The sequence below is a fragment of the Stenotrophomonas sp. SAU14A_NAIMI4_8 genome, assembly GCF_003086695.1.
Classification (GTDB): domain Bacteria; phylum Pseudomonadota; class Gammaproteobacteria; order Xanthomonadales; family Xanthomonadaceae; genus Stenotrophomonas.
Genome location: NZ_CP025999.1, coordinates 3,241,570 through 3,356,912, shown reverse-complemented (window position 1 = coordinate 3,356,912; position 115,343 = coordinate 3,241,570). Strand labels below are relative to the sequence as shown.

Sequence of the window (115,343 nt, the reverse complement as noted above, 5' to 3'; positions counted from 1 at the left end):
ACCACCCAGCCGGACCTGTTCAGCACCTACATCCTGTCCAGCCCCTCGCTGTGGTTCGACCAGGGGCTGCTGCCGCGCCTGCAGGACGCCGCTGTCATACCCGCGCGACCGACCCGCGTGCTGCTGTCGGTCGGCGGCTACGAAACCATCAAGCCTGGCCCGCGCTATTCCACCGGCAATGACATGCTGCGGCAGGCGGCCGATTTCACCACCCAGCTGCAGCGCCCTGGCCGCAACCTGCAGGTGGATAACGTGGTGATCGATGGTGAAGACCATCTGACCGTGTACCCGCGGGTGATCACCCGTGCGCTGTTGGACGTGCTGCCGGGGGAGGGGCCTTACACCGGTGGCTGACGGTTGCCGCCATCCACGCATGGCGTGGATCTACTGACGGCGGAGCCGTGGCGTGGATGCAGGTAGATCCACGCCATGCGTGGATGAATGCCTTACGCCGCCTGCGCGTCCGGCCCGGTCAGCACGCCGGCATCGGCGTGGCGGAAGCACAGCCGGATCGCGTCCAGCAGCTCGCTCATGTTGTACGGCTTGGGCAGGAAATGAATGCCTGCGCGCAGCTGCGGCAGCACGCTGTGCTGGTCCATGCCTGAGGTGACCAGGATCGGCAGCTGCGGGTACAGCCCGCGCACCTGGTTGGCGGCCTCGATGCCACTGACCCGGCCCAGGTTGACGTCGGTGAACAGCAGATCGAAGCGTTCACCGGCGGCGAGCAGGCCCAGCGCGGCCTCGGCGCTGCTGACGCCCACCACGTGGCAGGCCTGGCTTTCCAGCGCCATGCGGCTCAGCTCGCGGGTTTCTTCGGCATCCTCGATCAGCAGGACGCGCGGTTCAACGTGGCGCTTGGACAGCAACATGACGCGACAACTCCGGACAGCAGCGGTGAAAAGGCGCGCAAGTATGCTCGACCGTAGGGTGATATCCATGTGCAGGACGGGCTAAGACAACGTTACAGCGCGTCTGCGGCGTGCGTGCAGGCCCAATACGGCCACGGCCAGCAGGGCGGTGCCGACGCGCAGGCTGGTGGCCTGCCAGCCCAGCGCCATCGCATCGTCCAGGCTGAACACATTCCAGGCCAGGTTCATCGAAACGTGCAGGGCCAGACCGCACCACAGGGTGTTGCCGTCCAGATGGTCGAGCCAGGCGAAGATGAACCCGCCGAACGCGATGACCACCCCGACGAACACGGCGGTGGTGCCGCCGCCGAAACCGCCGAACCCCAGCCAGTGCACCAGCCCGAACAGCAGCGCCTGCGGCAGCGCCAGCAGCGCCCAAGGGCCGCGCACGATCTTTACCAGCAGCACGAAGCCGAGCCCGCGGAACAGCACTTCCTCGGCCAGCGGAAACAACACGGCCAGCATCGTGGCGTCCACTGCGGTCAGCGCGGTGTTGGGTGTGCCCAGTGCGCCCAGACCCAGCCAGCACGTGAGACTGGCCAGCAACACCCAGAGCGGGCCGCGCCCGCCGTTCCAGCGCAGGCCCAGGCTGGCCGCCAGCCCCATGCCACGGGGGCGCAGCAGGGCCGCCAGCAGCAGCGCCACCAGCACCGCCAAGGCGTTGTCGAGCAGGCTGCCGCCATACGGAATGGGCAAGGCGGGGATGGGAAGGCCCGCTGCCGCACTGAGGTCACGCAGGTTCAGGCCGAGGCCGACGCCCAGCAGCACCAGCAACAGGCGGCCGGCTGCGGGCAGGTGGAAAGCGGGGTTCATGCGCGCGCTCCTTGCGGGATGAACCTGCAGTGTGTGTGGCCAGCCACGCGTGCGCGCGCCCCGTTAGTCCCTGTGCCATCGGTCATGTTGCCGAACAGTCATCGATAGACAGGTACAGTCAAGGACAGACTGAAAGGAGCGACGCCCATGCAGTGCCCCGTGTGTACCACCCAGACCCTGCAGATGGCCGAGCGCCATGGCATTGAAATCGACTACTGCCCCAGTTGCCGCGGCGTGTGGCTGGACCGTGGTGAACTGGACAAGATCATCGAGCGGGCCGGCGCTGCTGCGGGCGCTGCCGTGCCGCCGCCGGCACCGGTGCAGGCGCAGCCGCAGGTGGCCGCGCAGGTGGTGCATCGTGATACCCGCCATCTGGGCCAGCGCTATGAAGACAGCCGCGGGCAGCATGGCCAGGGTTACAAGAAAAAGAAGAAGGAAAGCTTCCTGTCGGAGCTGTTTGATTTCTGAGAATGCTGGGTAGAGTCGAGCTTGCTCGACTGCAGGGAAAGCAGTCGAGCAAGCTCGACTCTACAAAGAGCGGAAAGGCGAGAAGCAGTCGAGCAAGCTCGACTCTACGAGAGCACGCGGTCGGCGTTACGGGCGGCGCAGGATGTGTTCGCGGTCGTGGGTGCTGCCGACGATGAAGTCGTACTCGCCGGCTTTTTCGCAGCCGTAGCGTGCGTAGAAGCGCTGGGCGGCGAGGTTTTCTTCCCACACGCCTACCCACAGGGTGCGGCGTTGCGGCTGGTCCAGCCAGGCGATGAAGGCGTCCATCAGGCGCGCGCCGTGGCCGTGGTTGTGGTGCGCGGCCAGGATGTACAGGCGCTTCAGTTCAATATCGCCATCGCGCGCTTCGGCGTGCGGCAGGGTGTTGGCGCCGGCCGCCAGATAGCCGACCACCTGTTCGCCGTCCAGCAGCAACCAGACGGCGCTGCGCGGGTCGCACAGTTCCTCGCGCTGCGGCGCCAGGCCGTAGTGTTCCTGCAGGAAGACGTCCAGTTCCTGCGGCGGGTACGAGTCGCCCCAGGTTTCGGTGTACGTGGCAATGGCAATGGCCGAAAGCGCTTCGGCATCGGCCAGGGTGGCGCGGCGGATCTGCAGGGACATGGTGGTGGCAGTGTTCAAGCGTGGCGCAGTGTAGCCGGCCCCGGCGCGAACCGGGGCCTTGCAGTGCCTTAGAACCACATGCGCACGCCGGCGACCCAGCGCGTGTCGCGCGCATGGTCGCCGGCATGGTCGGCGGCATCACCGAAGCTGCGCTCGTGGCTGATGCCGATGTACGGCGCGAAGCGGCGGTTGAACTCGTAGCGCAGGCGCAGGCCGGCCTCGACCTTGTTCAGGCCCTGGCCGATGCCGTGCTCCGGTTCGTCCTTGGCCGCCAGCGTGGCTTCCACCAGCGGTTGCAGGATCAGCCGGTTGGTCAGCAGTACGTCGTACTCCACTTCGGCCTTGGCCAGCACTTGCCCGCCGGAACCCAGGTACAGCGTGGCCGAGCTTTCGAACTTGTACGGCGCCAGGCCCTGGATGCCGATCGCCGCCCAGGTGCGCGAATCGGCGGGGCGGAAATCCTGGCGGACGCCGACCAGCACGTCCCACCACGGCGAGACGCTGCGGCCGTACAGTGCTTCCAGCGATGAGGATTCGGTGCGGCCGCCACTGCGTTCACCATCGCTGCGCAGCCACAGGCGGTTGATGTCGCCGCCGATCCAGCCACTGGCTTCCCAGGCCTGGCCCTTGCCGTCCTGGCCATCCCAATGTTCCAGGCGGTCGATCAGCAGCAGGCTGTTGATCTGCGGCGCATGTTCCATCGCATCGTGATTGATGGCCGGGAAGGCCGCGGCGCGGTCAGCGTCGGTCGGCACCGGGATGGGGTCGCGGGGTTCGCTGGGCGCAGGCATGGCGTGGCCCATCGCGGCGTGGTCCATCTGCGCGTGGTCCATCTTCGAATGGTCCATTTTTGAATGGTCCATCTTCGAATGATCGACCGGTGCCGTTGCGGGCATGGCCATGTCATGACCGGCGTGCGACTGCGCGAAGGCGGGCAGGGCAGTGGCCAGGCCCACGGCCAACAGACTGCGGGAGACGAGGCGGCTCATTCTTCGATCCTCACTTCGCGCATCATGCCCGCTTCCATGTGGTACAGCAGATGGCAGTGGTAGGCCCAGCGGCCCAGTGCATCGGCACGGACGCGGTAGCTGCGGCGGGTGCCAGGCGGCATGTCCACGGTGTGCTTGCGCACCTGGAACTCACCGGCGGCGTTTTCCACATCGCTCCACACACCGTGCAGGTGGATCGGGTGCTGCATCATGGTGTCGTTCACCAGCACGATGCGCATGCGCTCGCCGTAGTTCAGCCGCAGCGGTTCGGCACTGGCGAAGGGAACGCCGTCGAACGACCAGGCGAATTTCTCCATGTGCCCGGTCAGGTGCAGCTCGATCTCGCGGCCGGGCTCGCGGCCATCCGGGTCGTCGAACAGGCTGTGCATTGCACCGTAGGTCAGTACCTGGCGGCCGTTGTCGCGCAGGCCGATGCCAGGGTCATCCAGCTTGGGTTCGGTGGCGCCGCTGCGCATGTCCACCAGCGGGCTGGCCAGTTCGCTGGCCGAATGCTTCGGCGCCTTGCTCGCCGCAGCGGTGCCATGCGCGCTGTGGTCCATGTGGGCGCCGCAGCCGCCTTCCATGCTTTTCATGGCCGCCATGTCATGCCCGTCGTGGCCCGCCATGTCATGCCCCATGTCGCTCATCGTCAGCAGCGGGCGCGGGTCGCGCTGCGGAATTGGCGCCTGCAGGCCATGACGCACGGCCAGGGTGCCGGCGGCAAAGCCGGTGCGGCCCATGTCCTGGCAGAAAATGGTGAAGGCGTCCTGGCCGCTGGGTTCCACCAGCACGTCGTAGGTCTCGGCCGGGGCAATGCGGAATTCATCGATGCTGACCGGGTGGATGTACTGGCCATCGGCGGCCACCACGGTCATCTTCAGGCCGGGAATGCGCACGTCGAAATAGGTCATCGAGGCGCCGTTGATGAAGCGCAGCAGCACCTTTTCGCCACTGCGGAACAGCCCGGTCCAGTTGCCGGCCGGCGCCGTGCCGTTCATCAGGTAGGTGTAGGTGTGCGCATTGACGTCGGAAATGTCAGTGGGGGTCATGCGCATGCGGCCCCACATGCCGCGGTCGGACAGCGCCGCCGACCAGCCGTCGCGGCGCACGTCGCGCACGAAGTCGGGCAGGGTGCGCTTGTAGTAGTTGTCATGCTCGGCCAGCTTCTTCATGCGCCGGAACAGCGCGCCCGGGTCCATGTCGGTCCAGTCCGAGAGCAGGATCACGTGCTCGCGGTCGTGCTGGTAGGGCGCCGGTTCGGCCGGGTCAATGATCAGCGCGCCGTACAGGCCGGCCTGTTCCTGGAACATCGAATGGCTGTGGTACCAGTAGGTGCCCGACTGCTTCAGCTGGAAGTGGTAGTGGTAGGTCTCGCCGGGGCCGATGCCGTTGAAGCTCAGGCCAGGCACGCCGTCCATGTTGGCCGGCAGCAGGATGCCGTGCCAGTGGATGGAGGTGGGGTGGCGCTCCAGCGTGTTGCGCACGAACAGGTCCACGGTCTGGCCTTCGCGCCAGCGCAGGATCGGCGCCGGCAGCGAGCCGTTCACGGTGATCGCCGGGCGGGTGCGGCCGGTGAAGTTGGCCAGCGATTCGCCGATGGCCAGTTCGACGCGGGTGTCGGTGAGCACGGCCGGTGCGCCGGCCAGGCGCGGCGTGGCGCTGGCAGCGGCAAGCGCGCGCTGCGGCACGCCGATGGCGGTGGCGCCAGCGACCACGCCGCCAGCGGCCAGGCCCTGTACGAACAGGCGGCGCGACGGCATGGGCAGGGCGCCCGGGCCGGGGGGAATACGGGTATTCATGGGTGACTCCGGAACACGGGTACGACCGGCACGGGGCCGGCAGCGAAGCGCGATGCGCCCGCAGGCGCGCGGAATCAGCCGATGGGAGGGCGTGAGAGGGGCGGCAGCGGCGGCGCGGGACGGCCGCTGGCGTGCACCGGCGGCGGTGCCAGCGACCAGGCCGGGCCGACCGGCAGGGCCAGCGGCTGCACGGCCAGAAGGGGCTGCTGGGCACAGCTGCGCACGCAGTCCTTCATCTGGCAGTGGCTGTCGTGGGCCGGGGCCTGGGCTTCCGGGGCCGGTTCGGCCTGCATGCCCGCATGGTGGTGGCAGTCGGGTTCATCTGCCGCCGCGCTGGCGCTGTCATGCGCCATCGGGCCCATCTGCGCGTGCCCACTGGCCATGGCCGCGTTCACCCCGTTGAGCAACAGGCTGAGCATGAGCACGACACGCAGCAGGGTGGAGGCGACGGACATGGGCATCAATCTAACGGCAAGCGGGGCGCGATGCACTTCTTGCTGAATGGCGTGTTCAAGGTTGGAGCAGGGCGAGGGTGGCGTCGAGCACCGCGGCGAGGGTAGCGCCGGGCCACGCCCGGCGAGCGCGATGCGCGCCAACGCCGAACGCCTAGCCTTCCTCGCGCACGATCTCCACCAGGCGCGGGCCGTAGCGGCTGAGCTTGGTGCCGCCGATGCCGCCCACCCGGGCCAGTTCATCCAGCGAGGTCGGGCGCTGTTCGGCAATGTTGCGCAGGGTGCTGTCGTGGAAGATCACGAAGGCCGGCACGTTCTGTTCGCGGGCCAGTTCGGCACGCAGGCCGCGCAGGGCGTTGAACAGGGCCAGATCCTGCGGCAGCACCGACAGGCCGGTACGCTGCGCGCTGCGCTCGCGGCCTGCGGTGGCGCTGGCGGCATCGCGGCGCATGCTGATCTGGCGGCGCCCGGTCAGCACTGCGCGGCTGGCGTCGGTCAGGCGCAGGCCGCCATGGCCCTCGCTGTCCACTTCCAGCAGGCTGGCCGCCACCAGTTGCCGGAACACGCTGCGCCAGGTGCGCGCATCCAGGTCGCGGCCGATGGCGTAGGTGCTCAGCTTGTCGTGGCCCTGCTGCTTGATCTTCTCGTTCTCGCTGCCACGCAGGATATCGATCAGGTGGCCCACGCCGAAGCGCTGGCCGCTGCGGTACACGCAGCTCAGGGCCTTCTGCGCGGGAATGGTGGCGTCCCAGGCGGCCGGCGGGGTCAGGCAGTTGTCACAGTTGCCGCAGGGTTGCGGATAGGTTTCGCCGAAACCGGCCAGCAGCACCTGGCGGCGGCACTGCATGGATTCGCAGTAGCCCAGCAGATGGTCCAGCTTGGACCGTTCCAGCTGCTTGCGCTCTTCGCTGGCTTCGGACTGCTCGATCATCTGCTTCAGCAGCACCACATCGCCCAGGCCGTAGCACAGCCAGGCCTCGGCGGCCTCGCCATCGCGGCCGGCGCGGCCGGTTTCCTGGTAGTAGCCTTCCATCGATTTGGGCAGGTCGGTATGCGCCACGAAGCGCACATCCGGCTTGTCGATGCCCATGCCGAAGGCGATGGTCGCGCACATGACAATGCCGTCTTCGCGCAGGAAGCGGCGCTGGTTGTTGGCGCGCACTTCCGGCGGCAGGCCGGCGTGGTAGGGCAGGGCATTGAAGCCCTGGCCGCAGAGGAATTCGGCGGTCTCTTCCACCTTGCGCCGCGACATGCAGTAGACGATGCCGGCCTCGCTGCGGTGGCCGCGCAGGAAATCGGTCAGCTGCTTGCGCGCGTTGTCCTTCTGCACCACGGTGTAGCGGATGTTGGGGCGGTCGAAGGAGCTGACGAAGTGGCGGGCCTGGGCCAGGTCCAGGCGCTCGGCGATCTCGCGCTGGGTGGGCGGATCGGCGGTGGCGGTCAGGGCGATGCGCGGAATGTCCGGCCAGCGCTCGTGCAGCACCGTCAACTGGCGGTATTCGGGGCGGAAATCGTGGCCCCACTGCGACACACAGTGCGCTTCGTCGATGGCGAACAGCGCGATGTGGCTGCGCGAGAGCAGGGACAGGAAGCGGCCGGTCAGCAGGCGCTCGGGGGCGACATAGAGCATGTCCAGTTCGCCGGCCAGCAGTTCGCGTTCGACCCGGGCGGCGGTTTCGCCATCCAGGGTGGAATTCAGGTATTCGGCGCGCACGCCGAGCTGGCGCAGGGCTTCGACCTGGTCCTGCATGAGGGCGATGAGCGGGGAGATGACGATGCCGCAACCGTCACGCAGCAGGGCCGGGACCTGGTAGCAGAGCGACTTGCCGCCGCCGGTGGGCATCAGCACCAGGGCGTCGTGGCCGGCAGCCACATGCTCCACGATGTCCTGCTGGGGACCACGGAAATCGTCGTAACCAAAGACGCGTTGGAGCAGATCGTGCGCGGGACGGGAAGCCATCCGCCTAGTTTACCCCGGCGGGGGTGGTAGGGGTTCGGCAGGGCTGCGCCCTGCACCTGCTTGGAGCAACGTCAACGTCAACGTCCAGAGCGGGCTCTGCGTGGGATGGCGGGGCGGTGTCGGATTGCGGGGACGCCGCAAGTACGTCCGTGTAGGCTTGGCCGCGGCATCCATGCCGCGGACACCCCGCAATCCGACACCGCCCCGCCTCTGACAGGTTCACGCGGCTGTGGGTAGGTGTCGACCTTGGTCGACACATCTTTCAGATATCGAATGAACAAAATGGGGTCGGAGCCGTTTTCCTGCGGAAAACGGCTCCGACCCCAAGCTTTGCCGACAGATGGCGGGAAACTGTCGAAGGCGGGGTGGGTCCGGTTGAGGGGGTATCCGCGCCATGGATGGCGGCTGTGGGTAGGTGTCGACCTTGGTCGACACATCTGTCAGACATCGAATGAATCATCCACGCGTGGCGTGGCTCTACTGTGTCGACCAAGGTCGACACCTGCCAGAGCATTGGGCCGTTCCGGCAGATCGCGGAGGTCTGTCGAAGGCGGGGTGGGTCCGGTTGAGGGGGTATCCGCGCCATGGATGGCGGCTGTGGGTAGGTGTCGACCTTGGTCGACACATCTGTCAGACATCGAATGAATCATCCACGCGTGGCGTGGCTCTACTGTGTCGACCAAGGTCGACACCTGCCAGAGCATTGGGCCGTTCCGGCAGATCGCGGAGGTCTGTCGAAGGCGGGGTGGGTCCGGTTGAGGGGGTATCCGCGCCATGGATGGCGGCTGTGGGTAGGTGTCGACCTTGGTCGACACATCTGTCAGACATCGAATGAATCATCCACGCGTGGCGTGGCTCTACTGTGTCGACCAAGGTCGACACCTGCCAGAGCATTGGGCCGTTCCGGCAGATCGCGGAGGTCTGTCGAAGGCGGGGTGGGTCCGGTTGAGGGGGTATCCGCGCCATGGATGGCGGCTGTGGGTAGGTGTCGACCTTGGTCGACACATCTGTCAGACATCGAATGAATCATCCACGCGTGGCGTGGCTCTACTGTGTCGACCAAGGTCGACACCTGCCAGAGCATTGGGCCGTTCCGGCAGATCGCGGTGGTCTGTCGAAGGCGGGGTGGGTCCGGTTGAGGGGGTATCCGCGCCATGGATGGCGCGGCTAAGCCCCCATGGGTGAGGGCGCTTTGCTTGCGAAGCACTGCTTCGCAAGCGCCCGAACGCACAGCCGCCAGCGGCTGGGCCGGACTGGGGGTTTACGACGTCCCCCTAAACCGGACCCACCCCGCCAACCCTCAGCAAACCAGCTTCTGCTGTTGCCCTGGCTTCGGCTTGAAGCAGGTGCAGGGCTGCAAGCCCTGCCGAAACCCCCCCAAACCCTTACTGGAGGAGGGAGCGCAGCATCCAGGCGTACTTCTCGTGGGTCTGCAGGCGCTGGGTCATCAGATCCTCGGTCGGGGCGTCGTCGGCATCGTCGGCCACGTCCAGCACTTCACGTGCCGTACGGCACACCGCTTCGTTGGCGACCACCAACTGGCGTACCATTTCCCGCCAGTCCGCGCTGTCGGTCAGGCCCGGCTCCTCGGCAATCGAGGTCAGCGCAGCGAATTCCCGGTAGGAGCCCGGGGCATTGAACCCCAGGGCGCGGATGCGCTCGGCCACATCGTCCAGGGCTGCCCACTGCTCGGTGTACTGGGTCTCGAACATGGTGTGCAGCGAATTGAACATCGACCCGGTCACGTTCCAGTGGAAGTTGTGGGTCTTCAGGTAGAGCGTGAACGCATCGGCCTGGAACCGCGACAGACCGTCGGCGATCTTCTTGCGGTTGCCCTGGGTGATCCCGATATCGATGTTGGGTGCCGACGGCGCCGCCGCCGCAAGCTTCTGCTTACCGGTCTTGGGCTTGGTCGTGCTCTTGGTCTTCGCCATGGGGTTCCTCCTTGTGGAATCGTTGGCCTTCACAGTAAATCAGTCGTGATGACTGGTCGCTTTCAAAGTTTTGAACGAACCGATTGATGAACGCTATCAATAAAAATATGCCGTCCCGCCTGCGCCAACAGCGCGCCGCCATCAATGGCGCCATGAGCCGCGACCGGGGCCGTCTGCTGGGCATGCTGTCGCGTTGCCAGGCCAAGCCCGAAGATGCGGCCCTGGCCGCCACGTTCGAGCAGGCCCTGCAGGCATCGGTGCAGCGCCGCCAGCAGCGGGCGCAGCAGCAGCCATCCATTACTCTGGACCCGCTGCTGCCGATTGCGCGTGAAGCCGAGGCGATCATCGGCCTGATCCGCGACCACCAGGTGGTGGTGATCGCCGGCGAAACCGGTTCGGGCAAGACCACCCAGCTGCCGAAGCTGTGCCTGGCTGCGGGCCGTGGCCAGGCCGGCATGATCGGCTGCACCCAGCCGCGACGGATTGCTGCACGTGCGGTGGCCAGCCGCGTGGCGCAGGAACTGCACAGCGAACTGGGCCAGCTGGTCGGCTACCAGGTGCGTTTCAACGACAAGGTCAGCGACGACAGCCGCATCAAGTTCATGACCGACGGCATCCTGCTGGCGGAGATCGCCAGCGACCGCTGGCTGTCGAACTACGACACGATCATCGTGGACGAGGCGCACGAACGCAGCCTCAACATCGACTTCCTGCTGGGCTACCTGAAGCAGCTGCTGCGCAAGCGCCCGGACCTGAAGCTGATCGTCACCTCGGCCACCATCGATACCGAGCGCTTCGCCCAGCATTTCGACAATGCGCCGGTGATCAGCGTGGAAGGGCGCACCTTCCCGGTGGAAGTGCGCTACCGCGCGCTGGAAGGCGAGGGCGAACAGGAGGGCGAGCGCACGGTGAACGATGCCATCGTGTCGGCCATCGATGAAATCACCCGCCTGGATGCGCGGGGCGACGTGCTGATCTTCCTGCCCGGTGAACGCGAGATCCGCGATGCGCACCAGTCGCTGGAGCGCCGCAAGTACCGCAATACCGAGGTGCTGCCGCTGTACGCGCGGCTGTCCAACCAGGACCAGGACCGGGTGTTCAACCCGGGCCCGAACCGGCGCATCGTGCTGGCCACCAACGTGGCCGAGACCTCGCTGACGGTGCCGCGCATCCGCTACGTGGTCGATCCGGGCTTCGCCCGCGTCAAGCGCTACAGCCCGCGCAACAAGCTGGACCGCCTGCATATCGAGCCGATCTCGCAGGCCAGTGCCAACCAGCGCAAGGGCCGCTGCGGCCGTATTGCCGAGGGCATCTGCTACCGCCTGTATGCCGAAGCCGATTTCCAGGCGCGGCCGGAGTTCACCGATCCGGAAATCCGCCGCTCCAGCCTGGCCGGGGTGATCCTGCGCATGCTGCAGCTGGGCCTGGGCCGCATCGAGGACTTCCCGTTCCTGGAAGCGCCGGACGAGCGCGCGGTGGCCGATGGTTGGCAGCAGCTGACCGAACTGGGCGCGATCGATGCCGAGCGGCGCATGACCACCATCGGCAAGCAGATGGCACGCCTGCCGGTGGACGTGAAGCTGGCGCGCATGCTGGTGGCCGCGCAGGCGGCAGGTTGCCTGCGGCCGATGCTGGTGATCGCCTCGTTCCTGGGCATCCAGGACCCGCGCGAACGTCCGCCCGAAGCGCGTGGTGCGGCTGACAGTGCGCATGCGCAGTTCGCCGATGGGCGCTCTGAACTCGTGGGCGTGCTGCGCCTGTGGGATGGCTATCGCACGGCCCACGAAGACCTGACCCAATCGAAACTGCGCGACTGGTGCGGCCGCCATTTCCTGGGCTTCCTGCGCATGCGCGAATGGCGCGAGCTGCACCGCCAGCTGCGCTTGCTGTGCGAAGAGCTGGGCTGGAAGGAAGAAGCCAGCGATGCGGCGATGGCACCGCTGCTGGCCGGCAGCAGTGCGCCGGCCCCAGCGCGTGACGACGCGGCCGCGGTGAAGGCCACCCGTGGCCAGTTGCACCGCGCTGCGCGCCTGGCCCGCGAAGGCAAGACCGAGGCCGTGCCGGCACCGGTGGCGGCGCGTGCGCAGAAGGACGAAGTGCCTGCCGGGGGTGGCTTCAGCGAGCGTGTGCGCGCGGCCGCCTACCAGACCCTGCACCGTGCGTTGATCGCCGGCCTGCCCACGCAGGTGGGCCACCGCACCGACAAGGGCGATTTCCAGGCGCCGCGCCAGCGCCGCTTCCTGCCGTTCCCGGGTTCGGCGCTGTCCAAGCGCCCGCCGCCGTGGCTGCTGGCGGCCAACCTGCTGGACACGCAGAAGGTCTGGGGCATGACTCTGGCGGCCATCGAGCCGGACTGGGTGATTGCCGAACTGCCGCACCTGCTGCTGCGCAAGCACTTCGACCCGCACTGGTCGCGCGCGCAGGGCCAGGTGCTGGCCTCGGAACAGATCAGCCTGTTCGGCCTGGTGCTGGCCCCGAAGAAGCCGGTGCACTACGGCCGCATCGAACCGGGCGAGGCGCATGACATCTTCGTGCGCCAGGCGCTGGTGACCGGCGAAATCAACACCCGCGCCAGTTTCGTGGCCGACAACCACAAGGTGCTGGAACAGGCCCGCGAGGAAGAGGCCAAGCTGCGCCGCGCCGGTATCGTGGCCGACGAGGATTGGCAGGCGCGCTGGTACCTGGACCGCGTACCGCCGCAGATCCATTCGGCATCGGGCCTGGATGCGTGGTGGAAGACCCTGCCGCCGGAACAGCGCAAGGGCCTGCACTGGTCGCTGGTCGACCTGTTGCCCGGCGAAGGCAGCGAGCAGGAGCGCTACCCCAAGTATCTGGCGCTGGGCCAGGCGCGGCTGCCGCTGCACTACCGCTTCGAGCCGGGCAGCGACGACGACGGCGTAACCCTGGACGTGCCGCTGCACCTGTTGAACGCGCTGGATCCGGTGCAGTTGGGCTGGCTGGCGCCGGGCTTCGTGGCCGACAAGGCCGCGGCGCTGATCCGCAGCCTGCCCAAGGCCATGCGCCGCAACTACGTGCCCGCACCGGATTTCGCCCGGGCATTCTTCGAGGCCTTCCCACAACCCAGCGCCGACGCGATCACCGGCGAGCTGGCGCGCTTCCTGTCGCGTGCCACCGGCGCGCAGGTGGCGGCCACCGATTTCGAGCCCACCTCGATCGAGCCGCACCTGCACATGAACCTGCGGCTGCGCGATGAGCACGGCAAGGTGCTGGCCAGTTCGCGCGATCTGGACGCGCTGCGCGCGAAGTTCGGCAGCCGTGCCGGCGATGCCTTTGCTGCACGCGCCGGCCGCGAGATGGCGGCCGACGGCCTGCGCAGCTTCCCGTCCACGCCGATTCCCTTGCAGGTGCCCGGTGAAGCCGGCGTGCCGGCCTACCCGGCGCTGCTGGATGAAGGGGACAGCGTGGCGCTGCGCATCTTCGCCGACCGCCAGCAGGCCGAGGAAGCGCATCCGCTGGGCGTGCGCCGCTTGCTGGAAATCGCCCTGTCGGACAAGGTGAAGCAGGCCCGCAAGCAGTTGCCGGTGGGCGCCAAGACCGGCCTGCTGTACGCGGCCATTGAATCGCAGGAACGCCTGCGTGGCGATCTGGTGGATGCGGCGATGAACGCGGTGTTGGCCGACGGTCTGGGCGACATCCGCGATGCCGGCGCGTTCGAGCAGCGACGCGAGCAGGTGGCCAAGGCGCTGTTCGGCGAGGCTATGCAGCGGCTGAAACTGGCCGAGACCATCCTGGGCCTGGTGGGAGAACTGAAGCCGCTGCTGGAAGCGCCGTTGATGGGCTGGGCGCGCGGCAACCTGGATGACATGGAAGCGCAGCTGGTGGGCCTGATCCACCCCGGCTTCCTGCGCGATACGCCGGCCGATGCACTGGCCCAGTACCCGCGTTACCTGAAGGCGATGATTCTGCGCACCGAACGCGCCAAGCGCGATCCGCCGCGCGACCAGGCGCGCATGCTGGAATTGCATCCGTTCCTGGATGCGTTGCGCACCGGCGAGGAGCAGGGACTGCGCGAGCGCCCGCAATGGCAGGCCCTGCGCTGGGACCTGGAAGAGCTGCGTGTTTCCCTGTTCGCCCAGGAGCTGGGCGCACGCACCGGCATTTCAGCCAAGAAGCTGGCGCAGCGGGTAACCGCATTGCGCCAGCTGTAATCGGACAGCGCCGTGCCAGGCCCGGCGCCGCCGTTACTTGGTACGGCGCACCTTGGGCTGGGTGTTCACGCCTTCGACCTTCATGTACCACACGCCCATCATGCCGGGGCTGATGCTGACGTTCGGGTTCTGCTTGCGCACGCCGCTCACGCTGCTGGCATCGATCTGTTCCCACTGCTGGCCGTTGTCCAGCGCGTAGACCCGGCCCTTGCCGAAGCCACGGAACTCGCCCTGCAGGATCGCGTTGATCGGCTCCTTGCTGCCGAAATCGAAGAACCCACGGTTCTTCACGATCACTTCCTGGCGGCCTTCCTCGCGGGCCTCTTCGCGCACGGCGGCCACGGCCTGGGTGGTGGCCGCCTCCACCTTGCCCTGCAGCCAGCGGTTCAGCGACGCCAGTTCGGTGGCGGACAGCTTGTCCAGGCCGGCGGCCTGGAACTCGGCCGGGCTCATCTGCTGCTGCAGGTCGCCTTCCACCACGCGCTGGGCCAGCGCAGGGGTGGACAGGGCCAGCAGCAGCGCAGCGCTGGCCAACAGATGCAGCCGTGCACGGGGAAGAGGGCGGGAAACCATGGGCGGGACTCTCGTTTTGGATGACCGCGAGTGTAACGGCATGTGTTCATGCCCGGTCATGCGCAGCGCGGCGATTGTTCCTGAACGGTGCTGGCGCTAGTGTAGTGGACTCATTGTCCAACGTTCGATGCTGTGAACCGCGCTTCCGTCCCCGGCCTGGATGCCTTGTTGAACCGACCTTCGGCAGCGGTGCTGCCGGCCCCGCTGCGCCAGGCCCTGCGCGAGCGATGGCCGGGCGCGGACGCAGAGCCGTCCATGCGCGCGAACTGGTCGGTGCTGGGTGACACCCTGGATGCGCTGGCCATGCTCACTTCGGATGAGAGCGTGGTGCTGGCCGCGCTGTTGTTCGATCTGCCGGCCCTGCGCGAGCACCTGGACGCATTGCCGCTGGGCAACCATGCAACGGCCGTGGCCGGTCTGCTGGACGGCCAGGACGCGGCCGATCCGGTCTGGGCGCTGCACGCCGGCCGCGAAGCGGGCCGCAACAGCGAAGGCCTGCGCCGTCTGCTGCTGGCCATCATCCGCGACCTGCGGGTGGTGCCGATCCTGCTGGCCCGGCAACTGGCGCGCATGCGCGCGGCCGACAAGCTGGACGAACCGCAGCGCCGTGCGCTGGCCCAGCTGACCCGCGACATCCATGCGCCGCTGGCCAACCGGCTGGGCATCTGGCAGTTGAAGTGGGAACTGGAAGACCTGGCGTTCCGCCATCTGGAGCCGGACACCTACCGCCGCATTGCGCGCGAGGTGGACGAGACCCGTATCGCCCGCGAGCGCTACGTGGAAAACGTGAAGAAGGTGCTGTCGCGCGAACTGGCGGCGCAGGGCCTGCAGGCCGAAGTCAGCGGCCGCCCGAAGCACATCTACAGCATCTGGCGGAAGATGCAGAAGAAGCGGCTGGCCTTCGACCAGTTGTACGACATCCGCGCGGTGCGGGTGATGGTGGACGACGTGGCCGCCTGCTACGCCGCGCTGGGCGTGGTGCACGCGCTGTGGGCACCGGTGCCCAGCGAGTTCGACGATTACATCGCCCGGCCCAAGGCCAACGACTACCGTTCGCTGCATACCGCCGTGGTCGGCCCGGAAGGGCGCACGATCGAAGTGCAGATCCGCACCCACGACATGCACGCCCAGGCCGAACTGGGCGTGGCCGCGCACTGGAAGTACAAGGAAGGCGGCAAGGGTGCGGAAAAGGCCTTCGACCGCAAGATCACCTGGATGCGCCAGTTGCTGGAGCAGGCGCAGGACGGCCAGGGCAATGAACTGGCCGGGGCGCTGGATGCCGAATTGACCGAAGACCGGGTCTATGCGCTCAGCCCGAAGGATGAAGTGCTGGACCTGCCGCAGGGCGCCACGCCGCTGGATTTCGCCTACCAAGTGCACACCATGGTCGGGCACCGCTGCCGTGGCGCGAAGGTCAACGGGCGCATCGTGCCGCTGACCTACCGGCTGCGCAGCGGTGACCGTGTCGAGATCCTCACCGGCAAGGAGGCCGACCCGCGCCGTGACTGGCTGATGCCCGCGCTGGGCTTCCTGGCCAGCAACCGCTCGCGCGAAAAGGTGCGCAGCTGGTTCCACAAGCTGGACCGGGCGCGCAACGTGCATGCCGGGCGCGAGCTGCTGGAACGCGAACTGAAGCGGCTGGGCCTGCAGCATGCCGACCTGGCCGGCGCGGCGAAGAAATTCCATGCCGACAGCGTGGATGATCTGTACATCCAGGTGGCGCTGGGCGATACCGGGCCCAACCAGGTCAGCCGTGCATTGCTGGAAGCCGAACGTGCGGCCAGCCAGCCGGCCCCGGCGCCGGCCCTGCCGCGGCCGACCGCGCGCCGGGAAAACCTGGGAAAATCCAAGTTCACCGTGCAGGGCGTGGGCAACCTGCTGGTGCAGCTGGCGCGCTGCTGCCAGCCGGTGGCCGGCGAACCCATCGTCGGTTACCTGACCCGCAGCCGTGGCGTGACCGTGCACCGCGCCGACTGCGCGGCGCTGGCCCGACTGGCCGCGACCAGTCCGCAGCGGATCCTGCCGGTGGAATGGGGCCAGGCCGGCGGTGGCTACGAGGTGGACGTGGTGGTCGATGCGGTGGACCGCCGCTGGCTGCTGAAGGACATCACCAACCTGATCGCGCAGGAAGATGCCTACGTGCTGGATATCCACAGCGACAACGTGCGCAACAGCGGCCGCGCGCATCTGCGGCTGCGCCTGAAGGTGACCGACTATGGTCAGCTGTCCAATCTGCTGGGCAAGCTGGATGCGCTGCCGGGCGTGAGCGAGGCGCGTCGTCTGGGCTGAGCTTCACGCTGCCCCGGCTACCCTGCACGCATGGAACGCGAGCCCCCGCACCCCGCACACGGCACGGCGCACCCGGCGCTGGACCGTGTCCGTCGCGAGGGCCGCTGGTGGTGGCTGCAGGCCCGGCATGCACGCCGGGTGTGGCGCTGGGCGCTGCTCGCCGCAGTAGCGGTGTTCCTGCTGCTGGTGCTGGTACGCAGGCCGTTGGCCGACTGGTTCTGGGATGATTCGCAGATCGAGCAGTTGCTGGCCGAGGGCGACCGCGCGCTGGCTGCCGGACGCCTGACAGCGGCCGACGGCAGCGGTGCACGCGAGCGCTACCAAGCGGTGTTGGCACTCGATGGCGACCGCCCGTTGGCGCGCCAGGGGCTGGCGCAGACCGGTGCGGCCGCCTTGCAGCAGGCCCGCGAGCGACTGCAGGCTGGTGATCTGGACGGCTGTGCGCAGCGGCTGGCGCTGGCCCGCGAACTGCAGGTGCCACAGGCACAGACCGATGCCGTGGCGCAGCAGCTGCTGGCGCGGCGGCGTGCCGGGGCCGGCGTCGGCGCGCTGCTGGCGCAGGCCCGCAATGCCTTCGCGGCGGGGCGCCTGGACGAGGGAGAAAACAGCGCGCTGCCGCTGTTCCAGCGGGTGTTGGCCTTGCAGCCGGACAATCTGTCGGCGCTGGAAGGGCGCGAAGACGCGCTGAGCGATCTGTTGCAGGAAGCGCGCGTGCAGGCCGGGCAGGGCGCGTTGGCCGCCGCGTCGGAGACCGTGCAGCGGGCGCGCCGTTTCGATCCCGGGCATTCGGACCTGCCAGCCACCCAGGAGGCACTGGCCCAGGCCACCGAACAACGCCTGCGGCAGGCCCAGCGTGCGCTGCAGCGGCATCAGCTGGATGCCGCTGCCGAGGGATTCCTGGCCGTGCTGGCGGTGACCGCTGATGATGCTGCGGCGATCCGTGGCCGCGAGCAGACCCTGCAGGCGCTGCTGCTGCGAAGCCAGCGCCATGCCGAAGATTTCCAGTTCCAGGCCGCCGAACATGATCGCGGCCTGGCCACCGCGCTGGGCGCTTCGCCACTGGCCCTGCAGCAGGACCTGCAACGCGTGCAGCGCGCCCGCCAGGCCGAACAGGCGCTGCAGCTGCCGGGGCAGGGGCGTGCGCAGCGCGAGCGACTGCTGCGTGGGCATCTGGCCCGGATCGAACGCGCTGAACGTGCGCAGCAGTGGATCAGCCCGCCGGGGCACAGTGCCTACGATGCATTGCGCGAGGCGCAGTCACTGGCGCCGCGCGACCCCCGGGTGCGAGCGGCGGCGGCACGGCTGCTGCCGGCCAGCCAGCGCTGCTTCGACGACAACCTGCGGCAGAACCGCGTGCAGGCTGCCGGGGCCTGCCTGCAGGCGTGGCAGACCCTGGCGCCCACCGCATCGGCCTTGCCCGGCGCGCGGGTGCGCTTGGCCCAGCGCTGGCTGGCGATCGGCAGCGAACGCCTGGGGCGCGGCGATGTGCAGTTCGCTGCCGGCGCGGTCGAGCAGGTGCGGCGGCTGCAACCGGACCTGCCTGAACTGGCCGCCTTCGAACAGCGGCTGCGCCAGGCCGGTGGCCAGGCGGACTAGCGGAAGAACACGCGCTGCACGGTGGCGCGTGCGGCATCCAGCGAAAAATGCCGGGCGACATTGTCCAGCCCCGCGTCGGACAACTGCTGCCACAGCTGCGGGTCCTGGTACAGGCGCGCGACGGCGTCGGCAAAGGCTTCGGCGGTGTCGGCCACCAGCACGTCGCGACCGGCCTGCAGGTGCATGCCTTCCACCGCGCAGGTGGTGCCGACCACGGGCTGGCCGTGGGCCATGCTCAGGTTGATCTTGCCCTTCACCCCGGCGCCGAAGCGCAGCGGCGCGATGGCGATGCGCGCGCCGTCCATGTACGGGGTGATGTCTTCGACGAAGCCGTGCATCTGCACGCCCGGCTGGGTGGCCGCCAGCGCCTTCAGGCTGTCCGGGGCGCCGGCACCGATCACGTGCAGCTGCACCTGCGGCAACCGCGCGCGCAGAATGGCAAACACGTCACCGATGAACCACGCCATCGCATCCAGGTTCGGCGGATGGCCGAACCCGCCCACGAACACCAGATCGTGGCGCTGGGCCCAGGGCGCGCCGGCACCTGCGACTTCGTGCAGGTTGGAAATCAATTCGACCTGCACCTGCGGCGCATCGGCCTGCAGCTGCTCGCGCTCGGCGGCGCTGACCAGCACCGTCACGTCACACTGGTCCATCACCGCCAGTTCGCTGGCGCGGGTGCGTTCGGCGTTGCGCAACAGGCCGGCATCACCGGCCACTTCGGCACCGCGGCGTTCGCGCAGGTAGTGCAGATCGACCGTGTCGAACACGGTGCGTGCCTGCGGCGCGTAGCGCTTGACCAGCGGCAGGCAGGCGTTGGCGACGTGGTGGCGCACCAGCATCACCACATCGAATCGTGCGCCGTGGGTACGCAGCCAGCCGGCCACGCCGTCCAGGAACGGTGCATACCAGACTTCCACGCCCATCCGCTGCAGGGCTTCGGTGGCCTCGCCGGCATGCTCGCGGCGGGTCGGTACGAACACCACGTGGGCGCCGCCCTGCAGCAGCAGGCGGATCAGGTTCATCTGCCGCAGCGAGCCGGAATCGCGCTCGGGGCGGGGCACTTCCTCATCCAGGATCAGCACCTGGCGGCGACCGCGCAGCAGCAGGGCCGGCGAGGGCACCTCGCCCACCGCCGGGTGCGTGGCCAGTTCAGCGGCCCACTTGCTGGCAAAAATGCCCTGGTTGCGCACCTGGTAGGCCTTCACCCCGCTGCCGGTGTCGGTGCCGTTGCTGGTGCCTTCGTCATGCACCACGCGGCTGGCCGGTTGCACCAGCACGCGCAGGCCCTGCGCACGCACGCGGAAGGCCAGGTCGGTGTCTTCGTAGTAGGCCGGCTTGTAGCGGGTATCGAAGCCGCCCAGCTGCTGCCACAGGGCGCGCGGCAGCATCAGCGCGGCACCCGAACAGTAGTCGACATCGCGCAGGCTGGCGTAGCGCGGATCGTCGGCGGCTTCGAAACGGCCGTAGCTCCAGCCACTGCCGTCGCGGAAGATCACCCCGCCCGATTCCTGCAGGCGGCCATCCGGGTAGAGCAGCTGGCTGCCCACCAGGCCCGCGTCAGGCACGCTGTGGAAGGTGTCCAGCAGTGCGTCCAGCCAGCCGGGCTGCGGCACCGTGTCGTTGTTCAGCAGCACCACATGGTCGCCGCGCGCACGCGACACGCCGTCGTTGCAGGCTTCGATGAAGCCGCCGTTCTGCGCGCGCACTTCGTAGCGCAGGCCGCTGATGCGGGGCATCCACTGCGTGGTCTGGTCGCTGCTGCCGTCATCGACCACCAGGATCTCGCAGGGCACCGCCGGTGGGTGCGCCGCTAGTGCGCGCAGGCAGGCCAGCGTGTGCTGCACATGGTTGTAGACGGGAATGACGATGCTGACCTGCGGCGCATCGCTGCTGGGAACGCTGAACGGCGCGAAGGCCTGCGCCGCGGGCAGGTACAGGGGCGTGCGCGGTGCCGGCACGGCGCGCTGGGTGTGCACGCGGATGCGCTGCCAGGTGGCCCGCCAGCCGCGGGTACGCAGACTGGCCAGGCTGCGCTGCGCCAGGCCGGTCAGGCGGTTCAGCAGGTAGCGCCATTCGGCCAGGGACATCGCCATCCGGTAACAACTCCAGCTTAAGCAGGGAATCGGCGGGAATTCGCCAGCCACAGCGGCTGGGGTAGACTCGCCAGACCCTACATTGTCGCATTCCCGTGCCCCGACGCTACGATTCCGACGACATCGACGATCTCGACGACGACACCCCGACCGGTGACGGCCCCTCCTGGCGCAGCCGCCTGATCACCTGGAGCATGGCCGCCTTCGCGCTGGGCCTGGGCTTCCTGATTCCGTACACGCTGTACCTGAACCAACAGGTGACCCAGCGTTTCGGTGAACTGCGCTGGCAGATTCCGACGCGGGTCTATGCGCGCCCGCTGGTCGTGGTGCCCGGCAAGGCGATGGACGCGGCCACCCTGAAGACCGAACTGGCGGCCTCGGCCTACCGCGATGACGGCCAGGGCAAGGAGCCGGCCACCTACGCGGTGCAGGGCGGTCGCTTCACCATTTCCAGCCGCGGCTACAACGATGTGGATGGCCGGGTGGCGCCGCGCCGGGTGGAACTGACCCTGTCCGGCGGCAGCATCGCCTCCCTGCGCGACGCCGACAGCCGCAAGGCACTGAAGGCCGCGCGCCTGGATCCGGCGCGAATCGCCACCCTGTACGGGCAGAAGCAGGAAGAGCGGCGCCTGGTGCGCATGGATGAAGCGCCCGACCTGCTGGTGACCGGCCTGCAGGCGGTGGAGGACAAGGACTTCAACCGCCACCACGGCATCGATCTTTCCGGCATTGCCCGCGCCGTGTGGGTCACGATCCGTTCCGGCGGGCAGAGCCGCCAGGGTGCTTCCACGCTTACCCAGCAGCTGGCCCGCAGCGGCCTGCTGGGCATCGGCAAGGAACAGACCGTCACCCGCAAGTTCAATGAAGTGCTGTACGCGCTCATCATGGAAGCGCGCTACGACAAGCGCACCATCTTCGAGGCCTACCTGAACCAGGTGTACCTGGGCCAGCGCGGCAGCCAGGCGATCCACGGCATGTCCTCGGGCGCGGAATTCTGGTTCGGCCGCGATCTGTCGTCGCTGGAAACCGAACAGGTCGCGCTGCTGATCGGTCTGGTGAAGGGGCCGTCGTACTACGACCCGCGTCGCAACCCGGAACGCGCGCTGGACCGCCGCAACTTCGTGCTGGGCAAGCTGCACGAGGCGGCGCTGATCGACGATGCCGAGTACCAGCGTGCGCTGAAGGCGCCGCTGGGCGTGCCGAAGACGCCCGGCCTGGTGGCGGCCAACCGCTTCCCGGCGTACGTGGATCTGGTGCGCCGCCAGCTGGGCCACGATTACCCCGAAGCCGCCCTGCAGGGCGCCGGGCTGAGCGTGATGACCGGCATGTCACCGTCGGCCCAGGCCTATGCCGAGGGCGCAGTGACGCGCACCATCAAGTCGCTGGAAAGCAAGCGCCGCCCGGAACTGCAGGCCGGCATGGTGCTGACCGACGTGCACAACGGCGACGTGCTGGCCGTGATCGGCAGCCGCGAGGTGTCCGAGGTCGGCTTCAACCGTGCCATCGAGGCACAGCGTCCGGTGGGTTCGTTGCTGAAGCCGTTCGTCTATCTGCTGGCGCTGGCCCAGCCGGACCGCTATTCGCTGGCGACCTGGGTGGATGATTCACCGGTGACGGTGCAGCTGGGCCGTGGCCGCAACTGGAGCCCCGGCAACGCTGACAACCGCAGCCATGGCACGGTGCGCCTGATCGACGCGCTGGCCCATTCCTACAACCAGGCCACGGTGCGCGTGGGCATGCAGGTGGGGCCGGAGCGGGTGACCCAGCTGATCCACGTGCTGGCCGGCCTGAAGGCCGAGGCCAACCCGGCGGTCATCCTGGGCTCGACCGACCAGAGCCCCTACGCCATGGCCCAGCTGTACCAGTTCCTGGCTTCGGGTGGCGAGATCCAGCCGCTGCACGCCGTGCGTGGCGTGCTGGACCCACAGGGCAAGCTGCTCAAGCGCTATGACAAGACCCCGGCGCCGGCGCAGGAAGGCGATTCGATTGCCGCCAACCTGATCAGCATCGGCCTGCAGCAGGTGGTGGCCAGCGGCACCGCGCAGCGCCTGAATGCCGATGGCCTGGGCCGCCTGCAGCCGGCCGGCAAGACCGGCACCACCAACGATGGCCGCGACAGCTGGTATGCCGGTTACACCGGTGACCACCTGGCGGTGATCTGGATGGGCAACGACAAGAACGAGCAGGCCGGCCTGTACGGTGCCACCGGCGCCATGCGGGTGTGGTCGGGCATCTTCCAGCGCCTGCCCAGTGCCCCGCTGAAGGTCAGCAACAAGGGTCTGGACTGGCAGCCGGTGGCCGCCACCGGCACCAACAGCACCGATGAAGGCTGCCCCGGCGCGCGTCGTTTCCCGTTCGTGGTGGGCTATGCCCCGGCTTACGCGCCCTGTGCGCCGGCCAGCGTGCCCGAAGAGCAGGGCGGCGAAAGCGAAGGTGGCGGCTGGCGCAGCTGGTTCGGCCTGGACCGCAAGCCCGATCCGCCCGCCGAACCGGCCGCTGCCCCGGCCGCCACGACCCCTTCCCCCAGCCGGTGATGCCGATGAACCTTCGAACCCTGTATGCGCCGGTGGCCGTGGCCACCCTCAGCCTTGCCCTGGCGGCCTGCATGAGCAGTGCGCCGCAGGTGGTCAAGCCGGTGGACACCACCACCCCGGCACAGCGCCTGGCCGCCGTTGATGCGGCTGCGGGCCCGGACGACAAGGAACTGTCGGTGCAGCCGCTGCGTGATTCGCAGGTGGAAGACCTGCGCCAGGCGGCGTTGGCACAGCGCCAGGGCAATGATCTGGCCGCTGCGGCCGGCAGCCTGGACCAAGCGCTGCAGATCGTGGCCGGCGACCCGTCGGTGCTGCAGGAACGTGCCGAGATCGCGTTGCTGCAGGGCCAGTGGGGCGAGGCTGAGGCGTTCGCGCGCAAGGCGGTGGACCTGGGTTCGAAGACCGGGCCGCTGTGCCGGCGCCACTGGGCGACCATCGAACAGGCACGGCTGGCGCGTGGCGAGAAGGAAAACGCGGTATCGGCGCATGCGCAGCTGGAAGGCTGCACCGTGCCGGGGATCAAGCGGTACTGAGTCATTCCCCTCCATCGGGCGCTGCCCCCTCTGCGGCGCGCGCTCACCGATGGTGGGTCGTGATGGGCCGGGTGGGTGGGGCGTGCAGGACACGCCGTAAACCCATCCATGAAGTGACCCCCTGAAGTTGGACAGGTGGGGGATCAGGCGGCCAGCGCGGCCTGCTCCCGGTACTGTACGGGGCTCAAGCCCTTTAGTTTCAAGCGGATACGATTCTCGTTGTAGTACCGGAAGGTGTTACAGGCCTCTTCGGCGACCTGCAATTTGAAACAAACCTCATATCTATTCATGCAAACCTCGGGGTCGGATTAGGTGTCCAACTCCCGGGGGTCACTTCACCATGGGGGCTCGTAGGCGCCATCCATGGCGCCTGCGGTCCTGCACGCCCCACCCACCCGGCCCGCCACACATTGCGCGGGCCGCAGGCAAGAACAAAATCAGAATCAAAAGCGGGTCGCGCGCTGCGCGCACTCGCCAGGGGGTCGGATCCGTTTTCCGCAGGAAAACGGATCCGACCCCTTCTTGTTCCGTTACTCACACCGCTACTGGATCCAGTCGAGCAAGCTTGACTCTACGAAGCCTGTCCGTCCGTCACCAGGAACCCGTCGAGGGCGGGGGGCTGTGGGTTTGCGGGGTGTGAGCCGCATGGATGCGGCGACCAAGCCCCCATGGACGGGTTTACGGCGTCCCCGCAAATCCACAGCCCCCCGCCATCCCTCGGTGAAACCCTGAGCCATGAACGCACGTCGTTGCTGTTGCCGTTGCCCTGGCTTGAAACGGGTGCCGGGCAGCGCCCGGCCCGGTATCCTTTCCCTCTGATGTCCGACCTTGTCCACGCCAGCCGCGAGGCCCTCAGCGACGGCGGCGCGCTCGCCTCGCACCTGGATGCGTTCGTGCCGCGCCCTGCGCAGCTGCGCCTGACCGAGGCCATCGCCGATGCGCTGCAGCAGCGCGATCTGCTGCTGGCCGAGGCCGGTACCGGCACCGGCAAGACCTTCGCCTATCTGGTGCCGGTGCTGCTGTCCGGGCTGCGCACCATCATTTCCACCGGTACCCGCGCGCTGCAGGACCAGCTCTACCACCGCGATCTGCCGCGCGTGCGCCAGGCGCTGGGCGTGGGCCTGCGCAGTGCGCTGCTGAAGGGGCGTGCCAATTACCTGTGCCGCTACCGCCTGCAGCAGGCGCGCGGCGAGCCGCGCTTTTCCAGCCCGGAACAGGCCGCGCAGTTCCAGCGCATCCTGGCCTGGTCCGGTCGCTCGGAATTCGGCGATATCGCCGAGCTGGATGGCCTGGCCGACGATTCACCGCTGTTGCCCATGGTCACCTCCACCGTGGACAACTGCCTGGGCACCGACTGCCCGTTCTGGGAGGACTGTTTCGTGGTGCGCGCGCGGCAACGCGCGCAGGCCGCCGATGTGGTGGTGGTCAACCATCATCTGCTGCTGGCCGACCTTGCGCTGAAGCAGGATGGTTTCGGCGAGCTGCTGCCGGGGGCGCAGGCCTTCGTCATTGATGAGGCCCATCAGTTGCCTGAACTGGCTGCGCAGTTCTTCGGCGAAGGCTTCGGCATGCGCCCCTGGCAGGAACTGGGGCGCGACTGTCTGGCCGAAGCGCGCGGTGTGGGCGGGGCGCAGGCCAGCCTGCAGGACGGCGTCGATCAGTTGCAGCAGGCACTGCTGGCCCTGCGCCTGGCCATGGAAGGGTTGCCGCAACGGGGCACGCAGTGGCGCGCGCTGGCGATGCCGCAGGTGCGCGACGGCTTCGACACCGTGATGCGCTGCCTGGTGGCCCTGGAGCAGACGCTGCAGCCGTTGCGCGATGCTGCGGCGGGCCTGGATGCCTGCCATGCACGGGCACGTGAAGCGGTTTCGCGTCTTGCGCGCTGGCTGGGCGAGGACGAGCCGGTGCTCGATTTCGACGCGGACCCGAACGATGCACCGGCGGCGGCCGATGTGCTCTGGTACGAGCTGACCCCGCGCGGCTTCCGCTGCCAGCGCACGCCGATGGATGTATCCGGCCCGTTGCGCGAGCACCGCGAGCGCAGCCGCGCCGCATGGATCTTCACCTCGGCCACGCTGACCGTGGGCGGGGGGTTCGACCATATCGCCACGCGGCTGGGGCTGGATGATCCGCATACGCTGGTCCAGCCCAGTCCGTTCAACTGGCCCGAGCAGGCGCTGTGCTACCTGCCCGAGGGCCTGCCCGATCCAGCCGCGCGGGGCTTCGGTACCGCCTTGATCCAGGCCCTGCAGCCGGTGCTGCGCGCTTCGCAGGGCCGGGCGTTCCTGTTGTTTGCGTCGCACCGCGCGTTGCGCGAGGCCGCCGAAGCGCTGCGCGATGGGCCGTGGCCCTTGTTCGTGCAGGGCGAGGCACCGCGTGCGACCCTGCTGCAGCGCTTCCGCGAATCGGGCAACGGCGTGCTGCTGGGCTCGGCCAGTTTCCGCGAAGGCGTGGATGTGGTGGGCGAGGCGCTGAGCGTGGTGGTGATCGACAAGCTCCCCTTCGCCGCCCCCGATGACCCGGTGTACGAGGCCCGCCTGGAAGCGATCCGCAGCCAGGGGGGCAATCCGTTCCGCGACGAGCAGTTGCCGCAGGCGGTGATCGCGTTGAAGCAGGGCGTGGGCCGGCTGATCCGCAGCGAGACCGATCGCGGCGTGCTGGTGCTGTGCGACCCGCGCCTGCTGAACCGGGGCTACGGCCGGGTGTTCCTGTCTTCGCTGCCGCCGTTCCGGCAGACCCGCGCGCTGGCCGATGTCCAGGCCTTCTTTGCGCCACAATGGACGCCCGTGGCCGAGGACGCTGCCCCGCCGGCGCCGGGCGCAGCGGCGCCCGAGCCTGCTGCGGGCCCACTGCCGGCCCCCGGTGCCACGTTCCCCTTGTTCTGACCTGACCCGATGAAACTGCTCGCCTTTGAAACCGCCACCGAAGCCTGTTCCGTTGCCCTGCATGTGGATGGGCAGGTGCTGGAACGCTTCGAGATCGCCCCGCGCCGGCATGCCGAGCTGAGCCTGCCCTGGGCCGAGGCACTGCTGGCCGAGGCGGGCATCAGCCGCCGCCAGCTGGATGGCATCGCGCTCAGTCGCGGTCCTGGCGCCTTCACCGGTGTGCGCCTGGCCATCGCCATTGCGCAGGGCATTGCGTTGGCGCTGGACCGCCCGTTGCTGCCGGTATCGACGCTGCAGGTGCTGGCGCTGCGCGCGCCGGCCGATGAAGCGCAGATTCTGTCGGTGATCGATGCACGGATGGGCGAGGTGTACGCCGCACGCTTCGAGCGCGTGGCTGGCCTGCCGGTGGCCTGCGACGCCGAGCGCGTGTGCGCGCCGGCTGCCGTGGTGCTGCCGGATGGGCTGCAGGCGTACGGTGTGGGCAGTGGTTTCGCTGCTGCCGACGGGGCGCTGGTGGCGCAGCTGGGAGCTGGCTTGCGCGGATTCGATGCAACGGCATTGCCGCGTGCGTCCGATGTGCTGACCCTGGCGGTCCCCGCCTTCGCGCGTGGCGAAGCGATTGCCGCCGAACGCGTTGAACCGGCGTACCTGCGCGACAACGTAGCGCTGACCCTGGTCGAGCAGCAGGCCGCCCGCGAGGCGAAGGCGAAAGCCAACGGCTGAGCCCCTCGTGGCGGGGGCGTGGCGCGCAAATCCAATGCCGTGCTTGGCCGGGCGGGTGGGTTGCGCAGGGGACGCTGCAAGTACGTCCATGTAAGCTCGTAGGCGCCATCCATGGCGCCTGCGCCCCTGCGCAACCCACCCGCCCGGCCTTTGACAGTTTCCGTGCGCGTCCGCCACGGAAAATCAAAAAAGAAAAATCAAAATCAAAGTCAAGAGCCGATCGCTTCGCTCGCATCCACGCATGGCGTGGATCCACCGTGTCGACCAAGGTCGACACCTACCAGAGGAGAAGAAGCGCCGCGATCTGTCAGAGGTGGGGCGGTGTGGGCTTGCAGGACCGCAGGCGCCATGGATGGCGCCTACGAGCCTCCAGGGATGGATTCACGGCGTGTCCTGCACGCCCACACCGCCCCGCCAAGCCCAGACTCTCTACCGCTGCTCTGGCTGTTGCTGTTGCGCTGGCTCTGGCTCTGCAGCGGGTCCCGGGCCGCAGGCCCGGGCAGAAAAACCTACCGGTCGTCGCGCAGTTCGCCGCCGGGCAGGAACACCCACGTGCGGGTTACCTGCAGGATATCCACGCCGTCATCGGTCTTCGGCAACGCCGGGAACGGCTGCGCCAGCTTCACCACCCGCAGCGCCGCCTCATCCAGCAGCGGCGTGCCGCTGGATTTGAGGATGCGGCTGCTTTCCACGCTGCCGTCGCGACGCACGCCCACGCTGATCACCACCTGGCCACCCAGCCGACGCTGCCGCGCCTCGTCGGGATAATTCAGGTTGCCGACCTGCTCGGCCCGGTCCACCCAGGCGCGCAGGTAATTGGCGTAGGCGTACTCGCGGGTGCTGGCCGAAACGAACTTGCGGTTCGGCCGCTTCGCATACTGCGCCGAGCGCAGATGGACCTCGGCAGCCAGCCGGGCCATTTCCGCATCGCGCTGCTCGCGCGCGGTCATCGGCGCGTCCGGGGTCGGTTCCAGTGGGGTGGGGCGGGCCTGCGCCTGCGCCACCTGGTCCTGGCCGTTGCGGCTGCTGACCACCCGCGCCTGCGGCGGCGGCACCGCTGCGGCCGATTGCTGCTGCTGCGGCACCGGGCTCACGCCCGCCTGCGCCTGCGGCACCACGCCGGTCTGGTTATCGCGCGGGCGCTGGGCGCGGTCATGCTCGCCGCCCCCCTCCTGGTTGGCGGCGGCCAGGAAATCGGCCTGCTTGGGCGTCAGTGCCGTGCGGGTCTGGCTGAAGATCACTTCCAGGGTGGGCACCAGCGGTGCATCCCCCTTCACCGCAAAGCCCACGCCCAGGACCAGCAGCACGTGCAGCAGCACCGACAGGGCCAGGGTGGCGGCCAGCCGCTGTGCTTCGCGCGGCGGCGGGGGCAGCACGGCGGATACGGCTTCCATCAGCGCAGGCCGGCCTCGATCGCATCGAACAGGGTGCCGGCGATGTTCAGCCCGTACTGCGCATCCAGTTCACGCACGCAGGTCGGGCTGGTCACGTTCACTTCGGTCAGGTAGTCGCCAATCACGTCCAGGCCGACGAAACGCATGCCGCGGCGCTTCATTTCCGGGCCCACCTGGGCAGCGATCCAGCGGTCGCGTTCGCTCAGCGGGCGGCCTTCGCCACGACCACCGGCGGCCAGGTTGCCGCGGAACTCATCGCCCTGCGGAATGCGCGCCAGGCAGTAATCCACCGGCTCGCCGTCGACCAGCAGGATGCGCTTGTCGCCGGCGGTGATGTCGGGAATGAACTTCTGGGCCAGCGCCAGCTTGCGGCCGCCATCGGTCAGGGTTTCCAGAATCACGTTCAGGTTGGGATCGCCCTGGCCGCTGCGGAAGATCGAGCGGCCGCCCATGCCGTCCAGCGGCTTCAGCACCGCCTGGCCATGCTCCAGCGCGAACGCTTTAAGCGCCTTGGCATCGCGGCTGACCAGGGTCGGCGGGCAGCACTGCGGGAACAGCAGGGCGGCCAGCTTTTCGTTGTAGTCGCGCAGGCCCTGCGGGTTGTTCACCACGCAGGCGCCGGCGGCGGCGGCCAGGTCCAGCACCTGGGTGTCGTAGATGAATTCGGCATCGACCGGCGGGTCCTTGCGCATCAGCACCACCTGGCCGGGGCCGAACACGGTGCGGCTGAATGCGCCCAGCTCGTACCAGCCGGCCGGATCGTCGCGCACCTGCAGCGGGGCAGTACGGGCCACGGCCACGCCGCCTTCCAGGGCCAGCCCGCCCGGCTGCACGTAGTGCAGGGCGTGGCCACGGCGCTGGGCTTCCAGCAGCATGGCAAACGTCGTGTCCTTGGCGATCTTGATGTGGGCGATGGGATCCATCACCACGATGACATTCAACGGCATGGGCGCACCTTCAAGGCAAGGCGCTGATGGTAGCGGCAACGCCCGCCCCGTGCCTGCCCCGTGGCCTGCAACGCTGCGTCCCCGAAGCGGCGGCCGGGCCCGGTTCTGCGCAATGTCTGCCAAACCGGTCACGTTCAGCCGGGCGCCACGCCAAGCCCGGTGGGACGGCCTTGAAGCGGGCGCGGAAAGTGCGATATAGATACGCTTTCGCAGCGGCACCCAACCTAGAAGGGCCGCGCGCTTGGGGAATGGCAATGACTGAAAACATGACTGCGGGCGGGGAACTCGCAGGACTCCGGGTGATGGTCATCGATGACTCGAAGACCATCCGCCGGACCGCGGAAACACTGCTCAAGCGCGAAGGCTGCGAGGTGGTGACGGCGACCGATGGCTTCGAAGCACTGGCCAAGATCGCCGACCAGCAGCCGCAGATCATCTTCGTCGACATCATGATGCCGCGGCTGGACGGCTACCAGACCTGTGCCCTGATCAAGGGCAACCAGCTGTTCAAGTCCACCCCGGTCATCATGCTGTCCTCCAAGGATGGCCTGTTCGACAAGGCGCGCGGGCGCATCGTCGGCTCGGAGCAGTACCTGACCAAGCCTTTCACGCGTGAAGAACTGCTGGGTGCCATCCGCACATACGTCAACGCCTGACCAGGGGGGAAAGGCACAATGGCTCGTATCGTTCTGATCGAGGATTCACCGACCGACCGCGCGGTGTTCACCCAGTGGCTGCGCCGTGCCGGCCACGAGGTGCTGGAAGCGGACAACGCCGAAGATGGCCTGCAGCTGGTCCGCGACCAGGTGCCGCAGCTGGTGCTGATGGACGTGGTGCTGCCGGGCATGAGTGGTTTCCAGGCAACCCGGGCGATGGCCCGTGATGCGGCGACCAAGCACATCCCGGTGATCATCGTCAGCACCAAGGCGATGGAAACCGACAAGGCCTGGGGCCTGCGCCAGGGCGCAGCCGATTACATCGTCAAGCCGCCGCGCGAAGAAGAACTGATCGCGCGGATCAACGAACTGGTGGCCTGATGCGTTCGCCTTTCGACATTCTTGAAGCCTACGAACGGCGCAGCCTGGCCCATGCGGTGCAGCTGCCCGAACGCCAGTTCGCCCAGGACCTGTGGCGCGGCGTGGGCTACCGGGTCGGCCAGCGCCGGCTGGTGTCCGATTTCCGCGAAGTGGTGGAAATCGTGCCGATGCCGCCGGTCACCCCGGTGCCATGCGCACAGCCGTGGCTGCTGGGCGTGGGCAACCTGCGCGGCAACCTGTTCCCGGTGGTCGATCTGAAGTACTTCCTGGAAGGTGCGCGCACCGTGCAGCAGGAAGGCCAGCGCGTGCTGATCATGCGCCAGGCCGGCGGCGACGTGGCCCTGACCATCGATGAACTGTTCGGCCAGCGCAGCTTCGAGCTGGCCCAGCAGATCGATGCCGGTCGCCTGGCCGAGGGCCGCTATGGCCACTTCGTAGATCGCGCCTTCCACGCCGACGGCCACGAATGGGGCGTGTTCTCGCTCTCGTTGCTGTCGCGCACTCCTGAATTCCGGCAAGCCGCGGCCTGAGGCCGGGCAACGCCCCCTGTATTGAACCTCGAGGTTGAACGATGAGTACTGCTTCGGACGCCACCAAGACCGGCAAGCTGCGGCTGGGCGGCAGCAACCTGTGGCTGGCCCTGCTGTTGCTGTCCATGGTCCTGTTCGGCCTGAACACGGGTGTGGCCACCTGGCAGGGCAGCCGCCTGGCCGATGCCGGCTCCAAGGCCGCCGACCTGCAGGTGCTGTCACAGCAGCTGGCCAACCAGGGACGTGATGCCGTGGGCGGCAACGCCCAGGCGTTCACCGCCTTCAAGGCCACCCGCAACGCGATCGAACAGAACGTGTCCACCCTTCAGGGCCGCTACGGCAGCGAGCCGGGCGTGTCCAAGGCCATCGGCACCCTGGCCGAGACGTGGGCGCCGCTGGGCAAGCAGGCCGGCCAGCTGGTGGCCAGCGAACCGGCGGTGCTGGCCCTGGCCGGCAACGCCAACAACTTCACCGGCGCCGTGCCGGGCCTGCAGGCGCAGCTGAATGAACTGGTGCGGGCGATGTCCGCCTCGGGCGCACCGGCTTCGCAGGTGTACAGCGCCCTGCAGCAGGTGGTGGTGGCCGGCACCATGGCCCGCCGCGTGACCGAAATGCGCGCCGGTGGCAGTGGCGCAGCCACGGCCGGCGATGCGCTGGCCCGCGATATCACCGTGTTCTCGCAGGTGCTCGACGGCCTGCGCAACGGCAACGAAGAACTGGGAATCACCGCTGTGCGCGGCGCCGGCGCGGTGGCTGCGCTGGAACAGTCGCAGCAGAAGTGGGAGGCGATGAAGCAGGACGCCGACGCGATCCTGGCCAGCTCGCGCCAGCTGTTCGCCGCGCAGTCGGCCGCCACGGCCCTGGGCCAGGGCTCGGTGCGCATGCTCGACGACAGCCGCAAGCTGTTCGAAGCGTTCTCCTCGTTCGGCTCGGTGTCCGACACCCGCCTGTTCCCGAATTTCTGGATCGGCGTGGTATCCGGTGCGCTGTCGCTGATCGCGATCATCGGCTTCGTCTCCACCAACGTGCGCAGCCGTTCGCGTGAACAGGAACTGCGCTACCAGACCCAGGTGGAGTTCAACAGCCGCAACCAGCAGGCGATCATGCGGCTGCTGGACGAAATCAGTTCGCTCGGTGAGGGCGACCTGACCGTGAAGGCGTCGGTGACCGAGGACATGACCGGCGCGATTGCAGACGCAATCAACTACGCCGTGGATGAACTGCGCCACCTGGTGACCACCATCAACGACACCTCGGCCAAGGTGGCCGTGTCCACCCAGGAAACCCAGGCCACGGCCATGCAGCTGGCCGAAGCGGCCGGCCACCAGGCCAACCAGATCACCTCGGCCTCGGACCGCATTGGCGAAATCGCTGCCAGCATCGAGCAGGTGTCGCGCAACTCGGCCGAGTCGGCCGACGTGGCACAGCGCTCGGTGGTGATCGCCGCCGAAGGTGCCGGCGTGGTGCGCGAAACCATCCAGGGCATGGACCAGATCCGCGACCAGATCCAGGAAACGTCCAAGCGCATCAAGCGCCTGGGCGAGTCGTCGCAGGAAATCGGCTCGATCGTGGAACTGATCAACGACATTTCCGAACAGACCAACATCCTGGCGTTGAATGCCGCCGTGCAGGCTGCGTCGGCCGGTGAAGCCGGCCGCGGTTTCGCGGTCGTGGCCGACGAAGTGCAGCGCCTGGCAGAACGTACCTCGGGCGCGACCCGACGCATCGAAAACCTGGTGCAGGCCATTCAGGCCGATACCAACGAAGCGGTCACCTCGATGGAACAGACCACCGCTGAAGTGGTATCCGGTGCGCGCCTGGCCGAAGACGCCGGTACGGCCCTGACCGAAATCGAGCGCGTGTCCAACGCGCTGAACACCCTGATCAAGAACATCTCGATCGCCGCCCAGCAGCAGTCCGCTGCGGCCTCGGACATCACCCGCACCATGGGCGTGATCCGGCAGATTACCGGCCAGACCTCGCAGGGCGCCGGCCAGACCGCCGAATCGATCGGCCACCTGGCACAGCTGGCCGCCGATCTGCGTCGTTCGGTGGCCGACTTCAAGCTGCCGGCGTGACCGCGGCAGGGCGGCGAGCAAGGAACCAGTCGATGAAGCATTTCCATTCCCCAGGCCACGGTCCGCGCGGTAAGCGCGCGGCGGCGACCGGAGCGCACCGATGAGCAGCAGTCTGCGCGACGCCATGAGCCATGCAGCCCTGGGCTGGGTCAAGCCCGAGCTGGACGAGACCCTGCGCCTGGTGCGCAACGAGGTCGAGTACTTCGTGGAAGACCCGGCCGATGGCAGCCGCATGCGCATCTGCGCCGGTTACCTGCACCAGGTGCAGGGCACCCTGCGCATGGTCGAACTGTATGCACCGGCGATGGTGGCCGAGGAACTGGAGCAGCTGGCCGTGGCCGTGGGCGAAGGCCGCGTTGCCGACCGCGACGAAGCCTGCGCCACCCTGATGCGTGGCAGCGTACTGCTGCCCGACTACCTGGAGCGCCTGCAGAACGGCCATCGCGATATTCCGATCGTGCTGATGCCGCTGCTGAACGAAATCCGCGCTGCACGTGGCGAAGAAGGCGTCAATGACAGCGTGCTGTTCGCCTTCGCGCCCGAGAGCGTGACCGCCACCGAGGCCGAGCTGGACCACGCCCGCGGCAGCCTGAGCGGGCGCAACCGCGAACTGCTGGATACGGTGGGCAGCGCGGTGAAGGAAGAGCTGCTGCAGGTGAAGGATGCACTGGACCTGCACCTGCGCACCGGCGGCGCGCCGCAGCAGTTGCAGGAACAGGTGACCAAGCTGGGTGCCGTGGCCGATACCCTGGGCATGATGGGCCTGGGCGCCGCGCGTGGCGTGGTCGTGCAGCAGCGCGATGCGCTGCTGGGCGTGGTTGAAGGCCGCCAGCAGATCGATGAAGACCTGCTGCTGGATATTGCCGGTGCCCTGCTGTACGTGGATGCATCGCTGGACGACCAGGTCGCCCATCTGGGCGCCGGTGGCAGTGGCGAAGACGATCCCAGCGCCGTGGAAAACCGCCGCACGGTGGAAATCCTGGCGCACGAAGCCATCGCCAACTTCGCGGCCGCGCGCGAGCATTTCGTTGCCTTCATCGAGACCAGCTGGAACCACGGCGAACTGCAGGACGTGCCGCGCCTGCTGGGCGACGTGTCCGGTGCGCTGCGCATGCTCGACCTGGGCACTGCCGCCGACTACCTGCGCGGTGTGCAGCAGTACATCGAAGCCGAACTGATCGGCCGCCAGCGTGTGCCCAGCGGGCGCCAGCTCGATACCCTGGCCGATGCCATGGCCAGCCTGGAGTACTACCTGGAAGCGCTGCGCGACCGCCGTCCGGGCCGCGAAGACATTCTGGACATTACTCGCAGCAGCCTGGAGGCGCTGCGTTACTGGCCGCTGCCCGAGCGCACTGCGCCGGCCGCTGCCGAGGCCGCTGACGCCCAGCCCGACCCGGTGCTGCGTGAGGCGGTCGCGCTGCCCGCGGCCGCCCTGCAGGTCGAGCCGGTGCAGATTCCGGTGCAGCCCGCCGCACCGGCACCGGGCGACGTGCCGGTGCCGTTGCCTGATTTCACCTTCGATCCGCCGCCGGCGCAGCCGGTTGCGGAAGCCGATGCGCAGTCGCTGGTATTCGGCGCGCTGGAACTGGCCGATACCGATGCCGTGCCTGCCGCTGCGCCTGCCGACAGCGCCCCGCTGCTGTTCGCCGCATCCAGCGCACCGCCGCCGGCAGTGCCGCAGTGGGAGCTGGGCAGCCTGGACCACGCAGCGGACAGCGTGCCCGCCGAGCCGATGGTCGAAGAGGACGCGCGTGCGCCGACCTTCGCCAGCTTCGATCCGGTCAGTTATGAAGCCGATGCGGATGCAGGCGATGCATCCATCGCGTCGCACTGGTCGCTGACGGCCGCATCGCTGCAGGTGGCCGACGGCGCTGCGCACGTCCACGGTGATGCCGAGGACAGCGTGGCCGTGGCCGAGTGGGACGACGCCCCGGCGGTGTCGTCCTCGGTGGCGTCGTCGTTCGACCCGGTGGCCGCAGAACAGGACGGCCTGGCCGTGGCAGGCGACGACGTGGTGTTCCACTTCGACGCCAGCGAACTGGACAATGCCGAGCACGTGCTGTCGCTGGATGCGATGGAGACGCTGTCGCTGGACGAAGCGCCCCGCCTGGACGCAACGCTGGACATCGTCGATGCCGCGCCGCTGGCCGACGCCACCGTGCAGGCCGAGGAAGCCGAGCCGGCAGTCGTCGAAGCGCTGATCGAAGCCGAAGCCGAAGCACCGGTGCTCGCCGACGCTGAACCGGTCGCCGTGGCCACCATCGACGTGGACACCATTGCGCCGATCGATTTCAGCGAGGCCGATGCGCAGTTCCTGGCCGAACTGAGTGCGGCGGCGGCGGAGTTCAATCCGCACCCGGAAGCGGCCCAGGCCGTTGAACCGGTGGCCGTTGCCACCGGCGCTGCCGAGGTCGGCATCGAAGGCGGCTTCGAAGACGATGCCGAGAACATCGACCAGGACATCCGCGAGGTGTTCCTGGAAGAGTTCGACGATGAACTGCAGAACCTGGGCACGCTGCTGCCGCCCTGGCGCATGCAGCCGGACAACATGGACCGGCTGCGGCCGATCCGCCGCATCTTCCACACGCTCAAGGGCAGCGGCCGTCTGGTCGGTGCACGTACGCTGGGCGAATTCGCCTGGAAGATCGAGAGCCTGCTCAACCGCGTACTGGACGGCACCCGCCCGGCCACGCCGGCGGTGCTGGCCATGGTCGACCACGCGCACGCCGCGCTGCCGCAGTTGAACGCCGCGCTGCGCCACGGCCAGCGCATCACCGTCGATCTGCAGGCCATGCAGGCCATCGCCGACCGCGTCGGCGCCGGTGAAGAAACCTTCTACGTGCCGTTGCCGGGCGCAGCAGCGCCGGTCGCCGAAGCGCCGGTGGCGGACGTGGCCAGCGAAGACATCGCCGTGCCGGTGGACGCGCTCCACAGCGACGTTGCCGAGCAGGCCGCTGAACCGGTCGCCGAGGTGGTCGAGCCGGTAGGCACCCCCGCGCAGATCGACAGCGTGCTGCAGGAAATCCTGGAAGCCGAAGTGGAGCTGCACCTGGCCACGCTGCAGGCGTGGCTGCAGGACGCACAGCAGGCACCGCACGCGGTGACCGACGCGCTGCTGCGCGCGGTGCACACCATGAACGGTGCGTTCGCGATGACCGAGGTGCCGGAAATCACCGCCGTCACCGGGGCGGCCGAGTCGTACATCAAGCGCGCCCTGGCCGCGCAGGCCGTGCCGGCGGAAGAGGGCGTGTCGGCGTTGCTGGACACCGCGTCGGCCATTGCCGGCACCATGACCGCGCTGCAGGCCGAGCAGCCGCGCATCGTGCCGCACGATGCGCTGGCGCAGCGCCTGCAGGCGCTGGCTGGCGCGCTGCCCGAAGCGCGCTGGCCGGTGCTGGAAATGGACGATGACGACGCCGACGATCTGGCCATCGATGCAGACGAAGCGGCAACCGTGCACGCCGACGCCGCGTCGGCCGATGCGCTGGGCGACATCGAACCGGTACCGCCGGTCGAAAGCGAGCTGGAACGCGTTGAACTGACCGGTGGCGAAGATCTTTCGCCGTTCTTCGATGCCGGCTGGCCCGCGCTGCCGCAGGGCGGGGAAGGCACCGATGTGGTCGAACCCGAGCGCGAAGCCCGCACGGAAGCCGACGCTGCGCTGCCAGCGGAAGCGGAGGCGGAGGCGGAAGCCGCGGTTGGTTCAGAAGTAACCGAAACGCTGCCCGATGTCCCGGCCGACGCCGAGGACGCCGATCTGACCGGTGCCGATGATCTGTCGCCCTATCTGGACGCCAGCGCGTTGCCGGTGGACGACAGCGATGTTGAAGACGTGGTCGAACCGGCGTCGATTGACGCGATCGACACGCCGGTAGCGGCGCAGGCGCACGACGACACCGCGCTGTACGACGAAGAAGATGAACAGGCGCTCGACAGCACGCTGGCGAGCCTGCACGATGATATGGCTGCGCCCGGCTTTGCCGAGCCGGTCACCCTGGAGGCGGCGCTTGAAGCCGGCCTGCATGTGATCGAGCCGGAACCGGCGCAGGACGAGCAGGCCGACTGGCCCGTGCTCGGCCTGCAGGCCAGCGAACTCGCGCCTGGTGAGGCAGATGCCTTCGCCGAGGCTGCGGACGTCGGCGGGGAGGCGGCGGTCGGTGAAGGAGAGAGCGCCGACCTGCCGTCCCCGGCGACGGTGGATGCAGACGTGACCGAAGCAGTTTCGGTCGCACCGGCACCGTTGTTCGAGCTGGAAGACGCACCGGGGCAGGGCGCGTACGTGGCTTCGGCCGTTGAAGCCGTTGCCGAGACCGGCGCAGATGTCACCGCTGCCGTGGCTGCCGCCGACGGCAACGGGCAGGAAGACGCCCCCAGCGACCAGCTCGACTTCAGCGTGTACGACCGCGAGCTGGTCGATATCTTCGTGGAAGAAGGCAACGACCTGCTCGACCATTGCGACGGCCTGATCAGCGAGCTGCGCGAAGCGCCGCAGGACCGCGAGGCCTTGGCCGGCCTGCAGCGCGATCTGCACACGCTCAAGGGCGGCGCACGCATGGCCGGCATCAACGCGATCGGCGATCTCGGCCACAGCATCGAATCGCTGCTGGAAGCCGTGGCCGCCGGCCGCACCGAGATCGAACGCCCCGACGTCCACCTGCTGGAGCGTGGCTTCGACCGCCTGCACCAGCTGCTGACCCGTACCGGCGAACACCGCACGGTGGAGCCGGCGCAGGACCTGCTGGACGCGTTCGAAGCCCGCACCCGCGTGGATGCCGGCAGCGCCGTTGTTGCTGCCAGCAACGACGCGGAATCGACCGTCGTACCCGTGGCGCCGCTCGCCCTGGCCGATGCACCGCTGTCGGCACCGCTGCCGCTGGAAGGCACGCCGGACGAAGATCCGCTCGCCCGCCCGCAGCAGGAGCAGGTGCGCGTACGCGCCGATCTGCTGGACCGCCTGGTCAACCATGCCGGTGAAGTGGCGATCTACCGTTCGCGCCTGGAGCAGCAGCTCGGGGCGTTCCGCGGTGCGATGGGCGAACTGGAGCGCACCAATGCGCGACTGCGCGACCAGCTGCGCCGACTGGACCTGGAAACCGAAGCGCAGATCGTCGCGCGTTACCAGCGTGAACAGGACCAGGCCGATCAGAAGTTCGATCCGCTGGAACTGGACCGCTTCTCCACCCTGCAGCAGCTCAGCCGCGCGCTGAACGAATCGGCAGCCGACCTTGGCGGCCTGCAGGGCGTGCTGGACGATCTGTCGCGCCAGTACGATTCGCTGCTGCAGCAGCAGTCGCGCGTCAGCTCGGAACTGCAGGATGGCCTGATGCGCGCGCGCATGGTGCCGTTCGACGGCCTGGTGCCACGCCTGCGCCGTGTGGTGCGCCAGGCCGGCATCGATACCGGCAAGCAGGTGCACCTGACCCTGGAAGGCACCCACGGCGAACTGGACCGCAACGTGCTCGACCGCATGGTCGCGCCTCTGGAACACATGTTGCGCAATTCGGTGGCCCACGGCCTGGAAGCGCCGGAGCAGCGCCGCAGCGCCGGCAAGCCGGAGGAAGGCGAGGTTGCCATCCGCCTGCACCGCGAAGGTTCGGAAATCGTGCTGGAAGTGGCCGATGACGGTGCCGGCCTGGACCGCGAAGCGATCCGCCGCCGCGCCATCGACCGTGGCCTGCTGGGCGCCGATGCGCAGCCCAACGAGCAGGAACTGGACAACCTGATCTTTGCCTCCGGCTTCTCCACCGCCGACCAGGTCAGCCAGCTGGCCGGCCGTGGCGTGGGCATGGACGTGGTGCGCAACGAAGTGCGCCAGCTCGGCGGCTCGGTCGACATCCAGTCGGTGCGTGGCCAGGGCGTGCGCTTCACCCTGCGCCTGCCGCAGACGCTGGCCGTCACCCAGGCGGTGTTCGTGCAGATCGGCGAAACCACCTTCGCCGTGCCGGTGGCTTCGGTCAGTGGTATCGGCCGCCTGTCGCGCGATCGTTTCGAAGCGGCCGACAGCAGCTACCGCTACAGCGGCGAAGAATTCCCGCTGTACGACCTGGGCAGCCTGGTCGGCCAGGCACCGGCCCGTGCAGATGGCCAGGACCAGGTGCCGCTGCTGCTGGTGCGCGCCGGCGACCTGCGCGCGGCCGTGGCGATCGACCAGGTGCTGGGCAACCGCGAAATCGTGGTCAAGCCGGTGGGCCTGCAGATCGCCTCGGTACCGGGCATCTACGGTGCAACCATCACCGGCGATGGCCGCGTGGTGGTCATCCTGGACGTGGCGCCGCTGGTGCGCCGTTACCTGGCCAACCCGATCGTGCCGGTGCAGGACAACGCACCGCGCCAGGAACGGCAGGTGCCGCTGGTGATGGTGGTCGACGACTCGCTGACCATGCGCAAGGTGACCGGCCGCATCCTGGAACGCCACAACTTCGAAGTAAGCGTGGCCCGCGACGGCGTGGAAGCACTGGAGCAGCTGGAAGAGCGCGTGCCCGACCTGATGCTGCTGGACATCGAAATGCCGCGCATGGATGGCTACGAGCTGGCCACCGCGATGCGTGCCGACCCGCGCTACAAGGACGTGCCGATCGTGATGATCACCTCGCGCAGCGGTGACAAGCATCGCCAGCGCGCCTTCGAGATCGGCGTGCAGCGCTACCTGGGCAAGCCGTACCAGGAGCTGGACCTGATGCGCAACGTGTATGACCTGCTGGGGATCGCCCGTGTCCGTGAGTGATGTGAATCCGGTTCCGGCCGTTGCCCTGCTGGCCCGTCCGGGCGCGGCGCGCGAACGCCTGCGCGAAGCCCTGGCCCATGCCGATGTGCAGATCGTGCTGGAAGATGATCCCAGCGGCCTGGAACCGCAGGCGCTGGCCGATGCACAGCCGCAGTTCGTGGTGATCGCCCTTGAGGCGGCCATCGAGGACGCCCTGGAGCGCCTGGAGCCGGCCTTGTCCGCGCCGGGGCTGACCCTGGTGTTCGACGAGGCCGAACTGGCCGCGCGCCGTGACGGCTGGGAAGCTCAGCGCTGGGGCCGCCACCTGGCGGCCAAGCTGCACGGCCACCAGCAGGTATTGCCGCCCGGTGCCGAAGACGAGCCCAGCCTGCAGCTGCAACCAGGCCTGCCGTCCACGCCGCCGCAGCCGCAGGATGCCGCGCTGCAGCCGCACCTGGACCAGGCGCTGTCGTGGGCCGACGACGTGCCGGCCGATGGCCTGTACTCGCCTCCGGCCGACCTGCATGAACCCATCGCGCTGGAACAGGCGCTGGCCGCGCTGCAGCCGGTGCTGCCCGAGCCGCCGCCGTCGGCCGAGGCTGTAGAAGACATCGCTGCGCCGGTGATCGAACCGCCGCCGGTGCCGTCGGCTGCGCTGGGCGATCACACCGCCTGGTCGCTGGTGGATGAGCCTGCCAGCGCGCCGGCCCCGACCACTCCGGCGGCCGACGCTGCATCACCGACCACCTTCGATACCGACCACCTGAGCCTGGTGGACCTGGATGCAGCACTGCCCGCCGGCGCCCGCGCCGGTGCGCTGCTGGTGCTGGCCGGTATCGGCGGTCCCGATGCGCTGCGTCGCCTGCTGGGCGCGCTGCCGGCCGACCTGAGCGTGCCGGTGCTGGTACACATGCGCCTGGACGGTGGCCGCTACGGCAACCTGGTCAAGCAGATGGCGCGCGTTTCGCCGCTGCCGGTGCAACTGGCCGAACCGGGCCAGCGCGCCGTACCCGGTGAAGTGCACGTGCTGGCTGATGATCTGGGCGTGCAGGCGGCCACGGACGGGCTGTACTTCCAGACCCGTGCGCAGGGCATCGCGATCGACGCCCTGCCGCCGGCGCACACCGCGGTGGTGCTGCTCAGCGGCGCCGACCTGGCCCATGTGGGGCCGGCGCTGGACCTGGCCGCCGCCGGCGCCTGGGTGGCAGGGCAGGTGGGCGAAGGCTGTTACGACCCGGCTGCGGCCACGGCCGTGGTGGCCGCCGGCATGGTCGCCGGTGAACCGCAGGAGCTGGCGCAGGCGATTGCCGCGCGCTGGGGCCGGCACGAAGATGACGGAGACGCAGCATGAGTTACGCCAGCAATGACGAGATCCGCGGCGTCCTGATCCAGGCCGGTGGCGAGCGCGTGCTGCTGCCCAACGCCACCGTGGCCGAAATGATGTCGCGCGTGGCGATCGAACCGGTTGCCGACGCACCGCGCTGGCTGCTGGGGCAGATTGCCTGGCACGGCTGGCAGGTGCCGCTGCTGTCGTTCGCGCGCCTGACCGGCCTGGGCGATGAAGTGGTGGGTGCGCACAACAAGGTGGTGGTGCTGAAGGCACTGAGCGGCAACGCCCAGCGCCCGTACTACGCGCTGCTGACCCAGAACTTCCCGCAGCTGATCTCGGTGCCGCGCGACGGTCTGCTGGCCGACGCCTCGGAAGAAACGCTGCCCGACATCGTGCACATGCGGGTGCTGCTGGGCGAAAAGAGCGCCCTGCTGCCGAACCTGGATGCGCTGGAAAGCGCGCTGGATTCGCTGGCCGCCTGATCCGGCGGCTGCGCGCGCTCGGTAGGTGCCGACCTTGGTCGGCACTGCTTCGCCGCCCTTGGTAGGTGCCGACCTTGGTCGGCACTTCGCTCGCGGAACGCGCCCCTTACCCCAGATCCCCCAACCGCGCCTGCAATGCCGCAATCGCGGCCAGGCCGGCGGTTTCCGTGCGCAGGATCCGCGGCCCCAGCTGCAGACCCTGGAAACCGGCCTGGGCCAGCTGATCGCGGTCACGCGGCGACCAGCCGCCTTCGGGCCCGATGGCGATCACCACGCCCCCCGCCGGTGCGGCCTGCAGCGTGGACAGGCGGTGGCTGCCCAGCGGGTCCAGGGTCAAGCGCAGGGTGTCGGTCGGCAACGCTGCCGTTGCCTGTGCCAGCGACAGCGGCGTGCCCACCGCCGGAATGCGTGCACGCCCGGACTGGCCACAGGCCGAGGTCACCACGTTGTTCCAGTGCGCCACGCGCTTTTCCGCGCGGGCGGCGTCCAGCTTCACCTCGGTACGCTCGGCATTGACCGGCACGATGGCGGCCACGCCCAGTTCGGTGGCCTTCTGCAGGATCAGGTCCATCTTCTCGCCGCGCGCCACGCCCTGCAGCAGGGTGATGGCCAGCGGCGATTCGTTGCCGACGGCCTGCACGCTGTCGATGCGCACCTGCACCTCACGCTTGCCGGCCACGGTCAGCACGGCGCTGTAGTCGTGGCCATCGCCATTGAACAGCACGCAGGTATCGCCTTCGTGCAGTCGCATCACCCGTACCAGGTGGTTGGCGGTGTCTTCGGGCAGCGTCAGGGTCTGGCCGCTGTGCAGCGGCAGGTCGATGGGACAGCGGGTCACGCGCATGCAATTGCCTCGTCGATGGCTGCCAGCGTGGTGTGGGCCAGCAGTTCCAGTTGTTCGTCGTCCACACAATACGGTGGCATCCAGTACAGCACATCGCCCAGCGGGCGCAGCACCACGCCGCGCTTCAGCGCCGCCTTGTAGGCGTGCAGGCCCAGCCGCAATGCCGGCTCGAACGGCGTGCGGCGATCGCCGTTGCGCGACAGTTCAAACGCCACCACCATGCCGGCCTGGCGTACGTCGGCCACGTGCGCATGGTCGGCCAGCGGCGCGGCCAGGGCGCCCATCACCGAGGCGATGCCGCGGTTGCGCGCAATCACGTCCTCGTCGCGGAAGATGTCCAGCGTGGCCAGGGCGGCCGCGCAGGCCAGCGGGTTGCCGGTATAGCTGTGCGAGTGCAGGAACGCGCGCTCGCGTGAATCGTCCAGGAAGGCGTCGTACAGCGCCTGCGTGGCCAGCACCGCGGCCAGCGGCAGGAAGCCGCCGGTCAGGCCCTTGGACAGGCACATCAGGTCGGGCATCACCCCGGCCTGTTCGCAGGCGAACAGGGTGCCGGTGCGGCCAAAGCCGGTGGCGATCTCATCGGCGATCATGAACGCACCGTGCGCGTCGCACAGCTCGCGCACCCGTTTCAGATAGATCGGGTCGTGCATGCGCATGCCGCCGGCGCACTGCAGGCGCGGTTCCAGGATCACCGCGCAGATTTCGCCCGGGTGCTGGTCGAACAGCGTGGCCAGGCCGTCGGCGGCCTGCAGGGCGCGCTCAGTGGCGCTCTGCCCGGGCTCGGCCAGGTAGGCATCGGGCGAGGGCGCGAACAGGCCCTCGGCCAGCAGCGGCGCATACACGCGGCGGTACAGCGGGATATCGCCCAGCGCCAGTGCGCCCAGGGTTTCGCCGTGGTAGCCGTTCTCCAGCGCGATGAAGCGCGTGCGCCGGCGCTCGCCGCGGTTCTGGAAATACTGGAAGGCCATCTTCAGCGCCACTTCCACCCCGGCCGAGCCGTTGTCGGCGAAGAACACCTTGGCGAGCGGGTCGCGCCCGGCCTGGCGCGGCGCCAGCGCCAGCAGGCGCTCGGCCAGGCTGATCGCCGGTTCATGGCTGAACCCGGCCAGCATCACCTGTTCCAGCTGCCCGGCCTGTGCGGCAATGGCGCCGCCGATGCGCGGTTCGGCGTGACCGAACAGGTTTGTCCACCAGCTGCTGACCGCATCCAGGTAGCGGTTGCCGTCGTGATCGATCAGCCAGGCGCCCTGGCCGCGCGCGATCGGCACCAGCGGCAGGGTGTCCGGGTGCTCGCGCATCTGCGTGCAGGGGTGCCAGAGCACCTGCAGGTCGCGTTGCCGCCACTGCCGGGCCAGCGGGGAAGGGGTTGGGTCTGCTAGCATTTCGGGCTCATGAACATGTTGCTGCCTGCCCATTCTATCGGCCCCGGCGCGCGCGCCGCCCGCCGTGGAGAGTCCGAATGACCGATGACCGCGCCAGCCGTCGCCTGCCGATCATCCATCGGATCACCGACGAGGAAAACGGCCCGTTCCAGCGCCAGCACCTGGACCTGGAGTTTTCCAATGGCGAACACCGGCGCTTCGAGCGCCTGGTCAGCCGCGGCCATGGCGCGGTGGTGGTGGTGCCGATGCTGGATGACCAGACCGTACTGCTGGTGCGTGAATACGCCGCCGGCGTACACCGCTACGAGCTGGGCCTGGTGAAGGGCCGCATCGATGCGGGCGAAACCCCGGAACAGGCTGCCGACCGCGAGCTGAAGGAAGAGGCCGGTTACGGTGCGCGGCGCGTGGATGTGCTGCGCGCGATGACCCTGGCGCCGACCTACATGAGCCACCAGTCCTGGCTGGTGGTGGCACGCGATCTGTACCCGGAAAAGCTGGCCGGTGATGAGCCCGAAGAGTTGGAAGTGGTGCCGTGGAAGCTGGCCGAGCTGGACCAGTTGATGCTGCGCGAAGACTTTTCCGAAGGCCGTTCGCTGGCCGCGCTGTTCATCGCGCGGCAGTGGCTGCAGGCGGCGCGATGATCAAGCTGACCACCGAACTGCGCGAGACCGCCATTGCCATTGCCCAGGAAGCCGGGCAGGCGATCATGCAGGTCTACAGCAGCGGTTTCGACGTGACCCTGAAGGCCGACGACAGCCCGGTCACCGCGGCCGACCTGGCCGCCGACCGTGTCATCCAGCAGGGCCTGCGCCAGCTCACCCCGGATCTGCCCATCCTTTCCGAAGAATCGGCGCTGGTGCCCTGGGAACAACGCCAGCACTGGGGCGCTTACTGGCTGGTCGATCCGCTGGACGGCACCCGCGATTTCGTCAAGCGCAACGGCGAGTTCAGCGTCAACATCGCGCTGATCTACCAGGGCGCACCGGCGTTCGGCGTGGTGCAGGCGCCGGTGACCGGCATCGTCTGGCACGCCATGCGCGGCGAACTGGCCTACCGCCGCCAGGGCCTGCACGACACCGTGCTGCGCACGCGCAGCCCGGCGACCACGCCGCTGCGGGTGGCGGCCAGCCGTTCGCACCGCTCGCCGGAAACCCTTGCGCTGCTGCAGCGCATGGGCGACATCGAAACCGTGGTGCAGGGCTCGTCGCTGAAATTCTGCCGCATTGCCGAAGGCGGGCTCGACGTCTACCCGCGGCTGGGGCCCACCTCGGAATGGGACACCGCCGCCGGCCAGTGCGTGCTGCACGCCGCCGGCGGTGCCGTGCTGTCGGCGCGTACCGGCAAGCCCTTCCGCTACAACCGCCGCAGCACGCTGCTCAATGGCGATTTCATCGCCCTGGGCGACACCAGCCTGCCGTGGCGCGACTGGTTGACCGACTGAACCTGGAGGCTGCATGAGCGATACCCCCACCGTCGGCAGTGCCGCCAGCACCGAACTGGAGCGCCTGCTGGGCATCATGGCGCGCCTGCGCGATCCGCAGGGCGGCTGCCCGTGGGATCTGCAGCAGGATTTCAGCACCATTGCGCCGTACACCATCGAAGAGGCCTATGAAGTAGCCGATGCCATCGATCGCGGCGACTTCGATGATCTGTGCGATGAACTGGGCGACCTGCTGCTGCAGGTGGTGTTCCATGCGCGCATGGCCGAAGAGCAGGGCAGCTTCGCCTTCGCCGATGTCGCCCGCGCGATCAGTGACAAGATGCAGCGCCGCCACCCGCACGTGTTCGCCGATGTGGACGTGGACGACGCCGATGGCGTGATGCGCAACTGGGACGCGATCAAGCGTGCCGAACGTGCGGCCAAGGGTGACCAGGATGGCTCGGCCCTGGCCGGCATCTCGCGCGGCCTGCCCGAATGGCAGCGTGCGGTGAAACTGCAGGCACGTGCCGCGCGGGTCGGCTTCGATTGGCCGGGCCCGTTGCCGGTGCTGGACAAGGCCGCCGAGGAACTGCAGGAACTGCGCGAGGAATTCGAGCGCGGCGATGTTGCCGGCAACAAGGCACGGCTGCAGGAGGAACTGGGCGACCTGCTGTTCGTCTGCGCCAACCTGGCCCGCCATGCCGACATCGACCTGGGCGCGGCACTGCGTGGGGCCAACCACAAGTTCGAGCGACGCTTCCGCGCCATGGAAGCGCAGGCCGAGGCACAGGGGGAAGCGCTGGCGGGGTTGGACCTGGATGCGCAGGAAGCCCTCTGGCAGCACGCCAAGGCCGCGGAAAAAGCGTGAAAACGCTGGGTCTGTTCCTGCTGACCGCGCTGGCCGAGATTGTCGGCTGCTATCTGCCGTGGCTGTGGCTGCGCAAGGGCGGCAGCGCATGGCTGCTGCTGCCGGCGGCGGCCAGCCTGGCCCTGTTCGCCTGGCTGCTGACCCTGCACCCCACCGCCAGCGGGCGCGTGTACGCCGCCTATGGTGGCGTGTACATCGGCACCGCGCTGTTCTGGCTGTGGCTGGTCGACGGCATCCGCCCCAGCCGCTGGGATCTGCTGGGCGCCGCCCTGTGCCTGGCCGGCATGGCCGTGATCATGTTCGGCCCGCGCGCCGCCGCCCCGTGAACGGTAGAGTCGAGCTTGCTCGACTGCCTCTGCTCTTCCGTAGAGTCGAGCTTGCTCGACTGCTCTTGCTGGAATCAGTCGAGCAAGCTCGACTCTACAATGCAGGGGCAGTCGAGCAAGCTCGACTCTACCAAAGCGTTGAAGCAGTCGAGCAAGCTCGACTCTACCGAAGCGTTGAAGCAGTCGAGCAGGCAACAGCGGTTCAACGCGGGGGCTGGCAGCCCAGCATGCCCAGGTCGATCGCTTCGGCCATGCGCCGGTAGCCCTCATCATTGGGATGCAGGTGGTCGCGGGTGATGTCCGCCGGCAAGGCTTCCGGCGCCGCCGGGTCACGCAGCGCCGCGTCGAAATCGACCACGCCATCGAAGCCGGTGTCCTTGCCGCGCGCCCACTGGTTGATGGCCGTGCGTGTCGCTGCCGACACCGGCTCGTAGCGCTCGGAACCACCAAACGGGGTGAGCGTGCCCAGCCATGCGCGGATGCCGTGTGCCTGCAGCCGCGCCGCCACCTGCCGGTAACCCAGCAGCATGTCCGCTGCGTTGCGACCTGGCAGCGGCTTGGCGCCCCCGCCGTTGCGGATGTCATTGATGCCTTCGAACAGGATCACCTGATCGGCATCGGCCACCGCGATCACGTCGCGATCCAGTCGTGACAGCGCGCTATGGCTGCGGCCGTGGTCCAGCAGTTTGTTGCCGCTGATGCCCTGGTTGAGCACCACGAAACGGTCGGGGCAGGCCTGTTGCAGGCGCTCGCCCAGCCGCTCGGGCCATTGGTTGAACGAGCCGCGCCGGGCGGTGGCCCCTTCGGTGATCGAATCGCCCAGGGCCACGATCACCTGCGGTCGGTCGGCGCGTTGCACCAGTACCGCGGAAAACACGTTCTGCTGGTAACTCACCTTCACCGCATCGGCCACACTGGCCTGCGGGCCATCCACTACCCGCACCACCGTGCGGCGCACGGCCGGCCGTGTCGGCTGCGGGAACCACGCGGTCACGCTGATTTCCTGCAGCGCGCCCAGCCGCAGCGGCAGCGGATCGCTCAACAGCGCTGCGCCCACCGGCACCTCGATCGCGCTGCGTCCATCCACCGTCACCGCCAGCGGCGCAGCCTTTCCACCCTTCAATTGCACGCGCACATCTTCCACGCGCAGCGGCGTGGTGCCCAGTTCGTTGCTGATGCGCAGCCGCAGTGCTTCGCCACGGCTGCCCACGCGCATGTCCTGGCGCACCGTCTGCGCGGCGAACTGCACCGGCGCCTCGGCCGTGCCGTCCTTGCGGTCCGGTGCAGGTGACGCGGTCCAGGCGGTCACCCAGACCGGTGCGGCCTGGGTGGTGGGGGCGGCCACGGCAGCGCCGAGAGCCAGCGAAAGCAGGGTGATCCAGCGCTGCATGGGAAGGGTCCGCTCAGGTCAGGAGAAGTAGGTGCCGCCGTTCACATCCAGGTTCGCACCGGTGATGAAGGCCGCTGCGTCCGAGGCCAGGAACACCGCCGCATCCGCCGCCTCTTCCGGCACGCCCTGGCGGCGCAGCGGGGTCGCACCGGCTACCGCCGTGCGCACTTCCGGCTTGGTGAATTCATCGTGGAAGCGGGTGGCGATCATGCCGCAGCACAGCGCATTCACGCGGATGCCCTTCGGCCCCAGTTCCTTGGCCATGGCGCGGGTGAAGGTCATCACCGCCGCCTTGGCCGTGGCATAGATCGAAGCGCCCGGGCCGCCGCCATCGCGCCCTGCCTGCGAGGCAAAGTTCACGATGGCCGCGCCTTCGCCCATGTGCGGCACCACCGCGTGGGTGGTCAGGTAGGTGGAGGTGAGGTTCAGGTCCATCACGGTGTGGAAGAACGCCGGGTCGATGTCGGCCAGCGGGCGGCGCTGCACCATGCCGCCGGCCACGTTCACCAGCAGGTCGATGCGCTCACCGAACGCGGCCTGGGTGGCGGCCACCAGGCCGGCCACCGCAGCGGCGTCGGTCACGTCGGCGCGGTGCACGATGGCCTGGCCACCGGCGGCCTGGATGGCGGCCAGCGTGTCCTGCGCGCTGGCTTCGTCGTTGGCGTAGTTGATGCACACGCGTGCACCGGCGGCGGCCAGCTTGATCGAGACGGCGCGACCGATATCACGGCCACCACCGGTGACGATGGCCACCTTGTCCTTGAACGACATGCGGGAAACTCCTTGGTTTGCGGGGGAATGAAAAACGTGGGCTCAACGGCCGGGGCGGTCGAGCTTGTGGATCGGGCCGGTCCACCACCACAGCGCAGCCAGCGACAGCGGCACCAGGGCGGCGACAAGAATGAAAATGGGCGCGTAGGAATGGCGGGTCAGCACCGGCACCAGCCAGGTGGTGATCAGGGTGCCGGCCACGGCGGCCAGCCCACCCAGGCCGGCCAGGGTGCCCACCGAACGACCATCGAACAGATCGCCCGGCAGGGTCTGGATGTTGCCGATCGCCACCTGGAAGCCGAACAGCACCGCGGCAATGGCCAGCACCGCCAGCAGCGGCTGGTTGGCCAGCACTGCGCCCAGCAGGGCCGGGGCCATGATCACGCAGCCCAGCGAGATGGACAGCTTGCGCGCGCGGTCCACGCTGTGCCCGGCGCGGATCAGGCGCCCGGACAGCCAGCCACCGCTCAGGCTGCCCAGCATGGCGCCGACGAAGGGCACCCAGGCGAACAGACCGATCTGCTTGATGTCAAAGCCGAACGTTTCGGCGAGGTAGATCGGCAGCCAGGAAACGAACAGCCACCAGATCGGGTCCAGCAGGAAGCGGCAGGCCAGCATGCCCCAGCTCTGCCGATGGGCAAGCAGCGCACGCACGCTCACCTTCGGCGCGGCCACTGCCTGCTGCCCGGCCTGGTCTTCCTGGATCAATCGGCGTTCGGCGTCGCTCACCCAGGGGTGCTTGTCCGGCCCGGCGCGGTAGACGAACAGCCACGGCAGCAGCCACAGGAAGCCGATGGCACCGACCAGCACGAAGGTGCCGCGCCAGCCCAGCCACAGGTACAGGCCGGCGATGGCCGGTGCCGAGACAATCGCGCCTACCGACGCACCGGCGTTGAACACGCCCTGCGCCAGCGCCCGTTCGCGCGCCGGGAACCATTCCGCATTGGCTTTCACCGCGCCCGGCCATGCACCGGCCTCGCTGATGCCCAGCATCGCGCGCACCAGGCTGAAGGACAGGATCGAATGGGTGACTGCATGCAGGGCAATCGAGATCGACCACACGCTGATCGACAGCGCAAAGCCCAGCCGCGTGCCGATCATGTCGAACAGGCGGCCGAACAGGAACTGGCCGGCCGCGTAGAACAGCATGAACACCGTTACCAGCAGCGCGTAATCATCCTTGGTTGCGCCCACTTCCTTGGCGATCTCTGGCCACATCACCGCCAAGGCGTTGCGGTCGATGTAGTTGATCACCGTGGCCACGGCAATCAGGCCGACGATCAGCCAGCGCACCGCCGAACGTACCGGCACCTTGCGCAGGGTGGATACCACCGCCGGGCCGTTCATCGCGCGTCACCCTTGCTGCGGTCCATGCGCGCGTGGCTGCCGCTCCAGCGGTAGGCGTGGCCATCAACGGTCACGCTGTGCTCGCCCTTGGCGGTGCTGTCGTCGGCCACGCCCAGGGCGATGCGGGCGCCGCTGGCCAGGCGCAGTTCAATCACCTCGGCATCGCTGCCACGGCTGCGCACGATCTCCTTGATGCGGCTGTCGGCGCCGTGCACGTATTCGGCGGTGCCGTTGTACTCGCCATGCGGCTCCAGCACGCTGTAGAAGGTCACGTCCTTCTGCCCTTCCACGCGTTGCAGCAGGGCCGGCTCGCGGCGCAGGTTGAACTCCGGATCGTTGGCGCCGCTTTCCACCAGCAGGGCTTGTGCTGGCGCACTGCTGCCGAAGCGATAGGTGTAGAAGCGCCCATCCAGCAGCCAGGCCAGCGTGCGCGGTTCGCTGCCGGCCTTGCTGCGCGCATCCAGCCACAGGTGCTGGTAGCCGTTGTCGCTGCCCAGCACCGGGCGCTGCGCCGGGAAATGCTCGGCCTCGAAGCCGGTGGTGACGATGTGGCCGTTGAAGTGCAGCGGCAGGTCGTAGCGCGCGGCCTTGTCGCCGTGCACCTGCAGCAGGTCCAGCACCACCGGCAGGCCCAGTTCAGGATGGCGCAGCAGCGCCTGGGTGCGGGTGAACACCACGCCGGGGTAGGCATCGCGCATGCTGGCCGAGGCAATCTGCGTGTCGGCGTCGGCCTGGAAGAAGCGCACCTGCGGTGCATGCTCTTCGCCGCGCTTCCAGTCGCCCTTGAAGTGGCTGGTCTCGTTCACCACCAGGGTGTTGTGGGCCACGGTCTGCTTGGCCCAGCTGCGGTTCTCGGCCAGGTAGATGCCGCCGCGCTTGGCTTCCACGTTCAGGAAGCGGGCCGCGCCGTAGTCGGTCACCACCGGGTTGCCGTTGTCGTAGAACAGCCAGTTGAGCTTGTCGAAATGCCCATGGCCCATGCCCTGCATGGTGTCCTTCTGCACCAGTGCCTGGCCGCGCTCACCGTTCATGCGCAGGATCGCCAGGCCACCGCGGTCGCCGGCCGGGCCATCGCGCAACAACAGGGGCCGGAAGTCGAAGGGCTTGGCCTTGTTGGCCGCCAAGGCCTGCGCCACCTGCAGGCCCTCGGGCGAAAGCAGCAGCCGTTTCTGTTTCTGCGCTACCGACAACAGGCGATCATCGCCGCTGCGCGCATAGGCAATGCCGATGCCGGCCACCAGTTCTTCGGTGTCGATGCCCTTGTCCAGGATCGCATCGTTGATCGGGAAGAACAGGCCGTCATAGCTGGTCTGCACCAGCACATCGACCGCCTTCAGCAGCACGCCATCGCGGCGCTGGAAGATCTTCCGCTGCGGTTCGTTGCGTTCGATGGCATTGGCGAACAGCAGGAACGGCGCCAATGCATAGCGCTGGTAGTACGGGCCTTCTTCGTAATAGCCATCGGGCGAGAACAGCAGGTCGACCTGGCGCAGGAAGCCGAACTGGTCATTCTTCTGGCTGCCGCGCAGCGATTTCTCCACCAGTTCCTGGTCACGCAGCACATAGCCGGTCATGCCGGTGGCCGCGACCGCCCAGGTCGCATGGTTGTGGATCTGGTCGTAGTTCTTCGGCTCGCTTACCAGGAACTCGGCCATCGGCCGGAACACCTGCGATTCGATGGTCTGGCGGTCGGCGGCGGGCAGCGCATCGCGGATCGCGTCGTAGCCCTGGATCGCGTTCACCAGCCACACCGAATCGTTCAGCACCTGCCAGAACACGCGGCCGGGAATCTGTCCGCGGCCTTCGGGGTGCGGGCCCAGGGTGGGGTAGAGCTTGGCGTACTGCAGCAGCATGTCGCGCGCGTAGTCGACATAGGCCTTGTCACCGGTCAGCCGGTACAGCGTGCCGGCCGCCAGCAGTGCCTGGTAATTGCGCTTGTGCTGTTCGTGGGTGCGGCCGCCGCCCTTGTCCTTCGGCACCGGCACGTCGATGCCGGCCTTCATCATCTTCTTCAGCGTTTTTTCCGCACGCGCCTGCTCCTTGGCGAACCAGGGGTAGCGGCTGCCCTCGCTGGCCATCTGCTGCCATTGCGCAGCGGTCACCAGCACCGGTGCGGTGTCGGCTTGGCGTGCGCTGGCCGCCGGTGCCGCCTGCAGCGGCAGGGCCGGCATCACGGCAGCGGGCAGGGCCAGGGCCAGGGAAACGAACAGCGGCTGCAACCTCATCGATCAACTCCGGTGTTGGTGCGTGACAGGGCAACCTCGCCCACCTTGGGGTACCAGTCCACCCCGGTTGCTTCGCGCGCGGTCATCGTCAGTGCCGCCTCGGCACCCACGGCCGGCAGGGCAGGGCTGGGCGCCCACAGGCCGCTGGCGGCCTGTTGCAGGGTGACGGTGGCGCTGGCCACCCCGCCGGGAAACACCGTGCTGGCCTGCGGTGACTGCACGTTGCCGGCGAAGGTGATGCCCGCCAGCGAACTGGCGGCGGTGGGCGGATTTTTGCTGTTGCGGTTGACGATCAGGTTGGCGCTGAAGCGGCTGTTGCTGGCGGCCACGTCCAGGCCCTTGGCCGGATCGTGGCCGACGCCGAAGCTGATTCTGGCCACATCGACGAAGGTGTTGCGGCTGATCGTGGCGTTCACTACCGGCGCGTAGCCGGACAGTGGCGGGTTGGCCTGGGCGTCCATCACCGCCAGCGCGGCGCGGTTGCTGGAACCGGCCAGGCGCTCGAAGTAGTTGTTGCTGACGGTCTGGTCGGCGTTGATCACGCGCACGCCGCCGGTACCGGCCTTGTCATCGCCCAGGAACACGTTGTCCAGTACCCGGTTGCCGTTGCCATGGCGCAGGGTGAGCGCACCGGCCGAACGGTAGAACACGTTGCCGCGATAGGTATTGCCGCCGGACTTGTTGCTGATGATCTCGGTTTCGCCGTCGCAGCCTTCGAACCAGTTGTTCTCGATGGTGCTGTTGGAATCGCTCAGCGAGGTATCGCTGGTGCCCACGCGTATCGTCTCGCCGCCGTTCACGCCCAGCGCCGGACGCGGCCCGAACCAGGTGTGGTCGATGCGGTGCTGGTTGTCCAGGCCCTGGCTGGCATCGCGCACCACCACCACGGTCGGGCCGGCATTGGTCTTGCCGCGCAACTGGCTGTGGTCCAGGCGGTTGTGGCTGCCGTACAGCGATACCCAGTAGTCCTGGTCGCTGGCATCGGGGTTGCTGTAATCGTCGATCACCAGCCCGGTCACCCGGCTGTGGGTGGCCACGGCCTTGCTCGATTCGCGGAAGGCCACCACCGAATCCCCGGGGGTGTAGCCATCGCGGAACACCAGGTTGGACACCTGCAGGTAGCTGCCCGCCAGGCGAAGGTCGGAGCGGCCGCTCAGGATCACCTTGCCCGGGGTCTGTGCGCGCAGCACGATCGGCGCCGCCGCCGTGCCCTGTCCCTTCAGCAACAACCGGGTATCGGTCCAGGTGCCATCGGCCAGCACGATCTCGTCACCGGGCTGCAGCGCTGCGGCCGCGGTGGTGAACTCGGCGGCGTCGTGCACCAGCCAGCTGGCGGCCTGCGCCGAAAAAGTGGACAGGCACATTGCCAGTCCAGTGGTCAGGCAGGAAACCGAAAATGGTTTGGAACGGCGGTGCGGTAGCGATAAGAGGCGCATGCGAACCTTCCAGGGACAGTGTGAGTGTCGTTTCGGGGCGGGTATGTATACCACTTCGAGGTCTTTTGTAAGCCAGCTTTCGCGCAAAGTCATGCTGCATCAGCACATAAGTTGACCGTGAATTGGTCTGAAACAAAGGTATTAAGAAAAACCCAGTCCAATTGGTTGACAACTTGCCATCGGCGTGCCGAAGCTGCGTCCCACGCCTGCCATCCAGGCGATCCTTTGGGAGGAGGAGACCATGCGGCGAACCGCCGGAGCAGTACGCAACACCTCGTTGTGCCCCACGCCACTGATCGTGGCACTGCTGGCAGCGCTGGCGGCCGTGCCCACCGTACAGGCGCAGTCGGCCGCGCAGGACCAGGATGCGACCACGCTGGACCAGGTGCAGGTCACCGGCATCCGCGAATCCATGCAGAGTTCGATCAACAAGAAGCGCGACGACACGGTCATTGCCGATGTGCTGTCGGCCGATGACATCGGCGATCTGCCGGCACCGTCGTTGGCCGATGCCATCGAAACCCTGACCGGCGCCGCGTCCACCCGTGACAAGACCGGCGCTTCTGAAATTTCGATCCGCGGCCTCGGCGCGTTCCTCAGCAGCACCAATTTCAACGGTCGCGAGATCACCAACGGCAGTGGCGATCGTTCGGTGAACTTCAACATGTTCCCGGCCGAGCTGGTCAACACGGTGGCCATCTACAAGACCCAGCGTGCGGACATCATCGAGGGCGGCGTGGCCGGCACCATCGGCCTGGAGACCGTACGTCCGCTGGAATATGGCAAGCGCGCGGCGCAGATCGACCTGCGCGGCAGCTGGGCCGAGTATGACAAGAAGTACCGCGACGACGATGGCATCGGCTACCGCGGCACCGCCAGCTATATCGATCAGTTCGAATTCGGCGATGGCCAGAAGCTGGGCATCTCGCTGGGCTTCCAGCGGCTGGACGGCACCGACCCGGAAGAAAGCATCACCAGCGGCTCCACCTGGTACGCCTGCAACGGCGCGCAGAACGTGGCCAACGCCAACTGCAACGAAGTGAGCGCGCAGGCCATCGCCAACGGAGCGCCGTACTACCTGGTGCCCAGCAGCCGCATCTACCGCTTGAAACAGGAACGCAACGACCGCCAGAGCGAGTTTGCCGCGATCCAGTGGCGGCCCAACGATGTTGTCGAGCTGAACGTGGACTTCGAGCATACCGACCGCAACTGGTATGAGAACCGCAGCGACCTGAGCCTGTCCAACGCCCGCCGCGGCATCACCCAGCGCGAGGTGGACGAGAACGGCATCGTGCGCCACCTGCACGGCAGCACTTCCATCGATTCCACGTCCAACCGCTACTGGCGCGGCGAGGAGTACACCGGTGGCGGCCTGAACCTGATCCTCCGGCCCAGCCCGGCCTGGGAACTGACCACCGATCTTTCCTACTCGCACACCAACCGGCTGGACAGCGAGCGCATGACCCGCCTGCGCGCCAACCAGCGCGACGTCAACAACGCCGTGGTGCCCGGCATCAGCAGCGGTGCCACCGGCTACGTGGACTACGACTGGGATTGGCACGGCGAGGTGCCCAGCATCGCGCTGGCGCCCAACTTCGATGTGAACAACTGGGATGCGTATTCGGGCGCGGCGCGGGTGACCTCCAGCGCCACCGAGAACGATCACAAGATCAAGGCCGGCCGCTTCGATACCAGCTTCACGCCCGAGTCGGGCTTCTTCACCCGCATCAAGGGCGGGCTGCGCGCCAGCCAGGCCGACTACCGCCTGCGCGACAACACCCTGGTGACCGACTACGACCAGCGCGTGGCCGCCGACAAGGCGAAGATCATCGCGGCGAACAAGGCGTGCCGAGCGCCGTTCCCGCAGGACGACTTCATGGACGCCTCCAGTGGCAACACGATCTCGTCGTGGGCGTACTTCGATCCGGACTGCCTGTACCAGTCGTTCCGTGGCAGCCTGGCCAGCGGCCTAGATCCGGATTTCCAGGATCCCAACAACGTCGATGTCACTGAAAAGACCCGCGCGCTGTACCTGATGGGCGAATTCAGCAGCACCCTGCTGGGCCTGCCGGTCAGCGGCAACGTCGGCCTGCGCTGGGTGAAGACTGATGTGCGTTCCGAAGGCGTGCGCACCGATCTTGTGGTGCTGGACAACGGCGATGGCACCCTTCGCCTGCAGCCCACCGGCAACTACACCACGCAGGCGTTCAAGGCCGGAAATGACAAGCTGCTGCCCAGCCTGAATGCCGCTTTCGAACTGCAGCCGGACCTGCTGCTGCGGGTGGGCGCCTACCGGGCGATGTCGCGTCCGGATATCGCCGCGCTGGGGGCAGGGCGCACCATCAATGTCAGCAGCGATGCCACCTACAGCGACCTGGCCGACGCGCTGGATGACATCAGTGCCAGCGGCAACCCGGCCGCGCAGCCGTTGATGTCCTGGAACGGCGATCTGTCGCTGGAGTGGTACCCGAACCCGGACACGATGCTGGCCGGTGCGGTGTACTGGAAGCAGTTCAACGGCGGCACCGCCACCGCGCTGGTGCCGGAAACCTACACCCTCAACGGGCAGACGGTGACCGTACCGGTGCGCCAGCAGGTCACCACCGATGAGGACAGCACGCTGACCGGCTTCGAGCTGACTGCCACCCACCGCCTGTCCTATCTGCCCAAGCCGTTCGACGGGCTGGGCTTCAAGGTCAGCTACAACTACGCCGATGCCGACTACCAGACCCAGGATTCGCGGTTGGGCGAGCAGGTAGCTGCCGATGGCAGCATCATTCCCGCCATCGTGCCGCCGGCCGGGCTGAGCGGTTTCTCGCGGCACGTGCTGTCCGGCTCGATCTACTGGGACGTCGGCCGCTTCAACATCCAGGCCATCGGCAAGTTCCGCTCGCACTACTACCAGGATTTCACCGGCAACACCGCGCAGCAGAACCGCTACTACGATGACAACACCAGCGTGGACCTGCGCATGCGCTACCGGGTCAGCAAACAGCTGTCGCTGTCGTTGGAGCTGATGAACCTGACCAACGAACCGCGCGTGGCCTACCAGCCGCTTTACGGCAACTTCCGTGAAGTGGTGAGCTACGGGCGACGCGCGTATTTCGGTGTACGATACAAGTTCTGAACAGGGCGGCGCGGCCACAGGTCGCGCCGTCGCTCCAACCGGACCCGCACCGCGCACGGTGGCCCGGGACGGGCCCGGAGGGAACCGCCAAGGGTCAGCCGCATGTCCGCCAACCGTCTCTACCAGACCATCGCCGCCAAGCTCCGCTCGTTGATCGAGGGCGGTGAATTCCCGCCGGGTTCGCGCCTGCCGGGCGAGCGTGAGCTGGCCGAGCGTTTCGGCGTCAGCCGGGTGACCATCCGCGAAGCCGAGATCGCCCTGGAAGCGCAGGGCTGGATCGCCATCCGCATCGGTTCGGGCGTCTACGTGAAGCCGCGCCCGGCGCAGGCCAGCGGCGGCCTGCCCGATGTCAGTGCCTTCGACCTTACCGCCGCGCGTGCCGTGTTCGAGGCCGAAGCAGCGGCGCTGGCGGCCGGCAACATCGATGACGCCGGCATCGCCGAACTGCAGGTGCTGGCCGATGCGCTGTGCCGGCGCGATCTGACCGATGCCGAGGCAGGGGACTTCGATCGTCGTTTCCACCTGACCATCGCGCGGTTGTCCGGCAATCCGGTGGTCGAATATTTCGTGCAGCAGATCTGGCGCATGCGCAGCGAGCTGCCGCGGGTGACCGAGGTCTATGCGCGGGTCTGCCATGACGACGGCGCCAGCCGTGCCGACGAACACATGGCCATTTTCGAAGCACTGCGCAGCCGCGATCCGGTGGCGGCCCGCAATGCCATGCGCCACCACTTCCAGCGCCTGTTCGAGGCGATGCTGGCAGCGACCGAAAGCCAGGCCCTGGAAGAAATCCGCCGCCGCACCCAGCAGGACCGCGAACGGTTCCTGGCCACCACCCGCATCTGAGGGTTCCAGCCAACGGCGCAGCCCCTCGTGGGGTGGCCGGCGGTGGAGTCGACTGGCATTGCGAGCCGGGTCGGGCGGGTTGGGTTCGCGGGCGACGCCGTGAATCCGTCCCTGGAGGCTTGGCCGCGGCATCCATGCCGCGGACACCCCCGCGAACCCAACCCGCCCGACCCCCGACAGTTTCCGTGCGCGTCCAGCCCACGTAAGAAAGATAAAGAGCGAAAAGCAAAAGCCAGCTCCACGGGGGTCGGATCCCTTTCCGCAGGAAAGGGCTCCGACCCCTCTCCATATATATGTCGACATCCAAATCCGCTCTTGCCCTTGCCTTTGCCGTCCGTCACCGGTGAACCCGGAAGGGTGGGGTGGTGTGGGGTGGCGGGACCGCAGGCGCCATGGATGGCGCCTACGAGCCCCCATGGACGGGTTTACGGCGTGTCCCGCCACCCCACACCGCCCCGCCCAAGCCGAATCAACCCAGAGCCGAAGTGCTCTGGCTGTGGCTCTGGCTCTGCGCTCTGGCGTATAGAAAGCGCCGCCGGCCGCAGGCCGGCCCAACACACACACACACACGCCCCCCGCTGCGCTGCGGCACGCCTGCCGCCGACCGATCTGGGATAATGCGTGTTCTTGTTTCCTCTGCTGCCGGACCCGGTCATGACCCAGAAGACGCTGCTCAACGATACCCACCGCGCCCTCGGCGCCAAGATGGTCGATTTCGGGGGTTGGGACATGCCCATCCACTACGGCTCGCAGCTGGACGAACACCACCTGGTGCGTCGCCAAGCCGGCGTGTTCGACGTCAGCCACATGACCGTGGTCGACCTGCGCGGCGAGCAGGCCAAGCCGTTCCTGCGCCGCCTGCTGGCCAACTCCATCGACAAGCTGAAGGTGCCGGGCAAGGCCCTGTACTCGTGCATGCTCAATGCCCGCGGCGGCGTCATCGACGACCTGATCGTCTACTACCTGGCCGACGATTTCTTCCGCATGGTGGTCAACGCCTCCACCCGCGAAAAGGATCTGGCCTGGCTGCGCGAACAGGCCGCACCGTTCGGCGTAAGCGTGGAGCAGCGCCCGGACCTGGCCATCCTGGCCGTGCAGGGCCCGCAGGCCCGCGACAGCGTCGCTGGCCTGGTCGGCGGCGCCGACCGCGAGGCGCTGGCCAAGCTCACCCGTTTCGCCGCCCTGCAGGTCAAGGCCGACGACGGCGTTGAACTGTTCGTTGCCCGCACCGGTTACACCGGCGAAGACGGCTTCGAGATCCTGCTGCCGCAGGACGCGGTGGTCGCGTTCTGGAACCGCCTGATCGACGCCGGGGTGAAGCCGGCTGGCCTGGGCGCGCGTGACACGCTGCGTCTGGAAGCGGGCATGAACCTCTACGGCCAGGACATGGACGAAGAGATCAGCCCGTATGAAGCCGCGCTGGCCTGGACCGTGTCGCTGGACGAAGGCCGCGACTTCATCGGCCGCGATGTGCTGGAGGCGCAGAAGGCCGCCGGCACCGCGCGCCAGATGATCGGCCTGGTGATGGACGAGAAGGGCGTGCTGCGCCACGGCCAGGCGGTCACCACCGCCAGCGGCCAGGGCGAGATCCTGTCCGGCACCTTCTCGCCCAGCCTGGCCAAGGGCATCGCGTTTGCCCGCGTGCCGGCAGGCGAACTGGGCCAGGTGACCGTGGACATCCGCGGCCGCCAGGTACCGGTGCGCGTGGTCAAGTTCCCGTTCGTGCGCGAAGGCCAGGCCCAACCGGGCGTGCTTGTCGACGCGTGATGCGAACGTGCCGGTCGTCACTGACAGCAGTGGCGGCCGGTTGGTTACACTAGCCCCGTTCTTTCCACACCCCTGTATTCCTGGAGCAGTTCCATGAGCGAGATCCCCGGCGACCTCAAGTTCCTCAAGTCCCACGAGTGGGCCCGCGTCGAAGGCAATGGCCGCGTTACCGTTGGTATTTCCGACCACGCCCAGGGCCTGCTGGGTGACCTGGTCTATGTCGAACTGCCCGACGTCGGCGCCGACGCCAAGGCCGGCGAGCAGATCGCCGTGGTCGAATCGGTGAAGGCGGCTTCGGACGTCTACAGCCCGATCAGCGGCAAGGTGGTCGAGGTCAACTCGGCGCTGGCCGACAAGCCGGAAACCATCAACGAAGATGCCTACGGCGAAGGCTGGATGTTCGTGGTCGAGCTGTCCAACGCCGAAGAGCTCAACGAGCTGCTGGATCCGGACGCCTACGCCGAAGCACTGGAAGACGAGGACCACTGAGTCCTGGTTTCCGGCGAACACCAGCGGCCACCTTCGGGTGGCCGTTTTCGTTTCTGCACCCGCGTCAGCCAGGACCGAAGGTGCGTGTGCCGGGTGCGCGTGGCGGCCATCGCTGCGCGCGAACGATGCGTTCGGGCTTGCGCAGTTTTGCGCAAATCCGTGTTTCGGCACCCGCGGAACTGCACCCGGATGTGAAAAGTTTTTACCCCCGTTGCGGGTCCGTTTCGAGAGCGGCTTCCGCCATCGTGCGGTAGCGACGACGACCGCACGTGCGTGCTGCGCCAGCCACTGCCTATCAACGCAGAGTGCTTATTTCAAGTGTTTTTTATTCAACGTGTTGGTCGGCACGTGCGCCGTCGCACCGCCTTGCAGCGCTCGAACCGGCGCGCGGCGGGTGCTGCCGGGCCCGCAGCGGGCGCGCCGCCAAGGCGCCGCGATGTGAAAATTTTTCGCGGGGGTTGTTGACAGTAAAAAAAACCGTGATTAGGTTTCGCCTCAGCAGACCTTGCCTGCCCAACCGAGTGCGCCGAATCAATCGTCCGATGCGAAGCAATCCCTCCAAGACCACCGCGATCCTCAAGACGGTGGACAGGGCCCTGCTTCCCCCGGAGAAACGCACGGCACTTTCCTTTCCGATGTCCGTCCCGCCGACCGGGGCCGACATTGCCGCATCCGTAACGGCGCGCCTGACGCGCCGGCGGTCCCCGCACGCAGCATCGGCGGGTTTGATCCACCTGGGCGTTTCAACTCCCTATCACTGACGAGGAGCCATCCCATGGCAACCAAGAAAGCTGCGAAAAAGAAGCCCGCCGCCAAGAAAGCGGTGAAGAAGGTCGCGAAGAAGGCCGCTGCCAAGAAGGCAGTGAAGAAGGTCGCGAAGAAGGCAACGGCAAAGAAGGCGGTGAAGAAGGTCGCCAAGAAGGTCGCCAAGAAGACCACTGCGAAGAAGGCAGTGAAGAAGGCGGCGAAGAAGGTAGCCAAGAAGCCGGCAAAGAAGACCGCGAAGAAGGCCGTCAAGAAGGTCGCCAAGAAGGCAGTGAAGAAGACTGCCAAGAAGGCCGCCAAGAAGACCACCGCCCGCAAGCCGGCCAAGAAGGTCGCCAAGAAGGCAGTGAAGAAGGCCGTCAAGAAGACTGCCAAGAAGGCCGTAAAGAAGACCGCGAAGAAGGCCACCAAGAAGGCTGCCCCGAAGAAGGCAGCGAAGAAGGTTGCCAAGCGCAAGCCGGCCGCTCGCAAGAAGAAGGCCGCTCCGGTCGCTCTGCCGGCTACCCCGGCACCGCTGATCTAAGTTCCATCCCGATCGCCGTACCCTGAAACCCCTTCCCTGTTGCCCAGCAGGGAAGGGGTTTTTTTATGCCCGCGCGCCGTGCGACGCCCTTGTAGAGTCGAGCTTGCTCGACTGCTCCACCGCCTTTGTAGAGTCGAGCTTGCTCGACTGCTCCACCGCCTTTGTAGAGTCGAGCTTGCTCGACTGCTCCACCGCCTTTGTAGAGTCGAGCTTGCTCGACTGCTTTGCTGGTCAGTCGAGCAAGCTCGACTCTACGAAAGCAAAAAGGGCGACCCGCAGGCCGCCCTTTCCAGGTTTACCGGCGTGTGCCGGATCAGCGCGGCGAGGCCACCGCGCGGTTGCTCGAAGCACCCTTGCCCTTGCGCTTGTCCTGCGCCGGAGCAGCACCGTCGGCCATCAGGCTGTCGCTGCCGAAGTCGGTATCCACGTCCAACCAGCGCTGTGCGGGCAGGCCCAGGGCCGAATCGAGCACGGTCGGCAGCAGGCCGCTGGGCAGGCTGCTTTCACCGTTCCACATGATCGCAATGCCCAGGTCGCGTTCGGGCACCAGCGCCACCAGGCCGCGGTAACCCTGCACGGCGCCGGCATGGAAGACCACGTCGTGGCCGGCGTAATCGAACGTGCGCCAGCCCAGCGCGTAGCCGGCCGAATGCAGGCGCTCGCGGCGCCAGCCCGAACGCATCTCGCCCGGGGTGTTGATCAGGCTCGAATGCAGGGTGGCCAGCAGCGGTGCCGGCAGTACGTCGGGGCGGTGGCCGGTGTGGGCCAGCAGCCACTGCGCCATGTCGCTGGCGCTGGCGTTCACGCCTGCCGCCGGCGCGACGCGGTAGTAGGTCGGCTTCGGGGTCAGCGAGACCCAGCCGTTGCGGCTGCGCACGTGCGGACGCGCCCAGCGCGAGCTGGCCTGGATGCCGGCCAGGCCCATGCTGGCATCGTTCATGCCCAGCGGCTTGAAGATGCGCCGTTCCACGGACTGTTCATAGAAGCTGCCCGACGCGGCATAGACCACGTCACCGATCAGGCTGAAGGCCACGTTCTGGTAGGCGTAGCAGTCACCCGGCAGGCACTTCAGGCTGGTATTGGCCAGCTTCTGGGTCAGCGTGTAGTACTCGGCGTTGCCTTCGATGTCGCGGTCGTAGGCGTTGTAAGGCAGGCCTACGCGATGGCTCAGCACGTCGGCCACGGTCAGGCGGTCGGTGGCTTCGGGCGAATTGAGCCGGAAGCCGGGCACGTAATCGGTCACCTTGCTGTCCCAGCGCAGCGTGCCATCGTTCACCAGCAGGCCGGCCATGGTGCCGGCGAAGGCCTTGGACAGCGATGCCAGACGGAACACGGTGTGGGCATCGACCGGCAGCGGGTTGTTGACATCGGTCACGCCATAACCGCGCGCGCTGATCACCCGGCCGCCCTGCACGATGGCCACGGCCATGCCCGGCACGCGCTCGCCATAGGTCAGCTGCTGCGCCATCGATTCGATGTTGGCCACGTTGAACCCGGCCGCCGGCAACTGCACCTGCGGCACCAGCCCGGTACGGTAGGCGGCCGGCTGGGTGTGGGCCACGCTGTGGGATTCGATGTTGGCCGGCAGCGGCGGCAGGGGCGGCGGCGTCTGCGCGGTGGTGGACAAGGCAACGGGCATGAGCATGCCCAGCAAACCAGTGGTCGCCGATCGGATCGGACGACGCAGGCTGTTCTTTTTCATCGAGGTGACCCGTGCGCGACTGCTGGAGTCGATTCTAGCGCCGCTTTTCGCCTGTGCACAAACAAAGCGAAGATGAATGCGCATCTCGTTGAAAAATTTGGATTTTTGACGCTTGTTCTGCACGCTGCGACGCGCCTTGGCAGGGCGGCTGCAACGCTCGGTTCTGCTGGCCCTGCAGCAGCCGGCTGGCGATGTTGCAGTGCATTGGCTAACGTACGCGCTTCATCGCCCCCCGGAGCCTGCCATGCTGCTGTCCAACCGCCGTTCGCAGGCGAGGGGAATCGCGTGAGCGCGGCACGCAACAACGGTGCACTGCGCGGCCTGGTCGCGGCCCTGCGCGAATCGCCGGCGCTGTGGTGGTCGTTCCTGTACTTCTTCTGCCTGCTCAGCGGCTATTACGTGCTGCGCCCGGTACGCGAGGCGATGGCCGCCTCGGCCGATCTGGAAACGGTGTTCCCGCCGCTGCTGATCAGCTGGTTCGCCAGCCATGGCATCGCCCTGAAGGACTTCGTCCTGCAGTTCCTGTTCACCTGCGTGTTCCTGATCATGCTGGTGCTGCAGCCGGTCTATGGCTGGCTGGTCAGTCGTTTCCCGCGCCGGGTGTTCCTGCCGGTGGTGTACGGCTTCTTCATCGTCACCCTGCTGGGCTTCTACGCGCTGTTCGACAGTGGCGTGCCGGGGCGGGGCATGGCCTTCTTCCTGTGGGTGATGGTGTTCAACCTGTTCGCGGTGGCGGTGTTCTGGAGCTTCATGGCCGATGTGTTCAGCAACGCCCAGGCGCGCGCCTGGTACGGCTACATCGGCGCGGCCGGCACCGTGGGCGCGTTCCTGGGCCCGATCATCACCAGTGCGCTGGCCCAGCGGGTGGGCATCGCCAACCTGATGCTGGTGTCGGCCGGGTTCCTGGTGGTCTGCCTGTTCTGCATCTGGCGGCTGCGCCACTGGGCGGTGCTGCGCGAGCGCGAACAGCAGCTGGTGTCGGGTGAACAGCCGATGGGCGGCAGCGTGCTGGATGGCCTGAAGCTGATCGTGCGCGAACCGCTGCTGCGCTGGCTGGCGGTGCTGGTGGTGTTCGGCGTGGGCGTGGGCACCCTGCTGTACAACCAGCAGGCCAGCATCGTGCGCGCCGCCTTCACCGATCCGGCGGCCAGCACGGCGTTCTTCTCGCGCATCGACCTGGCCGTGAACGCCCTGACCCTGCTGCTGCAGCTCAGCCTGACCCGCTGGCTGCTGTCACGCCACGGCATTGCGCCGGCGCTGCTGATTCCCGCATTCGCCATCCTGATCGGGTTTTCGGTGCTGGCCGCCTCGCCACTGCCGATGATGGTGGCGGTGGTGCAGGTGATGACCCGCGCCAGCGAGTTCTCGCTGTTCAAGCCCGCGCGCGAGACGATCTACACCCGCGTGGACCGCCAGTGGCGCTACAAGGCCGGTGCGGCCATCGACACCGTGGTGTACCGCGGCGCCGACCTCAGCTTCACCTGGGTGCACAAGGCGCTGTCGCTGTTCGGTTCGCACGTGGTATTCGTGGGCGGCATCCTGGCAGCGGCCTGCATGACCGCCGCCGCGTTCGGCGTGCTGCGCGAAGAGAAGAAGCTGCCGCGCGACCGCTGAGCCGCGCGGGGTCGGATCCCTCTCCCACGGAGAGGGCTCTGACCCCATCACCCCATCCATCCAAGGAACCGCCCATGTACTGGATCGCACTCGCCCTGACCCTGCTGGTCGCCCTGCTGCACGTCTATTTCCTGGTGCTGGAAATGTTCCTGTGGACCCGTCCGCTGGGCCTGAAGACGTTCCGCAACACGCCGGAAAAGGCCGAGATCACCCGCGTGCTGGCGGCCAACCAGGGGCTGTACAACGGCTTCCTGGCTGCCGGGCTGTTCTGGGGCCTGTTCGACCACCTGCCGATGCTGGTGAATTTCTCGCTGGGCTGCGTGATCGTGGCCGGCTGCTACGGCGCCTGGAGCGTGAACAAGCGGATCTTCTTCATCCAGGCGCTGCCGGCGGTGCTGGCTGCCGTGGCATGGTGGTTCGTGCCGGCGTGATCGCGTGATGGCGGTGCGCGTATCCACCCATGGGGTGGATCTACTGCGGTAGCGCCACGCCATGCGTGGCCCCACCAGGACGACAGCGGTAGCGCCACGCCATGCGTGGCCCCACCACGCCATGCGTGGCCCCACCAGGACGACAGCGGTAGCGCCACGCCATGCGTGGCCCACCAGGACGACAGCGGTAGCGCCACGCCATGCGTGGCCCCACCAGGACGACAGCGGTAGCGCCACGCCATGCGTGGCCCCACCAGGACGACAGCGGTAGCGCCACGCCATGCGTGGCCCCACCAGGACGACAGCGGTAGCGCCACGCCATGCGTGGCTCCGCATCCTCCACAAAAAAAACGGCGGGCCGGAGCCCGCCGCTTTCATCTCCGCGAATTCCAGGCGATCACGCTGCCTGCGAATGCGGGTCCTTGTGCTGGCGGTCGTAGTAGCTGGCTGCACGCAGTTCGTGGGTGTCGAAGTCGTCCACGGTGATGGTGTCCAGGGTCAGCGTGCGCAGTTCTTCCAGCAGGCTGCGCTCGTCCTGGGTGATCACGCCTTCGGCCACGGCCTCGTCCAGCTGCGCCTTGAAGTCCAGCGCCTCGATACCCTTGCTCTTCAGCGCCTTCAGGAACTTGCGCTCCACCGGCTCGGCCATGATCGCCTTGCTCAGGTAGCTGTTGATGCGGCCGCCCGGGTTGTTCTCGCACGGGGTCAGGAACACGCCACTGGCCAGGCGGTCGCGGGCTTCGTTGGGGGCCATCAGCAGGGCGGCCACGCGGCGGCTCAGGCGATCGCCCGGCGCTTCGGCACGACGGCCCAGCGGGAAGATCAGCGCCCACATCAGCCAGCCGATCGGACGGATCGGGAAGTTGCGCAGGGCCGCCGACAGCGACTCTTCGATCTTGTGCACGCTGTCATGGAAGGCCCAGGCCAGCAGCGGCTGGTCGGCCTGCGGTGCGCCTTCGTCGTGGTAACGCTTGAGCATGGCGCTGGTCATGTAGACATGGCTCAGCACGTCGCCCAAGCGGCCGGACAGCGATTCCTTGAACTTCAGCTTGCCGCCGAGGGTCATCATCGAAATGTCGGCCATCAGCGCCAGGTTGGCCGAGTAACGGTCCAGCTTGCGGAAGTAGCGGCGGGTGTAAGCGTCGCCCGGGGCGGCACCGAAGCGCGCGCCGGTCAGGCCGAACCAGAACGAGCGCACCGCATTGGAAATGCCGTAGCGGATGTGGCCGAACAGGCTGCGGTCGAAGTCCTGCAGACCGGCGCGGGTGTCCGGATCCTGCGCGGCCTTCATTTCCTTCAGCACCCACGGGTGGCAGAGGATCGCACCCTGGCCGAAGATCAGCAGGCTGCGGGTCATGATGTTGGCGCCTTCCACGGTGATCGCGATCGGCGCGGCCTGCCAGCTGCGGCCGGCGAAGTTGCGCGGCCCCAGGATGATGCCCTTGCCGCCGATCACGTCCATCATGTCCGAGATCACTTCGCGGCTCATGTTGGTGCAGTGGTACTTGGCGATGGCCGACGGCACCGACGGCACGTCGCCACGGTCCACCGCGGCAGCGGTGGCCTGCGACAGCGCGCTGATCTTGTAGGCCTTGCCGCCGATGCGGGCCAGCGCTTCTTCCACGCCTTCGAAGCGGCCGACCGACAGGCCGAACTGCTTGCGGATGCGTGCGTACGCGCCGGTGACGGCCGCGCCGGCCTTGGCACCGCCGCTGGCGGTGGAGGGCAGGGTGATCGAGCGGCCCACGGCCAGGCACTCGTTGAGCATGTTCCAGCCCTTGCCGGCCATGGCCGCACCACCAATCAGCTGGGTGAGCGGAATGAACACGTCCTTGCCCTTGATCGGACCGTTCTGGAAGGTCGAGTTCAGCGGGAAGTGGCGACGGCCGATCTCAACGCCGGCGGTGTCGCGCGGCAGCAGGCCCAGGGTGATGCCGATATCGCGGGTATCGCCGATCAAACCGTCCGGGTCGTACATGCGGAAGGCCAGGCCGATCAGCGACGCGACCGGGGCCAGGGTGATGTAGCGCTTGTCGAAGGTCAGCTTGACGCCCAGCACCTGCTCGCCGTTCCACTCGCCCTTGCAGACGATGCCGTAGTCGGGAATCGAGGTGGCATCGGAGCCGGCGAACGGACCGGTCAGGCCGAAGCAGGGCACTTCGCGGCCATCGGCCAGGCGCGGCAGGTACTGGTCCTTCTGTTCCTGGGTGCCGTAATGCACCAGCAGTTCACCCGGGCCCAGCGAGTTCGGCACGCCCACGGTGGAGCTGACCACCGAAGACACCGAGGCCAGCTTCTGGATCACCTTGTGGTGGGCCAGCGCGGAGAAGCCCAGGCCGCCGTACTCCTTCGGAATGATCATGCCGAAGAACTTGTTCTTCTTGATGAAGGCCCACAGTGCCGGCGGCAGGTCAGCGTGGACATGGGTGATTTCCCAGTCGTTGACCATGGTGCACAGCTCTTCCACCGGGCCATCCAGGAAGGCCTGTTCTTCGGCGGTCAGCTGCGGCTTGGGGTAGTTCAGCAGGATGTTCCAGTCCGGATCACCGGTGAACAGCTCGCCCTCGAATCCGACCGAGCCGGTTTCCAGCGCGATGCGCTCGGTCTGCGACAGCGGCGGCAGCACCTTGCGGAACACCTTCATCATCGGGCCGGTCAGCAGCGGCTTGCGGATGAACGGCAGCAGCAGCGGCACGGCGATCACGGCCAGCACGGCGGCGGCCACGATCGTGGCGGTCTGGTTCACGTAGGGCACGAACCAGCAGATGGCCAGCAGGGCCACGCTGATCAGCGTCCAGGTAACCAGCCGCATGCGGTGGTAGGCGACGAACGCGCCTGCCAGCAGCAGGGCGAGGAAGGGAAGAACGATGCTCATGAGCGTGCTCCGGTGACGTGCTCGTTTGTGGCGGACGAAGCCGCAGCATCCGCTGCGGGCAACACGTCCAGATAGTCCAACACAGTAGCGGTAAAGGCGTCGTTGTCATCACCGGCGACCATGTGCGTGGCCTGCGGCAACTGTACGTGGCGCGCGTGCGGCGCCAATGCCAGGAATTCGGCCACGGTCTGCGGCGTGACCAGGTCGCTGCGGCCGCCACTGACCAGCAGCAGCGGGCACTTCACCTGGCGCGCGGCCTCGGCCAGTGCGCCCTGGTGCTGTTCGCTGTCGCGGGCCAGCTCGGCCACCAGGCGCGGGTCCCAGTGCCAGCGCCAGCGGCCGTGGCCATCCTCGCGCAGCAGTGCCTGCAGGGACGCTTCGGATTTGCGCGGGCGGTGCGGCAGGTAGGCGGAAATCACATCGGCAGCGTGCGCCAGCGAAGTGAAGCCCTCGGGGTGGGCGGTCATGAAGGCCAGGATGCGTTCCACTCCGGCGGTGTCCCAGCGCGGGGTGATGTCCACCAGCACCATCGCCGAGAACAGGCCCGGCCAGCGCGCTTCGGCCAGCAGGCCGAACAGGCCACCCATGGAGGCGGCCACCAGCACCGGCGGTCGCGGCTGTTCGCCGGCCAGCACGATCAGGTCATCGGCGAACTGCTCGCCGTGGTAGGGCAGGTCGGCCGCATTCCAGTCCGAATCGCCATGGCCGCGCGCATCGTAGGCCAGGGTCTGCAGGCCGGCGACGGACAGGGCGCGGGCGGTCGCATTCCAGGCGTGCCGGGTCTGGCCAAAGCCGTGCGCGAACAGCACGTGTCCGCGTCGCCCGGCCTGGTTGGCCGTGGCAGCCAGGTGCGCGCCATGGGCCGCTTCCAGGCGCAGATCGGTGAATACAGCAGCGGCAGCAGGGGTAACCATACTTGATAGTATGGATGGGCCGTGGAGGAAGTCAATACTGCCCGGTATGGTGCACTGCGGAAGCCGCGCCGCAAGGGTTACGACGGTTTCCAGCGCAACGGCATACTGCAACGAACCCCGGCGTATGGTTAAATCAGCCCATGAATCAACCTGACACTTCCGCCGGCGAATCGCGCGCCGGCCGCAACAGCCGCCTGAGTGCCGAAGACTGGGCCCAGGCGGCCCTCGACCTGATTGCTGAACAAGGGGTGGGCGCCGTCGCGGTCGAACCGCTGGCGCGCCGCCTGGGTGTCACCAAGGGCAGTTTCTACTGGCACTTCCCTTCGCGCGATGCGCTGCTGCAGGCCGCGCTGGAACGCTGGGAACTGTTCGAGCAGGAACAGGTGTTCGGCAGCCTGGAAGACGTGCCCGACCCACGTGCACGCCTGCGCCAGCTGTTCCAGATGGTGGCCCATGAAGTGCAGCCGCACATCATCTACAGCGAGCTGCTGAAGGCACTGGACCACCCGATGGTGCGACCGGTGATCGACCGCGTTTCGCAGCGTCGACTGGACTATCTGGTCGCCTCGTTCCGCCAGGCCGGACTGAGCTCCACCGATGCCCGCCACCGTGCGCGGCTGGCGTATGCGGCCTATGTCGGTTTCCTGCAGCTGTCGTTGCAGCTGCAGCAGCCCAAACAGGCGCGCGAAGATTTCGAAGCCTATGTCGAACACCTGATCGAGACGCTGATTCCGAACGGTTGATCAGCACCAGCGACGAACGCAACGCCAAAAGGCCGCAGCACTGCTGCGGCCTTTTTCATTGCGCGGGCGTTCGTGCGCAAAACGGAAGCGAAGAGGCGCAGAAACAGAAACGGGGCCCCGAAGGGCCCCGTCCTGGTGTTTTACGCTACGAACAGGCCTCGATCAGAAGCGCTGCGTGTACTGCATGAACACGTAGCGGTCGAAGTCCAGCATCGGGTCGATCGAACCGGAGCTGTTGTTGGTCTGCGAGTAGCTCTGCGGCGGGGTCTTGTTCCAGATGTTGCGCGCGCCGACGGTGACGGTGCCGTTCCACGGCGCCGCCCAGCTGACCGACACGTCCTGGTACGAGATCGAGCCCTTCTTGTTGGCGCCTTCACCGCCGCCCCAGCCGCCGTTCGGGGTCAGGTAGGTCGGGTCGTTGCACTCTTCGGCCGAACCGTCGAAGCAGAAGTCACGGTAGCCGCCGTAGTAGCGCAGGTTCCACTGCGCCGACAGGTCACCCTTGGCCCAGTTCACGCCCAGGGTGCCGCGCACGCGCGGGAAGTTCCAGTAGCCGGCGTAGTTGTCCCAATCGGCAGTGGAATCGCTCTTGGAACGGTAGGCCGACAGGTAGTTGGCGTCCAGGTGCACCGAGAACTGGCCGATGCTCATTTCCGGCAGGCGGTAGTTGGCGCCGAAGTTGTAGCCTTCGGTTTCCAGCACACCCAGGTTGGCGTTACCGCGGCTCAGTGCCACGACCTGGCCCGATGCAGCGTCGCGGGTGTAGTTACAGAACGAATCCACACCGTTGTAGCACTGCTGCAGGACGTAGGTGGCCGACACGGCGGTGATCACGTTGTTGATGGTGATCTTGTACCAGTCCAGCGAGAAGTCCAGGCCCTGCACCCAGCGCGGGCTGAACACGAAGCCCACGGTGCGGGTCTTGCTGTATTCCGGTTCCAGCTCGGCGTTACCCACACCGGCCTGGAACGGCGCGATGCTCTGGCTTTCGCGGGCTTCGACCGGTGCGCCGGCGCTGTCCTGCTGGCGGAAGTTGGCGCCCAGCCCTTCGGCGTTGCAGCGTGCCGCGGCCGTGGCGTTGCCGGTACGGATACCCAGCAGGGCATCGCACGGATCGGTGAAGTAGTCGAAGGTCTGCGAGCCGCCACCGAAGGTGTCGTCCAGGGTCGGGGCGCGGAAGCCCTTGCCGTAGGTCGCGCGGACCAGCAGGTCTTCAACCGGCTTCCAGGTCAGGCTGAACTTGCTGTTGGTGGTGTCGCCGAAGCGGTCGTAATCGGAGTAGCGGCTGGCGATGTCGAACGACAGCTCCTTCGCACCCGGCACGTCCTTCAGCACCGGAATCATCAGCTCCAGATACACTTCGTCGGTCTTGTACTTGCCGCGGGTTGCGCCGGCAGCCAGATCGGTGGTGTAGCCGGCAGCGGACAGCTGGTCCGGATAGTCGTAGCCATCAACGGTACGGTGTTCGATACCGGCCGCGAAAGCGAACTCGCCCGCGTCGCCCGGCATGTTGAACAGGCCGCCGGTGATGTTGGCGAAGTACTGCTTGCTGACGCTCTGCTGGGTGGCCTGGCTGATGGTGTTGATGTACTGCAGGGCATCAGCAGTGGAGGCCGACGGGCCGCCCAGGATGTTGAACGGGGTGCACTGGCCAGCGGCCAGGCTGGTGCCCAGCGCGATCGGGTTGGCAGCGGTACCGCACTGCACGACGCCCTGCGAGTTCAGGAACGACGGGCCCAGGGCCTTTTCCAGTGCCAGCAGGTTGACGTTGCCGGTGCCGATCTGGGTGACATCGAACTTGTTGTAGTTCATGCCCACGTCCCAGTTCCAGCCGTGGTCGCCGACGTCGAAGGCACCTTCCAGCGCGCCGTCGAAGTGGTACGACTTCACGTTGTTCTGCGAAATACGCGGGATTTCAATCGTGCGGCGGAACCAGTTGTCCAGCGCCAGGCCGGCACCCGGATTGGCCTGGTTGCCGAACGGGTTGTAGTAGCTGTCGGCGCTGATCGACACCGGGTAGGTCGGCTGTGCACCGGTGCTCAGCGGGTAGCCGGCAACCTGGCGGACCGAGTCACGCTCGGAGTACATCACGGTCGACTTGAAGCTGATGTTCGGATTGAAGTCGTAGGACACCGAGGTGAAGATCGACTTCGTTTCCGATTCCTGCTGCAGCATCATCTGCTGGCTGGAATTGAAGCGGTCATTGGCGGTGACGCCAACGTGGTAGTTGCCCAGGCTGTTGGAAGCCGCGCCAACGCCCACGCCGTCGTAGGTGCCGGTGTGGTTCAGCACGTACATGTTCGGCGTCCAGTTGCCGTCGGCAGCGGAGACGATGTTGCCGTCTTCGTCCAGGTAGTTGCCCGCACCCGGGGTACCGGCGGCGCGCGGATCGGTGAAACGACCCCACGGACCGGTGGCGCTCAGGCCGGCACCGATGTGGCGCGGACCGTAGGTGTAGCGGGTCAGCTCGCGGTCCTTGGCCCACACCGGATCTTCCTTGGTGTAGCTGGCGCCGAAGATGATCGAGCTGTTCTCACCGGTGGTGCCGGCGGTGAACGAGTACGACTGCTTCTGGCCATCGCCGCGGCCGTTCTGGCCGATCAGGCCGGAGAACTCAGCGCCTTCAAAGTTCGAACGCATGATGATGTTGACTACACCGGCCACGGCGTCGGAGCCGTAGATGGCCGAGGCGCCGTCCTTCAGCACTTCGATGCGCTCGATCAGCGCGCTCGGGATGGTCGACAGGTCGGTGTAACCGGCCAGGCTGGTGGTCCAGCGCTTGCCGTTGACCAGCACCAGGGTGCGGTTTTCGTTGAGGTTGTACAGGTTGACGTACTGGCCACCCTGTTCCGGGTTGGACGTCAGCACGGCGGCCTTGCTGAAGTTCTGCGTACCGGCAACCGACAGGTTCTGCAGGATGTCGCCGACGCTGACCAGGCCCGACTTCTTGATGTCCTCGGAGGACACGGTGAAGATCGGCTGGGCGGTTTCAACGTCGACCGAACGGATGCGCGAACCGGTGACCTGGATGCGATCCAGGTTGGTGGCGCCGCTGGTGGCTTCCTGCGCATGGGCGGTCGCGGTGGAAGCACCGGCGACCAGCGCGATGACAACGGCATCGCGCAGCTTGTTGGACTTGAAATTCATTGGCTCTCTCTCTCCAAGGAAATCTTGGCTGGGGTAGTGCCTGGCGACGGGACCCAATAGGGGCCCCAAAAACGCAAGGCTGAACCGATAGTAACGAGCCTCGTTGGAAAATTAAAGGTGTGTTAATTCATGTCTCACTTTCCTCGGAATTCAAGGAAAGTCTTTTTATTTCAATGGGTTGAAGTTTAACTGCGCAACCGCTGACGGTTTATGACAGGCGGTGGGGGCGTAAAAAGTTTCAATTGATGCATGTCGCGACGTGTCGTTGTGTAACCGCTGTGCCCGGCAGAGGCGCGACACGATGCGAGCGGAAACAGAAAAGGGCGCCCCGAGGCGCCCTTGTCGTGACATGGCCGGATTACCGGCCAGGAGTGGAATCAGAGATCCTGCTCGTAGCGCACGTACGGCACGGTGCCGTCGTCGTTGCTTTCGTTGCGCGGGGAGAACGGATTCTTGCCGCGGCTGATGACGTTTTCCGCGCCGACGGTCAGCTGGCCCGACCACGGGGTGCGCCAGGTCAGGCCGATGCCCAAGCCTTCCCACTTGCCCGGCTTGCCGGGTACATCGACCACGCGGCCGATGATGCTGCCGCTGAAATTGCCGTAGCCGGCACCCAGGCTCAGGCTCTTGCTGTCCCAGCGGTCGACGATGGCCGGTGCGGCGTCGGCCAGCGGCACAAGGCGGGCCTTGGCATAGGTGCCGGCAATGGAGACGAAGCCCTCGCGGCCGATGTTGCGCTGGGCGAACACGGTCAGATCGTTCTGCTCGGCGCGCAGGGCAGGGGTCTTGTTCGGCGAGGCCAGCCATGCCGGCAGGGTTTCACGGCCGGTACCGGCGGTGATGCCCAGGCGGTTGCTGCCACGGTTGAGTGCGGCGGTGCCGGTGAAGCGGCGGTTGTTGGCACCGATCGCGTCATCTTCATCGCCCAGGCTGGCCAGCATGCAATGGCTGGCCAGACCGCTGATGCTGGTGCCACTGCTGCTGTTGCACAGCAGGCCCAGCGAGTCGCCCGAGGACAGACCGAAGGCGGCATCCAGCGAGTTGCGGCCGAAGTGCCAGCGAGCGCCCGCGGCCTGTTCGCCGGTGGGTTCCAGGTACAGCAGGGCTTCGACCTTGCCGCTGCCCTTGTTCCAGACCGGAATGACGGTGCGGGTGTCCTTGCTCTGCGCATGCGCGCCCGTGATCGCGCCAAGGGCGATCAGCAGGGCCAGCGGTAGACGCAGGAAGGTACGCATCGGACCAGTTCAGACAGGGGCGGACGACGAAAGTTCCCGCTGGGGCGGGAACTCGATCCTAGGGTGTTTATGAATTCTTAACAAGCCTTGATCCTCCCCAGAACACAAGACCTGTCTGTTTTACTGAAGCCGTTCAGGTGCCGGTGCATTCCCCTCGGCACCGTGGAACAGTATGCCGAACTCCGTCAACGGAAAGTGATACTCCTGTCCGCAGAATTCGCATCGCACTTCCACCGCGCCGGTGTCCTCGGCGGCCGCGCGGGCTTCTTCTTCACCCAGCGATTCGAGCATGGCCGCGACCCGCTCGCGCGAGCAGGAGCAGGCGAAGGACAGCGGCTTGTCGCCCACCAGCACCGGTTTTTCCTCGTGGAACAGGCGGTGCAGCAGGTCGTCGGCCGGGGTCGCCAGCAGCTCGGCCTTGCCCAGGGTCTCGAACAGCGCACTGGTGCGCACCCAGCCATCATCGTCGCCCTCGTCGCCGGGCAGCTTCTGCAGCAGCAGGCCGCTGGCGCCATTGCGGTCGGCGGCCAGCAGCAGGCGGGTCGGCAGCTGTTCGGACTGCTGGAAGTAGTCCTCGAAGGCTTCGTCCAGCTCGGCCGCGCTCAGGCCAACCAGGCTCTGGTAACGCTGCGGTTCGCGCGGGTCCAGGCCCGGGTTCTCGATGGTGATGGCCAGCAGCGCGCCCTCGCCCAGGGTGGACAGGTCACGCGGCGCGTCGCCGCCGTCGGCCAGCTGGGCGATGCCGCGCAGGGTGCCGGCGGCGGTGCATTCGGCGAACAGGGCGCGCAGGGCGGTATTGCTGCGCAGCTGGATCGACAGACGCCCATCGACCTTGGTGTGGCCGGTAAACAAGGCCGAGGCGACGCTGGCCTGGCCCAGCAGTTCGGCGGCGTTGTCCGGGTAGACCGCGTGGGACAGGATCTTCTGCCAGGTGGCGTGCAGGTGCACGTGGACACCGCGGACGCCGGCGTCGGGCAGCAGGAAACGGATCAGGGAATCGGATTGGGCGGTCATCGGCTCACATCGCGCGGAAACAGGGGCGGTTGCCGGATAATGCGCCGACAACCGGACAGAAGAAGGATGCACCAGTAATGGGGGCAGGGGGAGAGCAGGACAAGGTGGCGGCCGCCCCGGTCGCGCAGCGTCGGCGCTGGCGCTGGCGGCAGCTGCTGTGGCTGCCGGTGCTGTTCGTGGCGTTCAGCTGCCTGCAGGTGCTGGTGCTGCGGTTCATCGATCCGCCGCTGTCCACGGTGATGCTGTGGCGCTATGGCGAAGCCCTGGGCCAGGCTGACTGGTCCTACCGGTTGCATTACCAGTGGCGTGACCTGGACGAGATGGCCCCCAGCCTGCCCATTTCGCTGGTGGCCGCCGAAGACCAGCGCTTCTCCGACCACAATGGCTTCGACCTGCAGGCCATCGAGAAGGCGCGTGACCACAACGCGCGTGGTGGGCGCCTGCGTGGCGCCAGCACGATCAGCCAGCAGGTGGCCAAGAACCTGTTCCTGTGGCAGGGCCGCAGCTGGGTGCGCAAGGGCCTGGAGGTCTGGTACACGGTGCTGATCGAAGCGTTCTGGCCCAAGCAGCGCATTCTGGAGATGTACGCCAACATTGCCGAGTTCGGCGACGGCGTCTACGGCGCGCAGGCGGCGGCGCAGACCTTCTGGCGCAAGGATGCCGCGCGCCTCAGACCGGCCGAGAGTGCGCGCCTGGCGGCAGTGCTGCCGGCGCCGCGCCGTTACAACGCGGCCAAGCCGGGCCCGTACGTGCAGCGGCGTGCCGCATGGATCCAGCGCCAGGCCCGGCAGCTGGGCGGGTCGGGGTACCTACAGGAATAGGGCAGCGGCGCATCGCGCTGCAACCCGGCCTGGTATCCACCTTGCCCGGAGCGTTGGCGCGGTGGGCCGCAGGTGCGCCTGCAACGTACAATCCGGGCATGAATCGTGAACGCCTGACATTCGTCATCGCCGCCCACAACGAAGCGCTGGCGCTGCCGCAGCTGCATCCGCGCCTGTGCGCGGTGCTGGATGGCCTGGCCGACATCGACGGTCACGTGCTGTACGTGGACGACGGAAGCAGCGATGAGACCTGGGCGGTGATCAGTAGCCTGGCCGCCGTGGACCCCCGGATTTCGGCACTGCGCCTGTCGCGCAACTTCGGCAAGGAAGCTGCCCTGACCGCCGGCCTGGATCAGGTGCGCGAAGGCGCGGCGATGATCCTGGACGCCGACGGGCAGGACCCGCCGGAACTGGTGCCGCAGTTCGTCGCGCGCTGGCGCGAAGGCTTCGACAACGTCTATGGCACCCGCCTGGTGCGCGATGGCGAAAGCTGGAGCAAGCGCACCACCGCCGCATTGTTCTATCGGGTGATCGGCCGCCTGTCGCCCACGCCGATTCCGGCCGATACCGGGGATTTCCGCCTGCTGTCGCCACGCGCGCTGCAGGCGCTGCGCGAGCTGCGCGAACGCCATCGGTTCATGAAGGGGCTTTTCAGCTGGGTTGGGTTCCGCCGGGTGGCGGTGCCCTACCACCGCCACGCGCGGATGGCCGGTACCAGCAAGTTCGGCCTCTGGCGTCTGTGGAACTTCGCGCTGGAAGGCATCACCAGTTTCTCCACGGTGCCGCTGCGCGCGGCCACCTATCTGGGGCTGGCGACGGCGGCAGTGGCCTTCGTGTTCGGCCTGTGGGTGATCGTGAAGGCGGCGATGTACGGCGACCGTGTGGCTGGCTGGCCGACGATGATGGCGGTGATCCTGTTCCTGGGCGGGGTGCAGTTGATCGCCCTGGGGCTGATCGGCGAGTACCTGGGCCGGCTGTATGAAGAGTCCAAGCAGCGGCCGCTGTACCTGGTTGACGCGTGGTTGGCACCGGGCGTGGCAGAATTGGCCCTGCAACCCACCCTGGGAGGGCAGGCAGATGACGTCGGTACGGCAACTGTTGGACGGCAAGTCCCCTGAAGTGCACGCGGTGGCCCCTGGCGCCGCGGTGATCGATGCGATCCGGCTGATGGCCGAAAAGGGCATCGGTGCGGTGCTGGTGATGGACGGCCCGCGCCTGGTCGGCATCCTTTCCGAGCGCGACTACGCACGCAAGATCGTGCTGCGCGACCGCTCCTCGCGCGATACCGCGGTGGCGGAAATCATGACCGCGCAGGTGGTGACCGTGGCGCCGGGTGAGCAGGTGGAGCATTGCCTGCAGCTGGTGACCGATTACCGCATCCGCCATCTGCCGGTGGTGGAAGGCGGGCAGGTGCTGGGGGTGATTTCCATCGGCGATCTGGTGAAGTCGGTGATCGATGCGCAGCGGCGCGAGCTGGATCATCTGCAGCAGTACATCGTGGCGGGGTGAGTTTTTTCCGCTGGCGGGCTTGCAGCCCGCCGGCCCGGCCTTTGAAGCCAGAGCCAGAGCCAGAGCCAGAGCGCAAGAGCAGCGCCTTCCTGATGCGTGGGGAGGCGGAGGGCATGGCCGTGCAGGACGCGCGGTAAATACGTCCATGTAGCTCGTAGGCGCCGTCCTTGGCGCCTACGGTCCTGCACGGCCATGCCCTCCGCCTCAGGACACATTCCTGCGAGCGCGGTGCATTTCAGTGCCGACCAACCGCTTCTGCCGTCCTCCGCTTCCGCCGACCAACCGCTGCTGCCGACCATCCGCTTCCGCCGACCAACCGCTTCTGGTAGGTGCCAACCTTGGTTGGCACAGCTCTTGATCTTGATCTTGAATTTCCGCTCTCGTTCCGCGCGCAGGAAACTGTCGAGAGTGGGGCGGGTGGGCCAGGCAGGACCGCAGGCGCCATGGATGGCGCCTACGAGCCCCCATGGATGGGTTTTACGGCGTGTCCTGACTGGCCCACCCGCCCCACTCAAACCAAGATCCATAGAGGCGCCGCGAACAACCGCTCTTACTTCGCATACTGCCCACCGCAGTTGGCGTCCTTGCCCGGGCCGGTCTCGATCGTTGCCAGCAGCGCGGCCGGCGGGGCGATGCTGCCCAGCGCCAGGGCAACTGCGCCGCGCAGGCCCAGCGCCTTGAAGTCCGGGCGGAACGAGGGGTCCTTGAAGGTGCCGCCGATGCGCAGTGGCGAGCGCAGTACCAGGATGCTCTTGTCCTTCGGCCGTGGCCGCAGCAGCAGGTCCAGCGATTCGTCGCGCAGGTTCACCGTTCCCTCGCCAATGACGATGGTGTCGGTGGTGTCCACCGCCAGTGCGCGGCTGGTCATCACGCCATCGCGCACGCCGAAATCGGCGAAGGCGCAGCGCAGGGGAATCTGCCGGTCACCGGTGAACAGGAACTTCACCGATTCGGTGATGTCCAGCCCGGCCAGCTCCATCACCAGGTTGCCCACGTGGCCGCGGCCCATCGCCACGCCCACGTCGCCGCTGCTGCCACCCAGCATCGCGGCGATCGAATTGCCGCGACCGCTCAGGTCGATCTGTCCGCTGATGCCGCCCTTGGCCTGCTCGGCCAGCTTCGCATCGGGGAACAGCTGCCCCAGCTGCACGCCGCGAACGCTGGCCTTCAGCGAGGTGGCAATCTGCGGCTGCCGCGCATCCATGCGGATCGTGCTGCGGATATCACCACCGGCCACACCGAAATTCAGGGGATCCAGGCGCAGCACGCCGTCGTCCAGCAGCAGGTGCGCGTCCATGTCGTCCAGCGGCAGCGAGGGCGCATTGATGCGGTGCGCTTTCCAGCGCACGTCGGCGTCCATCGCGCGCAGCTTGCCCAGGTTGTACGGCGTGTCCGGCAGCACACGGCTGCTGGCCGCCACCTGCGCTGCTTCGGCTTTCTGCTCGGCATTGGCGGTCTCGCCGCTGCCGGTCCTGGGCGGAGCGCCGACGAAGCCGGCCAGATCATCGAAATCCAGTCGGCGCGATTCCAGCGTGGCGGTCAGGCGTGGCCGGTCACGGCCCACTTCGAACTGCAGGTTGCCGCCCAGGTCGCTGTCGCCGACCTTGCCGGTGAAGCGCTCGTAGCGCCACACGTTGTGGTCGCGCTTAAGGCGGCCGTTCAGGGCATACGGCGGCGATGGGGGAATGGCGATGCCCAGCAGCGGGTAGAGGTCGGCCAGGTCCTGGCCACTGAGGGCGAAATGCAGGTCGAACAGCTGCAGTGCGAAGGGATTGGTCAGCGTGCCGCTGGCCACGGCATGGGTGCCGCCGGCACGGCCGTCCAGGTGGATGCGGAACGGATGGGCGCTGTCGGTCAGTTGCAGGGGCGATTCGGTGCCGCCGCTGAGGGTGAATGCATTGCCCTGCCAGCGGCCCTTGCCGGCCACCCGCAGGGGCGGCGCGGCGTCGCCCTGGCGCGGCTGGCCACTGCGCACGTTCAGGCGGATATCGGTGCGGCCGCGCGCATCGGAAAACTGCAGGCGTCCGTCGTCGATGAACAGGCGTTTCAGTTGCGGCGTGGTGCCACCGCTGCTGTCGCCGAGGAAATCCCAGTTGCCGGCCTCGCCTTCACGCGGCGCGGTCTGCAGCAGCACGTCGGGGCGGGTCAGGCGTACCTCGGGCAGCTGCACGCTGCCGCGCAGCAGCGGCCAGACCCGCACGTCGATCTCCACCCGGTCGGCGCTGGCCATGTTCGGCTGTTTGGCCCAGGTCGCATTGGCGAACGAGATCGTGTCCGCGCGCACGGTGGTGACGCGCCCCAGGTCCACGTCCAGGTTGCCGATATGCAGGGCGCGCCCGGTACGGGCCTGCACGGCACGCTCCACCGGGCCCTTGAACCAGTTCCAGTCCCACAGGGCGATGAGGACCAGGATCGCGGCCAGCACGAAGACCAGGGCGGCCAGCCAACGCTGGCCCCGGCGGCCGGGGCGGCGGAGGCGCCAGCGCGAAGCGCGCGGCGTCGCAGGGGAAGGGGCAGCATTCACACTGCCATCGTTGCCCTACCGGAGTGGACGGGGCGCGAAGCGCTCATGTGCGTGGTGTGCACAGGAGCGCGGTGCAGCTGGGCTACAGCACCTGCCTGGTGACGGCCACGAAGTGGCAGACACTGCCGCCGATCACGAACAGGTGCCAGATCGCATGCGAATAGGGAATCGATTCGCGGTGGTAGAAGTAGGTGCCCAGGGTGTACGACAGGCCGCCACCGAACAGCCAGGCCAGGGTGCTGCCGTCGATGGAGGCCCACATCGGCTTGATCGCCACGATCACCAGCCAGCCCATGGCGATGTAGATGGCGGTGGACAGCGCCTTGAAGCGGCCGGTGTAGAACAGCTTGAACACCACCCCGCCCAGCGCCAGCGCCCAGATGGCCGTGAACAACCCCCAGCCCCAGGGACCGCGCAGGCCGATCAGGGTGAACGGGGTATACGTGCCGGCGATCAGCACGTAGATCGCGCAGTGGTCGAACACCTTCAGGCGGCCCTTGGCCGTGGGGTGCTGGATGGCGTGGTACAGCGTGGAGGCGGTGTACAGCAGCAGCAGGGCGATACCGAACACGATGGCGCTGGCCAGCTGCCAGCCGTCGCCGTAGATGGCGGCCAGGGTGATCAGTACGGCGCCGGCGGCCAACGCGAATACGGCGCCGAGCCCGTGGGTCAGGGCGCTGGCGATTTCTTCGCGGATGGAAGCAACAGTCGTGGTGGACATGGCGATGAGGTGGTTCGCGGGGAGGGGGACCCGCAGCCCCCCTATCATCGCCGCGATGGCGGTTGCTTGCACCCCCGCCACCGTATGGTGGGGGAATCGGCGCCCATCCACGCATGGCGTGGATGAACGGACGATCACGTCTCCACAGTAGATCCACGCCATGCGTGGATGAACGGAGGTGCCGCCGGGGTCGGAGCCCTTTCCTGGCGGAAAGGGATCCGACCCCGGCCGGTCAGGCCACCGAGACGGTGTGGGCGGCTTCGCGGGTGGCCGAGAAGCGCACGTCCGGCGCGCGTTCCTGCGCCAGCTGCAGGTTCACCCGGGTCGGGGCCAGATAGACCAGCTGGCCGGCCGCATCCAGGGCCAGGTTCAGCGCGTTCTTCTCGCGGAACTCCTCCAGCTTCTTTTCGTTGCTGCAGGTGACCCAGCGTGCGGTGGTCACGCTGACCGGCTCGAAGGTCGCTTCCACGCCGTACTCATCCTTCAGGCGGTAGGCGGCCACGTCGAACTGCAGCACACCCACCGCGCCCAGGATCAGGTCGTTGCTGGTCAGCGGGCGGAAGAACTGGGTCGCGCCTTCTTCGGACAGCTGGGCCAGGCCCTTCTGCAGCTGCTTCAGCTTGAGCGGATCGCGCAGGCGCGCGCGGCGGAACAGTTCCGGGGCGAAGTTCGGAATACCGGTGAAGGTGACCGCTTCGCCTTCGGTGAAGGTATCGCCGATGGAAATGGTGCCGTGGTTGTGGATGCCGATCACATCGCCCGGCCAGGCTTCGGCGGCGATTTCACGGTCACTGGCCATGAAGGTCAGCGCGTTGGCCAGCTTCATCTCCTTGCCGGTGCGCACGTGGAAGGTCTTCATGCCGGCGTTGAAACGGCCCGAGCAGATGCGCATGAAGGCCACGCGGTCGCGGTGCTGCGGGTCCATGTTGGCCTGGATCTTGAACACGAAGCCGGTCAGCTTGTTTTCCTGCGGGGCGATCTCGCGGCCGGTGGTGGCGCGCGCCTGCGGGGCAGGGGCGTGTTCGACGAAGAAGTCCAGCAGCGGCTGCACGCCGAAGTTGTTCACGCCCGAACCGAAGAACACCGGGGTCTGCTTGCCGGCGCGGTAGGCGTCCAGGTCGAACGGGTGGCTGGCGCCCTGCACCAGTTCCAGTTCGTCGCGCAGCTCGGCCAGCATCTGCGCGCCGATCTTCTCGGCCAGGCCCGGCGCATCGATGGACGGGAAGATGGTCGAATCCTGGCGGGTGAAGTTGCGGCCCGGTTCGTACAGATGCACTTCGCCGGTCAGCAGGTGCACCACGCCCTTCAGGCGCTGGCCCATGCCGATCGGCCAGGTGACCGGGGCGCACTGGATGCCCAGCACGGTTTCCACTTCATCCAGCAGCTCGATCGGGTCCTTGCCCTCGCGGTCGAGCTTGTTGATGAAGGTCATGATGGGGGTGTCGCGCAGGCGGCACACTTCCATCAGCTTGATGGTGCGCTCTTCCACGCCCTTGGCCACGTCGATCACCATCAGCGCCGAGTCCACCGCGGTCAGCACGCGGTAGGTGTCCTCGCCGAAGTCGGCGTGGCCGGGGGTGTCGAGCAGGTTGACGATCTTGCCCTCGTAGGGGAACTGCATCACCGACGACGTAACGGAGATGCCGCGTTCCTTTTCCAGTGCCATCCAGTCGGAGGTGGCATGGCGGGCGGCCTTGCGGCCCTTCACCGAGCCGGCCATCTGGATCGCGCCCCCGAACAGCAGCAGCTTTTCGGTCAGCGTGGTCTTGCCGGCGTCAGGGTGGGAAATGATGGCGAAGGTGCGGCGGCGCGACGCTTCGGTGGCGACTTCGGACATGGCAGTGGCGCCCGCCCGGGGCGCTTTTCAAAGAGATAAGCGGCCGATTATACCGGCCGGGGCCGGTCAGCGCCCGGCACTGCCTTCGGCGCTGCTGTCACGGGCGAACTGCAGCTGCCCCTGCGCGGTGAAAATGCGCACCGGCACCGAGCGCAGGCCCATGCCGCGGTTCACCTGGACCACGAAGTGCAGGTGCGGGGCGGTGCTGAAGCCGCTGTTGCCCGACAAGCCGAGCGGCTGCCCGGCCTGCACCGCCTGGCCGGGCCGCACCCGCATGCCGCCGGCCTGCAGGTGCGCGTACAGCCCCATGCTGCCGTCGCTGTGCAGCACGCGGATGAAGTTGGCCCGGCCGCCATCGCGCTGGCGGTCCTGGCCATTGGCCTGGAAGCCGTCCTGCACCTGCATCACCGTGCCCTCGCGCGCGGCCATGACCAAGGTGCCTTCGGCCAGGGCGAAATCCACCGCATCGCGGTTCTCTTCGTCCTGGTGGCTGAAGCGGCCATTCGGCGCCTGGTCCACGCGCAGCTGCGTGGCTTCGAAGGGCAGGCGATAGGCCACGTCCTCGGCCTGCGCCGCTGGCGCGCCGGGCACGGCGTTCATGCGGACTTCGAGGGGGCGCCCATCGGCCGGGGCCGCCAGATGACCGACCACCAGGGTGCCGCCGCCCTGCACCAGCGACTGCACGGGCAGCCCTTCGATGGCTTGGCCGGGCGCGGCGCGCAGTTCGATCTGCAGCGGACCGGCCAGCGGATTGTCGATGCGTGCCTGCCATTGCTCGCCCACGGGCTGCAGGCGCAACTGTGCCAGCGGTGCGGCCGAGGGCGCCGCCGCGGGTGCTGCGCGGGTCGGGCCCGCCGGCACCAGTCCCCAGCCTTGCCGCCAATCGCTGGCGTCGGCGATGGGAGCGCCCAGCAGGGCAAACATCAGGCAGCACAGGGCCGGGCGTGGCATCGGCGGTTCCAGCGGGAGAGGGGCGGCGGGACTGTAGCTGATCCTGAACAGCGGTGACGGTACTGCTTCCCGGTTCGTCGCTGGGGATTCATTCATCGCTTTATCCGCATGAAGGGATTGACACGCCCGGAATCCGCTGGCATCGTGGTTCCACCATCGAGACCGGCAGAGGGACAGGCCCTTTGAAGCCGGGGCAGCCCGCAGGCATGCAAATGCCGGCGTAGGTGCCAAATCCTGCGGGGACCGTGGCGTCCACCGAAAGATGGTTCGAGCGTGCACCGCCGGTGCATCTTGAACGCGAGCCCCGCGAAGGCTCGATGGCCGATTCCCAACTGGATCCCGCCATGAGCTTCGCCCCCAGCACCGTGCTTCGCCCCGAATCCTTTGCCCCCGTCAGCGTGCCGGTCGATGACCGCGTGCACGCCGAGCGCGGCGAGTTCGCCGCGGTGCTGTCGATGCGCCACGCCGGCCCGTGCCCGGTGCGCCTGCGCTACGAGTGGGTCGGCCCGGCCACTGCGCCGGTAGTGGTGCTGGCCGGTGGCATTTCCGCCCACCGCCATGTGGCCAGCAACCCTCAGTTCAGCGAAAAGGGCTGGGCCGAAGGCCTGGTCGGCGCCGGGCGCGCGCTGGACCCGCAGCAGCTGCGCGTGCTCGCCTTCGATTTCATCGGCGCCGACGGCGCGCTGGATGTGCCGATCGACACGGCCGACCAGGCCGACGCCCTGGCCCTGCTGCTCGACCACCTGGGTGTGCGCACGCTGAAGGCCTTCGTCGGCTATTCCTATGGCGCGCTGATAGGCCAGCAGTTCGCCGTGCGCCACCGTGCGCGGGTGCGCCAGCTGGTGTTGGCCAGCGGTGCGCACCGCCCGCATCCCTACGCCGCCGCCTGGCGCGCGCTGCAGCGCCGTGCCGTTGCGCTGGGCCAGCTGCAGTGTGGCGAAGACCACGGCCTGGCCTTGGCCCGTCAGTTCGCGATGCTCAGCTACCGCACCCCGGAAGAGTTCGGCGAGCGCTTCGACGCTGCGCCGGAAGTGGTCAACGGGCGCGTGCGGGTTGCGGCCGAAGACTATCTGGACGCGGCCGGTGCGCAGTACGTGGCGCGCACGTCGGTGACCGCTTACCTGCGCCTGTCCGAATCGATCGACCTGCATCGGGTGGACCCCGCCGCCATCCTGCCGCCCACCGTGGTGGTGGCCGTGGAAGGCGACCGTCTGGTGCCGCTGGCCGACCTGGTCGGCCTGGTCGAGGGCCTGGGCCCGCGCGGCAGCCTGCGCGTGCTGCGCTCGCCCTACGGCCACGATGCCTTCCTGAAAGAAACCGATCGCATCGACGCGATCCTCGCTACCGCCTTCCGCACTTCTGGAGAGACCGCATGAGCCTGCACGCCACCGAGCCGTCCTGTAGCCGCACCACCGCCGCGGTCCGCGCCGGGATCGACCGCGACACCGCCCACGGTGCGGTTACCCCGCCGATCGTGCTGTCTTCGAATTTCAGCTTCGAAGGCTTCGGCAACAAGCGCCAGTACGACTACACCCGCAGCGGCAACCCCACCCGCGATCTGCTGGGCGAAGCCCTGGCCGAGCTGGAAGGCGGCGTGGGTGGCGTGGTCACTGCCACGGGCATGGGCGCCATCAACCTGGTGTTAAACGCGCTGCTGCAGCCCGGCGATACGCTGGTGGTGCCGCACGATGCCTACGGCGGCAGCTGGCGCCTGTTCAACGCGCTGGCGAAGAAGGGTCACTTCGAACTGGTCACCGCTGACCTGACCGATCCGCGCGCGCTGGCCCAGGCCCTGGCCACCCAGCCGAAGCTGGTGCTGGTGGAAACCCCGTCCAACCCGCTGCTGCGCATCACCGACCTGCGCTTCGTGATCGAAGCCGCGCACAAGGCCGGTGCGCGGGTGGTGGTGGACAACACTTTCCTGTCGCCGGCACTGCAGCAGCCGCTGGCCTTCGGCGCCGATCTGGTGCTGCATTCCACCACCAAGTACATCAATGGCCACAGCGATGTGGTGGGTGGCGCGGTGATCGCGCGCGACCCGGCCGTGCATGAACAGCTGGTGTGGTGGGGCAATGCGCTGGGCCTGACTGGTTCGCCGTTCGACGCCTTCCTGACCCTGCGCGGCCTGCGCACGCTGGATGCGCGCCTGCGCGTACACCAGGAAAACACCGCGTCCATCGTCGCGCTGCTGGACGCGCACCCGGCGGTGGCGCGGGTCTACTACCCGGGCCTGGCCGATCATCCCGGCCATGCCATTGCCGCGCGCCAGCAGAGTGGCTTCGGCGCGATGCTGTCCTTCGAACTGGCCGACTGCGAAGGCGACGATCCGCAAGCGGCGGTGCGCGCCTTCGTTGATGGCCTGCGCTGCTTCACCCTGGCCGAATCGCTGGGCGGCGTCGAAAGCCTGGTCGCACACCCGGCCACCATGACCCATGCGGCGATGACCGCCGAAGCCCGTGCCGCGGCTGGGATCAGCGAGGGCTTGCTGCGTCTGTCGGTCGGCATCGAGGCCGAACGGGACCTGCTGGCCGACCTGGACGCGGCGCTGCAGCGCGCCGAAGCGGCGATCGACCATGCCGCACGCCGCAAACAGGTGGTGGATGCATGAGCGCAGTGGCCGCTGAAGTTCCGTCCATTGCCACGGGGCGATTGGCGCTGCTGGGTACCGGCACGGTGGGCACGGCCTTCGTGCAGCGTTACCAGGCGCTGCAGGCGCGCGGGCTGACACTGCCGGGCGTGCAGTGGCTGGCCAATTCGCGCACCGCGCTGGCCATTGATCGCGATCTGGCGGTGCCGCTGGAACTGGCGCGGCGTGCCCCGCGCGACGGCCAGGGCGCACCGCGCTGGGCCGGTACCGAAGGCCTGGAACGCGGCGACGTAGTGGTGGATGCAACGGCCAGCGAAGAGGTGGCCGCACGCCACGTGCAGTGGCTGGCGCGGGGCGTGCACGTGGTCACCGCCAACAAGCTGGGCCGTGGTGCACAGCTGGCGCGTGCACAGGCCATCGCCCACAGCTGCGCCGACAGCGGTGCGCGCTACGGCGACAGCGCCACGGTCGGTGCCGGCCTGCCGCTGCTCAGCAGCCTGCGCGCGCTGGTGGCCGGCGGTGACCACATCCATGCCATCGAGGGCGTGCTGTCGGGGTCGCTTGCCTGGCTGTTCCATCGCTACGACGGCCAATCGCCGTTCTCGGCCGCGGTACGCGAAGCGCTGGCGGCCGGCTACACCGAGCCGGACCCGCGGGTGGATCTGTCCGGTGAGGATGTGCGGCGCAAGCTGCTGATCCTGGCGCGCAGCAGCGGTCTGGCGCTGGACGCGGCACAGGTGCAGGTGGAATCGCTGGTGCCTGACGCGCTGGCCGCGTTGCCGCTGGAACAGGCGCTTGCGGCGCTGGAACAGTTGGATGCGCCGCTGCAGGCGCGCTGGCAGCAGGCGCACGCGCAGGGCCGCGTGCTGCGCTTCGTCGGTCGCGTGGATGCGCAGGGCGCACAGGTGGGCCTGCGCGAGCTGGCCGCCGATCATCCGCTGGCACAGGGCGCTGGCACCGACAACCGCGTGGCCATCCACAGTGATCGTTACCGCCAGCAGCCCCTGCTGATCCAGGGGCCCGGGGCCGGTGCCGAAGTGACGGCGGCCGCCTTGTTGGATGATGTGCTGCGCATCGTGGGCTGACACATCGCCGGGCATGGCCCGGCGCTACCCCGATCTTGCAAGGGCAGCGCCGGGCCATGCCCGGCGGACCGCCGTCAACGCGTCTTCAACGCCTTCAGCAATGCGGCATTGAACTGCTTCGGGTCCTGCACCTGCGGCGAATGCCCCAGCGCAGCGAATTCCACCAGCGTTGCCCCGGGAATGGCGGCGGCCGCCGCCTTGCCCAGTGCAGGGTAATTGCCCAGCGTCGCCTTCAGTTCCGCCGGTGCCTGGTCGCGGCCGATGGCGGTACGGTCCTTCTGCCCGATGAACAGTGTGGTGGGCACCTGCAGGTTCTTCAGTTCGTAGACCACCGGCTGGTTGAACACCATGTCCGACGTCAGCGCCTGGCTCCAGGCCACTGCCTGCTTGCCCGGGCCGGCGTACATGCCCGACTGCATGCGTGCCCAGGTTTCGTAGGCCGGCTTCCATTTGCCGTCGTAGTAGACGTCCAGCTGGTAGCGGCGAATGCTGTCGTAGCTGATGTTCATTTCACCGGCGTACCACGCATCCACACTGCGCCACGGCACGCCTAGCGCTTTCCAGTCTTCCAGCCCGATCGGGTTGACCAGCGACAGGCTGCGCAGGTCCTGCGGGTAGGTAAGCGCGTAGCGCACGCCCAGCATGCCGCCCATCGAATGGCCGACCAGGTGGACCGGCAGTTCGCCCAGTTGCAGGTGCTGCAGCAGGGCGTGGGTGTTGGCTGCCAGCTGCCCGAACGAATACTGGTAGCGCTCGGGCTTGCTGGATTTGCAGAAGCCGACCTGGTCGGGGGCAATGACCCGGTAGCCGGCGGCTACCAGCGGCTTGATGGTTTCCTTCCAGGTGGCGGCGCAGAAGTTCTTGCCATGCAGCAGCACGACCACGCCGATGGGAGTCTTCTTCGGCGCGATGTCCAGGTAGGCCATTTCCAGCGGTTGCTGCTGCGATTCCAGGCTGAAGGTCTTGACCGGGTAGCCGTAGTCGAAGCCCTCCAGCCGCGCACCGTAGGTCGGGGGCGGCGCGGCCAGCGCGGACAGGGGCAGGCAGGAAAGCAGGGCGGCAGCGACCAGGCGCATGGGGTTCTCCGTGGCAGGGAACCCCGAGCCTAACCGCAAAACGTTACCGCCGCCGCCTCCGCCGGTAGAGTCGACTGTCAGTCGACTACCGCGCGCAGCGCGGGTTCCCGCAGCCTGCCGGTAGAGCAGTCGACTGACAGTCGACTCTACCGCCACCGCGCGTAGCGCGGGTTCACGCAGCCTGCAGGTAGAGTCGAGCTTGCTCGACTATCGCGCGCAGCGCGCGCCCCCACCCCCACACACGCGATCAGCATTCGATCACGTTCACCGCCAAACCACCGCGGCTGGTTTCCTTGTACTTGTCCTGCATGTCGCGGCCGGTATCCCGCATGGTCTTGATCACCTTGTCCAGCGACACCTTGTGCTTGCCGTCGCCACGCATGGCCATGCGCGAGGCGTTGATCGCCTTCACCGCCCCCATGGCGTTGCGTTCGATGCAGGGAATCTGCACCAGCCCGCCAATCGGGTCGCAGGTCAGGCCCAGGTTGTGCTCCATGCCGATTTCGGCAGCGTTCTCGATCTGGCTCGGGTTGCCGCCCAGCGCGGCGACCAGGCCGCCGGCGGCCATCGAACACGCAACGCCCACTTCGCCCTGGCAGCCCACTTCGGCGCCGGAAATCGAGGCGTTTTCCTTGTACAGGATGCCGATCGCTGCGGAAGTAAGCAGGAAATCGAACACGCGCTGTTCGTTGGCGCCAGGGCAGAAGCGGTCGAAGTAATGCAGCACGGCCGGCAGCACGCCGGCGGCGCCGTTGGTCGGTGCGGTTACCACGCGGCCACCGGCCGCGTTCTCCTCGTTCACCGCCAGCGCGTACAGGTTTACCCAGTCCAGCGTGGTCAGCGGGTCGCGCATGGCGGCCTCGGGCTTGGAGGACAGCTCGCGGTACAGCGCCGGTGCGCGACGGCCTACCTTCAGCCCGCCGGGCAGCACGCCTTCCTCGCGGATGCCGCGTGCCACGCACGACTGCATCGCGCTCCAGATCTCGCGCAGCTTCTCGCGGATCTCCTCTTCGCTGCGCCAGCACTTCTCGTTCTCGAACATCAGCTGGGCAATGCTCAGGCCGCTGCGCGCGGTCTGCGCCAGCAGCTCGTCGCCGCTCTTGAACGGGTAGGGCAGCGGGGTCTCGTCGGGCACGATGCGGTCGTCGGCGGCATCGTCCTGGTTGACCACGAAGCCGCCGCCCACCGAGTAATAGTCGCGGGTGGCGATCACTTCATCGTCGGCATTGTAGGCGGTGAAGCGCATGCCGTTGGTGTGGTAGGGCAGCTTCTGCCGCTTGTTCATGCCCAGGTCGCGCTTCTCGTCGAAGGCGATCTCGTGCTGGCCCATCAGCAGGATGCGCTTGCTGCTGCGGATGCGTTCCAGCGTGGCCGGAATGATGTCCGGGTCGATCAGGTTCGGGCGCTGGCCTTCCAGGCCGAGCAGGATGGCCTTGTCGGTGCCGTGGCCGCGCCCGGTCAGGGCCAGCGAGCCGTAGACGTCGGCGCGGATGCGCGCCACCTCGTGCAGGCGGCCCGGGTCCAGCAGCCAGCGGTGGATGAAGCGTTCGGCGGCCTTCATCGGCCCGACGGTGTGGGAGGAGCTCGGGCCAATGCCGATCTTGAAAACGTCGAACGTGCTGACAGCCATGGTTGCCGTACTGCGGGTACCGGAAGAGGCCGCTATTCTAGCCGTTCGTGCTGCAGGGCCATGCCTGCGGCGCAGCATTTCCGCCGGCGGAGCCTGAACCGTGCTGACCCTGTTCCAGCGAGACGATTGCCATCTGTGTGACCTGGCCCTGGCCGAACTGGCCAAGGCGCGGGCGCCGGACTTCGATTCGGTGTTCCTGGATGACCAGCCGGCGCTGGAAAGCCGCTACGGCACGCGGGTGCCGGTGCTGCGGCATGAGGCCAGCGGCCGCGAACTGGATTGGCCGTTCGATGCCGCGACCGTGCAGACCTGGCTGGCGGCAGGTTGAATCCGCCGGGCATGGCCCGGCGCTACCCTGTGTCTCCGTTCCACGGTAGCGCCGGGCCATGCCCGGCGGCGGTCCCACATTACTTCGCGTCGAACTTGACGATGGTGCTGATCGCGGTCTCGTCCGGGATGGTCTTGGTATCGGCCCAATCGCCACCGCCCACGCCGAAGTCCAGGCGCTTCACGGTGGCCTTGCCGGTCAGCACCGGCTGGGTGCCCGGCTTCCAGCTGAAAGTGAAGGTGACCGGCTTGCTCACCCCGCGCAGCTCCAGCGTGCCGTCTGCGGCGAACTGGTCGTTGCCCACCGCGCGGAAGCCCTTGGCGGTGAAGTGGGCGGTGGCGAACTTGCCGACATCGAAGAAGTCGGCGCCCTGCAGGGTGGAATCACGGTCGCTGTTGCCGCTCTTGGCGCCGGCCAGGGGAATGGTCACGTCCAGCGAACCTGCGGCCGGATTGGCCGGGTCGAAGCTGAGCTTGGTGCTGAATCCCGGGAAGGTGCCGGTGAAAACTTCGCCGTCGTACTTGCTGGCAAACACCAGGATGGAGCCGGCGCCGGCGGCCTGGGTGTAATCGGCGGCCAGCACCGGGGCAGTGGCCAGCAGGCCGGCCAAGGCAGCGGCCACGGCGGCCGGGGTGGTCAGTTTCAGGGTCATCGGTCAGTCCTTCTGTGGGGTGGCGAGCCAGCCACGCGGCAGCATCCGCGACAAGGTGGCATCACGCTGGAACAGGTGGTGGTAGAAGGCAGCGCCGGCATGGGCCAGCACCACCGCGATCAACAGCCAGAAGCCATATTCGTGCAGGGCGTGGGAGACGGCCACCACCTGCGGATCGGGCCCGCTCAGCTTGGGCACATCCACCAGGCCGAACCAGCGGAACGGGCGCAGGCCGCTGGCCGAGTCGTACAGCCAGCCGGAAAGGGGAATGGCGAACATCAGTACATACAGCAGCACGTGGGTGGCGCTGGCGATGCGCTCCTGCCAGCTGGGCGTGCCCGGCACCGGCTTGGGCGCGCCGGCGTACAGGCGCCAGACCAGGCGCAGCAGCACCAGGGCCAGCACGGTGATGCCGATGGATTTGTGCGCGGTGTAGACCCAGAAATACTTCGGTGTCTTCGGCAGTTCGCCCATGGTCAGGCCGACGATGCCCAAGGCGAGGATCAGCAGGGCGATCAACCAGTGCAGGGTCTGGCTGACGCTGCCCCAGGCAGCGGGCGTGTTCTTGGCGGTCATGGCGTGTCCTTCGGGGCCGTCGGGCTGTCGGAGTGGCTGTCGGGGTCAGGAGTTCCCGGGCGCGCGCTGCGGTCCAGTGCCGCTTCGGCTTCGATTCTGATCTGTACGCTGTCGCCGATCACACCCGGCCAGGCGGTGATGCCGAAGGCGCGGCGGCTGAGCGTGGTGGTGGCCGAGAAGCCGGCGGTGCGGCGGAACGGCGGCAGCGGGTAGCGCTTGACCGCGTTGAGGGTGACATCCAGCACCACTTCCTGGCTGACCCCGCGCAGGGTCAGGGTGCCAACCACGCGTGCATGGGTGGGATCGATCGGTTCCACCCGGGTCGATACGAAGCGCGCACTGGGGAAGCGTTCGCCGTCCAGCAGGCTGCTGGCCAGGGTGGCCTGGTTCCACTTGGCATCGCCCAGGTCCAGTCGCGCCACGGGAATCTCGACCTCCAGCGTGGCCTCGCGCCAGCTGTCGCCATCGAACTGCACGATGCCCTGGCTGCCGGAGATGGTGCCCAGTGCCTGCGAATAGCCGGCGTGGTCGATGGCGAACAGCACGCGGGTGTGCACCGGGTCGATGCGCCAGGCGTCGGGGGCGGCCCAGGCCGGTGCAACCGCAAGCAGCAGGGGCAGCAGGGCCAGGCGTGAACGCATCGGGCACGTACTCGGTTGGAAGAAGCCCCGATCATACGCACAGCACCGCGCTCTGGACGTGTGCACGGCTGCAACAGTTCGTGGTGGCAATGCGGCTGGAAACAGGCTGTTGCAGCAGTGCCGCCGGTGCTGTGTGACAATCGGGGCCAGGACAGGGGGTTCAGGATGAAGACCGGTTGGCACAGGTGGTGCCGTGGCTTGGCCGCACTGGCACTGGTGGTGTCGCTCGCGGCGGCGGCCACACCACAGGAGATGGCAGGGGAAACGCCGCGACTGCGCCGCTTCGGTGCGGCCGAAGGCTTGCCCTCGCGCATGGTGGTGGCACTGGCCGAAGACCGCCAGGGACACATCTGGGCGGCCACCGATGGCGGCCTGGCCCGTTACGACGGCAACGTCCTGCGGGTCTGGCAGCATGACCCCGAACAGGCCGGGTCGTTGCCGGGCAACGAAATCGAAACCCTGCTGATCGATCCGCGCGACCGCGTCTGGCTGGGCATCAACGGCAAGGGTCTGGCCCGCCTGGATGCCGACCGCGATCGCTTCCGTACCTTCGATGGCATTGATGCGCAGTGCCAGGGGCAGTTCTGGACCCTGGCCTATGCCGACGATGCGTTATGGATCGGCACCAGCACCCATGGCGTGTGCCGGCTGGCCGAAGATGGCCAGCTGCAGGTGTTCCGCCACGATGCGTCCGATCCTTCCGGCCTGCCCAGCGACACCATCTACAGCAGCCTGGTGGATGCGCAGGGGCGGCTGTGGATCGGCACCGAAGCGGGCGTGGCACGCTGGGATGGCACCCGCTTCAAGGCCATCGCGGCCGGCGCGCTGAGCCATGTGAGCGTGCTGCGGCTGAGCCGCGACACCGATGGCGCGGTCTGGATCGGCACCCAGAACGACGGGCTCTATCGTGTCGACGCCCACGATGCGGTCAGCCGCCCGGCGTGGCCAGACAGCCCGGCCCTGCGCGCGGCCCTGGTCATCCCGGATCGCCAGGGCGGCTACTGGGCCGGTACTGCGGATGGTCTGTTGCGCGGCGACGCCGATGCGCTGTGGCGCCTGCAGGGTGATCGCGGCAGTGGTTTCCTGACCGGTCACAGCGGCGTGCTGGACATGCTGCAGGACCACGAAGGCGGGCTCTGGGTGGGCCTGCTGACCCAGGGCCTGGCTTATCTGCCCCCCGACTGGCGGCGCTTTTCCACCTGGTACCAGCTGGACGGCAAGCCGTTGGACAGCCAGTACCTGCTGAGCGCGGCCAGTGACGGCAACAACTACTACGTGGGCTCGGCCCATGGCGTCTATCGCATCGATGCGCAGGGCACCTTGAGTCTGTTGGCCAGCGACAAAGAGCTGGGCAGCGGTGCGGTCTGGTCGGTGCTGCCGCGCCCGCAGGGACGCCTGTGGCTGGGGCGAGCCGGTCGGCTGAGCGTGTACGACCCGGCCAGCGGCGCACTGCGCAACCTGCCGATCGGCGGCGGCGCTGACCTGCGCCAGCGCATCGACCTGATGCGGCAGGCGCCGGACGGGTCGGTGTGGATTTCGGTGATGAACCTGGGGTTGCAGCAGCGTGCCGCTGACGGCCGCCTGCTGCGCACCGTTCCGCTGTCGGCCCTGCACGGCGCCTCGGATGTGCCGATCGAACAGATCCGCTTCGATGCGCGCGGCCGGGTCTGGGCCATGGGCGAAATGGGGCTGTGGCGCGAGCAGGCCGACCGTTTCGAAGCGGTGCCGGGGGTATCCAGTGGCGCCATCTACGATCTGGTGTGGGTCGATCCGCAGCAGCTGTGGCTGGCCCGGCAGGGCGCGTTCGAGCGCTACCAGTGGGACGGGCTGACCCTGCGCCTGATCCAGCGCATCGACGCCAGCCACGGCATGCCGCCGGTCAGCATGGGCGGCCTGGCCCTGGCCGAGGATGGGCGCGTATGGGCGACCTCGCCACGCGGCCTGTTGCGCTGGGACCCCAAGCAGCGGCGCCTGCAGCAGATCAACGAACGCGACGGCCTGCCCGACGCCGAATTCACCGGGCGGCCGCCGGCGGTGGGGGCCGACGGTCGTGTGCTGGCCGTCACCCAGACCGGCATGGTGGGGTTCGACCCGAACGCAGCTGACGTCGCGCTGCCCGCATCGCAGCTGGTGATCGCGCAGGTGCGCGTGCGCCGCGACGACGCGCGCGGGTGGCAACCGCTGCCGACGGGCGGCGAGCTGCTGCTTGGCCCGGATGACCGTGACCTGCAGATCGATGCGCGGCTGTTGTCCTATGCAAACCCGCAGGGCAACCGCTACCGCTTCCGCGTCGGTGGTTACGACCAGAACTGGGTGGAGCAGGGCAGCGACGGCCAGCGCACGCTGTCGCGGCTGCCGCCCGGGCCGTACCTGATCGAAGTGCAGGCGGCCAGCAGCAGCGGCGCCTGGAGCCCCTCGCAACAGCTGCAGGTGAAGGTGCTGCCGCCGTGGTGGCGAAGCGGCATGGCCATCTTCGGCTACGTGATGCTGGGCTCGCTGCTGCTGTTGGCCCTGGTGTGGTCGATCCGGCGCCGGCTGCGGCGGCGGCAGCAATGGCAGTTGACCGTGCACAAGCAGCAGTTGGCCGAGCAGGCGTCGCAGGCCAAGAGCCGCTTTCTGGCGACCCTTGGCCATGAAGTGCGCACGCCGATGACCGGTGTGCTGGGCATGAGCGAACTGCTGCTGGCCACCGAACTGGACCCGGTGCAGCGCAGTTATGCCGGGTCCATCCAGCAGGCCGGCAGCCATCTGCTGCGGCTGGTGAACGACGCGCTGGATCTGGCCCGCATCGAAGCCGGCCGCCTTGAGCTGGATATCCGCCCGTTCGATCTGACCGGATTGCTGGACCAGGTGCAAGCCCTGATGCAGCCGATGGCCCACCAGCGCCAGCTCGGCTTCCTGCGCGAAGACCGCCTGCCCGGGCCGGTCAGCGTGAGTGGCGATGAAATGCGGGTGCGGCAGATCCTGCTGAACCTGTTGGGCAATGCGATCAAGTTCACCGAGCGCGGCCACGTCGCGTTGGGCGTGGAGCTGCAGGACGATGGTGGCGTGCTGGTGTTCGAAGTGAGCGACACCGGGCCCGGCATCAGCACCGAGCAGCAGCAGCGTCTGTTCCACCGCTTCGAACAGGCCGATGGGCCGCGCACCGCGTCGCGCTATGGCGGCAGTGGGCTGGGCCTGGCCATCTGCCAGGAGCTGGCGGTGGCCATGGGCGGTCGTATCGACGTGGACAGCCAGCTGGGGCGCGGAGCGCGCTTCCGCGTCCGCCTGCCGTTGCCGTGGGCGCCGCAGGCGTCGCCACCGGCCGGCGAATCGGTTGCCGTCGTTCCGGTGCTGCCGGCGTTGCGCATCCTGCTTGTGGAAGACGACACCACCGTGGCCGAGGTGATTGCCGGCCTGCTGCGCGCACGGGGTCACCAGGTCGTGCATGTGCTGCATGGCCTGGGCGCGCTCGCCGAAATCGCCACAGGCGGCTTCGATGTGGGGCTGCTGGATCTGGACCTGCCGGCCCTGGATGGCACCGCCATTGCGCGCCAGCTGCGGGCGATGGGCTACGAATTGCCACTGGTGGCAGTCACGGCGCGGTCGGACGCCTATGCCGAAACACAGGTGCTGGCCGCCGGTTTCGATGGCTTCCTGCGCAAGCCGGTGACCGGTGATCTGCTGGTGTCGGCCATCGCCCATGCACGCAACAAACGTCAGATCACGGCGTAGTTGCGCAGCTTAATGGCGTGAATTGCGCGCCTTTCGGTTTACCATGCCGACGCCCGCCCTGCGGGCACCATCCATGGACGCGTGAGGAGGCAATCGGTGGCGTATCTGCGGGCGGCGACGCTGCTGCTGATCCTGTTCGCCCTGGTGCCCGCCCTGGCCCAGCCGGTGGCGCCCACGCCCCGCCAGGTGACGGTGTTCGACGGCCTGCCATCGAACACGGTCAATCGCATGGCCGAAGATCGCTACGGTTATCTGTGGATCGCCACCAACGACGGGCTGGCACGCTACGACGGCCGCAACTACCGGATCTGGCGCTCCGAGGATGGCCTGCGCGACAACCGTATCTGGAGCGTGCTGGTCGACGCCCACAATGAACTGTGGATCGGTACCGAGAACGCCGGGCTGGTGCGCATGTCGGCCGACCGCCGGCAACTGCGCTTCTACGACCGCAGCAGCCAGCCGCTGATGGGCAGCAACACCGTGTGGAGCCTGGCGACCACGCCTGATGGCGCGATCTGGTTCGGCACCCATGAGGGCGGACTGTACCGGCTGGATCGCAATGAACGGCTGCAGCGCTTCCTGCCCGAGGCGAACAACCCGCGAAGCGTGCCGGCCGTGTCCGTGCCCTATCTGGCCACGCTGGCCGACGGCAGCCTGTGGGTGGGCACCAAGCACGGCGTGGCGCGCTGGACCGGCACCGATTTCGAGCGGATCGGCAGCGATGTGATTCCCAGCCCGATGATCAACGGCCTCAGTACCGAACCCGATGGCAGTCTGTGGATCAGTACGCTGGCCGGCGCCATCGTGCGGCGGCCCGACGGCCGCTTCGAGGCGCCACCGTGGGCGTTGCCGGCCGGTGACCAGGTACTGGGCATGATGCTGCGCGACGAACAGGGCGGGCACTGGCTGGACACCCGCAGTGGCCTGGGCCGGGGCGTGGACGGCAAGTTCCAGAACGTACCGCTGTACAGCGCCATTGCCCGCGGCCGGGTACGGCCGAACTGGACCGGCGCGTATGAAGACCGCGAAGGCGGCATCTGGCTGGCCAGCACCAATGCTGGCCTGTGGCACCTGCTGCCGCGCTGGTGGCAGTTCTCAGTGTTTTCGCGGCTGGAAGACGATCCCGCGTCGCTGCGCAATGCCTTCGTGCTGGGCACCAGCCCGTCCAGCAGCGGCGGGGTGTGGACGGTGGGCAGCCATGGCGCGCTGGACCGTTTCGACCCGTTGAGCGGACAGATCGAGCAGCACCGCACCTTCGTCAACGGCATGCACTGGTTGACCTCGGTACGCGAGGATCGACGCGGCCAGGTCTGGATCGGGTCCAGCGATGCGGTGATGCGCTATGACCCGCGTACCCGCGAGCTGCGCCGCTGGGGACGTGAGGCGGCCACCGACGCGCCCATGGAGGGCACGGTCGAGGCGATGATGACCTGCGATGGCGACAGCCTGTGGCTGATGCTGCCGTCGGGATTGCAGCAGCGCGATCTGGATGGCCATGTGCGGCGCGAACTGGAAAGTGGTCGCGACGGCCTGCAGTTGGGGCAGTTGAACCTGGACGTGGAATGCGGCCCGCAGGACCACATCTGGCTGGCCAGCAGCCGCGGTCTGCTGCAATGGCTGCCCGAGACCGGCCGCTTCCAGCCCGTGCCCGGCGCGCCTGCGTCGGCGGTCTACGCCATGCATGTGGGCCACGATGGCCAGGTCTGGCTGTCCGAAGATGGTCGACTGGCCCGCTACCATTGGCGCCAGGGGAGGCTGGAGCGGCAGGCGGTGATCGGCGCCGAGCAGGGCTATCCGGCCATCTCCGCCACCGGCGTGGTGGTCGACGCGCAGGGCGTGGTCTGGGCCAGCAGCGCCCGCGGTCTGGTGCGCGTAGGCGCCGACGGGCAGAGCGTGCGCCTGTATGGCGTACACGACGGCCTGCCCAGCCAGGAGTTCCGCGAACATACGCTGATCAGCACCGCGTCCGGGCGCATGGTGGCAGGCACCCCGGCAGGCGTGGTGGTGTATGACCCCGAACAGGTACGCCCGTCCACGCGCCGCGCGCCGCTGGTGATCGAGCGGGTGGAGGTGCGCCGCAACGAACAGGTGCTGGACCTGACCCACGACACGCCACTGCAGATTGCCGACGGTGACCGCGACCTGCGCATCGTCGCGCGCCTGCTGTCCTTTGCCGATTCGGCCTCCAATACCTACCGCTACCGCTTGGCTGGCTACGATCCGGACTGGGTGGAAGTGGGCCCGGCCGGTGAGCGTCTGTTCTCGCGCCTGCCGCCGGGCAGCTATCGCCTGGAAGTGCAGGCACGCTCGGCCGACCATGTCTGGTCGCGGGTGCAGAGCCTGGAATTCCATGTGCAGCCGCCGTGGTGGCGCAGCCTGTCCGGGCTGCTGGTGCTGGCCTCGATCGCACTGCTGCTGACCAGCTGGTTCGCCTGGCTCTACCGTCGCCGCCTGCAGCGCCGCCACGCCTACCAGCTGGCGCTGCACAAACAGGAACTGGCCGAGCAGGCATCGGCGGCCAAGACCCGCTTCCTGGCCAACCTGGGCCATGAGATCCGCACACCGATGACCGGTGTGCTGGGCATGAGCGAGCTGCTGCTGTCATCGCCGCTGGACCCGCAGCAGCGCGGCTATACCCAGTCCATCCGACACGCCGGCGAGCACCTGCTGCATCTGGTGAACGACGCGCTGGACCTGGCGCGGATCGAATCGGGGCGATTGGAACTGCAGTCGCGTCCGTTCGCATTGAACGCCCTGTTGCAGGACCTGGCGGCGCTGATGGGGCCGCTTGCCGCACAGAAGGGCCTGCGCTTCAGCTTGGACAACGCCCTGCCGCCGGGGCTGCAGGCCACCGGCGATGCCATGCGCGTGCGTCAGATTCTGTTGAACCTGTTGTCCAACGCGGTGAAGTTCACCTCGCGCGGCGGCATTACCCTGCACGCGCGCTGCGACGATGATGGCCTGTACTTCGACGTGCGCGATACCGGTCCGGGCATCAGCCAGGAGCAGCAGCAGCGTCTGTTCCGGCGTTTCGAACAGGCCGATGGCGCACGCACCGCCGCCCAGTACGGCGGCAGCGGGTTGGGCCTGGCGATCTGCCGCGAACTGGCGCTGGCCATGCAGGGCCGCATCCGGGTGGAGAGCCAGCTGGGAACGGGAACCGCGTTCGCGGTCTGGCTGCCGTTGCCACTGGCCCTGGAGGAGGGCAGTGACCCCGCTGCCGGTCTGCAGGGTGATGGCACGGCCAGCCCACTGCCGGCGCTGCGCGTGCTGCTGGTGGAAGACGATGGCACCGTGGCGGACGTGGTGACGGGCCTGCTGACCGCGCGCGGTCACGAGGTGGTGCATGCCGAGCATGCGCTGGCGGCATTGCGCGAGATCAGCGCGGGCGAATTCGATGTGGGCCTGCTGGACCTGGACCTGCCCGGCCTGAGTGGTTTCGAACTGGCCCAGCACCTGCGCAACCAGGGTTACACCCTGCCGCTGCTGGCGGTGACCGCACGCACCGATCCGGATCTGCAGCAGCAGGTGGAAGCGGCCGGCATTGAAGGCTTCCTGCGCAAACCCGTGACCGGTGAGCTGCTGGTGGAAGCCATCGCCCGCGTGCTGGGGCGCTAGGGCGTGCTGGCAGGGCTTGCAGCCCTGCACCTGCTGACGTCAACGGCAAAAGCAAAAGCGGGTACCCGTGGGATGGCGGGGCGGTGTGGGTGGGCAGGACACGCCGCAAGTACGTCCGTGTAGGCTCGTAGGCGCCATCCATGGCGCCTGCGGTCCTGCCCACCCACACCGCCCCACCTCTGACAGGTGGCCGGCGTCTGTTGGTAGGTGTCGACCTTGGTCGACACAATCTGTCAGATATCGAATTATCTCTGGGGTCAGAGCCCGTTGCGAAGCAAAGGGATCCGACCCCGTGCCGTTCCGACAGATCGCGGCCAACTGTCGAAGGCGGGGTGGGTCCGGTTGCGGGGGCGTGAGCGCCATGGATGGCGCGACCGAGCCTACAGTGACGTATTTATGGCGTCCCCCGCAACCGGACCCATCCCGCCATCCCTCGGATACCCAGCTTTTGACGTTGACCTTGCCGTTGCTCCAAGCAGGTGCAGGGCTGCAAGCCCTGCCGAAAACACTACTCCGCGACCGATTCGACCTGGCGCGGTTCGGGCTTGGTGTCGGGCAGCTGCCAGAAGATCATCGTCGAGGTGAGGGTGATCGCACCCACGCAGATGAAGGTGGCATGCAGAGCCGCGGTGGCGCCATGGCCTTCCAGGTGCGTGCCGAACGCTGCCAGCAGACTGCCTGCCGCCGCCGCACCGAAACCGGCTGCCAGCATCATCACCATCGACAGCAGGCTGTTGCCGGAACTGGCGAACTCGCGGTCCAGGTCGCGCAGGGTCACGGTGTTCATCACGGTGAACTGCAGCGAATTGACCGCGCCGAAGAACGCCAGCTGCAACAGGCGCCAACCCAGGTGCTGGCCCGGCGTCATCAGGATGAAGCTGGCCATCGCCAGGCCCACCAGCACGGTGTTCACCATCAGCACGCGACGGTAGCCGTACTGCTCCACCAGCTTCACCGCCAGCTTCTTCGACACCATGCCCGCTGCGGCCACCGGCACCATCATCAGGCCCGCATGCATCGGCCCCAGGCCCAGGCCCACCTGCAGCAGCAGCGGAATCAGCATCGGCATGGCGCTGCTGCCGATGCGCGAAAACAGATTGCCCAGGATGCCAATGCGGTAGCTGGGTACGCGGAACAGCGCCAGTGAGAACAGCGGCGCAGTGGAATTGGCCGCGTGCAGCCAGTAGCCCACCAGCGCTGCCAGGCCAGCCACGGTCATCAGCATCACCAGTGCGTGCGGCGTGCCCAGTCCGGAAATGCCATCCAGTGCGAGCGACAGCACCACCATGGCGAAGGCCAGCATGATGTAACCGCGCAGGTCGAAGCGCACGCGGTGGCTGGCGTAGTGGTCGGGCATGATCCTCATGGCGGCGATGAAACCGATCACGCCGATGGGAAGATTGATCAGGAACACCCAGTGCCACGAGGCGATCTCCACCAGCCAACCGCCCAGGGTGGGGCCGATCAGCGGGCCGATCAGCGCGGGAATGGCGATGAAACTCATCGCGCGCAGGAAATCCTCGCGCGGCACCGAGCGCATCACCGCCAGGCGACCGACCGGCAGCAGCATGGCGCCGCCGATGCCCTGCAGTACGCGGGCGCCGACCAGTTGATGCAGGTGCTGGGCCAGCGCACAGGCCAGCGAGCCCAGGGTGAACAGGATGATCGCCACCAGGAAGGTGCGGCGCGTGCCGTAACGGTCGGCGATCCAGCCGGAGGCCGGAATGAACGTGGCCACCGCCAGCGCGTAGCTGAACACCACCGACTGCATCTGCAGCGGGCTTTCGCCCAGGCTGGCGGCCATGGCCGGCAGCGCGGTGTTGACGATGGTCGAGTCCAGCATCTGCATGAAGATGGCCAGTGAAACCAGCCACAGCAGGGGACGGAAACGGGCGTAGTCGGACGGCGAAGCCGGCACAGACGGGTCGGACATGGCGTGGGGAGCCGGTGGAGCGGGGCGGCCATGATCGCCCATGTGAAGTCACGGCGCGATAAACGTCGCACCGTGACGTATTTGACACGATCAGCGGCGGCTGTGGCTGTGTACCGCGTCCACCAGCACCTGCACGTGCGCCGGATCCATGTCCGGCGACATGCCATGGCCCAGGTTGAACACGTGGCCCTCGCGCGAACCGCCGTTGCCGGCGGCGTAGGTGTCCAGCACGCGCGCGGCCGCGGCAGCGATCGCATCGGGTGAGGCGTACAGCGTGGTCGGGTCCAGGTTGCCCTGCAGGGCAACCCGGCCGCCGGTGCGGCGCAGGGCCTCGTCCAGGTCCAGCGTCCAGTCCAGCCCCAGTGCATCGGCACCGGTCTGCGACAGCGCCTCCAGATGCAGGCCGGTGCCCTTGCCGAACAGGATCAGCGGCGTGCGCTCGCTGCCTTCGCCGCGCTCCAGGCCTTCGGCAATGCGCTGCAGGTAGCGCAGCGAGAATTCGCGGTACATGGCCGGCGAAAGCACGCCGCCCCAGGTGTCGAACACCTGCAGGGCCTGCGCACCGGCGGCACGCTGCGCGCCCAGGTAGGCGATCACCGCCTCGGTGGTCACCTCCAGCAGGCGGTGCAGGGCCTGCGGGTGGTTCAGCGCCATCGCCTTGATGCGCGCGAAATCCTTGCTGCCGCCGCCTTCCACCATGTAACAGGCCAACGTCCACGGGCTGCCGGAGAAGCCGATCAGCGGCACCTGGCCGTCCAGTTCGCGGCGGATCAGGCGCACCGCATCCATCACGTAGCCCAGGTCCTGTTCCATGTCCGGCACGGCCAGCTTGGCAATGGCGGCCTCGTCACGCACCGGATGGCGGAACTTCGGGCCTTCGCCCTCGACGAAGTACAGCTCCAGGCCCATCGCATCGGGAATGGTCAGGATGTCCGAGAACAGGATGGCCGCATCCAGCGGGAAGCGGCGCAGCGGCTGCAGGGTCACTTCGCAGGCGATTTCCGGGTTCTTGGCCATGCCCAGGAAGCTGCCGGCCTTGGCCCGGGTCGCGCGGTATTCCGGCAGGTAGCGGCCGGCCTGGCGCATCAGCCAGACGGGGGTGCAGTCCACCGGTTCACGGCGAAGGGCGCGCAGCAGGCGATCGTTGCGAAGGGGGCTGGTCACGATGGGCTTTCCTTGGGCGAAGAGGGGCAGCGGCTCAATCGCCGTGCGAAAGAATCTGGAAGCCGCGATGCAGTTCGGCATCGCGGGCCTTGTCGAAGGCATGGCGGGCTTCATCGGCCTGCAGGAACAGCTCGCGCCGCAGCTGCGAGCGCGCACCGACGCGGCCGCTCTCACGCAGCAGTTCCCAGCCGCCGAACAGGTCCGGCAGCAGGGTCAGGCGCAGGAAACGCGGTGCCTGCGCACCGGCATCGGGATGTTGCAGGTAGACATGCATGGGCCGATTGTAGCGGGGCAGGGGTGAGCCCTGCCGCAACGCCCGCTGGGCAGCGCCGGGCCATGCCCGGTGAACATGGACCCGCTCAGCCCGCGCCCAGCACCTTCAGCACCGCCGCTTCATCCACGTCCGGCACCACTTCGGCGCGGCCCATGCCCCGCCACAGCACCAGACGCAGGCGGCCGGCCACGTTCTTCTTGTCCAGCCGCATGCGGCCCAGCAGGGCCTGCGGGTCCAGCCCGGCGGGAATGGCCACCGGAAGCCCCAGCCGTTCCAGCAGCGCCTGCAGGCGCACGCGGTCGGCATCGTCGGCCAGGCCCAGGTCGGCGGAAAGCCGCGCGGCCAGCACCATGCCCACTGCCACCGCCTCACCGTGGTTCAGGGCATCGCGGCCGGGCGCCGAGTAGCCCTGCTCGGTCTCGATGGCGTGGCCAAAGGTGTGGCCCAGGTTCAACAGCGCACGCTCGCCCTTCTCGAAGGGATCGCGTTCGACGATGGCGGCCTTGTGCCGGCAGCTGCGTGCGATGGCCTCGGCCAGCGCGGCCTGCTCACCGGCCACCAGCGCCTCGGCGTGCTGCTGCAGCCATTCAAAGAACACCGCATCGCCCAGCGCACCGTACTTCACCACTTCGGCCAGGCCCGCGCGCAGTTCGCGCGGCGGCAGCGTGGCCAGCACGCGGGTATCGGCAATCACCGCGCGCGGCGGGTGGAAGGCGCCGACCAGGTTCTTGCCGGCCGGAATATCCACCGCGGTCTTGCCGCCCACCGACGAATCGACCATGGCCAGCAGGGTGGTGGGCAGCTGCACGCAGTCCACGCCCCGCATCCAGCAGGCCGCGGCGAAGCCGGCCAGGTCGCCGACCACGCCGCCGCCCAGGGCGAACACGCAGGCGTCGCGGGTGGCACCCAGCGCGGCCAGTGCTTCGATGGCATGGCCGAATTCGGCCAGAGTCTTGGACGCTTCGCCAGCGGCCAGCACGTGTTCGCCCACGATCAGGTCCGGGCGTGCGGCCAGCAGGGCATTGCGCAGGGCGGCCAGGTACAGCGGCGCCACCTCGCTGTCGCTGAGCAGCAGCACATGGCGGCCGCGTACGTGCGAGGCCAGCGCAGCGCCGTCGGCCTGGGCGCCGGCGCCGATGGTGATGGTGTAGGGACGGTCGCCGGCAACGGCGACCTGCAGCAGGGAAGGGGTGGTCATGCGTTCAGGTCCTGGCGCTGCCATTGCGCGGCCAGCTTGACGACAAGCTGGGCGGTCGCATCGGCGGCGGTGTACGGGTCGGTGTCAAGCGTGATGTCGGCCAGCGCGTGGTACAGCGGGTCGCGCACGGCGGCCAGGTCGTGCAGTACCTGTTCACGGTCCGGGCGCTGCAGCAGCGGGCGCCCCTTGTCGCGGGCCAGCCGTTCCAGCTGGGCCGCCACGCTCACATGCAGGTGCACCACGAAGCCGCGCTGGGCGATCAGGGCGCGGTTGTCCGGGTCCAGCACGGCGCCGCCGCCGGTGGATACCAGCTGGCCCTGGCCAGCCAGTACCTGGGCCAGGGCCTGGCGTTCATGGGCGCGGAAGCCGGCTTCGCCGGAGTGCTCGAAAATGGTCGGAATGCTGGCGCCGGCGGTATCGACGATGGCCTGGTCCACGTCCACGAAGTGCAGCGTGAAGCGTTCGGCCAGGCGGCGGCCGATGCAGGTTTTGCCGGCGCCCATCGGGCCGATCAGGATCAGGTTCGGAGCAGGATTCATGCCCTGTGATGCTAACACCTTCACGCCCCGGGCCCGGCACGATGGTTGCGGTTGGAAGCATCCGCGCGTCGCTGTCAGCGCACGGCCTGCACCTGCCGTTGCCCGTCCAGCTGCACCACGTGGTCGGCCAGCGCGGGCAGGGCGCGCAGCGCCTGGCGGCTGACACGCTCGTAGTACTGCACGAAGCGCTCCAGCTGTGGGCGGGTCATGCCATGGCGACCGGGCTGCGCTGCCTGCAGGTTCTGCTCCTGCTGCCAGCGCCAGCGCGGAACCACCGAGAAATCCGGCGGCTGCAGGAACCACAGGCGGTCACAGCGCTGCCACAGCGCCGGGTAGTGGTCGGCCAGGGCCTGGTTGCACCAGCGCCGCCAGCGCCCGTCCGGGTCGGCCTCGTGCTCCAGCGCGTTCAAGGGGCTGTCCAGTTCGGCATCGGCCTGCGCGGGCGTGCCCAGGAACCAGCCTTCGAACACCAGCAGGTCCAGCGGTGCGTCCAGCGCCGACCACTGCGCTTCGGGCAGGCGCTCATCGGCCAGCTTGTCGAAGCGCGGCAGCGCCAGCGGCTGGCGCGCGGCCACCGCGTCGAGCACTGCGTGGGCCAGCGGCAGGTCGTGGGTGCCGGGCGGGCCGCGGGTGATCAGCAGCGGATGCACCTGGCGGGCCAGACGTTGGCGCTGCGCCCGGGTCAGGTAGACATCGTCGATGGACAGGGCCGCCGCGTTCAGGCCCCGTGACCGGGCGCGCGCCACCACCTGCGCGGCCAGCGTCGATTTGCCGCTCCCCTGCACGCCACTGATGGCCAATACTGGCACCGTGGCGGTACTGGCCAGCGCGTCATCCAGCGCCTGCTCGGCGAGCGCTTCGGGGAATCCTTTCACCACGGGCATGTACGCAGCAGCAACCATGCCGCCACAATAGCCCAATCCGAGTGAGAAGAAGCGAACCATGAGCGACCTTTACGCCGAAGCCCTGTCCACCTTTGCCGCCCTGTTCGAGGAGGCCAGGCAGAGCCGCGAGGTCGAGCCCAATGCGATGACCGTGGCCACCGCAGATGCGCAGGGCCGTCCGTCGGCGCGCACCGTGCTGCTGAAGGCCTTCGATGAGCGTGGCTTCGTGTTCTATACGCACCTGGACAGTCACAAGGGCCGCGAGCTGCAGGCCAACCCGCAGGCGGCACTGCTGTTCCTGTGGCGCAGCCTGCGCGAGGCCGGCATCCAGGTGCGCATTGAAGGGCGCGTGGAGCAGGTGGCCGATGCCGAGGCCGATGCCTATTTCGCCAGTCGCCCACGTATGAGCCAGATCGGCGCCTGGGCATCGCTGCAGTCGAAGACGCTGGCCAGCCGCGAGGAATTCGATGCGCGTGTGGCCGAGGTGGAAGCACGCTTCGAAGGCCAGGACGTGCCGCGCCCGGATGGCTGGAGCGGCCTGCGCGTGGTGCCAGACCGCATCGAGTTCTGGTACGGCGCGCAGTTCCGCCTGCACGAGCGTTGGTGCTACGAAGTGGGTGCCGAAGGGCGCTGGAGCAAGCGCCTGCTGTACCCGTGATCGACGCCGCGGCCGCGCTGTTCTGGTAGTGGCCAACCTTGGTTGGCGGTTTGCTGTGTCGACCCAGGTCGACACCTACCGTGGCGCTGTCAGCAGGCCTTCCAGCGCCTCCACGTCCACAGGGTCGCGCTGTGCAGCCGTCATGAATCGCTCGGCAAATACATCCCACAACCGGCTGCGCAGGAAGTAGCGGAACAGCTCGGCATCCAGATGCTGCTCGTTGCACATCAACGCCATGATGCGCAGCGTTTCGCTGAGCGGCTTGGCCGGCTTGTAAGGGCGGTCGGCGGCGGTGAGTGCTTCGAACACGTCGCACAGTGCCATCACCCGGTCCAGCAACCCCAGCTGGTCGCCGGGCAGGCGCCGCGGATAACCCTTGCCGTCCAGCCGCTCGTGATGGGTGGCGGCCAGCTCCGGCACCATTTCCAGGCCCGGCGGCCAGGGCAGGGCCTTCAGCATCACGTAGGTCTGCACGATGTGGTTGTTGATGCGGAAGCGGTCTTCGTCGGTGAGCGTGCCGCGGCGGATGCCCAGGTTGTACAGCTCGCCGATGTTCTGCTGGCACGGGGGCAGTTCCATGTTGAAGCCGAGCGTATTGCGCGGGTCGCCTGCTTCCACGGCCGGGCGGTCGCTGCCCCACGGCACGCGGTGTTCGGGCAGGTCCTGCAGCAGGGTGGCCGCGGCCGGCAGGGACGGAGCCTGCGGGCGCTGTGCTTGCAGATGGCGAAGCTCGGCGGCCGACAGGCCCAGGCGGTCGTCGAAGTTGCGCTGCCAGGGTTGCTGGCCGATGGCCTGCAGCCGCGCGATGGCTTCATCGGCCATGAATTCGCCGCCCAGGTTGCAGCCGGCCACGAACGCGAAATCATCCTGCAGCTGCTGCTGTCGGCTGGCGAGCTGCGGTGCAGTGGTTTCGCCACGTGCGGCCGACAGTTCCGCATCGCGCCAGAGGATCTCGAAGCGCAGGCGCACCTCGTGGATGCGGTTGCGGATGACCTCCAGCTTGGTCGCCTTGTCCACGATGTGCTCGGGACTGATGACCTTGCCGCAGTCGTGCAGCCAAGCGCCAAGCCGGAACGCCTCACGCTCGCCTTCGCTCATGCGGAATGCAGCGTAGCGCCCGTCATCGGCCTGGTGCAGGTGCTCGGCCAGCTCGATGGCCATCTGCGGCACGCGCTCGCAGTGGGCGCCGGTGTAGGGGCTCTTGGCGTCGATCGCATCGGCCAGCAGGCGGATGAGTGCCTCGAACAACTGCCGTTGCGCCTCGGACAGCTGGCGGGTCTCGATGGCCACCGCCAGCATGCCCGACAGGCGCTGGGTGAACTGCAGGAAGGCCGCATCGTCGTGGGCGGCATCGGTCGGGTGCTCCAGGACCAGCAGTCCCTGCAGGTTGCCCTGCCGGCCGCGCAGGGGCAGTCGCAGTTGTCCGGCCGGTGGCTGGTCGTGCACCGCGTCGGTCGGCCACGCGATGTGCGCCGGCAAGGGCGTGTACAGCGTGCCCACCAGAGCCGCGCGGTGCAGGGCACCGGTGGGTGCATCTGGAAGATAGACCGCCGCCGCGCGAGATTGGGTGGCCTTGACCATTTGCTCCAGCACCCGCTGCAGCATGCGCTCCATCTGCGGCTCGGTGGCCAGGCATTCGGTCAGGTCCAGGAACGCGGCAATCGTGCCGCCCATATGCTGGATGGCCTGCGACAGCTCGCTCACCTCGCGCACGCGGCTGGCAGGCAAGGGCGCGCCGGTGAAGTCGAAGCGGGCAATACGCAGGCTGCGTTCGCGCAGGCCGACCAGGCTGCGGCCCAGGGCGCGCCCGGCCAGCCAGCCCAGTGGCAACAGCAGCAGGGTCAGCAACAGCGCCAGGCCCAGCGTCTGCGCGGCACGCCGGCGCGCGTCGGCCGCCAGCTCATCCATCGGCAGCGCTTCCAGCAGATCGAAGGTCTGCCCGTGCCCGGTCTGCAGCCGCGAACGCAACCCGATCCAGGTGCGACCTGCGGTGTTGAACTGCACGGGCAGGCCGCTGTGCGTGGCGCGTGCCTGGGCCTGCGCCAGCGGGGTGTGGCCTGCTGGCGCGGCCAACGTGCTGGCAACGATCTCGCCGTTGCCGTGCAGCAGGGCCAGCTCGGTACCCGGTGTTGCCCGCAGCGTGGCCAGCACCTGGGCCAGATCGTCCAGTGCCACATCTACGCCGACCACGGCGTCGGCGGTGGTGGCGCGTTCACTGAGCGTGACGCCCATGCGGCCGGTGGTGGCAAAGCGATACGGCACCGAGACATGCACGCTGCCCGGGCGCTGCCACGCCTGCTGGTACCAGCTGCGCTGGCGCGGATCGAAGTCGTGGCTGGGCCATGGGCGTGTCGGCAGCGGCTGGCCTTGCGCATCCAGGAAGTGGAAGCGTGCCACGCGCGTGCCGTCGACCTGTTGGCTGAGCGTCTGCAGCAGCATGTCGGCAGTACTGGGCGCCGCCACGCTTTCGCGCACGGCCGGCACCGCCAGTGATCGGGCCAGCAGCAGATCGCCATTGGGGTAGGCCACGTACACCGAGGCTGCCACCGGCGCCGCGCGCAGTGCGGCCAGCAGCGGCGCGGCATGGTCCAGGCGGCTGCGTTCGTCGGCCAGGGCGGGCAGCTGGCCGGCGCCGATCTGGCCCAGCGCCACCTGTGCCGGGGCAAACTGCAGGCGCAACTGTTCGGCCAGCAGGGTGGTATCGCGCAGGGCGCGCTGCCGGGCATCCGCGCCCAGGCGCTGGTAGGTGGCAATCACGCCCCAGCCGATCAGCAGTGCGGCGACCAGGGCCATGCAGGTCATGGTCAGCGCGGTGATATGGACGCGGATGCGGAACTGGCGCGGACCCGGTACGGCGTGGCTCATCAGGCTTCCCCCCTATGCCGATAGCCCTACGCAGGTTGCGTGCGCAACCGGACAGGGGGCGGGGCCGCCTTTGTAGAGTCGAGCTTGTTCGACTGCCTGGGCAGTCGAGCAAGCTCGACTCTACGAGCCCGTCCTATCTGCCAAGAGGGCCGTGACCGGCTGTAGGGTGGAGTTCGAGTACGTCAGATTGTTGTCGCGATTCCCGGCCGTTACGATCCCCAGTTCCCGCGTGTCGTCCTCTACGACGTTGACTCCCATGGTGCAGTGATTTCTGGGGCCGCTTACCTTGGTTCCGCCAATCAGTGCCGTTGGTTGGGGTAATCCCGTTGTTTCATGGATCCTGATGAAGTCTGTTGCAGCAAGGAGGTTTGCCAGCACCTCTCTCGCTCTTCTGCCATCCAATACCCGGATCTGGACTTCCGACATTCTGATGTCGATTCCGCTTTCGAAACGCACCCCCGATTTCGACAGCTGTTCGCCCATTTTTTTCTTGTGCCGCCCGTAGCGTTTCAAGGGAGCGTGGCGCGACTCTCGCGGAATACAATCTGCTCTGCGTATACCTGGCTAGATTTCGCTCTGGATCTTTGGTGAACAGCACGACGATTTGGAATTCGGGCGAGTGCTCGATGTAGAGGCCTGCGAACGTTTCCGGGTTTTCCGTCGCGATGCGTTGCTGCAGTCGACCGGCGTCTCTCGACGCGGCGAGTCGTTGTGTCGCCTCTTCGGTGGACGTCCTGTAAGTGTCTGCGTACTTCTCAGAAACCATGTCCCTGTCCTGAGTCGCTGCGTTCAGATTGAATATCGCAGATGCTGCAAGCAGGGTGACGGTTGCAGTCAGGATGTTGCGTGATCCGGATGAGGTTTTCACTGGATTTCCTTATCGATTGTCAGGGTGTGCGTGGATATGACGTCCTTTCATCGGGATTGGCGGAGTGATTTCTTGAACGTCATGGTTCTGATTGATATCGCGTGCCGGTGCAGTCTGGTGTGAGCCATTTGGCAGTTCGTTCCATCCGCGAGCATGCCCTGGCCGCAGCTTCCATCAACGAGCAGAATTTTCGAGCATATACAGTCGTGCGGGAGTGCTGGTGGGTCTCCGTCGTGCACAGGCGCGAATGCGGAATCCTCTGGGAACGGGTACAGCATTGATCATTCGGTTCCTCTCGCACCTCTGCGGTTCTGCAGGGGACAATATGTCGCCAATGGACCGGCCAGCTTCATCTCCGAGATGGCCGCGACTCGGCACACTCGGGATGATGTTCCCTGCTCCGGAGTTGCCATGCCGTCCTGGCGCTGTCTGTTTGCCGTGCCGTCCCCGCGCGGTGGTATTGAAGGTCTGCTGCTGCTTTCAGCACGCATCGTGGCGGGGGTGATGTTCAGCGTGTCCGGCTGGAACAAGGTGTTCACCGACGAGGGGCGCGAGCGTATGGTGCATACGCTGGTCGAGGCAGGTATTCCGTTTCCGGTGTTCAGTGCGCCAGTGCTGGGCACAGGTGAATGGATTGCTGGCGGTCTGCTGGTACTGGGGGTTCTGAGCCGCCCCTCGGCCCTGATGCTCGCGGCGATATGCGCGGTGGCGGCGCTGACCGATGGCATTGCACGGATTCCGGCGGGGATGGGCGTGCTGGATTGGTTGAGCTGGTTCTTCTATCTGAGCGAAGTTGCGTTGGGTATGTTGCTGTTGTGGATTGCCTCGGCCGGCAGTGGCCGGTTGGCCGTCGAAGCGCGGTGGGGACGGCAAAGGAGCGTCTCGGGTCTTCGATAAGTCGAGCAAGCTCGACTCTACAAACCCTCTGCGCGCAGCCAGCGCCACAGCGTGGTGCGCGATACACCCAGTGCCTGGGCCATGCCTTCGCGGTCGTTGCGGTGTTCCTGCAGCAGGCCTTCCAGCTGGGCGCGGGGCGGGCGCTTGCCGTTGCTTTCCAGTGGCAGCGCCGGTATGCCTTCGTGCACCAGCTCCGGCGCCAGCTGCAGCAGGCGCGTAGCGTCGATCAGCCCTTCGCCCGGCTGCCAGTGGATGCGCAGGCGATCCACCAGGTTGCGAAGCTCGCGCACGTTGCCGGGCCAGCCGGCGGTGGTAAGCACGGTCATGGCGTCCTCGGCCAACGGCGCATCGATGCCGCGCAGCTGGCGGAAGAAGTGCTGGACCAGCAGTGGCACATCGCTGCGGCGCGCGCGCAGGGGGGGCAGGGCAATGCGCAGTGCGGCCAGGCGGTAATAGAGATCACGACGGAAGCTGCCTGCGGCCGCGCGCTGTTCCAGCGACTGCAGGGTGGCGGCCACCACGCGCAGGTCAACCGAGGTGGGCTCGGTGGCGCCCACGCGCAGCACTTCGCGTTCTTCCAGCACCCGCAGCAGCCGCGTCTGCAGGGGCAGCGGCAGTTCCCCGATTTCATCCAGGAACAAGGTGCCACCATCGGCCGCTTCCACCAGGCCCACGCGGCCGCCCCGGCGTGCGCCGGTGAACGCACCATCGCTGTAACCGAACAGTTCCGACTCCAGCAGTGATTCGCTGATGGCTCCGCAGTTCAGTGCTACGAAACGACCGCGGCGGCCGCTGGCGGCGTGCAGCTGGCGCGCCACCAGTTCCTTGCCGGTGCCGGTCTCGCCGGTCACCAGTACGGTGCTGTCGTGGGGCGCATACAGCGCAATCTGTGCACGTACCTGTGCCATCGCATCGCTGTCACCCAGCAGCTCGTGCGCCTCACTGCGCGCCGTTGCACGCCGGCGCGGCGCGGGGCGGGCGCCACCGGAACGGGCCAGGGCCTGGGTCAGTTCCAGCGCATGCTCGAAGGCCTGCCGCACCGAGTCGGCCGAGTACAGCAGCACGCCGGGCAGGCCCATCTGTTCGGCGTGGTCGATGGCCATGCCGGTGCCCACGATCACCTCGATGCCGTTGGCGCGCAGATCGGCGATGCAGTCGCGCGCGTCCTCGCGGGTGACGAAGCGGCGGTGCTCGATGTCCAGCCCGAAGCTGTGCTGGAAGTTGCTGAACACCGGCACGTCGCTGGCGTGGGTGACCAGCCCGATGCGGCTGGCGATGCGCCGCGCCCGCGCCAGCGCTTCCATCAGGTCGAAGCCGTTGGCCTGGATCGGCACCAGCGGCAGATCCAGGCGGCCGCGCAGCCAGGCCGCGTTCGAGCCACCGGCAATGACCACGTCGCAATGCTCGCGGCGCAGGCGCTGGCCGATCACCTCCACCGCCTCCTCGAAGCCGAGGTTGATCTGTTCGATGCGCGCGCGGCGGTCGAATTCGGGAATGACATCGCCGAGCAGGCCGGTCAGGCGCGAAACGCTGACGGTCCAGATCACCGGGCGGTCGGCATCGACAGGGGGCAGGGGCGAGCGCGGCAGGTACATGGCGCGGCACTTACTGTGGATGTTTCATGATACGCCTGTTTCAATGTTTCATGTGTTTCATGTTGTGGTCACGGTCACCCTTTTGAAATCAATGGCTTGCACCTTGGCACGGTGTTTGCGGCTGTACCCATGACTTATCTACTGGACTGCCGCATGACTGCTTCCACCCCTGCTTCCGCCGGTGCCCGCTTCCGCCAGGCCCTGACTGCCGAATCGCCGCTGCAGGTGATCGGCGCGATCAACGCCAACCATGCGCTGCTGGCCAAGCGCGCCGGCTTCCGCGCCATCTACCTGTCCGGCGGCGGCGTGGCCGCCGGCTCGCTGGGCCTGCCGGACCTGGGCATCAACACCCTGGAAGACGTGCTGATCGACGTGCGCCGCATCACCGATGTCTGCGACCTGCCGCTGATGGTGGATATCGATACCGGCTTCGGCCCGAGCGCCTTCAACATCGCGCGCACGGTGAAGTCGTTGATCAAGGCTGGTGCGGCCGCCTGCCATATCGAAGACCAGGTCGGTGCCAAGCGCTGCGGCCACCGCCCGGGCAAGGAAATCGTCTCGCAGGGTGAAATGGTCGACCGGGTGAAGGCCGCCGCCGATGCCAAGACCGATCCGGATTTCTTCCTGATCGCGCGTACCGACGCCATCCAGGTGGACGGCGTGGACAAGGCCATCGAACGCGCCATCGCCTGCGTCGAGGCCGGCGCCGACGGCATCTTCGCCGAGGCCGCCTACGACTTGGACACCTACCGCCGCTTCGTCGATGCGGTGAAGGTGCCGGTGCTGGCCAACATCACTGAATTCGGGGCCACCCCGCTGTTCAGCCGCGACGAACTGGCCTCGGCCGGCGTGGCCATCCAGCTGTTCCCGCTGTCGGCCTTCCGTGCCGCCAACAAGGCTGCCGAGAACGTCTATGAGTCGGTGCGCCGCGATGGCCACCAGCGCAACGTGGTCGACGCCATGCAGACCCGTGAAGAGCTGTATGACCGCATCGGTTACCACGCCTTCGAACAGCAGCTCGACGCCCTGTTCGCCGCCAAGAAATAAGCAGTACCCTGCACCATCAGTTTTCGGAGGGAAAACATGAACGATACGACCGCAACCCCGACCTTCAAGCCGAAGAAGTCCGTCGCCCTGTCCGGCACCGCCGCCGGCAACACCGCGCTGTGCAGCGTGGGCCGCAGTGGCAACGACCTGCACTACCGCGGCTATGACATCCTGGACCTGGCCAACACCAGCGAGTTCGAGGAAATCGCCTACCTGCTGGTGCACGGCAAGCTGCCGACCCGCGCCGAACTGGTCTCGTACAAGGCCAAGCTGAAGTCGCTGCGCGGCATTCCGGCCGCGGTGAAGGCCGCGCTGGAAGAACTGCCGCCGTCGGCCCACCCGATGGACGTGATGCGCACCGGTGTATCGGTGCTTGGCTGCGTGGCGCCGGAAAAGGATGACCACAACCATCCGGGCGCGCGTGACATCGCCGACAAGCTGATGGCCTGCCTGGGCTCGATGCTGCTGTACTGGTACCACTGGAGCCACAACGGCCGCGCCATCGACGTGGAAACCGACGACGACTCCATCGGTGGCCACTTCCTGCACCTGCTGCACGGCGAGAAGCCGCAGGATTCGTGGGTGCGTGCGATGCACACATCGCTGATCCTGTACGCCGAGCACGAGTTCAACGCCTCCACCTTCACCTGCCGTGTCATCGCCGGTACCGGCAGCGACATGTACAGCGCGATCTGCGGTGGCATCGGCGCGCTGCGCGGCCCCAAGCATGGCGGCGCCAATGAAGTGGCCTTCGAAGTGCAGAAGCGCTACGACAGCCCGGATGAAGCCGAGGAAGACATCAAGGCCCGCGTCGAGCGCAAGGAAGTGGTGATCGGTTTCGGCCACCCGGTCTACACCGTGTCCGACCCGCGCAACAAGGTCATCAAGGACGTGGCCCGCGAGCTGTCCGAAGAGCAGTCCAGCATGAAGATGTACGACATCGCCGAGCGCCTGGAATCGGTGATGTGGGACATCAAGAAGATGTTCCCGAACCTGGACTGGTTCAGCGCGGTCAGCTACCACATGATGGGCGTGCCGACGGCCATGTTCACCCCCCTGTTCGTGATCGCCCGCACCGCCGGCTGGAGCGCGCACATCGTCGAACAGCGCATCGACGGCAAGATCATCCGCCCGAGTGCCAACTACATCGGCCCGGAAGACCGCGAGTTCGTCGCCATCGACAAGCGCGCCTGATCCACCTGCTGTCTGCACCCGGCCGGCCCGTTGCCGGCCGGGTGATTTCGCCGCCGCATCGCCGGCACCCGGCCCGCCCCAAGCATTCCGCCAGCCCATGAATACCGACTACCGCAAGAACCTTCCCGGCAGCACGCTGGACTATTTCGACGCGCGCGCCGCCGTCGATGCCATCCAGCCCGGCGCCTACGCCACGCTGCCGTACACCTCGCGTGTGCTGGCTGAAAACCTGGTGCGCCGCTGCGAGCCGGCCACGCTGGTTGATTCGCTGAAGCAGCTGATCGAACGCCGCCGCGATCTGGATTTCCCGTGGTTCCCGGCGCGCGTGGTCTGCCATGACATCCTGGGGCAGACCGCCCTGGTCGATCTGGCCGGCCTGCGCGATGCGATCGCCGACAAGGGCGGCGATCCGGCCAAGGTGAACCCGGTGGTGCCGGTGCAGCTGATCGTCGATCACTCGCTGGCGGTGGAGTGTGGTGGGTTCGATCCGCAGGCGTTCGAGAAGAACCGCGCCATCGAAGACCGCCGCAACGAAGACCGTTTCCACTTCATCGACTGGACCAAGCTGGCGTTCCAGAACGTGGACGTGATTCCGCCGGGCAATGGCATCATGCACCAGATCAACCTGGAGAAGATGTCGCCGGTGGTCTATGTGCAGGACGGCGTGGCCTTCCCCGATACCTGCGTGGGCACCGACAGCCACACCCCGCACGTGGACGCGCTGGGCGTGATCGCCATTGGCGTAGGCGGCCTGGAAGCGGAGAACGTGATGCTGGGCCGCGCCTCGTGGATGCGCCTGCCGGACATCATCGGCGTGGAACTGACCGGCAAGCCGCAGCCGGGCATCACCGCTACCGACGTGGTGCTGGCACTGACCGAGTTCCTGCGCAAGGAA

The 115,343-nt window shown here is 67.7% G+C and carries 86 protein-coding genes and 1 riboswitch (2 of these 87 only partly in view); of the genes, 42 read left to right on the top strand and 44 right to left on the bottom strand.

All coding sequences use genetic code 11. The annotated features are described in order from the left end of the window. On the top strand, window positions 1-354 hold the 3' end of the coding sequence (locus C1930_RS15310; RefSeq protein WP_325051544.1) for an alpha/beta hydrolase-fold protein. The gene continues 513 nt to the left of window position 1, outside the view; only the last 354 of its 867 coding nucleotides appear in the window; the start codon falls outside the window, past its left edge; the stop codon is at window positions 352-354. Between the two features lie 92 nt (window positions 355-446). On the opposite strand, the gene C1930_RS15305 is transcribed toward C1930_RS15310, so the two are convergent. Together C1930_RS15305 and C1930_RS15300 are read right to left on the bottom strand one after the other, a co-directional pair. After that, window positions 447-869 (bottom strand): response regulator, encoded by a 423-nt coding sequence (locus C1930_RS15305; protein ID WP_108750836.1) that lies wholly within the window; start codon window positions 867-869, stop codon window positions 447-449. An 81-nt stretch (window positions 870-950) separates the two neighbouring features. Next, window positions 951-1,721, bottom strand: coding sequence for a CPBP family glutamic-type intramembrane protease (locus C1930_RS15300; RefSeq protein ID WP_108772110.1), 771 nt, complete (start codon window positions 1,719-1,721; stop codon window positions 951-953). Between the two features lie 147 nt (window positions 1,722-1,868). On the opposite strand from C1930_RS15300, the gene C1930_RS15295 reads away from it, so the two are divergent. Beyond that, complete coding sequence (locus C1930_RS15295) at window positions 1,869-2,189, top strand: zf-TFIIB domain-containing protein (protein WP_108753911.1); 321 nt, start codon at window positions 1,869-1,871, stop codon at window positions 2,187-2,189. Between the two features lie 126 nt (window positions 2,190-2,315). Here C1930_RS15295 and C1930_RS15290 read toward each other — a convergent pair whose 3' ends face one another. The 6 genes from C1930_RS15290 to C1930_RS15265 all read right to left on the bottom strand — a co-directional run bounded on the left by C1930_RS15290 (window position 2,316) and on the right by C1930_RS15265 (window position 9,962). Next, window positions 2,316-2,828 carry a GNAT family N-acetyltransferase gene (locus tag C1930_RS15290; RefSeq protein WP_108772614.1) on the bottom strand — a complete coding sequence of 171 codons (513 nt, stop codon included), beginning with the start codon at window positions 2,826-2,828 and terminating at the stop codon, window positions 2,316-2,318. 68 nt (window positions 2,829-2,896) lie between these two features. Then, on the bottom strand, window positions 2,897-3,817 hold the full coding sequence (locus C1930_RS15285) for a copper resistance protein B (RefSeq protein WP_108772109.1): 921 nt from the start codon (window positions 3,815-3,817) through the stop codon (window positions 2,897-2,899). Further along, window positions 3,814-5,616, bottom strand: coding sequence for a copper resistance system multicopper oxidase (locus C1930_RS15280; RefSeq protein ID WP_108772108.1), 1,803 nt, complete (start codon window positions 5,614-5,616; stop codon window positions 3,814-3,816). Before C1930_RS15280 ends, C1930_RS15285 begins: the two co-directional genes overlap by 4 nt. 74 nt (window positions 5,617-5,690) lie before the next feature. After that, window positions 5,691-6,071, bottom strand: coding sequence for a CopL family metal-binding regulatory protein (locus C1930_RS15275; RefSeq protein ID WP_108753907.1), 381 nt, complete (start codon window positions 6,069-6,071; stop codon window positions 5,691-5,693). Between the two features lie 151 nt (window positions 6,072-6,222). After that, a complete protein-coding gene (recQ, locus tag C1930_RS15270) occupies window positions 6,223-8,028 on the bottom strand; it encodes a DNA helicase RecQ (RefSeq protein WP_108753906.1) in 1,806 nt (601 codons plus the stop codon). Between the two features lie 1,385 nt (window positions 8,029-9,413). Next, entirely contained in the window at window positions 9,414-9,962 is a 549-nt protein-coding gene (locus C1930_RS15265) for a Dps family protein (protein ID WP_108753905.1), read from the bottom strand. 86 nt (window positions 9,963-10,048) lie between these two features. On the opposite strand from C1930_RS15265, the gene hrpA reads away from it, so the two are divergent. Continuing rightward, the gene (gene hrpA, locus C1930_RS15260) at window positions 10,049-14,131 is read left to right on the top strand and encodes an ATP-dependent RNA helicase HrpA (RefSeq protein ID WP_108772107.1); all 4,083 of its coding nucleotides are present in this window, start codon (window positions 10,049-10,051) and stop codon (window positions 14,129-14,131) included. 33 nt (window positions 14,132-14,164) lie between these two features. Here hrpA and C1930_RS15255 read toward each other — a convergent pair whose 3' ends face one another. Beyond that, a complete protein-coding gene (locus tag C1930_RS15255) occupies window positions 14,165-14,704 on the bottom strand; it encodes a hypothetical protein (protein ID WP_108772106.1) in 540 nt (179 codons plus the stop codon). A 132-nt stretch (window positions 14,705-14,836) separates the two neighbouring features. On the opposite strand from C1930_RS15255, the gene C1930_RS15250 reads away from it, so the two are divergent. Continuing rightward, a complete protein-coding gene (locus C1930_RS15250) occupies window positions 14,837-16,993 on the top strand; it encodes a bifunctional (p)ppGpp synthetase/guanosine-3',5'-bis(diphosphate) 3'-pyrophosphohydrolase (RefSeq protein WP_108772105.1) in 2,157 nt (718 codons plus the stop codon). Between the two features lie 30 nt (window positions 16,994-17,023). After that, entirely contained in the window at window positions 17,024-18,589 is a 1,566-nt protein-coding gene (locus C1930_RS15245; protein WP_108772104.1) for a hypothetical protein, read from the top strand. Here the strand turns inward: C1930_RS15245 and C1930_RS15240 are convergent. Then, the gene (locus tag C1930_RS15240; protein WP_108772103.1) at window positions 18,586-20,685 is read right to left on the bottom strand and encodes a glycosyltransferase; all 2,100 of its coding nucleotides are present in this window, start codon (window positions 20,683-20,685) and stop codon (window positions 18,586-18,588) included. The genes C1930_RS15245 and C1930_RS15240 overlap by 4 nt on opposite strands. A 95-nt stretch (window positions 20,686-20,780) precedes the next feature. Here C1930_RS15240 and mrcB point away from each other — a divergent pair, with 95 nt between their 5' ends. Together mrcB and C1930_RS15230 are read left to right on the top strand one after the other, a co-directional pair. Then, window positions 20,781-23,219 carry a penicillin-binding protein 1B gene (gene mrcB, locus C1930_RS15235; RefSeq protein WP_108756955.1) on the top strand — a complete coding sequence of 813 codons (2,439 nt, stop codon included), beginning with the start codon at window positions 20,781-20,783 and terminating at the stop codon, window positions 23,217-23,219. After that, complete coding sequence (locus C1930_RS15230; RefSeq protein ID WP_108772102.1) at window positions 23,219-23,752, top strand: hypothetical protein; 534 nt, start codon at window positions 23,219-23,221, stop codon at window positions 23,750-23,752. Before mrcB ends, C1930_RS15230 begins: the two co-directional genes overlap by 1 nt. A 143-nt stretch (window positions 23,753-23,895) precedes the next feature. On the opposite strand, the gene C1930_RS20455 is transcribed toward C1930_RS15230, so the two are convergent. Then, a complete protein-coding gene (locus tag C1930_RS20455; protein ID WP_267895996.1) occupies window positions 23,896-24,015 on the bottom strand; it encodes an IS3 family transposase in 120 nt (39 codons plus the stop codon). Window positions 24,016-24,570: 555 nt separating this feature from the next. Here C1930_RS20455 and C1930_RS15220 point away from each other — a divergent pair. Both C1930_RS15220 and tsaB read left to right on the top strand, forming a co-directional pair. Further along, window positions 24,571-26,637: an ATP-dependent DNA helicase gene (locus C1930_RS15220; protein ID WP_108772101.1), complete on the top strand. Its 2,067-nt coding sequence runs from the start codon at window positions 24,571-24,573 to the stop codon at window positions 26,635-26,637. A gap of 9 nt (window positions 26,638-26,646) precedes the next feature. Then, on the top strand, window positions 26,647-27,360 hold the full coding sequence (gene tsaB, locus C1930_RS15215) for a tRNA (adenosine(37)-N6)-threonylcarbamoyltransferase complex dimerization subunit type 1 TsaB (RefSeq protein ID WP_108772100.1): 714 nt from the start codon (window positions 26,647-26,649) through the stop codon (window positions 27,358-27,360). Between the two features lie 509 nt (window positions 27,361-27,869). Here the strand turns inward: tsaB and C1930_RS15210 are convergent. Then, the gene (locus C1930_RS15210) at window positions 27,870-28,754 is read right to left on the bottom strand and encodes an energy transducer TonB (RefSeq protein WP_108772099.1); all 885 of its coding nucleotides are present in this window, start codon (window positions 28,752-28,754) and stop codon (window positions 27,870-27,872) included. Next, on the bottom strand, window positions 28,754-29,701 hold the full coding sequence (gshB, locus tag C1930_RS15205; protein ID WP_108753894.1) for a glutathione synthase: 948 nt from the start codon (window positions 29,699-29,701) through the stop codon (window positions 28,754-28,756). Before gshB ends, C1930_RS15210 begins: the two co-directional genes overlap by 1 nt. Window positions 29,702-29,955: 254 nt before the next feature. Here gshB and pilG point away from each other — a divergent pair, with 254 nt between their 5' ends. The 7 genes from pilG (at window position 29,956) to C1930_RS15170 (ending at window position 41,861) form a co-directional block, all read left to right on the top strand. Next, the gene (pilG, locus tag C1930_RS15200; RefSeq protein WP_042614342.1) at window positions 29,956-30,357 is read left to right on the top strand and encodes a twitching motility response regulator PilG; all 402 of its coding nucleotides are present in this window, start codon (window positions 29,956-29,958) and stop codon (window positions 30,355-30,357) included. Between the two features lie 18 nt (window positions 30,358-30,375). Continuing rightward, on the top strand, window positions 30,376-30,738 hold the full coding sequence (locus C1930_RS15195; RefSeq protein WP_108756949.1) for a response regulator: 363 nt from the start codon (window positions 30,376-30,378) through the stop codon (window positions 30,736-30,738). Further along, a complete protein-coding gene (locus C1930_RS15190) occupies window positions 30,738-31,268 on the top strand; it encodes a chemotaxis protein CheW (protein WP_108750815.1) in 531 nt (176 codons plus the stop codon). Before C1930_RS15195 ends, C1930_RS15190 begins: the two co-directional genes overlap by 1 nt. A gap of 41 nt (window positions 31,269-31,309) precedes the next feature. Further along, the gene (locus C1930_RS15185) at window positions 31,310-33,346 is read left to right on the top strand and encodes a methyl-accepting chemotaxis protein (protein WP_108750814.1); all 2,037 of its coding nucleotides are present in this window, start codon (window positions 31,310-31,312) and stop codon (window positions 33,344-33,346) included. Window positions 33,347-33,446: 100 nt separating this feature from the next. Then, window positions 33,447-40,070: an Hpt domain-containing protein gene (locus tag C1930_RS15180; RefSeq protein WP_108772098.1), complete on the top strand. Its 6,624-nt coding sequence runs from the start codon at window positions 33,447-33,449 to the stop codon at window positions 40,068-40,070. Beyond that, window positions 40,057-41,400: a chemotaxis protein CheB gene (locus C1930_RS15175; protein WP_108756946.1), complete on the top strand. Its 1,344-nt coding sequence runs from the start codon at window positions 40,057-40,059 to the stop codon at window positions 41,398-41,400. Before C1930_RS15180 ends, C1930_RS15175 begins: the two co-directional genes overlap by 14 nt. Next, window positions 41,397-41,861: a chemotaxis protein CheW gene (locus C1930_RS15170; protein WP_108756945.1), complete on the top strand. Its 465-nt coding sequence runs from the start codon at window positions 41,397-41,399 to the stop codon at window positions 41,859-41,861. Before C1930_RS15175 ends, C1930_RS15170 begins: the two co-directional genes overlap by 4 nt. Window positions 41,862-41,967: 106 nt before the next feature. On the opposite strand, the gene C1930_RS15165 is transcribed toward C1930_RS15170, so the two are convergent. Together C1930_RS15165 and bioA are read right to left on the bottom strand one after the other, a co-directional pair. After that, window positions 41,968-42,705: a 16S rRNA (uracil(1498)-N(3))-methyltransferase gene (locus C1930_RS15165; protein WP_108756944.1), complete on the bottom strand. Its 738-nt coding sequence runs from the start codon at window positions 42,703-42,705 to the stop codon at window positions 41,968-41,970. Then, window positions 42,696-44,087, bottom strand: coding sequence for an adenosylmethionine--8-amino-7-oxononanoate transaminase (gene bioA, locus C1930_RS15160; protein WP_234412675.1), 1,392 nt, complete (start codon window positions 44,085-44,087; stop codon window positions 42,696-42,698). Before bioA ends, C1930_RS15165 begins: the two co-directional genes overlap by 10 nt. A 77-nt stretch (window positions 44,088-44,164) precedes the next feature. Here bioA and nudE point away from each other — a divergent pair, with 77 nt between their 5' ends. The 4 genes from nudE to C1930_RS15140 are packed head-to-tail and all read left to right on the top strand — an operon-like array spanning window position 44,165 to window position 46,701. Then, on the top strand, window positions 44,165-44,728 hold the full coding sequence (nudE, locus tag C1930_RS15155) for an ADP compounds hydrolase NudE (RefSeq protein ID WP_108750809.1): 564 nt from the start codon (window positions 44,165-44,167) through the stop codon (window positions 44,726-44,728). Continuing rightward, a complete protein-coding gene (gene cysQ / locus C1930_RS15150; RefSeq protein ID WP_108756942.1) occupies window positions 44,725-45,528 on the top strand; it encodes a 3'(2'),5'-bisphosphate nucleotidase CysQ in 804 nt (267 codons plus the stop codon). Before nudE ends, cysQ begins: the two co-directional genes overlap by 4 nt. Before the next feature lie 13 nt (window positions 45,529-45,541). Beyond that, window positions 45,542-46,375 carry a nucleoside triphosphate pyrophosphohydrolase gene (gene mazG / locus C1930_RS15145; protein ID WP_108756941.1) on the top strand — a complete coding sequence of 278 codons (834 nt, stop codon included), beginning with the start codon at window positions 45,542-45,544 and terminating at the stop codon, window positions 46,373-46,375. Then, a complete protein-coding gene (locus tag C1930_RS15140; protein ID WP_108756940.1) occupies window positions 46,372-46,701 on the top strand; it encodes a YnfA family protein in 330 nt (109 codons plus the stop codon). The genes mazG and C1930_RS15140 overlap by 4 nt, the downstream gene beginning before the upstream one ends. A 202-nt stretch (window positions 46,702-46,903) precedes the next feature. On the opposite strand, the gene C1930_RS15135 is transcribed toward C1930_RS15140, so the two are convergent. The 5 genes from C1930_RS15135 to C1930_RS15115 are packed head-to-tail and all read right to left on the bottom strand — an operon-like array spanning window position 46,904 to window position 53,798. Next, window positions 46,904-48,091: a GDSL-type esterase/lipase family protein gene (locus C1930_RS15135; RefSeq protein ID WP_108772096.1), complete on the bottom strand. Its 1,188-nt coding sequence runs from the start codon at window positions 48,089-48,091 to the stop codon at window positions 46,904-46,906. A gap of 18 nt (window positions 48,092-48,109) precedes the next feature. Continuing rightward, entirely contained in the window at window positions 48,110-48,862 is a 753-nt protein-coding gene (locus C1930_RS15130; RefSeq protein WP_108753884.1) for a glucose 1-dehydrogenase, read from the bottom strand. A gap of 42 nt (window positions 48,863-48,904) precedes the next feature. Beyond that, window positions 48,905-50,209, bottom strand: a complete 1,305-nt coding sequence (locus C1930_RS15125) for an MFS transporter (RefSeq protein ID WP_108756938.1) — start codon at window positions 50,207-50,209, stop codon at window positions 48,905-48,907. Next, window positions 50,206-52,434: an oligoalginate lyase gene (locus tag C1930_RS15120; protein ID WP_108772095.1), complete on the bottom strand. Its 2,229-nt coding sequence runs from the start codon at window positions 52,432-52,434 to the stop codon at window positions 50,206-50,208. The genes C1930_RS15125 and C1930_RS15120 overlap by 4 nt, the downstream gene beginning before the upstream one ends. Then, window positions 52,431-53,798 (bottom strand): polysaccharide lyase 6 family protein, encoded by a 1,368-nt coding sequence (locus C1930_RS15115; protein ID WP_234412674.1) that lies wholly within the window; start codon window positions 53,796-53,798, stop codon window positions 52,431-52,433. The genes C1930_RS15120 and C1930_RS15115 overlap by 4 nt, the downstream gene beginning before the upstream one ends. 313 nt (window positions 53,799-54,111) lie before the next feature. Between C1930_RS15115 and C1930_RS15110 the strand changes: the two genes are divergently transcribed. The 5 genes from C1930_RS15110 (at window position 54,112) to C1930_RS15090 (ending at window position 61,387) form a co-directional block, all read left to right on the top strand. Beyond that, window positions 54,112-56,997 (top strand): TonB-dependent receptor, encoded by a 2,886-nt coding sequence (locus C1930_RS15110; RefSeq protein ID WP_108772093.1) that lies wholly within the window; start codon window positions 54,112-54,114, stop codon window positions 56,995-56,997. A 102-nt stretch (window positions 56,998-57,099) separates the two neighbouring features. Continuing rightward, window positions 57,100-57,843 carry a FadR/GntR family transcriptional regulator gene (locus C1930_RS15105; RefSeq protein WP_108772092.1) on the top strand — a complete coding sequence of 248 codons (744 nt, stop codon included), beginning with the start codon at window positions 57,100-57,102 and terminating at the stop codon, window positions 57,841-57,843. Between the two features lie 654 nt (window positions 57,844-58,497). Next, window positions 58,498-59,610, top strand: a complete 1,113-nt coding sequence (gcvT, locus tag C1930_RS15100) for a glycine cleavage system aminomethyltransferase GcvT (protein ID WP_108772091.1) — start codon at window positions 58,498-58,500, stop codon at window positions 59,608-59,610. A 93-nt stretch (window positions 59,611-59,703) separates the two neighbouring features. Then, window positions 59,704-60,099 carry a glycine cleavage system protein GcvH gene (gene gcvH, locus C1930_RS15095; RefSeq protein WP_108756933.1) on the top strand — a complete coding sequence of 132 codons (396 nt, stop codon included), beginning with the start codon at window positions 59,704-59,706 and terminating at the stop codon, window positions 60,097-60,099. Window positions 60,100-60,604: 505 nt separating this feature from the next. Further along, the gene (locus C1930_RS15090) at window positions 60,605-61,387 is read left to right on the top strand and encodes a histone (protein ID WP_234412673.1); all 783 of its coding nucleotides are present in this window, start codon (window positions 60,605-60,607) and stop codon (window positions 61,385-61,387) included. Window positions 61,388-61,700: 313 nt separating this feature from the next. Here C1930_RS15090 and C1930_RS15085 read toward each other — a convergent pair whose 3' ends face one another. Then, window positions 61,701-63,089 (bottom strand): serine hydrolase domain-containing protein, encoded by a 1,389-nt coding sequence (locus C1930_RS15085; RefSeq protein WP_108762671.1) that lies wholly within the window; start codon window positions 63,087-63,089, stop codon window positions 61,701-61,703. A gap of 285 nt (window positions 63,090-63,374) precedes the next feature. Here C1930_RS15085 and C1930_RS15080 point away from each other — a divergent pair, with 285 nt between their 5' ends. Further along, window positions 63,375-64,703: an MFS transporter gene (locus tag C1930_RS15080; protein ID WP_108756930.1), complete on the top strand. Its 1,329-nt coding sequence runs from the start codon at window positions 63,375-63,377 to the stop codon at window positions 64,701-64,703. 74 nt (window positions 64,704-64,777) lie between these two features. Next, window positions 64,778-65,134, top strand: coding sequence for a DUF1304 domain-containing protein (locus C1930_RS15075; RefSeq protein ID WP_108750793.1), 357 nt, complete (start codon window positions 64,778-64,780; stop codon window positions 65,132-65,134). 397 nt (window positions 65,135-65,531) lie between these two features. Here the strand turns inward: C1930_RS15075 and C1930_RS15070 are convergent, their stop codons facing one another. Together C1930_RS15070 and C1930_RS15065 are read right to left on the bottom strand one after the other, a co-directional pair. After that, the gene (locus tag C1930_RS15070; RefSeq protein ID WP_108772090.1) at window positions 65,532-68,009 is read right to left on the bottom strand and encodes an acyl-CoA dehydrogenase; all 2,478 of its coding nucleotides are present in this window, start codon (window positions 68,007-68,009) and stop codon (window positions 65,532-65,534) included. Further along, window positions 68,006-68,923, bottom strand: coding sequence for an alpha/beta hydrolase (locus C1930_RS15065; RefSeq protein WP_108772089.1), 918 nt, complete (start codon window positions 68,921-68,923; stop codon window positions 68,006-68,008). The genes C1930_RS15070 and C1930_RS15065 overlap by 4 nt, the downstream gene beginning before the upstream one ends. Before the next feature lie 140 nt (window positions 68,924-69,063). On the opposite strand from C1930_RS15065, the gene C1930_RS15060 reads away from it, so the two are divergent. Continuing rightward, complete coding sequence (locus tag C1930_RS15060) at window positions 69,064-69,666, top strand: TetR/AcrR family transcriptional regulator (protein ID WP_108756927.1); 603 nt, start codon at window positions 69,064-69,066, stop codon at window positions 69,664-69,666. A gap of 162 nt (window positions 69,667-69,828) precedes the next feature. On the opposite strand, the gene C1930_RS15055 is transcribed toward C1930_RS15060, so the two are convergent. The 3 genes from C1930_RS15055 to C1930_RS15045 all read right to left on the bottom strand — a co-directional run bounded on the left by C1930_RS15055 (window position 69,829) and on the right by C1930_RS15045 (window position 75,062). Then, a complete protein-coding gene (locus C1930_RS15055) occupies window positions 69,829-72,813 on the bottom strand; it encodes a TonB-dependent receptor (RefSeq protein WP_108756926.1) in 2,985 nt (994 codons plus the stop codon). A 377-nt stretch (window positions 72,814-73,190) separates the two neighbouring features. Next, window positions 73,191-74,048 (bottom strand): hypothetical protein, encoded by an 858-nt coding sequence (locus tag C1930_RS15050; protein WP_108753870.1) that lies wholly within the window; start codon window positions 74,046-74,048, stop codon window positions 73,191-73,193. A 120-nt stretch (window positions 74,049-74,168) separates the two neighbouring features. Beyond that, on the bottom strand, window positions 74,169-75,062 hold the full coding sequence (locus tag C1930_RS15045) for an Hsp33 family molecular chaperone HslO (RefSeq protein ID WP_108772088.1): 894 nt from the start codon (window positions 75,060-75,062) through the stop codon (window positions 74,169-74,171). Between the two features lie 77 nt (window positions 75,063-75,139). Here C1930_RS15045 and mtgA point away from each other — a divergent pair, with 77 nt between their 5' ends. The 3 genes from mtgA to C1930_RS15030 all read left to right on the top strand — a co-directional run bounded on the left by mtgA (window position 75,140) and on the right by C1930_RS15030 (window position 77,392). Further along, on the top strand, window positions 75,140-75,883 hold the full coding sequence (gene mtgA, locus C1930_RS15040) for a monofunctional biosynthetic peptidoglycan transglycosylase (RefSeq protein ID WP_108772087.1): 744 nt from the start codon (window positions 75,140-75,142) through the stop codon (window positions 75,881-75,883). Window positions 75,884-75,981: 98 nt separating this feature from the next. Continuing rightward, the gene (locus tag C1930_RS15035) at window positions 75,982-77,001 is read left to right on the top strand and encodes a glycosyltransferase family 2 protein (RefSeq protein ID WP_108772086.1); all 1,020 of its coding nucleotides are present in this window, start codon (window positions 75,982-75,984) and stop codon (window positions 76,999-77,001) included. Beyond that, window positions 76,961-77,392, top strand: coding sequence for a CBS domain-containing protein (locus C1930_RS15030; protein WP_108753866.1), 432 nt, complete (start codon window positions 76,961-76,963; stop codon window positions 77,390-77,392). The genes C1930_RS15035 and C1930_RS15030 overlap by 41 nt, the downstream gene beginning before the upstream one ends. Before the next feature lie 550 nt (window positions 77,393-77,942). On the opposite strand, the gene C1930_RS15025 is transcribed toward C1930_RS15030, so the two are convergent. The 4 genes from C1930_RS15025 to C1930_RS15010 form a co-directional block, all read right to left on the bottom strand. Next, entirely contained in the window at window positions 77,943-79,916 is a 1,974-nt protein-coding gene (locus C1930_RS15025; RefSeq protein ID WP_108772085.1) for an AsmA family protein, read from the bottom strand. Between the two features lie 82 nt (window positions 79,917-79,998). Then, a complete protein-coding gene (locus C1930_RS15020) occupies window positions 79,999-80,637 on the bottom strand; it encodes a hemolysin III family protein (RefSeq protein ID WP_108756921.1) in 639 nt (212 codons plus the stop codon). A 232-nt stretch (window positions 80,638-80,869) separates the two neighbouring features. After that, on the bottom strand, window positions 80,870-82,474 hold the full coding sequence (locus C1930_RS15015; protein WP_108750781.1) for a peptide chain release factor 3: 1,605 nt from the start codon (window positions 82,472-82,474) through the stop codon (window positions 80,870-80,872). Between the two features lie 66 nt (window positions 82,475-82,540). Continuing rightward, window positions 82,541-83,425 (bottom strand): M23 family metallopeptidase, encoded by an 885-nt coding sequence (locus C1930_RS15010; RefSeq protein ID WP_108772084.1) that lies wholly within the window; start codon window positions 83,423-83,425, stop codon window positions 82,541-82,543. Window positions 83,426-83,575: 150 nt separating this feature from the next. Further along, window positions 83,576-83,694: riboswitch (SAM riboswitch) on the top strand. 75 nt (window positions 83,695-83,769) lie between these two features. Here C1930_RS15010 and C1930_RS15005 point away from each other — a divergent pair. From C1930_RS15005 to C1930_RS14995, 3 genes are read left to right on the top strand one after another with little or no spacing between them, the layout of a single operon-like run. Next, window positions 83,770-84,801 carry a homoserine O-succinyltransferase gene (locus C1930_RS15005; RefSeq protein ID WP_108772613.1) on the top strand — a complete coding sequence of 344 codons (1,032 nt, stop codon included), beginning with the start codon at window positions 83,770-83,772 and terminating at the stop codon, window positions 84,799-84,801. Then, a complete protein-coding gene (locus C1930_RS15000) occupies window positions 84,798-86,033 on the top strand; it encodes an O-succinylhomoserine (thiol)-lyase (RefSeq protein WP_108772083.1) in 1,236 nt (411 codons plus the stop codon). The genes C1930_RS15005 and C1930_RS15000 overlap by 4 nt, the downstream gene beginning before the upstream one ends. Next, on the top strand, window positions 86,030-87,097 hold the full coding sequence (locus C1930_RS14995; protein ID WP_108772082.1) for a homoserine dehydrogenase: 1,068 nt from the start codon (window positions 86,030-86,032) through the stop codon (window positions 87,095-87,097). Before C1930_RS15000 ends, C1930_RS14995 begins: the two co-directional genes overlap by 4 nt. Before the next feature lie 74 nt (window positions 87,098-87,171). Here the strand turns inward: C1930_RS14995 and C1930_RS14990 are convergent, their stop codons facing one another. After that, on the bottom strand, window positions 87,172-88,173 hold the full coding sequence (locus C1930_RS14990) for an alpha/beta hydrolase (RefSeq protein ID WP_108772081.1): 1,002 nt from the start codon (window positions 88,171-88,173) through the stop codon (window positions 87,172-87,174). A 247-nt stretch (window positions 88,174-88,420) separates the two neighbouring features. Further along, window positions 88,421-89,803 (bottom strand): L-serine ammonia-lyase, encoded by a 1,383-nt coding sequence (locus tag C1930_RS14985; RefSeq protein ID WP_108750776.1) that lies wholly within the window; start codon window positions 89,801-89,803, stop codon window positions 88,421-88,423. Window positions 89,804-89,903: 100 nt separating this feature from the next. Here C1930_RS14985 and C1930_RS14980 point away from each other — a divergent pair, with 100 nt between their 5' ends. After that, the gene (locus C1930_RS14980) at window positions 89,904-90,131 is read left to right on the top strand and encodes a glutaredoxin family protein (protein ID WP_108772080.1); all 228 of its coding nucleotides are present in this window, start codon (window positions 89,904-89,906) and stop codon (window positions 90,129-90,131) included. Between the two features lie 79 nt (window positions 90,132-90,210). Here C1930_RS14980 and C1930_RS14975 read toward each other — a convergent pair whose 3' ends face one another. Genes C1930_RS14975 through C1930_RS14965 form a run of 3 tightly spaced genes read right to left on the bottom strand, consistent with a single transcriptional unit; the run spans window position 90,211 to window position 92,000 of the window. Continuing rightward, on the bottom strand, window positions 90,211-90,783 hold the full coding sequence (locus tag C1930_RS14975; protein WP_108750774.1) for a YceI family protein: 573 nt from the start codon (window positions 90,781-90,783) through the stop codon (window positions 90,211-90,213). 3 nt (window positions 90,784-90,786) lie between these two features. Then, complete coding sequence (locus C1930_RS14970) at window positions 90,787-91,359, bottom strand: cytochrome b (RefSeq protein WP_108756915.1); 573 nt, start codon at window positions 91,357-91,359, stop codon at window positions 90,787-90,789. Continuing rightward, window positions 91,356-92,000, bottom strand: a complete 645-nt coding sequence (locus tag C1930_RS14965; RefSeq protein ID WP_108772079.1) for a YceI family protein — start codon at window positions 91,998-92,000, stop codon at window positions 91,356-91,358. The genes C1930_RS14970 and C1930_RS14965 overlap by 4 nt, the downstream gene beginning before the upstream one ends. A gap of 165 nt (window positions 92,001-92,165) precedes the next feature. Here C1930_RS14965 and C1930_RS14960 point away from each other — a divergent pair, with 165 nt between their 5' ends. Beyond that, a complete protein-coding gene (locus tag C1930_RS14960) occupies window positions 92,166-95,714 on the top strand; it encodes an ATP-binding protein (protein ID WP_108772078.1) in 3,549 nt (1,182 codons plus the stop codon). A gap of 96 nt (window positions 95,715-95,810) precedes the next feature. Further along, window positions 95,811-99,332, top strand: a complete 3,522-nt coding sequence (locus tag C1930_RS14955; protein ID WP_108772077.1) for a hybrid sensor histidine kinase/response regulator — start codon at window positions 95,811-95,813, stop codon at window positions 99,330-99,332. A gap of 508 nt (window positions 99,333-99,840) precedes the next feature. Here C1930_RS14955 and mdtD read toward each other — a convergent pair. From mdtD to C1930_RS14925, 6 genes are all read right to left on the bottom strand, one after another. Continuing rightward, entirely contained in the window at window positions 99,841-101,265 is a 1,425-nt protein-coding gene (gene mdtD / locus C1930_RS14950; RefSeq protein WP_108772076.1) for a multidrug transporter subunit MdtD, read from the bottom strand. A gap of 90 nt (window positions 101,266-101,355) precedes the next feature. Continuing rightward, on the bottom strand, window positions 101,356-102,429 hold the full coding sequence (hemE, locus tag C1930_RS14945) for a uroporphyrinogen decarboxylase (protein ID WP_108772075.1): 1,074 nt from the start codon (window positions 102,427-102,429) through the stop codon (window positions 101,356-101,358). Between the two features lie 34 nt (window positions 102,430-102,463). After that, complete coding sequence (locus C1930_RS14940) at window positions 102,464-102,703, bottom strand: WGR domain-containing protein (RefSeq protein ID WP_108753853.1); 240 nt, start codon at window positions 102,701-102,703, stop codon at window positions 102,464-102,466. Window positions 102,704-102,788: 85 nt separating this feature from the next. Beyond that, window positions 102,789-103,901 carry a 3-dehydroquinate synthase gene (gene aroB, locus C1930_RS14935; RefSeq protein WP_108772074.1) on the bottom strand — a complete coding sequence of 371 codons (1,113 nt, stop codon included), beginning with the start codon at window positions 103,899-103,901 and terminating at the stop codon, window positions 102,789-102,791. After that, the gene (locus tag C1930_RS14930; RefSeq protein WP_108756910.1) at window positions 103,898-104,440 is read right to left on the bottom strand and encodes a shikimate kinase; all 543 of its coding nucleotides are present in this window, start codon (window positions 104,438-104,440) and stop codon (window positions 103,898-103,900) included. Before C1930_RS14930 ends, aroB begins: the two co-directional genes overlap by 4 nt. A 74-nt stretch (window positions 104,441-104,514) precedes the next feature. Next, window positions 104,515-105,342 (bottom strand): kinase, encoded by an 828-nt coding sequence (locus tag C1930_RS14925; protein ID WP_108772073.1) that lies wholly within the window; start codon window positions 105,340-105,342, stop codon window positions 104,515-104,517. A 40-nt stretch (window positions 105,343-105,382) separates the two neighbouring features. Here C1930_RS14925 and pdxH point away from each other — a divergent pair, with 40 nt between their 5' ends. Then, entirely contained in the window at window positions 105,383-105,982 is a 600-nt protein-coding gene (pdxH, locus tag C1930_RS14920) for a pyridoxamine 5'-phosphate oxidase (protein WP_108772072.1), read from the top strand. Between the two features lie 75 nt (window positions 105,983-106,057). Here the strand turns inward: pdxH and C1930_RS14915 are convergent, their stop codons facing one another. Then, a complete protein-coding gene (locus tag C1930_RS14915) occupies window positions 106,058-108,847 on the bottom strand; it encodes an HD domain-containing phosphohydrolase (protein WP_108772071.1) in 2,790 nt (929 codons plus the stop codon). Between the two features lie 120 nt (window positions 108,848-108,967). Next, window positions 108,968-109,330, bottom strand: a complete 363-nt coding sequence (locus C1930_RS14910) for a hypothetical protein (protein WP_108772070.1) — start codon at window positions 109,328-109,330, stop codon at window positions 108,968-108,970. Between the two features lie 796 nt (window positions 109,331-110,126). On the opposite strand from C1930_RS14910, the gene C1930_RS14905 reads away from it, so the two are divergent. Then, on the top strand, window positions 110,127-110,612 hold the full coding sequence (locus tag C1930_RS14905; RefSeq protein WP_108756905.1) for a DoxX family protein: 486 nt from the start codon (window positions 110,127-110,129) through the stop codon (window positions 110,610-110,612). Between the two features lie 17 nt (window positions 110,613-110,629). Here C1930_RS14905 and prpR read toward each other — a convergent pair whose 3' ends face one another. Next, on the bottom strand, window positions 110,630-112,207 hold the full coding sequence (gene prpR / locus C1930_RS14900) for a propionate catabolism operon regulatory protein PrpR (RefSeq protein ID WP_108772069.1): 1,578 nt from the start codon (window positions 112,205-112,207) through the stop codon (window positions 110,630-110,632). A 153-nt stretch (window positions 112,208-112,360) separates the two neighbouring features. Here prpR and prpB point away from each other — a divergent pair, with 153 nt between their 5' ends. The 3 genes from prpB to acnD all read left to right on the top strand — a co-directional run. Continuing rightward, entirely contained in the window at window positions 112,361-113,254 is an 894-nt protein-coding gene (gene prpB, locus C1930_RS14895; RefSeq protein ID WP_108772068.1) for a methylisocitrate lyase, read from the top strand. Window positions 113,255-113,290: 36 nt separating this feature from the next. Next, window positions 113,291-114,448, top strand: coding sequence for a 2-methylcitrate synthase (prpC, locus tag C1930_RS14890; RefSeq protein ID WP_108753844.1), 1,158 nt, complete (start codon window positions 113,291-113,293; stop codon window positions 114,446-114,448). Between the two features lie 97 nt (window positions 114,449-114,545). Beyond that, window positions 114,546-115,343, top strand: the 5' end (the start) of a protein-coding gene (gene acnD / locus C1930_RS14885) for a Fe/S-dependent 2-methylisocitrate dehydratase AcnD (protein WP_108756902.1). Its footprint extends 1,821 nt past the window's final position; the window shows 798 of its 2,619 coding nt (coding positions 1-798); the start codon lies at window positions 114,546-114,548; its stop codon lies beyond the right edge, outside the window.

Bases quoted from the DNA above. Each gene is read 5' to 3' on its own strand.
- C1930_RS15305 (WP_108750836.1), bottom strand. From the start codon at position 869: ATGTTGCTGTCCAAGCGCCACGTTGAACCGCGCGTCCTGCTGATCGAG.
- C1930_RS15300 (WP_108772110.1), bottom strand. From the start codon at position 1,721: ATGAACCCCGCTTTCCACCTGCCCGCAGCCGGCCGCCTGTTGCTGGTG.
- C1930_RS15295 (WP_108753911.1), top strand. From the start codon at position 1,869: ATGCAGTGCCCCGTGTGTACCACCCAGACCCTGCAGATGGCCGAGCGC.
- C1930_RS15290 (WP_108772614.1), bottom strand. From the start codon at position 2,828: ATGTCCCTGCAGATCCGCCGCGCCACCCTGGCCGATGCCGAAGCGCTT.
- C1930_RS15285 (WP_108772109.1), bottom strand. From the start codon at position 3,817: ATGAGCCGCCTCGTCTCCCGCAGTCTGTTGGCCGTGGGCCTGGCCACT.
- C1930_RS15280 (WP_108772108.1), bottom strand. From the start codon at position 5,616: ATGAATACCCGTATTCCCCCCGGCCCGGGCGCCCTGCCCATGCCGTCG.
- C1930_RS15275 (WP_108753907.1), bottom strand. From the start codon at position 6,071: ATGTCCGTCGCCTCCACCCTGCTGCGTGTCGTGCTCATGCTCAGCCTG.
- recQ (WP_108753906.1), bottom strand. From the start codon at position 8,028: ATGGCTTCCCGTCCCGCGCACGATCTGCTCCAACGCGTCTTTGGTTAC.
- C1930_RS15265 (WP_108753905.1), bottom strand. From the start codon at position 9,962: ATGGCGAAGACCAAGAGCACGACCAAGCCCAAGACCGGTAAGCAGAAG.
- hrpA (WP_108772107.1), top strand. From the start codon at position 10,049: ATGAACGCTATCAATAAAAATATGCCGTCCCGCCTGCGCCAACAGCGC.
- C1930_RS15255 (WP_108772106.1), bottom strand. From the start codon at position 14,704: ATGGTTTCCCGCCCTCTTCCCCGTGCACGGCTGCATCTGTTGGCCAGC.
- C1930_RS15245 (WP_108772104.1), top strand. From the start codon at position 17,024: ATGGAACGCGAGCCCCCGCACCCCGCACACGGCACGGCGCACCCGGCG.
- C1930_RS15240 (WP_108772103.1), bottom strand. From the start codon at position 20,685: ATGGCGATGTCCCTGGCCGAATGGCGCTACCTGCTGAACCGCCTGACC.
- C1930_RS15230 (WP_108772102.1), top strand. From the start codon at position 23,219: ATGCCGATGAACCTTCGAACCCTGTATGCGCCGGTGGCCGTGGCCACC.
- C1930_RS15220 (WP_108772101.1), top strand. From the start codon at position 24,571: ATGTCCGACCTTGTCCACGCCAGCCGCGAGGCCCTCAGCGACGGCGGC.
- tsaB (WP_108772100.1), top strand. From the start codon at position 26,647: ATGAAACTGCTCGCCTTTGAAACCGCCACCGAAGCCTGTTCCGTTGCC.
- C1930_RS15210 (WP_108772099.1), bottom strand. From the start codon at position 28,754: ATGGAAGCCGTATCCGCCGTGCTGCCCCCGCCGCCGCGCGAAGCACAG.
- gshB (WP_108753894.1), bottom strand. From the start codon at position 29,701: ATGCCGTTGAATGTCATCGTGGTGATGGATCCCATCGCCCACATCAAG.
- pilG (WP_042614342.1), top strand. From the start codon at position 29,956: ATGACTGAAAACATGACTGCGGGCGGGGAACTCGCAGGACTCCGGGTG.
- C1930_RS15195 (WP_108756949.1), top strand. From the start codon at position 30,376: ATGGCTCGTATCGTTCTGATCGAGGATTCACCGACCGACCGCGCGGTG.
- C1930_RS15190 (WP_108750815.1), top strand. From the start codon at position 30,738: ATGCGTTCGCCTTTCGACATTCTTGAAGCCTACGAACGGCGCAGCCTG.
- C1930_RS15185 (WP_108750814.1), top strand. From the start codon at position 31,310: ATGAGTACTGCTTCGGACGCCACCAAGACCGGCAAGCTGCGGCTGGGC.
- C1930_RS15180 (WP_108772098.1), top strand. From the start codon at position 33,447: ATGAGCAGCAGTCTGCGCGACGCCATGAGCCATGCAGCCCTGGGCTGG.
- C1930_RS15170 (WP_108756945.1), top strand. From the start codon at position 41,397: ATGAGTTACGCCAGCAATGACGAGATCCGCGGCGTCCTGATCCAGGCC.
- C1930_RS15165 (WP_108756944.1), bottom strand. From the start codon at position 42,705: ATGCGCGTGACCCGCTGTCCCATCGACCTGCCGCTGCACAGCGGCCAG.
- bioA (WP_234412675.1), bottom strand. From the start codon at position 44,087: ATGCTAGCAGACCCAACCCCTTCCCCGCTGGCCCGGCAGTGGCGGCAA.
- nudE (WP_108750809.1), top strand. From the start codon at position 44,165: ATGACCGATGACCGCGCCAGCCGTCGCCTGCCGATCATCCATCGGATC.
- cysQ (WP_108756942.1), top strand. From the start codon at position 44,725: ATGATCAAGCTGACCACCGAACTGCGCGAGACCGCCATTGCCATTGCC.
- mazG (WP_108756941.1), top strand. From the start codon at position 45,542: ATGAGCGATACCCCCACCGTCGGCAGTGCCGCCAGCACCGAACTGGAG.
- C1930_RS15135 (WP_108772096.1), bottom strand. From the start codon at position 48,091: ATGCAGCGCTGGATCACCCTGCTTTCGCTGGCTCTCGGCGCTGCCGTG.
- C1930_RS15130 (WP_108753884.1), bottom strand. From the start codon at position 48,862: ATGTCGTTCAAGGACAAGGTGGCCATCGTCACCGGTGGTGGCCGTGAT.
- C1930_RS15125 (WP_108756938.1), bottom strand. From the start codon at position 50,209: ATGAACGGCCCGGCGGTGGTATCCACCCTGCGCAAGGTGCCGGTACGT.
- C1930_RS15120 (WP_108772095.1), bottom strand. From the start codon at position 52,434: ATGAGGTTGCAGCCGCTGTTCGTTTCCCTGGCCCTGGCCCTGCCCGCT.
- C1930_RS15115 (WP_234412674.1), bottom strand. From the start codon at position 53,798: ATGTGCCTGTCCACTTTTTCGGCGCAGGCCGCCAGCTGGCTGGTGCAC.
- C1930_RS15110 (WP_108772093.1), top strand. From the start codon at position 54,112: ATGCGGCGAACCGCCGGAGCAGTACGCAACACCTCGTTGTGCCCCACG.
- C1930_RS15105 (WP_108772092.1), top strand. From the start codon at position 57,100: ATGTCCGCCAACCGTCTCTACCAGACCATCGCCGCCAAGCTCCGCTCG.
- gcvT (WP_108772091.1), top strand. From the start codon at position 58,498: ATGACCCAGAAGACGCTGCTCAACGATACCCACCGCGCCCTCGGCGCC.
- gcvH (WP_108756933.1), top strand. From the start codon at position 59,704: ATGAGCGAGATCCCCGGCGACCTCAAGTTCCTCAAGTCCCACGAGTGG.
- C1930_RS15085 (WP_108762671.1), bottom strand. From the start codon at position 63,089: ATGAAAAAGAACAGCCTGCGTCGTCCGATCCGATCGGCGACCACTGGT.
- C1930_RS15075 (WP_108750793.1), top strand. From the start codon at position 64,778: ATGTACTGGATCGCACTCGCCCTGACCCTGCTGGTCGCCCTGCTGCAC.
- C1930_RS15070 (WP_108772090.1), bottom strand. From the start codon at position 68,009: ATGAGCATCGTTCTTCCCTTCCTCGCCCTGCTGCTGGCAGGCGCGTTC.
- C1930_RS15065 (WP_108772089.1), bottom strand. From the start codon at position 68,923: ATGGTTACCCCTGCTGCCGCTGCTGTATTCACCGATCTGCGCCTGGAA.
- C1930_RS15060 (WP_108756927.1), top strand. From the start codon at position 69,064: ATGAATCAACCTGACACTTCCGCCGGCGAATCGCGCGCCGGCCGCAAC.
- C1930_RS15055 (WP_108756926.1), bottom strand. From the start codon at position 72,813: ATGAATTTCAAGTCCAACAAGCTGCGCGATGCCGTTGTCATCGCGCTG.
- C1930_RS15050 (WP_108753870.1), bottom strand. From the start codon at position 74,048: ATGCGTACCTTCCTGCGTCTACCGCTGGCCCTGCTGATCGCCCTTGGC.
- C1930_RS15045 (WP_108772088.1), bottom strand. From the start codon at position 75,062: ATGACCGCCCAATCCGATTCCCTGATCCGTTTCCTGCTGCCCGACGCC.
- mtgA (WP_108772087.1), top strand. From the start codon at position 75,140: ATGGGGGCAGGGGGAGAGCAGGACAAGGTGGCGGCCGCCCCGGTCGCG.
- C1930_RS15035 (WP_108772086.1), top strand. From the start codon at position 75,982: ATGAATCGTGAACGCCTGACATTCGTCATCGCCGCCCACAACGAAGCG.
- C1930_RS15030 (WP_108753866.1), top strand. From the start codon at position 76,961: ATGACGTCGGTACGGCAACTGTTGGACGGCAAGTCCCCTGAAGTGCAC.
- C1930_RS15020 (WP_108756921.1), bottom strand. From the start codon at position 80,637: ATGTCCACCACGACTGTTGCTTCCATCCGCGAAGAAATCGCCAGCGCC.
- C1930_RS15015 (WP_108750781.1), bottom strand. From the start codon at position 82,474: ATGTCCGAAGTCGCCACCGAAGCGTCGCGCCGCCGCACCTTCGCCATC.
- C1930_RS15010 (WP_108772084.1), bottom strand. From the start codon at position 83,425: ATGCCACGCCCGGCCCTGTGCTGCCTGATGTTTGCCCTGCTGGGCGCT.
- C1930_RS15005 (WP_108772613.1), top strand. From the start codon at position 83,770: ATGAGCTTCGCCCCCAGCACCGTGCTTCGCCCCGAATCCTTTGCCCCC.
- C1930_RS15000 (WP_108772083.1), top strand. From the start codon at position 84,798: ATGAGCCTGCACGCCACCGAGCCGTCCTGTAGCCGCACCACCGCCGCG.
- C1930_RS14995 (WP_108772082.1), top strand. From the start codon at position 86,030: ATGAGCGCAGTGGCCGCTGAAGTTCCGTCCATTGCCACGGGGCGATTG.
- C1930_RS14990 (WP_108772081.1), bottom strand. From the start codon at position 88,173: ATGCGCCTGGTCGCTGCCGCCCTGCTTTCCTGCCTGCCCCTGTCCGCG.
- C1930_RS14985 (WP_108750776.1), bottom strand. From the start codon at position 89,803: ATGGCTGTCAGCACGTTCGACGTTTTCAAGATCGGCATTGGCCCGAGC.
- C1930_RS14975 (WP_108750774.1), bottom strand. From the start codon at position 90,783: ATGACCCTGAAACTGACCACCCCGGCCGCCGTGGCCGCTGCCTTGGCC.
- C1930_RS14970 (WP_108756915.1), bottom strand. From the start codon at position 91,359: ATGACCGCCAAGAACACGCCCGCTGCCTGGGGCAGCGTCAGCCAGACC.
- C1930_RS14965 (WP_108772079.1), bottom strand. From the start codon at position 92,000: ATGCGTTCACGCCTGGCCCTGCTGCCCCTGCTGCTTGCGGTTGCACCG.
- C1930_RS14960 (WP_108772078.1), top strand. From the start codon at position 92,166: ATGAAGACCGGTTGGCACAGGTGGTGCCGTGGCTTGGCCGCACTGGCA.
- mdtD (WP_108772076.1), bottom strand. From the start codon at position 101,265: ATGTCCGACCCGTCTGTGCCGGCTTCGCCGTCCGACTACGCCCGTTTC.
- C1930_RS14940 (WP_108753853.1), bottom strand. From the start codon at position 102,703: ATGCATGTCTACCTGCAACATCCCGATGCCGGTGCGCAGGCACCGCGT.
- aroB (WP_108772074.1), bottom strand. From the start codon at position 103,901: ATGACCACCCCTTCCCTGCTGCAGGTCGCCGTTGCCGGCGACCGTCCC.
- C1930_RS14930 (WP_108756910.1), bottom strand. From the start codon at position 104,440: ATGAATCCTGCTCCGAACCTGATCCTGATCGGCCCGATGGGCGCCGGC.
- C1930_RS14925 (WP_108772073.1), bottom strand. From the start codon at position 105,342: ATGGTTGCTGCTGCGTACATGCCCGTGGTGAAAGGATTCCCCGAAGCG.
- pdxH (WP_108772072.1), top strand. From the start codon at position 105,383: ATGAGCGACCTTTACGCCGAAGCCCTGTCCACCTTTGCCGCCCTGTTC.
- C1930_RS14915 (WP_108772071.1), bottom strand. From the start codon at position 108,847: ATGAGCCACGCCGTACCGGGTCCGCGCCAGTTCCGCATCCGCGTCCAT.
- C1930_RS14910 (WP_108772070.1), bottom strand. From the start codon at position 109,330: ATGGGCGAACAGCTGTCGAAATCGGGGGTGCGTTTCGAAAGCGGAATC.
- C1930_RS14905 (WP_108756905.1), top strand. From the start codon at position 110,127: ATGCCGTCCTGGCGCTGTCTGTTTGCCGTGCCGTCCCCGCGCGGTGGT.
- prpR (WP_108772069.1), bottom strand. From the start codon at position 112,207: ATGTACCTGCCGCGCTCGCCCCTGCCCCCTGTCGATGCCGACCGCCCG.
- prpB (WP_108772068.1), top strand. From the start codon at position 112,361: ATGACTGCTTCCACCCCTGCTTCCGCCGGTGCCCGCTTCCGCCAGGCC.
- prpC (WP_108753844.1), top strand. From the start codon at position 113,291: ATGAACGATACGACCGCAACCCCGACCTTCAAGCCGAAGAAGTCCGTC.